Raw genomic sequence first — 89606 nt, forward strand, 5'->3', positions numbered from 1 at the left:
ATGTATTAAAGAAAGAACAATTACTGATTGAATCGCATAGAATAGAAAATATACCAGGTACACATACAGTGGTTTATAGTTCTGAGGTAGATGAGATCGAATTTAAACACACTGCTCATAATCGTTCAGGGTTTGCATTAGGTGCAGTAGTAGCTGCCGAATGGCTTGAAAAAAAGCAGGGCTTTTATAATATTGCTGATATATTTAATTTTAAATAATAAAAAAATATGAATTGGAAATTCTGGCAAAAGGAGAATAAGGACACTAAGCCAAAAAAGAAAAAATCCAGAAGCCGAGAATGGGTTGATGCTATTTTGTTTGCAGTAATTGCTGCTACGATAATCAGGGTATTTTTTATAGAAGCATATACTATCCCAACAGGATCTATGGAAAGATCATTATTAATAGGTGATTTCTTATTTGTTAGTAAGGTTAATTATGGCCCTCGTGTGCCAATGACACCAGTTGCATTCCCTTTTGCTCATCATACAATGCCTTTAACCGGTACTAAAGCATATTGGGATGGCGTGCAATGGAAGTACCGCAGATTGCCAGGCTTATCTGAGATCAAAAGAAATGACGTAGTGGTATTTAACTACCCTCAGGGTGATACTGTAGCCCTGGAGATTCAGGACGTTGACTACTATAAAATGGTGAGATCAGAAGGCTGGGATGCAATTAATAAACACTACACTGTTGTAAGCAGACCTGTTGATAAAAGAGAGAATTATATTAAAAGGTGCATCGGTATTGCCGGTGACATAATTAGTATGAAAGATGGTCTTGTTTCTGTAAATGGTAAACCAGAGAAACTTAAAAGTACTGGGCAGATGACTTATGCAGTTACATTTAAAACAGCCGATATCAATTTCTCTGTTTTTGAGGATCTTGGATTTAATATATCAGAGGATATTAATCAATCATCTCCTAATACTTATAGTTTTACAGGCACAGAACCAATGATGGATAAGGTTAGTAAACTGGATTTTGTGCAATCTGTAAAAGAAGTGACTCAACCAGAAGGCTATCAGGAGAAAGATGTTTTTCCTTTTGATCCAAAAAGAAATTGGAATGCTGATAATTTTGGCCCCATTCTTATACCTAAAAAGGGGATGACAGTTCAATTGGATAGTGTATCAATGCCTCTTTACGAGAGAAGTATCAGGATTTATGAGGGTAACAAGTTAGAGAAAGCTGGCACTGGCTGGTTGATTAATGGTAAACCTGCAACCAGTTATACTTTTAAAATGGACTACTACTGGATGATGGGAGATAACAGACATAACTCATTAGATTCTCGCTATTGGGGATTTGTACCTGAAGATCATATTGTAGGAAAAGCATTATTTATTTGGATGAGCTATAATACCAATGGATCATTCTTTAATAAAATAAGATGGAATAGGCTACTGAGAGGAATAAACTAGAACCAAAGATTTATTTAAATAGTAAAAAGAGGGTGTCATTTAGGGAGGGCACTGAAAAAGTCCTTTACAAAAATGGGGCAGTTCATAAATCATGAATTGCCCCATTTTCATTAAGTTGTAAGAAGTTTTTCTAGTTAAAATTTTCTGTAGCCGACCCTGAGAGGGTCAAATTCAATTATTTCATAATTTTATTTTAGTCGCACTTTTTGGCACATCCAAAGCCCAGGATAACGGTGTACATCAACAGTCAACTGTATACGAATGGCCTAAAGATCCTCTGGTTAGCCAAAAACTAGACAAATGGCAGGATMAAAAATTCGGAATGATTATTCATTGGGGGCTATATGCCGTTCCAGGCATTATTGAATCATGGTCTATTTGTTCAGAAGATTGGATCTCAAGAGATAGCACGAGTAACTACGAAGATTATAAAAAATGGTACTGGGGTTTAAGTAAGGATTTTAACCCTGTTAAATTTAATCCAGAACAATGGGCAAAGGCAGGTAAAGATGCAGGCATGCGTTACCTGGTATTTACAACCAAGCACCATGATGGCTTCAATATGTTTGATACTAAAGAGTCAGATTTTAAGATCTCTGCCGGACCATTTAAGGATAATCCTAAAGCTGATGTTGCAAAATATGTATTCGATGCTTTTCGCAAACAAGGCTTTATGATTGGGGCTTACTTTTCAAAACCCGATTGGCATTCTGAATACTATTGGTGGCCAAAATATGCAACCGCGGATAGAAACAATAACTACGATATCAGAAAAAATCCATGGAGATGGAGCATGTTTAAAAAACAGACATTTAACCAGATCAGTGAGTTGATGCATAATTATGGTTCAGTTGATATTCTATGGTTAGATGGTGGATGGGTTAGACCATTAGAAACCGTTAATGAAGAAGTACTTGCATGGGGAATGAAAATTCCTGAATGGAGTCAGGACATTGATATGCCTAAAATTGCCACTATGGCACGTAAAGCACAGCCAGGTTTATTAATGGTAGATAGAACCGTTCATGGGCCTTATGAGAACTATCAAACACCCGAACAAAGCGTGCCAAAAACACAGTTAGCAAACCCATGGGAAAGCTGTATGACCTTAGGCGGTGCATGGGGCTTTKTTCCTAACGATCAGTATAAGTCTGCCACCCAGGTAATTCATACTTTAATTGAGGTGGTGGCAAAAGGAGGCAGTCTGTTGCTGGGAATTGGTCCGAAAGCGGATGGAACTATTCCTCAGGATGCAATATCAAGACTTGAAAACATAGGTAAATGGCTAAATATAAATGGAAAGGCTATTTATGATACAAGAATCACTAAGGAATATCATGATGGTGACACCTGGTTTACCCAAAGTAAGGACGGAAAAACCAAGTATGCATTAACTTGCCTTAAAGATAAAACTCCTGAATATGTAGTTTGGAATGGAAACATACCTGCTAAAGGAACGGCAGTTCAACTAATTCAAACCGGTCAGAAACTTAAATGGGAAAACAAGGGAACTACTGTAAAAGTATGGTTGCCAAAAAATATCCAGAAAGATCTACCAGCATTAGCATTTTCTTTTAAAGGGGCTTTATAGCCCCTCTATTTCTAATTTTTTCGCGAGTTCGTTCAAATCATTAACAACCACGTCAATTAACGGGATACCATTAATTCTACGCTCTTGCTCATAAGCAAATTCCGGTTCTCCCGGAATAATTACCTTTTTATCCGGATCAACAGTTTTAGCACTTTTAAAGCGTTCAATCCAATTGTCAAGATGGTCTTTAAAATCCTGCGCCGGCCTAAAGCCATCAACTCTCATTGCACCAAGAAAATGTCCTATACCTTCTCCAACAGGGTCAGCAGGGGGCTCTAGAAAAGCAACAAATGGCGGTACCCAGGGGCCGTAATTTGCGCCAGACAATACTGCCGATAAAATATCCACAGTAGCACTTAAACCATAACCTTTGTGGCTTCCATGATCTTTGTCGCTACCAAGAGGCAGTAATGAACCACCTTCTTTTAATTGATGCGGGTTTGTTGAAGTATTGCCTGAGGCATCTTGTACCCATCCTTCGGGAATAGGTTGATTTGCTCTTTGAGCAATCTCCAGTTTTCCATTTGCAGCTGCGGCAGTTGCCATATCAACTATAACAGGAGGATATTTACCTGCCGGAAAAGCATAACACATAGGATTGGTGCCTAGCAACCGTTCATTGGCATAAGTAGGCGCAACAAGCGGACTCGCATTAGTCATGCTAATACCAATCATTTCCTCTTCAACTGCCATTAACGAATGATAACCGGCAATACCAAAATGATTTGAATTTTTGACAGCTACCCACCCGCTACCATAAATCCGCGCTTTTTCAATTGCAACTTTCATTGCAAAAGGAGCAACCACTAAACCTAAACCACCATCGCCATCAACCGTGGCGGTTGTAGGAGTTTCATGAACAATTTTTATTACCGGATTCGCATTTATCCGCTGCTTTTCCCACAAACGGACATAGCCGCTTAAACGTGCTACACCATGTGAATCAATACCTCTTAAATCAGATTTTAATAATACATCTGCCGCCAACTGAGCATCGGTTAACGGGCATCCCATTTTTAAAAATACATTCTCTGTAAACTGGCGTAATTTGGTTTCTGTAAAAGTGTAAAAGGTCATCTGATTTTTTAAGCAAAAAGAACTGTAAACTGATGGTCTAAGGGTTTGAAATGGGTGATCAATGAATCAATAAAATCATCACCGTAAAGCACAATCATTGGTGCAATATTAAGTACCCTCTCCTGTAGCACACCCGAAGGGAATAGTTTTTCTTTAAGATTATCTATTTGAGAGAATGAAGTAACATGCTTTCGCTTTTCGGCTCTTAACATCTTTTTCTCCAGTGTAGAGATTAGTTTTAAAGCCTTTGTTTTTGCTGCATCTGCAGATTGAGAAAGGCTTTTGTCTATTTTATAAGCATTAAGCTTTATTTGATCAAAAACAGCTCTTATAGATCGTTCTTCGTTATCAAGAGAGAACTGAAGGTTAACGTGAGATTTAACCCACTCGTTCTTTAGCGCTTCTGGTTCATTAAATAAATTCCTGTGACTAATCCCCAATACTTCCATTCTGGTTTCGCTTCTTTTGTCGATAAGCATAGCTGAATTACGCAATATCAATACAGGGAAATCTATTTTATAATGGTCAAAGTTTGCTTTTAATTGCAGCCAGTAAGTAACTTCCGCCCCACCGCCAATATAGGCTATATTAGGTAGAATCACTTCCTGGTAAACAGGTCTCATTATCACATTAGGGCTAAATCTTTCGGGGTATGAATTTATTTCTTCTTGCAATTCCTCTTTAGTAAAATCAATAGAAGAGTTCATCACTTTGTAACGACCTTTTTCTTCAATAATACGTTCCCTTAAACCATCAATCATATAAAAGAAATTGATCTCTCTTGGGTTAACCTGAGCTTTGTAACCGAGGGTTTCTAACTTAGCATTGGTTTTGCTGATATGCTTAAAGCTATTTTCTTCGGTAATATCTTTATAGATAATCTCAGCAAACTCGCTTTTAAGATTATGGTCATCGGCATCTACGCAAACCAGACCATACTTGCCAAAAAGAGCATCTACCAGTTCACGGGTAGCGTCACTTAACTTTTTGTTTTTAGTATAAGCATGATCAACTATCTTAGAAAACTTAATACCATTTTCGCTTATCCCAAGATATCCTTTATAAGCAGCAAGAGCTTCTGCGATGTCAGAGGTGTCTAGTCTTCCTGTAGCGCCGGCAGCTTTTTTATTCCAGGTAATCATTTTGTCCTCAACCTTAACATGATTGATCTCTTCAAAATCATGATCTTCTGTGGCCATCCAATAAACGGGAACAAAATTGTAATCAGGAAATTGTTGTTTTAAATCACTGGCAAGGTTTATTGCCGTTACTATCTTGTAGATAAAATATAGAGGTCCGGTAAATATATTTAGCTGATGGCCTGTCGTAACAGTAAAAGTTTTCTTATCGGCTAACAGCTCAATGTTGGCTTTTACTAATGACGAAACATGAATTGATGAATATTGTTTTTGTAAAGTGCTAACCAGAATAGCTCTGTCGGCACTAAAATTTCGTTCAGCAATAGCCTTGGTAAAGCCAGTAAAATCCGGTTCATACTTGTAAAAAGGGCTCAGCTTCTCATTTTTTCCGATGTAGTCTAGTACGGTAGAAGAGAACGCATTAGTTTCCTGATAAGAGATGTATTTAGCTTGCATTGCCACGAATTTAAGCTAATAAACTATAAATCTAAATATGAAGCCTTTATTTTACAATCTGTCCATATAGATCGAAATCCTCAGCACGATCAATCTTAACATTTACAAAGGTTCCATTGGCTGCATAACCTGTTGCAGCATCAATTAAAACTTCGTTGTCAACCTCCGGAGAGTCAAATTCAGTACGGCCAATAAAGAAATCACCTTCTTTTCTGTCAACCAAAACTTTATAGGTTTTACCTACTTTATCCTGGTTTATRTCAAAAGAAATACCTTGTTGTAATTCCATAATCGCATCCACACGTGCTTGTTTTACTTCTTCAGGAACATCATCAACTAGATTATGTGCATGGGTTTTTTCCTCATGCGAATAAGTGAAACATCCTAATCTGTCGAAACGGGTTTCTTCTACCCAGCTAAGCATTTCTTCAAAATCCTGCTCAGTTTCTCCTGGGTATCCACAAATTAAAGTAGTACGCATAGCGATGTTCGGTACTTTATCTCTAATCTGATTCACAATGTCGATGGTTTTTTGCTTGGTAATACCACGGCGCATAGATTTTAGCATGTTATCTGTGATGTGCTGCAGAGGCATGTCTAAATATTTGCAAATATTCTCGCGCTCATTCATGGCATCAAGAATTTCCATAGGGAAGCCAGAAGGGTAGGCGTATTGCAACCTGATCCACTCAATTCCTTTCACGTCAGATAGTCTGCGCAATAACTCATCAAGGTTACGTTTTCCATAAATGTCAAGGCCATAATAGGTAAGGTCTTGTGCAATTAGAATAAGTTCCTTGGTTCCGTTGGCAGCTAATATCTTAGCTTCATTCACCAATTCTTCCATATCACGGGATACGTGTTTACCACGCATCAGCGGAATGGCACAGAAAGAGCAAGGTCTGTTACAGCCTTCTGCAATCTTAAAATAAGCGTAATGAGAAGGAGTAGTTAACAGGCGTTCGCCTATTAGCTCATGCTTATAATTTGCACCTAAGGAGTGCAGTAAGTTATTTAAATCGTTGGTGCCAAAGTAGGCATCAACGTTAGTAATTTCCGCCTCTAATTCAGGTTTGTAACGCTCAGATAAGCATCCGGTTACAATTACTTTACCAACTTTTCCTTCATCTTTTAGCTGGCTGTATTGTAATATGGTGTCTATGGATTCTTGCTTTGCATTATCTATAAAACCACAGGTATTGATTACCACAATATCATTTTTGCCAATCTGATTAGACTCATGAACAACATCTAAACTGTTTCCGCGCAATTGACCCATTAGAACCTCAGAATCGTAAGTATTTTTGGAGCAGCCCAGTGTAATTACGTTGATCTTTGGTTTTTTAACGGGGATTATTTTTGTGGAAGTTTTTGTATTCATGTTTTGTAAGTCAGTATATTTTTTTATTTTATTTTATGCTTGTTTGTACGTCAGCCATCCAAGAATAGTAACTAATGATGTTTTTAAACGCTTCGTCATCTCGACGATAGGAGAGATGACGGAGTGTGCTATTTAAACAAGCTATCAACAAATGCTTTTTTATCAAACAATTGCAGGTCGTTCATGCTTTCGCCAACGCCTATGTATTTTACGGGTATTTTAAATTGATCTGAGATTCCGATAACAACGCCACCTTTAGCAGTGCCGTCAAGTTTAGTAATAGCTAAGGCATTTACATCGGTTGCTTCAGTAAATTGCTTGCACTGTTCAAAAGCATTTTGTCCTGTAGATCCGTCAAGTACCAATAATATTTCGTGCGGTGCTCCAGGGACTACCTTTTGCATCACATTTTTAATTTTACCAAGTTCGTTCATTAAACCAACCTTGTTGTGCAAACGTCCGGCAGTATCAATAATTACAACATCTTCGCCATTAGCAACGGCCGACTGCAATGTGTMGAAAGCTACAGAAGCAGGATCAGATCCCATTGCCTGTGCTACCACACGAACGCCCACACGCTCACCCCAAAGTTTAATCTGCTCAACCGCTGCGGCTCTAAAAGTATCGGCAGCACCTAAAACAACTTTAAGATTTTCTGCTTTAAGTTTATGTGCCAGTTTCCCTATTGTTGTGGTTTTGCCCACGCCATTTACACCAACTACCATAATAACGTATGGCTTGTGGTTACCGTATTCAAAACTTCTGAAATCGTTGCTGTTATTTTCTGCAAGTAACAGTTGAATTTCATCACGCAGCAGATTGTTTAGTTCGGAGGTAGATAAGTATTTGTCCTTTGCTACACGTTTCTGTATGCGATCGATAATCTTTAATGTGGTGGTTACACCAACATCAGAGGTTACCAGAACTTCTTCGAGGTTATCCAGTACATCATCATCCACTGTAGATTTACCAGCTACAGCTTTAGTGATCTTACTTAAAAAGCCCTCTTTAGTTTTCTCTAATCCCTTGTCGAGAGCTTCCTGCGCTTCAGGCGCGGTCTCTTTTTTCTTAAAAAAATCAAATAAACCCATAAGAATGTATAGAAAAACAAAAAAAGCCCTCCCAGAATAAAGGGACGGCTTTAATATTATAAAATATTAAAATTATTTTTTAGATGCAGAAATAGCATCTTGAACGTGATCGTTGTGAACAATAACTTCTTTGAAAGAATAAGCACCAGATTTTGGCGACTTAGTCATTGTAATAACTTTCGAATATTCCTTTCCTTTACCCGTTTTCAGGGTTGCAACTACCTTTTTTGCCATGATCTAAATAGATTGTATTTAGTTAAATACTAAATGTATTACTTAATTTCTTTGTGTACAGTTACTTTTCTCAACACTGGATTGAATTTTTTCAACTCTAATCTCTCAGTAGTGTTTTTACGGTTTTTAGTAGTGATATATCTAGAAGCACCAGGCATGCCGCTTGCTCTATGTTCTGTACACTCTAGAATAACTTGTACTCTGTTACCTTTTTTTGCCATTTTATTAATATTAAGGTTGATTTCACATCAACCAATGTTTCTACAAATATCCTTTTTTCATGAAGCGGTTAATCGCTTCTGTAATACCAATTTTATTGATGGTTTTGATAGCTGAAGTAGATACTTTCAGTGTTATCCAACGATCCTCATCAGGAATATAAAATTTCTGAAGTTGTAAGTTGGGATAAAACTTACGCTTGGTTTTAACGTTTGAGTGAGAAACATTAAAACCTGTCATTGCCATTTTTCCGGTTAAATCACAAACTCTAGACATGCCTTTAAATATATTGTTAATTGTTCTTCGCTTAATTTTTTTAAGAGTGTGCAAATATCAGTAAAATATTTGTAATCATCAAGTAAGAGTCAAAAATAATTTCAATTATTATTTATTCATCACAACTACATATATAAAGTAATAACATCGCCAACGCCTCTAACGTACATCGAGCCAACCACCTTCGTAGTATGTTCCACAAAAAGTGCATTTTTACGAATCTGTTCCGAAGATACCTCGAACAAGTGTGGAACAAGCTCAACGCCAAATCCCTTTCCGAACATGCTTTTTAGCCACTATAATATTGATCAATAAAATTGTTTTTATAAAGCACAATTTTATCTAAGTTTGGGTTTTAGTTGTTGAAATAAACCAAATATGCAAATTAATTCATTTGAAGAATATCAAAAAACTTATCAGTTAAGCGTAGATCAACCTGAGCAATTCTGGGCAGGTATAGCCGATAATTTTCTTTGGAAAAAAAAGTGGGATAAAGTACTTTCCTGGAACTTTTCAGAGCCTAATATCAAATGGTTCGAAGGTGCCAAACTGAACATTACCGAAAACTGTCTTGATCGCCACCTGGCTGATAATGGCGATAAACCTGCCATTATCTGGGAGCCAAATGATCCACAAAAAGACAGCATTACTTTAAGTTATAGAATATTACACGAACAGGTTTGCCGCTTTGCCAATGTTCTGAAAAAGAACGGTGTACAAAAAGGCGATAGGGTTTGTATTTATATGCCAATGGTTCCGGAGCTAGCCGTGGCGGTACTTGCATGTGCACGTATTGGCGCTGTGCATTCTGTTGTATTTGGTGGTTTTTCTGCTAAATCTATAGCCGATCGTATTAATGACGCCCAGTGCAGGGTAGTAATTACCGCTGATGGTGCATTTAGAGGTAATAAGCAAATTCAATTAAAAGAAGTAATTGACGATGCACTGATTGGTTGCCCAAGTGTTGCAAAAGTTATTGTTTTAACACATACCAGAACTCCTGTTTCTATGTTAAAAGGACGCGATATCTGGTGGGAAGATGAGATAAAATTAGTTGATACCAATTGTCCGGCCGAAGAAATGGATGCCGAGGATTTGCTGTTTATATTATATACATCCGGCTCTACAGGTAAACCAAAAGGTGTGGTACATACTGTTGGTGGATATATGGTTTATGCCGGATACACATTTTCTAATGTATTTAACTATCAACCTGATGAAGTGTTCTTCTGCACGGCAGATATTGGTTGGATAACCGGACACTCTTATATTGTTTACGGACCCCTTTCGCAAGGCGCAACAACGGTAATATTTGAAGGTATTCCAACTTATCCAGATGCGTCAAGAATGTGGCAGGTGGTTGAAAAACATAAAGTAAATATTTTATATACTGCCCCAACAGCAATCAGATCTTTAATGAGTTTTGGTCTGCAGCCTATTGAAGGGGTCGACTTAAGCTCTTTAAGGGTTTTAGGATCGGTAGGAGAGCCTATAAACGAGGAAGCCTGGCATTGGTTTGACGAAAATATAGGCAAGAGCAATTGCCCTATTGTTGACACCTGGTGGCAAACTGAAACTGGTGGTATCATGATTTCACCAATCGCCTTTGTAACGCCAACTAAACCTAGTTTTGCAACACTTCCCTTACCTGGTATACAGCCGGTGTTGGTTGATGAGCAGGGCAACGAGATTGAAGGTAACGGTGTGAGCGGTAATTTATGTATTAAATTCCCTTGGCCTGGTATGTTGCGTACGACTTACGGAGATCATGAACGTTGTAAACTGACTTATTTCTCTACTTACGAGAACATGTATTTTACAGGGGATGGTTGTTTAAGAGACGAAGATGGTTACTATAGAATTACTGGTAGGGTAGATGATGTAATTAATGTATCTGGCCATAGAATTGGTACTGCCGAAGTTGAAAACGCAATTAATATGCACGCAGGTGTGGTAGAAAGCGCTGTAGTAGGTTTTCCACATGAGGTAAAAGGGCAAGGTATTTATGCTTTTGTAATTTTCCCAAATGCACATGGTGATGAAGATCTTACCCGTAAGGATATTCTTCAAACGGTTACCCGTGTTATCGGGGCTATTGCTAAGCCCGATAAAATACTCTTCGTTTCGGGATTGCCTAAAACAAGATCCGGTAAAATTATGCGCCGTATTTTAAGAAAAATTGCAGAGGGTGATACTACCAATTTAGGAGACATTACTACGCTTCTGGATCCTGCGGTTGTTGATGAAATTATAGAAAAAGCAAAAAAGTAACAAACAATTATTCCTTAAGCTTGTTTATGTAGTGTCTATTTATTGTTAAACAAAATAAGAAACTATCATGGATAAGTTAGAATTAAAAGGAAAATGGAATGAAATTAAGGGTAAAGTGAAACAAGCGTATGCTGACTTAACCGAGGATGATTTGAAGCATGAAGAGGGGAAAGATGATGAGTTGTTGGGTAAATTGCAGCAAAAAACAGGTAAAACCAGAGATGAACTGGTAACCTGGATAAAATCATTATAAGAAACATAAATAAAAGGGCCTGATCAATTATGGTCAGGCCCTTTTATTTATGAGGATTTTGGATTTTAATACCCAAATATTTGTTCCAATGTTAACTTGGTAACGGTTCCAAACTTCTGCATGTCTTCTAATCTCACTTTTTTCTCTGAAGCAACAATGCAATAATTGTAAGGCTTGTTAGCAACATTGTTGGTGTGAAATTCTTTGATGTCAGCAAATGTTAAAGGCTTTAAACCATTGTACTCGTCAATTCTCGAATCATGGTCAATCCCAAGTTTCTGATCTGCAAAGTAACTCTGTATAATATCATCTTTAGTAACACGGCTGGTTTCCAACGCATTTAATGCATTGTATTTTGAGGCTTCGAACGATTTATCTGCTTGTGGTAAAACATTAAGCAATTCGTTCATCCCTGCCACGGCGTCGTTCATTTTATCAGCCTGACTACCTACATAAGCTATCATAGCATAATTCTTGTCTTTTCTGTCGGGCGATGAATAAACGGCAAATGTTGAATAAGCCAAAGCTTTAGATTCACGTATAGTTTGGAAAACTATAGATCCCATACCCCCACCAAAATAGCTATTGAATAAGTTTACTTTGGCTGTAAGGTCTGGATTAAAAACGCCTCCATTTCTTATCCAGCGAATTTCTGACTGAACCATGTCGTAATCTGCAAAATAGACCTGATTGGTCGCATTGTTGGTGTACGTGAATTTTTTAGCCGGTGGTTCAGGGCTAAACGCTGCAGGTAATTTATGAAGTTTACCTATGCTTTCTGTAAAAGCTTCCAGGGTGTGTGGTCCATAATAGGTAATGGTGTGTTTAAAGTTGTCGATATTATGTAGGATGCTGATCAACTGGTCTGAAGTAATATTTTTTATTTCTTCGTTGCTTGAGGTAGAATTAAATGGATTGCTAGCTCCATATTGAGCATAGTTCATTAAACCGCCTAGTATTGCACTCTTATTAAGTTTGTTGTTCTCTCTTGCTTTAAGGATACGGCTTTTAAGTTCTACCAATGCCTGTTCATTCGGTTTGCAGTTGGCCAAAATATGCTCAACCAGCATTACAGCTTTCTCAAAGTTTTCTTGTAAGCCACTAATATTTATAGTAGTAACCTCGTTACCMACATTGATGCTATAGGTGCAGGCAATATTATAAAATTCTTTACTTATTTGTTCGGCAGAGTATTTATCCGTCGCTAAAAAAGTTAAGTATTGCGAAGCATATGGTTGCAGCATGTTGTTTAATGCGCCCATTTCGAAACGGTAAGATAAGCGGAAAATGCTGTTCTCTTTATTTTGAACTGTTATTACATCGGCAATGCCCACTTTGCCATAGTTTAAGTCTTTTTTATAATCGAGGAACTTAGGTGCTATAGGATTTGTTGGAGCTGCAAGCAGATCTTTGGTGAAAACAGATGTTTCTGCAGCATTTGTGTTTACGGGAGTGATGGCAGGTTTTTCGACCTTCGCAATGTTTTTGTCCTCACCTTTGTGTTTAAATGCAATAACATAGTTGTTGATGAAAAACTGTTTTGCAAATTCAGTAACCTGGCTCTTGGTAATCTTAGCCATCTCATCAGGATTGCTTAAAGATTTGTCCCATTTGGTTCCACGATTTAAAATAAATTCATTAGTTGCGGCATCAACACGGTATGCATTATTGTCGAAGGCTTGCAGTAATCCTAGTTTACTATTGGCTACAGTTGCTTTGATAAGGCTTTCATCAAAATCTCCTTTCTTTAAGATCTCAATTTGATCAAGTAATAGCTTTTGAACTTCTTCTAATGTTTGGCCTTGTTTAGGTTGGGCCGACATATTGAAAACGCCATAATCCTTCATCTGCTGATAGCCAGCGCTTGAGCGTAAAACTTTTTGCTGTTTGTTTAAGTTGATGTCGAACAAACCTGCTTTTCCGTTCGCTAAAATGCTTGATATTAAATCTAATAGCATGCTCTGTTTGGTGTTCTCAGCATATCCTCTATAAGATATTTCTACACTCTCTGCACTGGGGCCATATATATCGACCTTTTGAATTTTAGTTAACGGTTTTTCAGGAGCCGGATTGTAAAGTGTAACAGGTTTTGATTGCATAAAGGCAAATGACTTGTCAACTTTTTTAATCATTTCATCAGGGTTAAAATCTCCAGCCAATACTACTGCCATATTATTAGGTACATAATATTTATTGTAATACTTTCTGATTTCGACAAGAGATGGGTTTTTAAGGTGCTCTATTGTACCAATAGTGGTTTGCTGACCATAATTATGAGTAGGAAATAATAGTGCCGACATTTTCTCATCCATTTTCCAGGCATCATTATCAAGTCCACGGTTTTTCTCTTCATAAACAGCCTCCAGTTCAGTGTGGAAGATGCGGAAAACAGGATTGCGGAATCTTTCCGCCTGCAGAGCTAAAAACTTATCAGTGGCATTGGCCGGAAAATCTTCATTGTATACGGTTTCTTCATACCATGTATGGGCATTGCTAGACTGGCCGCCAATTGCTTTAATCATTTTATCGTATTCATTGGCAATTGAATAATTAGATGCCAGACCAGATGTTTTATCTATCTGCGCGTAAATCTCTTTCCGTTTAGCAGGATCAGTGGTTTTGTTGTATTGCTCGTATAATCCATCTATCTTATCTAACAAAGGTTTCTCTTTTGTATAGTCCATTGTTCCGAATTTGTCGGTTCCTTTAAATAGCAAATGCTCCAGGTAATGTGCTAAGCCAGTTGCTGTACGCGGATCTGTATTACTTCCCGCTCTAACAGCCATTCTGAACTCAATAGTCGGTTCTTTTACGTTTTGTGATAAAATAACCGTTAGCCCATTTTTTAGTGTGTAAAACCGCGACTTGGTTGGGTCGTTTGTTACGTATTTGTAAGTGTATCCATCAGTGGTGGCTGTTTTCCATTGATAGCCAGATTGAGCCATAACCCCAGACCCTATCAAAAGGAAAAAGGATAGCGCTAATAGTTTGTTCTTCATATATTTTATTTTTTTATGTATAGTAAGGTTGTCTTGGATCCTTATTAAAATAAATTTAAATCCCATATGGCCTCACAGCTTTTAAGTTATACATCAAATATATGTGGATTGTGTATTAAGTCCTGAACTTTAGATCGAATTCTTGTACTTTTACGGCAACAAGGGCTGTAGGCATACCAGTTTTGCTTAAATAGGTGATTCTGACATATCAACAGGCTTTTATGATTATAATAAAACAGATATATCTTAAATGAAAAAGCAGCAATCCAGACCTAATATTTTAGTGGTAAACGACGACGGTATAACCGCTCCGGGAATTAAGAATTTGATTGAAGTTGTTGAGGAAATCGGAAATGTAGTTGTAGTAGCACCAGATGGACCTCAGTCGGGGATGGGCCACGCAATTACTATTGGTAAGCCATTGCGTTTTGATCGGGTAGATTTGTATCCTGGTGTGGAAATGTATAAATGTTCCGGTACACCTGTTGATTGCGTTAAGCTTGCTGTAAATAAAATATTTAAAGGTAAAAAGCCTGATCTGTGTGTTTCTGGTGTAAATCATGGGTTAAATAATTCCATCAATGTGATCTATTCAGGAACCATGTCGGCCGCGGTTGAAGGGGCAATAGAAGGTATCCCTTCGATTGGTTTCTCACTTGATGATTTTTCGCAAGAGGCAGATTTTAGTCATTGTAAAAAGTTTATTAAAGCCATTTCTTTACAGGTACTTGAACATGGTTTACCGCCTGCAACATTGCTTAATGTTAATTTTCCAAAAGGCGACGGTTTAAAAGGCATTAAGATTTGCCGACAAGCGAATGCTAAATGGGCAGAAGAATTTGATGAAAGAAAAGACCCATATGAACGCCCTTATTACTGGTTAACAGGTGTTTTTCAAAATAATGATAAAGGTGAAGATACTGATGTTTGGGCGCTGGAGAATGGTTTTGTTTCAGTAGTTCCTGTTCAGTTTGATTTAACAGCGCATCATGCAATTCCTGTTTTAAATACCTGGACATTTGATGTTTAGAAATGTAAAGAATTCTGTATTAATAGGTTTGGGTATCGGTGCTTTGGTGCCTGGTGTATTGGTTGCCGGGGTATGGTACCTGATGCATAGGTTCGCTTTTTTAGCTAAAGCAGATCTTTTGTTGATTGGCTGTATTGCTGTAAATGCCTTATTAATGCATTATTTTTTTAAACAGAATAAGGATAATGTGGGCAGGGGTATTATCAGTGCAACATTTCTATGGGCATTTGCCTTCTTTTATTATAAAGTTACCCAATCATGAGATACTATTTAGTAGCCGGAGAAGCATCCGGAGATTTACATGGAGCCAACTTAATGAAGGCATTAAAAGTTCAGGATCTAAATGCGGAATTCAGATTTTATGGTGGTGATAAAATGAAAGCTGAGGGGGGTATTCTTAAAAAGCACTATGCTGAAATGGCATTTATGGGCTTTACCGAGGTTTTGTTAAATCTACGTACCATCCTTAAAAATATGAAGGCATGTAAGGCTGATGTATTGGAATATCATCCTGATACGCTGATTCTTATTGATTTTCCTGGCTTCAATTTAAAAATAGCAGAGTTTGCTAAAGAGAATGGAATTCGTGTTTGCTATTATATTTCTCCAAAGGTTTGGGCATGGAATCAAAAGCGTGTATTAAAAATCAAAAGGATAGTTGATAAGCTGTTTTGCATTTTGCCTTTCGAAGTAGATTTTTATAAAGAATGGGGCATGGAGGTCGATTATGTTGGCAATCCTTTATTAGATGCAATTGCTCAATTTACTCCTGACCCTTCTTTCAAAAAAACTTATGGGTTGAATGATAAGATTATAGCACTGCTTCCTGGTAGCAGAAAACAAGAAATTGAGCGCTTGCTGCCAGATATGCTAAGTGTAACAGGTCGTTTTCCCGATTACAAGTTTGTTGTTGCAGCGGCTCCTGATTTTGATGAGAATTATTACAAACAATTCATCTCGTCTGAAAATGTAACGCTGGTTTTTGAACGAACTTATGACCTATTGAATGTTGCCGCGGCCGCAATTGTAGCATCTGGTACGGCAACGCTTGAAACTGCTTTGTTTCATATACCGCAAGTTGTGGTTTATCGCGGAGGGGCAATCTCTGTTGCTATTGCCAGGATGCTTGTTAAAATAAGGTTCATTTCTTTGGTGAACTTGATTATGGATAGAAAGGTGGTTACAGAATTAATTCAGGAAGATTGTAATACACAAAATATTTCTGATGAGCTTGGCCTCATCTTAAGTGGAGAAGGTAGACAAAAAATGCTGGGCGATTACGAAGAATTATCTTCAAAAATGGGAACTGCCGGTGCATCAGAACGTACTGCAAAACTCATAATTTCGTATCTAAAGGGGATTTAGGAAGTCCCTCTGTTTCAGTTTTTTAAGCTAGATTTATTTTTTAAAAAATATTCTTTTGTGAATTATTTTCCTTATTATTGGTATAGATAAAACGTTTTTATAAAATATAGCTCCCATATATTATGAGAAACAGAACCAACCAACCAGTAGTACATCTACACCAGGAATTTCTCCTTTTGATTGTAAGAGAAATTAGATTTTTTTTACACCCCACCTTGTATGATCCTGTTGCTTTAAAAGCATCTTAATTATACCCTTTTCAAACTTTTCTTAAGCATTCCTTTTTAAGGTCATGTGCGTTGTTGCGTGCTTGTGATTTTACATTGGAATGGGGGTTTTTAGTACGCTTACTCTAACTAAATATAAACTAAAATTAAGCTAATGAAAATCAAACAAATTATCCTCGCAGGGATTCCAATGCTCTGTTTAACAGGGTTACAATCCTATGCGCATCCCGCTGATTACACCAAAATCAGTTCCGGTATGGGCAGTGTCGCCTTCTTTCAGGCACAGAAAATTGTGATTACAGGCACTGTGGTTGATGAAAAATCTCAACCTATACCTGGTGTAGGGATCAAATCTCTCAAAACAAACAAGTCTACCGTTACCAATGCCAGTGGTAAATTCAGCATTGAGGTAGATAATGCAAGTGAGCAACTCTCGTTCTCGTATATCGGGTATGCTACTCAAACCCGGGCCGCGGGGTCTGGTGCTTCACCACTTACCATTAAAATGGTTCCTGCCGAAGGAGTTKAATTGGCAGATGTAGTGGTGATTGGTTATGGTACCTCTAAAAAATCTGATTTAACCGGTGCGGTAGGTACGGTAAAAGCAGAGCAATTGCAGGAACGTCCGGCATCTTCTCTAAATCAGGCCTTAACAGGAAGGATATCCGGAGTCCAGGTCAATACAAACTCAGGTCGGCCTGGCGGAAGAGCCAATGTCAGGATTCGTGGTTTTAGTTCCATCAACTCATCTAATAATCCTTTATATGTAGTAGATGGGGTTCAGTTGCCAATGGGAAATCAAGCCCAGGCCAGCCAGGCTATTGACTACATCAATCCTAATGACATCGTTTCTGTAGAGGTGTTGAAAGACGCATCCTCTACCGCTATTTATGGTTCCAGGGGAGCCAATGGTGTTATTCTGGTTACAACCAAGCGCGGAAAGACCGGTGAAAGCAGGATAGATTATAATGTAGATGTGAGTGTGCCGTCAGTTGGTCCTAATTTTCCGAAAGTATTAAATGCGAAAGAATTCCTGGCTGTGGAAGATCTGGCATATAAAAACATGGAAAAATATGACCCGGCAGGATGGGCAGCAGGTAAATATGTTACAAGAAACCCAGCCCTGGCCAGAAAGGATCCAAGGTTGTTTGATAGTAGCGGCAACCCTTATTTTGATACCGACTGGCTTAAAGAGGCTACTCAGAACAAGCTATCTCAAAATCATGAGCTTGGTTTTAGTGGAGGTAATGAGCGCACTACCTATGCCTTTTCAATCGGACACAGAAATGATCAGGGACTCATCAAGACCTCATTCCTCAAGCGATATTCTGGCAGGTTCAGTATTGATGACCAGGTAAAACCATGGTTAAAGGTAGGGGGTACGCTAAGCTACACCAATCAAAACGAAAATCTGGTAGATCAAAGTGATCAGGTGGCGCGCAGTATTGTAGAAGATTTTCCGTTTTTACCTGTAAAATACAGTAACGGTTTTTATGCTGATAACAGAGACTATCCAAATGCCGAGGGCCGTTTCAATGTAGTGCACAGGTTGTATGATACCAAGTTTTTACTGGGAACCCAAACAACCCTTGGCAGTCTGTATTCAAATATCAAGTTTGCCGAAGGTTTAGAAATGAAAACCATAATAGGTGCAAATGTGATTTCACAGGAAAATAATGAATACAGCGGGCGTACGCTAAATATCTCTGATCAGGGCTATGCTGCCGGACGTACCCGGAAGGAAGCCTTCTGGTCTATAGAAAATTTCCTGACCTACAACAAGCGCTTTAACGAGAATCACTCCATCACTGGTTTATTGGGGATATCCTGGCAGAAAAGCACTTTCAACAACATCAGCTCTGAGGTAAGGGGCTTTGCAACTGATTATTTTGAATTTAACAATTTAGGAGCAGGCAGTCTGAATCCGCAGGTCGGATCCAATAGATCGCTGCAACAACTTAACTCTTACTTTGGTAGACTAAATTATAGTTTTAAGGATAGATATTTGTTCACTGTTACTGGTCGTGCGGACGGCTCCTCGAAGTTTGGCGAAAGTAACAAATATTCGTTCTTTCCCTCTGCAGCAATTGCATGGAGAGTTTCTGAAGAGAATTTCTTAAAAGACAACCGCGTTATTTCTAATTTAAAGCTTCGCAGTAGCATCGGAGTTACAGGTAATTCGGAAATACCACCATACTCATCACTTCCCCTGCTGGGCACCAATTATCCAGCAGTTATTAATGATGTAAGAGTAGTTGGAACAGGTCTAAACAGACTTGCTAATCCGGATCTTCGCTGGGAAAAGACCACACAAAGCGATGTTGGTGTTGAACTGGGAATGTTTGGCGGCAAAATATCACTGGAGTTGGATCTTTATTATAGGAAAACCACAGACATGTTGCTGGATGCGCCGGTTCCACGTACAAGTGGTTTTGTAAATATCCGAAAAAATATCGGATCTATGGAGAATAAAGGGTTGGAAGCTCAATTGAATACCACAAACTTTGATTCAGAAGATTTTTCATGGAAAACGTCTTTTAATATATCCTTTAATAAAAACAAAATACTTTCTCTGGCAACACCTGCTGATATCTTTGGTATAGGTGGTCCTAACTTTACCAATCCAACTAATATTATCCGTGTTGGAGAGGCTGCTGGTTCATTCTGGGGACTTACCCGTTTGGGTGTTTGGTCTGAAGCAGAGCGTGCAGAAGCAGCTAAATTTGTGAGTTATCGAAATGGAAATACAATTCTACCAGGTGATATTAAATATCTTGATGTGAATGGAGATTATGCTATAAATGATGCCGACAGATCAATTATTGGTAATGGTAGTCCAGACGCCTGGGGTGCATTATCCAATACTTTCCGCTATAAGAGTGTTGACCTAACTGTTGAACTTCAATATTCAGTTGGGGCAGACGTGATGGACATGACTACTCACTCTAGTGAAGACAGGGTTTCTCTGGCCAACAGCTATGCTACGGTATTGAACGCGTGGACTCCTCAAAACCAGAATACGCAGATTGCCGAAATCCGTGATACTCGTGCCGGCTATGTAACCAATGTGGATACCCATTGGATCAAAGACGGTTCGTTCATCCGTGGCCGGAATGTGTTGCTTGGATATAACTTCGCCAATTCAATTGTACAAAAAATGAGGTTGAACAGATTAAGGGTCTATGTATCTGCACAAAACCTCTTTTTGATTACCAGTAAAGAGCTTCAGGGAGACCCTGAAACAACACCAACAGGTGGGTATGCAAATGATGGCAATAACGTATTCTCGCAGGGAATGAATTGGCACAGCTACCCAAGACCAACAATCTTCATGTTGGGTTTAAATATAGGTTTGTAATGTTTTTATTAAATCATTTTAATGATGCGATTAACACTTAAAAAAGATATACTGATGAAAATTAACATATTAAAACATATTAGCAGTGCGGCCCTTTTTGGACTATTACTGCTTGGATCAGGTTGTTCAAAGTTTCTTGAAGAGCGCGATCCTTCAAATCTGGCACCTGATAATTTCTATACCATACCGGAACATGCTGAAGCAGCGATAGCCTCAGTATATGCAGGGACACGATTTATTGGCGATGGGGCCGGAATCTTCTCTTCAAACTGGCAATTGCTGGAAGCAGTGACAGGAACTTCTACCACAGAGACAGCTCAAAACTCCGACCTAAATAACTTATACGGACTGATTTACGATCCGAATACGGGACATGTAATCAATTATTGGAATGGTATATATCGAGTTATTGCTCAGGCAAACCTGGTTCTTGAAAAAGTTCCAGGTATTACGCCTATGGATGATGCACAAAAGAAACGTATTTTAGGCGAAGCAAAATTCCTCCGTGCATGGGCATATTTCTATGCAGTAAGGTTGTGGGGAGATGTACCATTAATTACAAAACCACAAACACTACAGTCTGAGGATTTTTTCCCTAAGCGGGCTACAGCTGAGAGTGTATATACTTTAATTGTAGAAGATTTGATTGCTGCTGAAGAGGCGGGATTACCCTGGATGAATAAGAATGGCAGGGTTTCGCTGGCAGCAGTTAAGTCGGAACTGGCGTTGGTTTACCTGACAATGGCTGGCTTCCCATTGAGCAAAGGAGCAACCCATTACAAACTGGCAGCGGATAAAGCCAATGAGGTGATCACTTACGCAAAAGCGAATCCGGCAGCGATTGATCTTTTTGCAACTTATGCAGAGGTACACAGAGAAACATTGAAAAATGAAAAAGAACACATTTTCATGATCCAATACAATTCTGTAGTTGCAGGTAACCCAATGGACAATATGTATCCAAACTTCAAACCGGTTACATTTAATGGTGCATCGGGTACAGGAAGTACCGTTCCTACCCGTCAGTTTTATAATTCCTACGAAGCAGGAGATGAACGTGCCAAAGACCGGGAGGGGTATTTTTATACCAGCTACTTTACTAATGGTAACGGAGCTTTATTTCAACTGGGAGCACCTTATATATTCAAACACTTTAATACCATCGCCAATGGTTCTTCGGGCGTAGCGGGTACACGCAATAACAATTTGAATGTACCGGTGATTCGCTACGCGGAAATTCTGCTTGTCTATGCCGAAGCTCAAAACGAGTTAGGTGCTCCAACGCAGGATGCTTATGATGCTTTTAAGCGCATTCGCGATCGCGCCAAACTGGTAACTCCTGCATTTGGCACTTACAGTCAAACAACATTCCGGGAAGCTGTGTGGAGAGAGCGCTGGCATGAACTGTGTTATGAGCAGATCACCTGGTTTGACATGGTCAGGCTTAGAAAAGTATATAACGAAACTACACAGGGATTTGATAATTTTGTGGGACATGTGAACCTGAGTTCCAATCAACCTTTACAGAATAAACATCTGCTTTTCCCTATTCCAAGACCTGAGTTGCAAAACAATCCTAACCTTGCCCCTCAAAATCCCGGATATCAATAATATCAAATAATTAATCAGGATAGAGCCTGCAGTTATATTTTATACTGCAGGCTTTTTTGTGATTTTTTTGCTACAAAGCCTAGATTTTTATCCATTATATAGCCTCTTTTTTTGCCTTAAATTCCAGTAGTAATTGCTTTATTTTAAGGGGACTTAACTTCTATTTTTCTTTCATATCATTTCAAATTGTAACAATATTGTTTGTAAAAAAAGCAAAAAAAAAATTCTGGTTTGAACAATTTTCTTTAATATTGGCGTTGATAAAACGTTTTACTGAAATCTACGTATACCAAATATTCATGAAAAACCAACGATTATTCTTAGCCGCTGCTCTCTCACAAAACATTCAGGTTGTTCCGTTAAAAAAATATTTTCTTTTTATCAATAACCGCTTCAGGGTATAATCTTAGACCCTCTCTCAACTAATCTAATTTTCTCTCTTTTTAGGCTACTCCAAAGTAGAACCATAGACTTTTTATGCCTACGGTTTTGATATCTGGAAATAGCTGATAAAACGTTTTATCTGCTTTTGCAACAGTATGAACTTGAAACATTTAATAACACTAACTATAATTTAAACTAAAAACCCATGAACATTAAACTACTAATTGGTACGGGGGTATGTCTACTCTGTTCCATGAGTTTTCGAAGCTACTCTGCAACGGAGGGTTATCTGGAAACGAATAATTTAAGCCGGGCCTTATCTCAGCCAGATAGACAGGCTGTTGCGCGCAAAGTAATCATAACAGGGGTAGTCCTGGATGAAAAATCTCAACCTATACCCGGTGTTGGAGTTAAAACAGCATCAAATAAAGCTACAGTAACTGATGCTAACGGTAAATTCAGCATCGAAGCCGAAAGTGAGACGGAATTAATTACTTTCTCTTATTTAGGCTATGCAACGCAAAGTAAAGCTGCTGGAAATGGTACTGCGCCATTAACTATTAAAATGGCGCTTGATGAAGGTGTGAACCTTGATGATGTTGTTGTAGTAGGAGTAGGTTATGGAACATTAAAGCAAAAAGAGGTTACTTCATCTGTAGCTCACGTAGGTAGAGAAGATTTCAGACAAAGTGGTTCAAGAAACCCACTAGATCTTATCCAAGGTAAAGTAGCCGGTCTTCAAATTTCCAGACCGGGCGGATCTAATCCGAATTCTGGTGTAAGCGTTCAGCTCAGGGGAGCAGTAACCTCTACGGGTAGCGGAACACCTTTATATGTAATTGATGGTATTCCTGGTGGTAATCCCGATCTATTGCAACAAGATGATATTGCTTCGGTAGACATCTTAAAAGACGGATCTGGTGCTGCAATATACGGTACCAGTGCCAATGCGGGTGTAATTCTAATTACCACCAAAAAAGGTAAATCAGGACCTGCCACATTTGATTACTCTTCATACTTTAGAAAAGAGTATATCCAAAACAGACCAGATTTCTTAACAGCTGATGAGTACAGACAGAAAATTGCTTCTGGAGAACTTAAACAACAAGATTTCGGCCATAGCACTGATTTTTTTGATGACTTGATCAATCACAACAATTTTTCTCAGAATCATAACCTGGCATTAACCGGTGGTTCGGATAAAACCAGCTATCGTGCCAGTGTAAATTACAGGAATCTTGATGGGATTGCCCGTGAAAACGGTCGCGAGGAATATGGACTGCGTTTAAATGTAAATCAAAAGGGACTAAACGACAAGTTAAATGTGCAGCTTAATTTAGCTACCAACATCAACAAAGCAAACATGTTAGGTGGTGGCGGTTGGGAAAGCGAGTCTACAAAAAACCCGACATTATCTAATTTTAATGACGATGGTAGTTACCGTTTTGACTTGACCAGTACCAATGAGTATGCGCGTTTAGCCCAGCAAACCTCGTACAGGAAACAACAAACGAGCTCTGCCGATGCAAAGGCAGATCTGGAAATTGTTAAGGGTTTGAAAGCTTCAATTTTCGGATCGGTGCAGCGCAACAGTTATACGGATGGGCAATACCGTTTAAAAGCCAGTGAAGATTCAATGGAAAACACAGATTTTCCAGGCGGCGGATATGCTTATAAAGGTGACTTTTTAGAGCAGAAATATGCCTTGGAGCCAACAATTCAATATGAAAATACTTTCGCTGATAAGCATAAAATAACTGCAATCGGTGGTTACAGCTATAGATATGAGATTCAGGAGGCATCTAGCCTTGAAAACAGAGGCTTTATTAATGATGCATTTCGGGAAGATAATATAGGTGCTGGTGCAGCTCTGGGGGTTGGAAAGGCAGGTATGTCCAGCTCAAAATCTGACAACACATTGATTGCTTTTTTTGGAAGAGTGAATTATGTATTCAATGACAAGTATATGGCGCAATTTATTTTACGTCATGAGGGTTCTTCGAAATTTGGTAGAAATAACAGATGGGGTAATTTCCCAGCAGTATCTCTTGGATGGAATATGTCTCAGGAAAATTTCATGAAGGATGTTAAGTTTATMAATTATCTGAAATTGAGAGCTGGTTATGGTATGACTGGTAATGCTCCTACAGAAAACAATGTTTCTAGAGTTATGCTTGGCGAAGGTGGCAAATATCTGTTCCCAGATGGTAGCTATTATGAAACCTATGGGCCGACCACCAACTATAATCCTGACTTGAAATGGGAATCAAAAAGAGAGTTAAATGTTGGTATTGATTTCACCATGTTCGACAATAAATTGACAGGATCATTGGATGTATTTAATCGCAAAACAAAAGACCTCCTTGACGTTTACAGATCTCCTCAGCCTCCATACGTAGTCAGAGAAATTTGGACTAACGTAGGGACATTTTCATCGAAAGGAATTGAGTTAGCATTAGGCTATAAAGCGATAACTACGGAAGATTTTTCTTGGAATACAAATATAACAGCAAGTACAACCAACAACGTAATGGACAGTTACTCCAACTCTCAATATGTTGTTAAGTTTATCCAAAAAGGAGATATACAGGGAGCAGGCGACTTAGGACAAGCTTTTACAACTTTTGAAGGTAAAGAAATCGGTGTATTCTATGGAAAAAGGTTCGCCGGTTTTACAGAAGATGGCAAGTGGTTATTTTATAATAGAAATGGTGAAAAGGTTAGAAATGATCAAATCAACAATTCAAGAAATGATTTAAATGCAACAGATCTTGCACCAATTGGAAATGCGGTACCAAAGTACTATGCCTCATGGGCGAACAATTTCAAATACAAAAACTTTGATTTAAGTATCTTCCTTAGAGGGAAATTCGACTTTGATATATTAAATACAACAGCTTTAAGCTATGGTAATAAATCAGCCTGGAGTGGAAACATCTTAAAAGATGCCTTTACCAAATACAGCCAGATCAACGATACGTACATGTATTCTGATTACTATGTAGAGAGCGGAAGCTTTGTGAAAGTTGACGAGATCACTTTAGGATACAACTTTAAGTTGAAATCTAAAGGCTTAAGGAACCTGAGGGTATACGTTACAGGCCAGAACTTGGCTACAATCACCGGTTATTCTGGTAATGATCCTGACTATGTATTGGATACAGGAATTGGTAATGAGGACAACGGTAGATTTTTAGGAATTGACACTAGGGGGCCTTATCCAAGTACACGTTCTTTCTTAGTAGGTCTAAATGTTGGATTTTAATTAATAAAAAAATGAAAAGTAAATCACTTATATATACTGCATTGGTCGGCGCATTGTGCTTAACAAACGCTTGTACCAAACTTGATGAAAATGCATATAACGTAATTGCTGCGGATGATTTCTATAACAATAAAACTGAAGTCATATCCGCTGTTTTAAGACCTTATACTCATGCCAACGCATGGGCTACCCCTTCCGGACAAGACGGCTGGTGGAGACTTGCAGAGCTATCCGGAGATCAGCTGGCATGGCCAACTAAAGGTCGCCATGGTGAAGATGGAGGCAAATGGAAAAGATTGCATTACCATACCTGGACAGTTGATGAAGGTGGAATTGACAATGCATGGGTATTGATGTATTGGGGTATGGGTCTTTGCAATAGCGCTATTACAAATATCGAGAATCGTGATATTGCAAAAATGGGTATCACACAAGCAGAGAAAGATGCTTATATTGCTGAATTGAAATTGCTTCGCGCATTCCACTATTTAAAACTAATGGACTTATTTGGTAACATCCCGATCTCGACAGTTATTCCAGAGGGTGCATCTGCAGATCTTCCAAATACTACAAACAGAGCAGAAGTATTTGCATTTATTGAAGGTGAGATTAAAGCAAATATAGAGAAAGCACCTAAGGCATCAAGAGCTACCCTCGGTCGTATGAATCAGGCAGCTGGTTATGCAATGTTGGCGGAGCTTTATTTGAATGCAGAGGCATGGATAGGCACTCCTAGATGGGATGATTGTATCGCAGCAACTGATAAAATAATCTCAGGAGAAGCGGGAGGACAAAATGGAACTATGGCTTTAGATCCAAACATTTCAGACCAGTTTAAAAGCACTAATGATCTGTCTAAAGAAGTGATCTTCTCAATTGCTTACGATTATAAAATTGCCAATTTTGCTACGGGCTTTCCATCGGAATTCTATCACTTTAAACAACAGGAAATCTATGGCGGTGGCCGTAATGGTAACGATGGTATTGTTGTAATTCCTGGCGTATACACCACCTACAAAGACGCTGACAAACGTAAATCTGATTGGTTGTTAATTGGTAAAATGGTTAAGTTTTCGGATGGAAAAACACCTGTTTTGGCTTCTGAAGAATACAAAGATCTGCAATTAGAATTTGTGGATAATATCCAGAAAAACAAAACTGGCTCTAAAGTCTCTAATATGAGTGAAGGTGAAGAGAACAGCGGTGTTCGTTTTAATAAATATAAATTAGGCAATCAATTTCCTGGACCAGGCGGAAAACCTGAAATTGATCCTAACTATAATAATACCGACTGGAACATCTACCGCTTAACCTGGATTTATTTTGCAAAAGCAGAAGCGATTATGCGTAAAAACGGAGGCGTTGCAACAGGGGAAGCTGTACAATTAGTCAACGATTGTAAAAAACGTGCATTCACTGAGGCTGACTGGGCTGCTAATGCATACACGACTTCAACACTTACAATGGATGAGTTATTAGCTGAACGCGGACGTGAGTTCATTTTTGAAGGTTTCAGAAGAGATGACTTAATCCGCTTTGGTAAATTTGCTTCAGGTTCATGGTGGGATCATACACCTAGTAATGCAAACAAGGCTTTGTATCCAATTCCACAGCAGCAGCGTAATTTAAATACTAAGCTTACTCAAAACCCAGGTTATAATTAAATAATAATTCCTTAGGATTTTCCTAAGTATCAAGAACGGGTGATTGTTAACAACAATCACCCGTTCTGTTTTTAAAAGTTATTTTATTTTCATATTATTGGGATACTAAATCGTTTTAAACCAAATATAAAACCCCCTTAGATAGGTAATAAGGGAGAACCACACAAACATGAAACTAAAAACTATTTTAATCGCATTTGTATTGCTGCTCAATGTTGCATTTGCGCAACAGCCAGATCTGGTGCAATACGTAAACACCCTGCAGGGTACCAATTCTAAACATGAACTTACAAGGGGTAATACATACCCTACAACAGCACTACCTTTTGGCATGCATACATGGACCCCACAAACGGGTAACAATGGAGACGGCTGGAAATACCAATATTTTAAGAAAACCATTCGCGGTTTTCAACAAGCCCATCAATGCAGTTCATGGACAAATGATTATTGCGTATTTTCTTTAATGCCGGTTACAGGAAAGCTAGTTGTAAATGAAAATGATCGCCAGACTGGTTTTGACCACAAGAATGAAATTGCTAAACCTAATTACTACAAGGTAAAACTCGATAATGATGTTGTAACTGAAATTGCCCCAACAGAAAGGGGAGCGCACCTGCGTTTTACTTTTCCTAAGAATGGTAAAAGTTACCTTGTTTTGGACGGATACACCGGTTTAAGTGAGGTAAAGATCTATCCTAAAGAAAAAAAGATCACAGGGTATGTTCATAACGGCCGTATAAGAGACAGCCTGAATAGCTATTTCGAAATCATTTTTGATAAACCGTTTGTAAAGTATGGTACCTGGGATAACACTAATAATGCAATATCAGAAGGTACATTAACAGCACAGGGTAAAGGGAAGGGTGCTTACATCGAGTTTAAACCTGGCGAAATGGTACAAGCGAAAACGGCGTCATCCTACATCAGTGAAGATCAGGCAAGCTTAACTTTAAAAAGAGAGTTAGGGAAGTTTAAAACCCTGGATCAAACAAAAGCTGCGGGCGCAAAAATATGGAATGACCATTTGGGTAAAATCCTTGTAGAAGGCGGATCGGAAGAGGATAAAGCTACATTCTATTCTTGCTATTTCAGAGCAAGCTTGTTTTCAAGACAATTCTTTGAATATGATAAAGATGGTAAACCTTATTATTTTAGTCCGTATGACGGTAAAGTGCACCAGGGATACATGTTTACTGACACTGGTTTCTGGGATACCTTCCGTGCCCAGTTTCCACTAAATACTATTATGCAGCCTACAATGCATGGCCGTTATATGCAGGCAATGTTGGATGCGCAGGAGCAATGCGGATGGCTTCCATCCTGGTCATTCCCTGGAGAGGGGGGAAGTATGATTGGTAATCACGCCATTTCTTTATTGGCTGATGCCTGGGCAAAAGGGATCAGAACATTTAATCCGGAACAAGCGCTAAAAGCATATCTTCATGAGGCAACCAATAAAGGTCCATGGGGCCCCGCCAATGGCCGCCATGGTTGGAAGGAATATTACGAACTGGGTTACGTCCCATATCCCGAATACAGAGAGGCCACAGCAAAAACGCTGGAATATGCTTACGATGATTTTTGTGGCTATAATCTGGCAAAAATGACCAATAACGATTTCTATGCTGATGTATTTAGCAGACAGATGTATAACTATAAAAATGTTTACGATCCAGGTACCCGCTTTATGCGCGGTAAACAAAAGGATGGCAAATGGGTGCCTAATTTTGACCCCATCGAATGGGGTGGTCCGTTTACAGAAGGCAACGCATGGCACTATCAGTGGTCGGTATTTCAAGACGTTCAAGGGCTAATCAATCTGATGAAAGGCGAACAGAATTTCACTGCTAAATTGGATTCTGTATTTACTGAACCCAATAAAGTTAAGGTAGGTACTTATGGTGGCTTAATCCACGAAATGACAGAGATGGTGATGGCCAATCTGGGCCAGTATGCACATGGTAATCAGCCAATACAGCATATGATTTACCTATATAATTATGCAGGTGAACCATGGAAAGCACAATTCCATGCACGAGATGTAATGTATAAACTTTATAATTCTACAGAAAATGGATATCCTGGCGATGAAGATCAGGGCCAAACTTCTTCATGGTATGTATTAAGTGCAATCGGTTTTTATAGCGTTTGTCCGGGTACAGATCAATATGTTATTGGCAGTCCAATGTTCAAAAAAATTACAATTAGTCTGGAAAATGGCAAGAAATTTATCATAGAGGGAAACAACAATAACAAAGAAAACTTTTACATTAGTGCAGCCGCGCTGAATGGAAAAATATATACCAAAAACTATATCACACATAGTGACATTACCAATGGGGGTATATTGAAATTTGAAATGAGTAATAAACCAAATCTGCAAAGAGGCCTTTCTGGTGATGATAAGCCTTTTTCTTTATCAAAATAAAACATGAAACGAAGAATCTTTTTACAAAACACCGGGTTATTGGCAGCCGGACTTATGGTAGACAAAGTATCATTTGCTGCAGCACCAGATTTTCCTGTTGTCAGAGTACCTGAATCAAAAAGACACTTTCAAAGTAAAGCTGTAGAAAGTGCAATAGCTGAATTCAAAAAGAATGTCAAAAACAAGGAATTAGGATGGTTATTTGAAAACTGCTTTCCTAATACTTTAGATACTACGGTAACTTATACAGAACAAAATGGTAAGCCTGATACTTATGTTATCACTGGTGATATTGATGCTATGTGGCTGCGCGATAGTACAGCTCAGGTAACACCTTACTTATCGCTTGTAAAGGATGATAAAAAACTGCACGATATGATTGCGGGTGTAATTAACCATCAGGTAAAATGTATTCATAAAGATCCCTATGCAAATGCATTTTATGGCGATGAAACGAAAGAAGGGGAGTGGAAAACCGATATTACCGACATGAAACCGGGTATTCATGAGCGCAAATGGGAAATTGATTCATTATGTTACCCAATCCGTTTAAGTTATCAATATTGGACGTTAACTAAAGATACAGCACCGTTTGATACAGCCTGGAGAGATGCAATTGCTTTAATTGTGAAGACTTTTAAAGAACAGCAAAGAAAAGACGGTCTGGGACCATATCATTTTCAACGCAAAACATCCTGGGCTACTGACGGCGTACCATTAAGTGGTTACGGATATCCAGTAAAACCAGTTGGGTTAATCTGTTCTTCTTTCCGTCCTAGTGACGATGCAACTATATATAACTTCCTTGTTCCTTCTAATTTCTTTGCGGTTATCAGTTTAAAACAAGCAGCAGAAATATTGAAGGCAGTAAATAAAGATACTGCTCTGGCAAATGAATGTATTGCCTTGGCAACTGAAGTTGAAAATGCATTGCAGAAATATGCGATTGTAACACACCCTGAATTTGGTAAGGTATATGCATTTGAGGTAAATGGATATGGCAGTTTCAATATTATGGACGATGCTAACGTACCTAGTTTACTGGCACTTCCTTATTTAGGTGCGGTAAAACCTAATGATCCCGTATACATCAATACACGCAAACTAATTCTTTCATTAGAAAACCCTTTCTATTTTGAGGGTAAGGCCGGAAAAGGAATTGGAAGCCCACATACGGGATTAGATAAGATCTGGCCAATCAGTGTTGTAATGAGAGGATTAACGAGCAACAATGATGCAGAAATTAAGCAATGTTTGCAAACATTGCAAAGCGGTCATGGTGGTACGGGATTTATGCACGAATCTTTTAATAAAAACGATGCTAAAGATTTTACCAGATCTTGGTTTGCATGGTCGAACACAATTTTTGGCGAGCTGCTTTGGAAAATTTACAAAGAAAAACCTCACCTTTTGGTGTAAATAATGGTCTAAGTAAAAGGGAGTTGTTTTTTCTTAAACAACTCCCTTTTCAATTATACCTAAAGCAGTAGTTTTGATTAGGCGAAATCGCAATTTTCCACTACAAGAGTTGCGGCACCTAAAAGTTCAGATTGTGATGCAAGATTCGAAACTTTTATTTCTGTATGGTCAGCTAATCTGGGGATGCAGAATTCATTTATAGCTTGTTGTATTGGAGCCATTAAAAATTTACCAGCTGCCGCACCCCGACCACTTAAAACTATAAGTTCCGGATTCATAATGTGAATAAGTGTAGCAATCCCCTTTCCTATTAAAAAAGCAGCATCAGAAAGTATAGAGAGTGCTAAAGGATCACCCGCTCTTGCCGCATCCAGAAAATGATCTCCTTGTAACCTCGATTCATCTTTAAATAAATTTTCCATACTGGAACTTATACCATTTGCCATTTCAGATCGTGCCCTTTCAACCAGAACCAATAAAGAGGTATCTACCTCTAAACAGCCTCTTTTGCCGCATGAGCATAATTTGTTACTTTGAGATAAAGGTATGTGGCTAAATTCACCCGCATAACCATTGTGTCCTTTAAAAAGATTTCCATTAATGATCATTCCAAGGCCTATTCCCCAGCCAATATTTATAACCATAATGTCATCGTAGCCTTTCCCAATCCCAAATTTCAATTCCGCGAAGGCAATCAAGCTAGAGTCATTTTCAATAAATACCGGTAAACCAATTGATTTCTTTAGATAATCCTTTAAGCTTTTTTCGTCTGTGGATTTAAGAAAAGTATGATTAACTCCCTGTTCTGCATTCACAAACCCAGGCATTCCAATCCCAACTCCAAGGAGCTGTTCTGAAGGAATTCCAGAAAGTGCTATGTTTGATTTGATGAACTGGACTAATTTGGTTAATGCATCAGTATCTTCCACCAAGTTGAGTGGGAGTGTATAAGTTATATTTTGAGGTTTGTTTAGCAAATCATAAATAACCATGCGTGTTACCAGCTGATCCATAGCCACAGCGATGATATACATTTGTTTTTGCGGATTCAATGAAAAAGTCAAGGGCCTGCGACCACCACTTGAGGGGGCAAGGCCGTGTTCTAGAACATAACCATCTCTTACCAAATCATTCACTGCGCTGGTAATTAGAGGTAAGCTCTTATGACTAAGAGAGCTTAGTTCAGTTAAGGTGAGCATCTTGCTGTAATACAGCTGTTTGATCACTTCTTTTCTTAAGATGTGGTATTTTCTAATTGTTGCAGTCATGATACATGTTTTCCAGAGGCCGGTAGAGCCAAGAGTATGCCAGTTAAAATATTAATGCGCATAAGACTAAGGATAGCCGTTTAATTTATTATTGGGTTATTATTGTTCATAAGTGAACACGCATCGTGCAATTTGGGACAGCTCAATCGTTCCAGCACTTTGCGTTGTCTAAAATAATGAAAATTATTATCTCCAAGGATAATTGTTAGTATATTTATCGCATCCACCAATTAGGGGGCCTAACCAGTTCAATTTACTGTATGATCCACTTTACAAGACGAGCCTTTTTTAACGGAGCTGCGGGCTTACATCGGGCCTCCTACTCACCACCGATACTCTACTCGGGCGGGGTGATATGGTTATTCCATTAAAATAGGTATCTTTAGAATCTTATTAGCGCCTAATAGTGAACGATTTATCTATATTTAACTGGTCCCTCAAAAGAACGTTGCTGAACGTCTCGGATCCTATTGAAAGAGCCAAAATAACGGTATTATTCATTGTTTTTCTGTTAAATTTCCCAAAACTTGCACTATCAGTTACCGATCATTTAATTAGTCATAGCTACGATAAACTTATTGGCGATTCAATTTCATTTCTCGTCTCAATTGTGGTAATTAAACTATTACTCTCCAGACCAGATATTGTAAAAATATTAATACACGTTGCGTTAATAGCAATTACCAGCTATGTCATGAGGCATTTATTTTTTCATAAAATAAGCATTCCAATAATGCAGCATATTTTTATGGCAATGACCTTTAGCTTTTATGGACTTGGTCGCCGGTGGGGTATCCTTTACTGTTCAATATTTACCGTATCGATGTGTTTAGCACTTATTAATCGTGGAAGCGACTTTACGGTTCTTAATAGTCAATATGATAATCATACCATTGCCATACTCATAATAGGAATTAATTTCATTGCCATAGCAGCATCTCACTACTACTTTTATACCGTCCTCTATGGTACACTAAATGAGAAAAAGATACTTAATGAAGAACTACAGCTTACTGTTAAGTCTAAAACAGATTTTCTTTCAACGATGTCACATGAGCTAAGAACGCCCCTGAATTCTGTGATTGGAATGTCAAACGTTTTACTAAATGATAAACCAAATAAAGAGCAAAAAGAAAATCTGGATGTGCTTAAGTTCTCTGCCGAGAGTTTGCTGTCGTTGATAAACAATATTTTAGATTTTAATAAAATAGACTCAGGGAAAATAGAATTGGAATCGATTCCTTTTGATATCTCAACTCTGATTCGAAATGCCTGCGCAGGGTTCGGAGCAAAGGCTGGAGAAAAGAGATTAAATTATCATGTTCAAATAGATACCCAAATTGGAAAGCAACAAGTAATTGGGGACCCAACAAGGCTTGTCCAGATTATCTTTAATCTAGTAAGTAATGCCATTAAGTTTACCCAAAAGGGGATGGTGGAGGTACGTGCCATAATAAGAAGGAAAAATCAGGATGGTATTGTTATTAGGTTTTCAGTTAAAGATACAGGTATGGGCATCAGTCCTGAAAAGCAAAAAATAATTTTCGAACCTTTCTTACAGGCATCAAAAAGTATTACCAGAAATTTTGGAGGTACAGGATTAGGCCTTTCCATTGTAAAGCATTTGTTAGAGCAAATGGGTAGTAAAATAATGATAGATAGTGAGGTGGGTAAAGGAACCCGCTTTTATTTTGATATTAAATATGCAACAACGGAGCTAACTACTACTACAGTTAAAGAAATTAAGCAAAAAGAGGTAAATATTGATCAGCTAAAAATCCTTCTCGCCGAGGATAATGCAATGAATATCTTGTTCATGAAAAAGCTGTTGTCCACCTGGAATGCTCAAATTGTAATCGCTGAAAATGGTGAAGAGGCATTTAGATTAGCTAATGAAAACTATTTCGATGTAATCCTAATGGATTTAAATATGCCTGTGATGGATGGGTATAATGCAACTAAAATGATTAGAGAAATTGCTGATTCCACTAAATCAAATGTTCATATCATTGCACTTACAGCCTCAGCCTCCGATGAGGTAAGAGAGAAAATAGAAGAGTGCAAAATGGATGATTACTTAAGCAAGCCATTTCAGCCCGAGGAATTAAAAGTGAAGTTGCAAATTGTTCAGGAACGTATAGCAAACTTTAATTCCTTATAATAGTCTAATTTCTGCCCTTTTATCTTCATTTCACTTTTTCAACTGTTTTTATCAGTTTTTCCAGAAGCTTAAATATTCCATCTAAAGCATTCTCAGTTGAAGAGTTGGCCATAATGATATAAGCTACATTTTTATCCTTGTTAATCAAAGTATAACAGTAAAATGTACCCGCAGAACCCGCGTGTTCAGATGAATGCTTGTCGGGTTTATTTACATTAAGCCATCCTATAGCATAATCCTTTAATCCATAATGCAGGTAATTATAAGTCTCTGACTTTAAAAGATTATTCTTACCCCTTAATCCCGACAAGTTTAGCTGAACAAATTTAATATAATCGCTGATAGGCATACTGATGTCTCCAGCTGGTTCAATAAGATTTAAATTGTAATCTGTATGAGGAGATAGGGGAGTTAACTTGTTGTTCTCAATCCAATGCCCCCAAGGCTGATTTACATCAGTTCTGTTAGGCCATCCCAATTTATAGTTTAAATGAAGTTTTTTTGAAAGGACTTCATCTAGTAGCCGTTCCCATGTTTTTCCGCTAGCTTTTTCAAGCATGGCAGTGGCAACACTGTAGCCAGCATTAGAATAATTATAGGTTTCATTATTTTTTTCCAGCGCGTCATTATTGATCAGGTATTTTACAAACATTTTACGCTGCTCATCTTTGGTGCCGGTAAATTTGGGTAACGATTGAAACTCTGTCCCGCTGTTATAGGGTTTAATGAACGCTCTGTGCGATAATAAGTCGAGCAACGTGATTTCATAAAATGCAGGGTTAGCATCTTTTTTCCATTCCGGGAATAAAGTGAAAAACTTTGTGGCCCAGCTAATCTTTTTGTTTTCTACCAGATAACCCGCAATAAAACCTGTTATTGCTTTTGTATTTGACCCCAAATGAAAATAATCATCAGTGTTGGCTTTTGTTTCATTATTTTGAACATCAGATCTTCTAAAGCCCAATACGTTTTTCACTAGTACGCTGTCGGCCGTAAAAGCAGCGTAACTTAGCTCGGGTATTTCATTTTTAACCCTTATACTATCAGCAAAATGAGCTAAATCCTGCCCCCTTGACGGGGAAAATAGAAAAAGAAGAATAAAAACTGATAAGATTTGCTTCATTACAGTTCGCTTACTCCGCCAGATCCAATCACGGTTTTTTCTATTGTAGGATTTCCACTGTAATAAACATTACCAGAACCACTAATAAATGCTTTAATGGTGCCATCCGTTTTAATGCTAACAGTACCTGATCCACTAATCCTTGTTGATAGTCTATTGGTTACTAGGGTTTTCCCATTTAAATTTCCTGATCCACTGATGGTAATTTGTGCTGCATCTGTTTTACCGCTTATGTTTAGGTTGCCAGAACCGCTGATGACGCCCGTTAGCTTATCTACATCAATATTGGCTTTTATGCTGCCAGAACCACTTAACGTGGATGTAAATTCTCCACTGGTTAATGCGCCTGATACAATTATGCTTCCATTWCCGCTCATGGTTAAACTTGTGATGTCTTTTGCCGTTACATATGCAGTAATTGTTTTACCTTCATATTTTTTTGCCCAGCTTGTCCAGCTGTTCTTTGGGCGAATTACCAGGATGTTGCCCTTAACTTCACTTATTAATGTAGAAATTGCCTCTGCATCCCCCTCAAATTTTAAGCTTTCGGTACTGCCCATTTTAATCACCACATTAATAGGCCCACCTGCGGCAACACCGGTAAAGTTTTTTACATTTCTTTCGTCAAAAGAAGAGGCATCTATCTTAGCAAAAGGAGGGAAGACTGAATTATTATTTTTAGAAATTGCATTGGACCCAATGGTACAAAATAAGGCGGCAAATAGAAATGTCTTCTTCATCTTTATCTTTTTAAATTTTATATGTCTAATAAACGAATTAATGTCTAAAACCTTGTGTAAAGAGCTAGTTGAATTACGTTGTTCATTGTAGAGGAGTTTAGCCCCTTAGAAGTTTGATTAAGATAGCCAGCTTCAATATCCACCTTTTTACTTAATCTATATCCCGCTGCGGCGTAGGCACGATTTTGATCAAATACATGGCCGTTTAGTTCGTCTTTATTTTGAAGGTTTAGAAACACCTCATTTTGTAAGGCTACAAATGGTCCTTTTTCAAAATCCTGTTGACCTTTTTTTAGTGGCACAATAAATCTTAAAAAATACCTGAAGCGTTGTGAAAAAAGATCATCTGTTCCGTTTCTTTCTATAAAACGTTGCTCTGTTCTAAACCTGTGACTGGTAAGAATTTTGCTGATTTTATGTTTATAAATATATTGCTGCCATATCCTATGCTCAGTCAACTTGTTATCATTGGTGCCGATTAACTGGGTGTGAGTTTCATTTAACAAATAACCTAATGTCACTTCATTTTTATTATTAATATAGTAGGTTAAGCCGGGCCTGAACATGAAATTTCTTAGCTGGTCCCAGTTGTCAGCCGTTCTTAGTTGAACATCAAGATGGGCACCCCATTTATTATTTATTTTAGTAGTGTTCATTAAGAATAACCAACCGCTGTTTTGTTGTATGGTTTGGGCAATACCGGCGGTGCAAAATAGGCTTAATGCAGCGAGTAGAAATAAGGAAAGGCGCATAAAAATATTGTTCTATTTGTGTGTGTTGCTAAAATAGGAACAAAATTTAATATTTATAAAAGCTTATTCTATTAGAGGCTGTTCTTTTAGTTTTCAAAACTATATCCAGACTCTGCTTATCTGATTTTAATTCATCTATTTCGTTATTTAATTTGTAAGGTTTCTAAAATTAATTACTTTTGCCCCACTCTGGTAGTTTTCGAACTATTATTAGCCAAGGGGGATTAGCTCAGCTGGCTAGAGCGCTTGCCTGGCAGGCAAGAGGTCAGCGGTTCGACTCCGCTATTCTCCACCCTTAGAAAGCCTTTCAGTTAATTCTGAGAGGCTTTTTTAATTTAAAGCGAAACCCGTATCAGACCAACTGTAAAGTTATAGACGGATAAGACCTAATGACAAGCTATAGCAGGACGAACTATGTTAAGGATTTTTTATGTGAGTAAGTCCAACCATAAATCCAGTCAAGCTGTATCACCTACTTTTCTGGTACTTTTATTACTTTTTTTCTACTCAGGGCTGGCGCTCTGACTGAAAAGCCTGAAACGCGGTACTGTAGTCTTTATGTAGTTTGAACAAACCGGCAACTACAACCGTGTCTTCCAATGCTAACGATGCTCACTGCCCAATATGCTGAGAAATGCCATGTGCAGCATCTCCTAAAACCCTGCCTTTATACCAATGGGAAAGTCTGGGCACGTCATAAATAGGGAAGGCAATAATCTCGTGACTGAACTTTTTTTACAAAACAGATTTTTGAGGTTTATTACTTGTTGCAGTCCTTTGCTACAATCTTTTATGAAAAATGTCTAATTTGCTTGGAGTGGTGTCCCGTGATCAGGTGGGAGAAAAACATAAAGATTGAAGAAATGTCATAGCACAATGCAAACATTTATAGCCTTAAATTCAACAAATGAGGCCACGTTCTTTTTTTTATTGAGCTAGTTTTGGCTTATTAATTTATCATATATGCAAAAAAAATACATTATCCTCTCTTATTTAATCGTACTGATAACATTGTTTTCGGATGCCAGGGCACAAATGACTTTAGAAAATCCAATTCTTCCAGGATTTTATCCAGATCCGGCAATATGTAAAGTCGGAACGGATTATTATATGGTCACCTCGACTTTTGTTTATTTTCCAGGGATTCCGGTATTTCATAGTAAGGATCTTAAAAGCTGGAAGCAAATTACCAGCGCAATCGATCGGCCGTCACAAATGGATTTTATGGGTCAGCAGGTTTCCAGAGGTTTGTTTGCACCAGCAATAAATTATTATAAAGGGATCTTTTATATTACCTGTACCAATATTGATAAGGGAGGCAATTTTATAATCACAGCTAAAAACCCAGCGGGGCCCTGGAGTGACCCAATTTACCTTAAAGAGGTGAGGGGGATTGACCCTTCTTTATATTTTGAAGATGACAAGGTCTTTATCATATACAACAGCGATCCCCCTGAATATAAGTCATTGTACAGCGGGCACAGAACGGTGAAGATCTACGAACTGGATCTTGCTACTTTGAAACCCCTGGGAAGTGAAAGAATCTTGGTAAATGGTGGCGTTGACATCAGTAAAAAACCAGTTTGGATCGAAGCCCCCCACATCTACAAAAGAAACGGATACTATTATTTAATGGCTGCGGAAGGCGGAACCAGTGTGAACCATTCAGAGGTAATTTTCAGGAGTAAAGATGTCCGGGGTCCTTTCATACCCTATGAAAAGAATCCTATTTTGACTCAAAGGCATCTGGATCCTAAGCGGAAAAATCCTATATCATCAGTTGGTCATGCAGATTTGGTAGAAGGACCAGATGGGAATACCTACGCTGTTTTTTTAGGCGTGCGTCCCTATGAAGGAGACTTTTATAATACTGGCCGGGAAACGTTTATAGCCCCTGTAAAATGGATAGCCGATTGGCCAATTATAAATCCAGACCATGAAGAAGTGCAATATGAATATAAAGTGAACTGGAAAGAAGATAAGCAAAACAATCAATTGCCGGTTACCGKAAACTTTAACTTTAGAGTTCCATTTAAAGATACCCTTAATACCGAGTTTTTATTTTTACGAACACACAATCCCTCATGGTATAATTTTAAAGAAAATAAAAATGCACTTACGATTAAGCTGCTTCCTCAGACAATTTTAGAAAAAGGAAATCCTGCTTTTATTGGAAGAAGACAGCAACACTTGTCAAGTTCGGCCTCAACCGAAATGAATTTTTCCACTAAACTGGCCAATGAAAAAGCTGGAATAGTGATTTTTCAAAATGAAAACCACTTCTACTTTATGTGCAAATCCCACGATAATGGTAAAGATGTAATTCAATTGTTCAAAGGTAATCCCACCACTGATAAAATGGATTTGTTAAAGCAGGTTGCCCTACCGTCTTTTCAAAAGACTGCATATTTTAAAGTGAATTCCGAACGCGATGTTTACTCGTTTTGGTATGCTTTGAAAGAAAATGAATGGAAACCCTTAGCCGATAAAATTGACGGTAAGTATTTAAGTACGGCCGTTGCAAAGGGCTTTGTTGGTGTATTATATGGTATGTATGCTACAGCTGATGGGCAAATCACCGACAATAAGGCCATCTATAAGTGGTTTGACTATAGCGGGAATGACAGTACCTTTAAAAAGTAGCTAATTGATTAGGAACCTTAAATATGGATTTATAAAAACAACTATGGCTTTATTTAAGCATCCATCGACAGAAAATGATTAGCCGTTTTCTGGTAGACTACAAAAACTCGCAGAGAGACCTCAATAGCCATTGGCACCTATTTTAAATCACATGAAAATATATAAATTAAAGACAGAGACACTGGCATTGGTCCTCCTTATTCTGGGAGTCTCGATAAGTTGCGGGACATTTGGTCAAAAGCCTTTGACTATTAAAGGACTTAGGGATTACTACAAAGATTACTTTCCTATCGGTGTTGCTGTGAGCCGCAAAACTCTATCGGGCGATGAAGCGAAACTTCTTTTACAAGAATTTAACAGCATCACCCCAGAGAATGCGATGAAAATGGAAGCCATACATCCTCATGAGGATTTTTATTTCTGGCGTGATGCAGATTCCATAGTCAACTTTGCTCAAAATCACGGGCTAAAGATTCGCGGACATAATTTATGCTGGCATGAGCAAGTTGCCGATTGGATGTTTAAGGACAAAGAGGGTCATCTTGTTACAAAGGATGTGCTCCTTAAGCGCCTTAAAGAGCACATCACTACAGTGGTGAAAAGATATAAGGGAAAGATTTACGCATGGGATGTTGTCAATGAAGCAATAGGCGATGCTGATGACGAGTTTATCAGAAATTCCCTGTGGTATAAGATATGTGGTGAAGAATATATAACAAAGGCATTTGAATATGCTCATGCTGCTGATCCGGATGCTTTACTTTTTTACAATGACTACAATACAGAGCGACCGGTTAAACGCGATAAAATTTATCGGCTGCTCAAAAAGCTGATTGCGCAAAAAGTTCCTATTCATGGGGTAGGGTTGCAAGCCCACTGGTCAATTTTTGAGCCATCTGAAAAAGAATTGCGTGAGGCAATTGAATTGTATTCATCTTTAGGTTTACAAATCCATTTTACAGAACTCGACATGTCAATTTATCCATGGGAAAAACATAAAAGACAAAAAAGGGAGGGAGAAACTGAGTATTTGACCCCAGAGCTGGAACAAAAACAAGCTGATCAGTACGCCAAAATTTTCCGAATCTTTAGGGAATACAAGAAGCACATTACCAGTGTGACGTTCTGGAATGTTTCAGACCGGTACAGTTGGCTTGACTATTATCCGGTACAGGGTAGGAAGAACTATCCCTTATTATTTGATCAGAAACTTCAACGAAAAAAAGCCTACGCTGAAGTTATAAACTTTAAATGATTCAATTTCCAGCGCACTATTTTAAACTTTTGTAGCCAAAAAAAAGACATTTGTTGCCATTGGATGTCTATATTGTTGTTACTTTCGTTAACGAAACCAAATATACCACTTGTAACCATTTCCGCTGAAGGATAAATATCAATCGGAATTATAGCGCTTAACAGTTATTTAATTTGGAGCGGATCCAAATTTATGCTGTCTGGTATACTTATTTAAATAAATTTAGGTAACCAAAGACCATGTTGAACCAGGCTATTTTTAAGAAATTTTGTTTTTGTTTCTTCTTTTTGCTTTTGACATTCTCAGCAGGATATGCACAACGGCAAAAAGTGAACTTTACTGCATTGAAAACAAAAGATGGACTCTCATCCAATATGGTCAATGCAATTTTAAAAGACCGATACGGATTGATGTGGTTTGCGACCGAGGACGGATTGAATAAATTTGATGGGACCAACTTCATTGTTTACAAATATAAGTCTGATGATTCCTCTGGAATACAAGCAAATGATGTCCGGGCATTGCATGAAGACAAATCAGGAAACCTATGGATCGGAAGTTCCGGAGGTTCCCTGAGTTTATATGACAGGAAGAAAAATTCCTTTATCACTTTTCCAGCAAATACACCTGAAGGCCTGAGTCACGACAATGTACGTGCAATTTATAGCGATTATAAGGGGAAAGTATGGGTCGCTAGTTATGGTGGTTTAGATGTTCTTGATCCAAAGACTAAAAAAGTTACGAAGTTAGCGATCAACCCCCGCCTCCGGCAACCAGTTCCTTCTATCGTGCTCAACTGTCTTTATGAAGACAGTAAACACAGAATGTGGATCGGATCTGACAATGGACTTTATTTATACGAAAGACAAAGTAACTCATTTAAATATTTTAAAAACGACACTTCGGATTCTTCAAGTCTAAGTGACAACTATGTGTCGTCGATTACAGAAGATCCCACCGGAAATTTATGGTTTGCCACAAAAAATGGCCTCAGCCGTCTACAACCAGACGGAAAAGGATTTAAAAACTTCAGACATAACAGCAAGGATGTAAATACATTAAGCAATAATATTGTGATGAGTCTAGCGGCGAACAGTACTGGTCAGCTTTGGGTTGGGACGGATGATGGTTTAAGTATTCTCGATATCAAAACTGGGATTTTTAAAAGGTACAATGCAGATTCCAGGGATATATACAGCCTTACCGGGAGGTCAATAAATTGCATTTATATAGACAATCAAGGTATTTACTGGCTGGGACCATACCGGGGAGGGGTCAATAAATACGATACCAATCTTAATCTTTTTCAATTAAAACAAAGTAATATTTTCAATTTGAAGGGATTAAATGCTTCTATCGTTACTTCATTTGCTGAATATAACAATGACGAGATTTTTGTTGGAACAGATGGTGGGGGACTTAATTTGTTCAATCGAAAAACCGAACTATTTAGAAGGTTTAATTTTCCTTTGTTAAACGGGGCTACCCTAAGCAATATTTCGATCATGAACATGGAAATAACCAGGTCTAAGCAATTGTATCTCGCAACCTATGCAAGTGGCCTGGTGATCATGGATTTAAAAACCGGAAAATTTCAGCAGATTACCCATCATGATCGTCCGGATGCACTGAATTCAAATGATATATTTTGTGTTAAGGAAGATCAGAAAGGCAAAATCTGGGTGGGCACGAACGGCGGGGGGGTTAATGTGATAGGTGCCGACCACGAAGTGCTGGTGAAATATTGTAATAATCCGAGAGCCATAAATGAGCACGATTATCCCGGAAATAACTTTATCAGGTTTATTGAAGAAGATAACAGTGGCCAGATCTGGATTGGCTCTTATGGCTCTGGAATTGCCGTATATAATCCTGACAGCAACAAATTTGTTGTTCATAATAAGGCAAATAGTAAGCTTCCCAATGACCTTACTTTGTCTGTAATGAAAGATCGCCTGGGGAATATCTGGGTTGGAACTTTTAGCGGTGGCCTGAGCTTATTTGATCGTAGTAAGAATCAATTTATCACTTTCTCTGAAAAGGATGGATTGAACAATGCAACTGTTTATGCAATAGTGGAGGATAAGCAGGGACGAATATGGGTCAGCACAAATAAAGGAATTAGCAGCTTTGACCGTAAAACGAATAAATTCACCAACTACACCATTTACAATGGTGTACAGAACAATAATTTTGTATTGGGAGCAGGCTTCATTTCTTCTGACGGGGATATTTATTTTGGAGGTGCCGATGGCTTTAATTATTTTAACCCCCAGTATTTTAAGAAAAATAAAAACGTGCCGTCAGTCCTTTTTACGGATCTGAAAGTAGCCAATGCCTCAGTTGTAGCCTCAGCAGATGGTCCGATTAGGGAGCATATTTCAGTTGTAAAGGATATTTATCTGGATTATAAGCAAAATTTTACCCTTAGCTATGTAAGTTTAAACTACACCGCGCCTGAGCAGAACAGATATTTGTACCGCTTAGAGGGTTTTGACAATGAATGGGTCGATGGGGGGACTTCTAAATCTGCTTCTTATACTAATCTTGATCCGGGTGAATATGTCTTTCATGTAAAAGCCAGTAATAACGATGGGCTTTGGAACGCTGGCGAAACCGCAATAAAAATACATGTACTGCCACCATTCTGGCGCACCGTGTATGCATATGTTTTGTACTTCTGCTTGGCTGTAGGCACTCTTCTTTATATCAGGCACAGGGGAATTCAAAAGCTCAAACTGAAATTTGCGGTGATTCAGGAAAAAATGAAAGCAGAGCAGCTAATTGAACAGGAACGCAAGGAGGCCGAACGCTTACGCGAATTAGATAAACTGAAGATCAAATTTCTCACCAACTTGAGTCATGAGTTCCGTACCCCGCTGTCGCTAATTATCGGGCCTATTGACAAACTGTTGACGGAAAAGAGAGCTGCTGAAATTGCCGACCCTTTAAATATGATCAAACGAAATACCCGACGCTTGCTCAATCTGGTTAATCAAATTCTGGATTTCCGGAAAATGGAAGACCAGGAATTAAGGTTAAACCTTTCTGATGGAGATATGGTTTCCTTTATCAAAGAAGTTTTGGAACCCTTTAATGACCTTAGTGAACGGAAGCAGATTCAGCTTTTATTTAAGAGCCGCTTCAATTGTATTTATACCTCTTTTGATCAGGATAAAATAGAACGTGTATTATTCAATCTCCTGTCTAATGCATTTAAATTTACTCCGGTTGGTGGTACAATATCCGTGGAATTAGAAAAAAACGATCCGCTCATCGGCACTGAATCTTGTCTTATGATCAGGGTTTCCGATACGGGTATTGGCATCTCTGGGGAAAATAAAGAAAGAATATTTGAACGGTTTTTTCAAATCGATACCACAGCCTCCATTTTGAATCAGGGAAGTGGCATTGGCTTGTCCATTGCCAAGGAATTTATTAAAATGCATGGCGGGAATATAGTTGTTGAAAGTGAACCTGGGCTTGGAAGCAGTTTTATCATTAACCTTCCTTTTTCAACAACGATGGCTGACGATGAACTGGAGTTGGATTTTTCGGGCCCAACGCGATCCGAAAACGGGCAGGAAGCCACCGGCGCTAAGCAAGAAATCCAAGTCAGTATCGAAATCCCTTCAATTTTATTGGTAGAGGACAACGAGGATTTTAGATTTTATCTTAAAGACGGTTTAAAGCCCTTTTATAGGATCTATGAGGCCAGTAACGGACAGGAAGGGTGGCAACAGGCTTTGGCACATCATCCTCAGGTTATCGTAAGTGACATCAATATGCCTTACATGAATGGAATTGAGTTGTGCTATAAAGTTAAGTCAGATAAAAGAACCAATCACATCCCGATCATATTGCTGACAGCCTTAACTGGCGAAGAAGAACAGATCAGAGGGCTGAAAACAGGTGCTAATGACTACTTGACCAAGCCATTTAATTTTGAAATTCTTAATGCTAAAATTAAGAATCTCCTGGCACTGAATAAGACACTCAAAGAAACTTATACCAAGCAGATCAAGGTTCAGGCACCCGAATTGATCATAGAATCGCATAGCGACAGGTTATTGAATAAGGTTGCCTTGTACATTGAAGAAAATCTGAATAATCCTAAACTTTCTGTTGAAGACCTTAGCAAACATGTTGGTATGAGCAGGGGATCCTTATACCACAAAATTTTGGAATTAACCGGACAATCTCCGGTGGAATACATCAGGTCTGTTAAGCTGGACAAGGCCACTGTGTTACTCGAAAAAAGTGATTTGAATGTTTCCCAAATTGCCTATATGGTGGGTTTTGCTACACCAAACTATTTTGCAAAGTCTTTTAAAGCCAAATTTAATATGCAGCCCTCTGAATATATCCATTTAAAGCGAAAAGCGGATGTTGGCTTGGTTGGAGAAGTTAAATCCTTGTAAACCTTAATTGTTTGATCCCGGTTTATTAACGCAGCCCGTATTTCTACCATAAATTTTATTGCTATAACATTTCTGCTACAATAATGTCCAAAACTTCCCTGTAAAAGAGCCTGCATGATATAGTTTTATGGTACGCTTAACCATGTGTCTTTGCTCATATGCACTGGGTTATAGAACAGGTAGGGCTGGTTTAACAACAATAACGATTATCATGATGAGAAGTAAAAATATTTCAGTGTTTGGTTCATCCACATTGAAAATAAAGAGAGCTGGTCTCTTTTTGATTATGTTTCTGCTAAGTTTAAATAAAAGCTACGCACAAGATAAGGATTTTCATATTTATCTGTGTTTTGGTCAATCTAATATGGAGGGGAATGCCAAATTCGAAGCTCAGGATACAATAAGCATAAGTAATCGTTTCAAAGTATTGCAAGCAGTGGACTGCCTTGATCTTAACAGAAGGAAGGGAAACTGGTATACCGCAATGCCCCCTTTAAGCAGGTGCAATACGGGTTTAACGCCAGCTGATTATTTTGGAAAAACGATGGTTTCTAATCTTCCCAAGAATATAAAAGTGGGAGTGATTAATGTTGCAGTTGGTGGGTGCAAAATTGAATTATTTGATAAGGAAGGGTACAAATCTTATAGCGCTACTGCTCCAGGGTGGATGATCGGAATGATCAATCAATATGGAGGGAATCCCTATGGGCGTTTAGTTGAGTTGGCAGAAATTGCCCAAAAACAAGGGGTAATAAAGGGGATTCTGTTACATCAGGGCGAGTCTAATACGGGTGACACATTATGGGTAGAGAAAGTTAAAGCTGTTTATGATAATTTGCTGAGAGATTTGAACCTCAAAGAAAACTCAATACCATTACTCGTCGGAGAAATGGTGCATGCTGATCAGGGGGGTATTTGTGCGGGTATGAATACCACGATTGGAAAATTGCCTCAGACCATTTTAAATTCATATGTCATCTCGTCAAAAGGATGTACGGCTGCTGCGGATAAATTACATTTTAACGCCGCTGGATATAGAGAGTTGGGTAAACGCTACGCTACCAAAATGCTGTCATTACTAGATGACAGTTCAAAAAATAGTAATTTAAAAATAGTTCATAGGAAATAAACCGCTAAAAAAAACAATTATGATTAAATGGAATAGACACTTAAGTATAAGGCAGATGTTACTTGCCGGGATGTTGTTCTTGTTCAGCATGCCTGTTTCTTCACAACAAATTGTCGAGCCAGCTTCTCCTGGTTTTGACGTTGTAAATGTGGACATACCACATGGTAAAATAGACACGATCAGTTATTACTCTGAAACTGTAGGCACCATTAGAAAGGCGATAGCCTACACCCCTCCGGGTTATACAAAGAACAAGAAGTATCCTGTTTTGTATTTACTCCACGGGATTGGTGGAGATGAAAGGGAATGGTTAAATGGAGGGAAGCCACAGGTCATACTAGATAACCTTTATGCAGCAGGGAAATTAGTGCCTATGATTGTTGTAATGCCTAACGGTCGCGCCATGAAAGATGACCGTGCAATTGGAAACGTCATGTCCAAAGATAAGATTGATGCATTTTCAACTTTCGAAAAAGATCTATTAAACGATCTGATTCCCTTTGTGGAAAAGAAGTTCCGAACACATAAAGACCCTGAGCACCGTGCAATTGCGGGACTATCCATGGGCGGAGGGCAATCGTTAAATTTTGGGTTAGGGAATCTTCAAAAATTTGCATGGGTTGGTGGTTTTTCCTCAGCACCAAATACCAGAGTCCCTCAGGACCTGGTGCCTGATCCTGCCAAAGCAAAAGAAATGCTTAAACTGTTATTTATATCCTGCGGAGCAAGTGATAATCTAATCATTTACAGTAAGCGTACCCACGATTATCTTATCCAAAATCAAGTACCTCACATCTATTTTATTGAACCGGGCTTTCATGATTTTAAGGTTTGGAAAAATGGATTGTATATGTTTTCTCAAATGCTTTTTAAACCGGTAGATACCGCTTCTTTCTAGTATAAAATTACCAAACACATAACCCTGACAAGATGAGAAATATAATTGCCTTTGTGATCTTAACTACATTAAATTGTTTATTTCACTCGGTATTTGCTCAACAGCTAAAGGCACAAAATCCCATTATTTTTGCAGATGTACCCGATATGTCTATGGTGCGTGTAGGAGATTTATACTACATGAGTAGCACCACAATGCACATGAGCCCCGGCGTTCCGATTATGAAGTCCAGCGATTTGATAAACTGGAGTATTGTAAATTATGTCTATGATACACTCGCGGACGTAGATGAACTCAACCTAAAAAACGGTAAGCAGGCTTACGGTCAGGGAACCTGGGCAAGCAGTATGCGTTATCATAATGGGGTTTTCTACGTAAGTACATTTGCCCAGACTACCGGAAAAACGTATATCTATAGTACAAAGGATGTAGAAAAAGGTCCCTGGAAAGTAAAGGCTTTTAAGCCAGGATTTCATGATCATTCCCTGTTTTTTGATGACGACGGCAAAGTTTATATGGTTTATGGCGGAGGAAAGATCAGGTTAGTTGAAATGAAGCCTGATTTATCAGGTCCTGATCCTGCTGTTCCTGAACGTATTATTATAGAAAATGCCAGTCTTCCTTCTGGGGAAAAGATTGGATTGCCGGCTGAAGGATCGCAATTGTTTAAGGTTAAGGGTAAATACTATCTGTTTAACATTACTTGGCCAAGAGGTGGTATGCGAACGGTAGTGATCCATAGAGCAGATAAGATAACCGGTCCTTATGAGGGGAAAATTGGCCTGCAGGATTTGGGTGTGGCTCAGGGTGGGCTTATTGATATGCCAAATGGCGATTGGTATGCTTACCTTTTTCGTGATTTCGGTGCGGTGGGCCGTATTCCTTATTTAGTTCCTGTTAAGTGGCAAAATGAATGGCCAATCCTGGGCATAGACGGAAAAGTTCCGGACACCCTGGATTTACCAGCGGATAAGGGTTTGATTCCGGGTATTGTCGCCTCTGATGAATTTAACCGAAAACCCAGTGAAGCTGATTTGCCCCTTGTCTGGCAATGGAACCATAACCCTGACGCGCGGCTTTGGTCGCTGAGAAAGAGAAAAGGCCATTTGAGATTGACCAATGGACGATTGGATCATGATTTTTTGTCAGCCAGAAATACATTAACGCAACGCACAACTGGCCCTTTTTCCACAGCAGTGACCTTGCTTGATGTATCTAAGCTGAAGGATGGTGATTTTGCTGGGTTGGGTTTGTTGCAAAAAAAGTACGGACTGATTGGTGTGAGGGTAGAAGGAGGTGATAAATATATTGTGATCATAGATGCTGGAACCGGCGAGCCTATCGAAAATGAACGGATTCCGCTCAAGCAAAACACCATCTATTTTAGCGTACATTGTGATTTTAGCCAAAGGAGAGACCTTGCCAGCTTTAGGTATAGCCTTGATGGAAAGCATTGGAAGAAAATCGGAAGCTCATTAAAAATGGCTTATACCATCCCGCACTTTATGGGATACCGGTTTGCGCTGTTTAATTATGCCGAAAAACAGACAGGTGGGTATGCCGACTTTGATTACTTTCATATTTCAGATCAACCAGCTCCGGCAAACTAATCTGGTAATCAATTCTTTTACTTTCCCAGACCTTTAGATGTCCGCCTAATCGAGGAGGGATGAATTTTAATGTGGTAAATATGTATTATGAGATTTATTCTTTCTAAATATTTACGCCGGATTATGGTTGATATCGCTGTTTTTGGTCGTTTAGACCGTGTTTTTGTCGTTTTGAACATCCTGCATATAAATTTAAACAATTGTACCAGCCTAAAAAATGATGCGCGCTTAATTTAGGTTAACTAAATATAAATCCATCCGCGCGTTCCAAAGAGCCGCGGGATTAAACCAACAAACCCATGAACAGGCATCTTTATTTTTCTTTAATTCTTTTCGATTGACGAAGGTTCTGAACCAGTGCCGCTGAACCTGATCGCTTATCATGAGATTTTCGTGGTAGGTGTGTTGCAGGAAATACAGCAGCGGTTTAGGTCTATTGAATCTTGTTGAGGAGCGGCGATGTCAATGAGTAAAAGTACATTGACTAACCAAGCCAATCCAGATGAAACCACCAACGCAGTTGACTGGAGTGGACATGCTATACCCAGACCAACCGCTTTAATTTTTTAAAGTAACCAATAAACAAACCAAATGTATGATGGAAAAAAAAATCTACTACTAAGACTCCATATGGCGTATGGAAGACGTAATTATCAAAATTAAATCCTCTTAAATGATTTTAAATAATGGAAAAATACACAAAAGTGTGTAATCATGGCTGTCTTATCAAATTTTTCAGACAAGCACTATTACAAAAAGTTTGCTTTTCAATATTTGTTTTTTTTCTGCTGACCAATGCCGTCAACGCACAACAAAGACGAATAATCAAAGGCACTGTTGTCGACTTACAAAAAACACCGCTTATTGGTGTAACAATTACGGTCAAAGGTACAAATACAAGAGCATTAACAAATTCGGATGGGCATTTTACGATCGAGCTGGGCGACGGAATGACAACCCTTATGGTGGCTTATGTTGGTATGGAGACTCAAGAGGTCAACGTTACAGGTAAGAATAATGTGACGATTTTATTAAGAGACGATAACAAGGCATTAAATGAGGTTATCGTTGTGGGCTATGGAAAACAGAAAAAAGAGAGTGTAGTTGGGGCAATTACACAGGTAAAAGGAGAAGTATTGGAGCGGGCAGGTGGGGTTTCGAGCCTTGGCGCAGCATTGACTGGGAACTTGCCTGGTGTCATTACAGTGGCAACGCAAGGAACGCCAGGTGCTGAAGATCCAAAGATTTTCATCCGCGGTCAGAGTACTTGGAATAACAGTGACCCACTGGTTTTAGTGGATGGAATTGAGCGGTCTATGAACAGCGTCGATGTGGGTTCTGTGGAAAGTATTTCAGTTTTGAAAGATGCATCTGCGACAGCGGTATTTGGGGTAAAGGGCGCAAATGGGGTAATCCTGATTACTACCAAACGCGGAAAAGAAGGCAGGGCAGATATCCGTTTTACTGGCAATGCCACAATGAAAATACCTTCTTTGCTGGCCAGCAAATATGATTCATATGATGCCATAAAGATCCGGAACCTGGCCATTGAGCATGAATTAGGTCTTTCCGCGTCTTCATGGAGTAAGTATGTACCCTCTGCTGAGTTAGCGAAATATCGTAACCCCAGCAACCAGGCAGAAGCAGAGCGCTACCCGAATGTGGATTGGGGAGAGGAACTGATCAAGAATTCTGTGATGTCTTACAATGGAAGTGCAAATGTGTCCGGCGGTACGGCTTTCGTGAAATATTTTACAGCGATAGATTTTTTGAAAGAAGGCGATATCATTAAAAAACTAGACAATGGAAAATCATATGAACCCGGATATGGATTTAACCGCATCAATGTCCGTAGTAACCTGGATTTTAATTTAACTAAGACTACTGTCCTGACCACGAATCTCGCAGGCTCCTATGGGGTGAAACAAGACGCCTGGGGACAAGACAGCTGGGAATACCGGATTTGGCAAAGTATATACAGCAATGCGCCAAATATTTATTATCCTAAGTATACCAACGGGGGCTGGGGATACTATCCGCAGGAACAGGTGTCTACGGTAAACTCACTGGCAACCATGGCAAATAATGGTGTCCGTAAAACCACCACTACACGGATTAATACGGACTTTACCTTAAAGCAGGATTTAGGTATGGTCTTAACAGGTCTGTCAGCGAAAGGGACTTTCTCTTTTGATAATTCATTTATATCCCAAGGAGGTATTTATGACAATGGTACCATTCAACAACAATACATTAACCCGGTCACAGGCGAAGTCACCCTAAGCCAATACTTAGGGACAAATCAATTCGATTGGATACCCTCTCGTTGGAGCGTTAATACCGACGCAGTTCAGAATGCTTCAACATTTCGTAAAGTATTCTACCAGGCAGTTGTGGATTATGACAGGACGTTCGGTAGCCACGCGGTCACTGCAATGGGGTTGTTTAGCAGGGACAAATATGCTGGTGGCAGTGAATTTGAACACTTTCGTGAAGACTGGGTGAGCAGGGTTACCTATAATTACGGGCTCAAGTATTTTGCCGAATTCAACGGCGCGTACAACGGTTCTGAGAAATTTGGCCCCAATTACCGATTTGCCTTCTTTCCCTCGGCAGCAGTGGGGTGGATGGTCAGCAAGGAAAATTTCATGAAAAACCTGACCTTCATTAATACCTTAAAACTTCGTGTTTCCCGTGGTCAGGTGGGTAATGACAACATTGCAAATCGTTGGCTCTATGCCACAACATGGACCTATGGAGGTAATACACCTTTGGGGTCATCGAGTGATCAATACAGCCCCTATACCTGGTGGCGCGAAGCACAAACGAGCGTTGGTAATCCGGATATTCATTGGGAGAAGGTAACAAAGACCAATTATGGGATCGAATATTCCTTATTTGATGATTTTTTATCCGGGAGTGTGGATGTCTTTAGCGACTATCGTACCGGTATTCTATTGGATGGTACAAGCCGTTCTGTACCTTCTTATTTTGGCGTCCGACCACCTACGGCTAATTTGGGCATTGTACGAAATAAAGGTTATGAGATCGAGGTACGCGCTAATAAAGTATTGAACAATGGGATACGTTTGTGGGGTAATTTTAGTATGACGCATGCTAAAGACAAGATTATTGAAGCGGATGATCCACAATTGAAGGATGATTATTTAAAAAGAGCAGATAAACAAATTGGCCAGACCTATTCCTATTTAAGTAATGGATATGCCAATACATGGGACCAGATTTATGGTACTGTCCAGCTCAATACCAACAACAACCAGAAACTGGTGGGCGACCTTAAGATGGTTGACTATAATGGGGACGGCATCATTGATAATGAGGATATTGTCCCTTACGGATATCCTCAGCGGCCTCAGAACAGTTATAATGCAACCTTAGGGTTTGAATGGAAGGGGTTTAGCACTTTCGTTCAGTTCTATGGCGTGAGCAATGCGAATCGTTCCCTGCAATTGGTAAGTTTCTCCGGACAGGATCATTACGACAATGTGTATAAACAAGGTTCCTACTGGAGTCCGGAGAATTTAAATGCCGATGTGACCATGCCCAGGTATGCTTCTCAAATGCCATATTATGGAACTACCTATTTGTATGATGGATCCTATGTCAGACTGAAAACTGCGGAAGTCGCTTACACCTTCAAATCTTCCCAGCTAAAAAGGATCGGCCTCAGTGCCTTGCGGGTTTATGTGAATGGCAATAACCTATGGTTATGGACTAAAATGCCTGATGATCGCGAAGTTGACAATGGGGCATCTACGGCTTACCCCACTGTTAGACGTATAAATTTTGGTTGTAACATAACTTTTTAACTACTGTAAATATGAAAAAGTACACAAATCTATTTTTTAAGTTTTTTGTCTTTCTTGCGATAGTAGGACTAGTTTCTTGTAAAAAATATCTGGATAAAGCACCTGATGCTGATATTTCGCCAACAGATGCTTTTATTAATTTTAATAATTTTCAGGGCTTCACTGAGGAGCTTTACAGCTGTGTGCCGGAGTTTACCAGTAAGACCTGGGCTGCCAACTGGATTCTGGGGGACGAAATCGTACATAAGACTGGCGTAACCTGGTTAAATGAACAGTTTGATAATGGAGATTCCTGGTCCTGGACAACTGCCGAATGGATTTCCTGGCTGGATGCAGGTAGTTACAACTCCGATCAGGGCAGTGGATTTGGAAAAGKCTTATGGCCAAACGCCTGGTACGGTATACATAAGGCCAATTTAGGACTGGCCAATCTCGATAAGCTCAACGGGACACAGGAAGAGAAGGACCTGATCAAAGGACAGTTGTTGTTTTTTCGTGGTTGGTTCCATTTTGAACTGATGACTTACTGGGGTGGGCTTCCCTATGTTAATGAAGTGTTGTCTGCCAGCTCAAAATTGGAATTGCCCCGCTTGAATTATCAGGAAACGGCTGAGCTTGCTGCAAAGGATTTTAAGGAAGCAGCTGAATTATTGCCAGTGAACTGGGATAAAACAGATGCGGGTAAGATTACCTTAGGGAAAAATCAGCTGCGGGTTACTAAAATAACTGCATTGGGTTATTTAGGCAAAAATTACTTATATGCAGGCAGCCCATTGATGAACAAAGCATCGACAGGTGCGGCATCGTTCAATGCTGACTATTGCAAGAAGGCAGCTGAGGCATTTGCAGAGCTGCTAAAAATGGTCGACAATCAGGAGACCTGGGTTAAGCTGGTCGATTTTTCTAAATACAGTACACTTTTCTATTCCAACGGTGGGAGTTTTATCCCCGGATTTCCTGAAGCGATCTTCCAAAACCCGGTTTATAGTGCCTGGTTTGCCGGATGTCCCTGGGGTCCGAGTTCTGTGTTTGTTGAGGGGAATATTGGCGGAGGATATTCATCGCCCAATGCCCGTTTTGTGGAAAATTATGGGATGGCCAACGGGCTTCCGATCGATGATCCTGAATCTGGTTTCAATCCTGCAGATCCATGGACCAACAGGGATCCGCGTTTCTACAATGATATCGTAATCGATGGCGATCAGATTATTAAGGGATCTGCTCCGGCAGATAAAGAAAAATACCGGTACGCCAACCTATCGAACACCGGACACAGCCGCAACAGTTCCTCAACCAGCCGGACGGGTTATTTACTGCGTAAATTGACCCCTATGACCGCAAATAGTGTAGATAATTTCCCTAACAATTATATGCACTTGTCATACATGCGCCTGGCCGATGTGTACCTTATGTATGCAGAAGCAGTTTTGCAGGGGTATGGCTCTGGCAAGAGCAATGGGCCAAATTACATCACTGCCGAGGAAGCCTTCAATAAAATAAGAAGGCGCAGCAATGCGGGAGATGTTGCCCAGAAATATGTTTCAGACAACTCGAAATTCATGAGTGAAATCATTCGGGAACGTGCAATGGAGCTTGGTTTTGAAGAGGAAATCCGTTACAATGATTTGCGCCGCTGGCTCCTTGCCGGAGAACTTAAATACAGAGAAAAGACTTCTATTGATTTTGATCGCGGTCCCAACGGGAAGCCAATTAATATAAAGGAGACGATACTGCTAACACGCAAGTTTGAAGATAAAAATTATTGGTTACCACTGAAAATAAACGATGTAACGCTTTACCCCTCATTCGGTCAGAATCCGGGTTATTAAAAGCATAGTTTTTAAAGCTTAAAAAGGAAAAATAATGAAATACATAAAAATAGTATTGGTTTCATGTGGGATGTGCTTTGGGGTTATATTCGGAGCTGTAGGTCAAACTATAGAGAGAGTACCAGACACCTCCGTCATCGATTCTTTAGTTCATGTAGCTTACGGAACCGTAAGTTTTAAAGATTTAGCCGGCGCGATTTCCGTATTGAACCCATCCTCTTACCTGGAAAAGCATTATGGGACTTATCCATTGGAGGGTACAGAGGCATTTATAGGTGGCAGTAATCTTTGGAATTTAGGAGCGGCCCTGGTATTAATAGACGGGGTGCCTCGTTCCCTGAACGATATCACGACCAACGAAATTGAGCAAATCTCTTTTCTAAAGGGAGCTAACGCCGTGGTCCTATATGGGAGTCGTGCAGCTAATGGCGTAATATTAATAACCAGTAAGCGCGGTAAGGCAAGACATCGTCAATCTAGCATACGTGTGAATGGCGGCATCAACGTGCCGAAATCCTATCCTGAATATTTAGGGTCGGCTGAATACATGACTTATTACAATCAGGCGTCTAAAAATGATGGTCTGGCACCCATGTATGACGATGCTACAATAAAAAATTATGCTGCTTCAGGTGCTAATCTGTACCGCTATCCTGATGTGGATTATTACTCCTCAGATTATCTGCGAAAAGTGTACAATACCTATTCCGGTAACGGGGAGTTTTCTGGGGGTAATGATCGGGCACGTTTTTATGCGCTCGCTGGTTTCCAAAGTCAAAATTCATTACTCAATTTTGGAGAAGGCAAGAATGAGCAAAATTCACGTTTTAACATACGTGGCAATATAGACCTGAAGTTGAACAATGCCATTAGCACCTATATAAATGTGTCTACGGTGTTTGCGAACAATAGAACTGCATTAGGAGATTATTGGGGACAGGCTGCTGTTGTTCAGCCTCAGCGTTTTGCTCCGTTGATCCCGATCAGCTTAATTGAAGGAAATGCTCAGGCTGCTCAAAACCTGGTAGCCGGCAGCCGCAACATTATAGATGGTAAATATCTGCTGGGCGGTACCCAGCAATACCTGACCAATCCAATAGCTGATGCTTACGCTGCAGGTTATAACATTTTTACAAGCCGGCAGTTTCAATACACCAGTGGGATAGATGTTGACCTCAAAAGTGTATTGAAAGGACTATCTTTTCATGGCCAGGTAAGTATTGATTATTCGAATACCTATAATCAATCCGTCAACAACACCTATGCCGTGTATGTTCCAACCTGGAGCAATATTGCCGATTCGATAACTCAACTGACCTTGTTTAACAAAGACAGTAAAACCGGAACGCAGAACTTAACCAATACATTGAGTGATCAGCTGATCGATTTCAATTTTCATGTGGATTATAAAAACACATTTAAAGAGAAGCATAACCTATCTGCTATTTTAGTTGCATCCGGTCTTCAGCGCCGTATGACAGGTGATTATCAATACCGGACAAACAGTAATCTTGGGATACAATTTTCTTATAACTATGATCATAAATACTATGCCGACTTCAGCGGAGCTGTTGTCAATTCGACCAAGTTAGCCACCAATAAACGTGTAGCTTTTTCCCCTACAGTGAACTTAGGATGGCTGTTAAGCGAAGAAGGTTTTCTGAAAAACTCAGAGGTGGTTGACCGGTTAAAGTTGACTGCATCTGCAGGTATCATCCATACTGATCTGGACTTCGATATTAGAAATTACTACTTATATAACGCTGTTTATTCTTCAACGGCTTTTTTCTCCTGGGCGGATGGAACCTATGTCAATCAGGCAACCACAATTTCACGTGGTGAGAATTTAAACCTGTCCTATGCCAGGAGAAAAGAGGTCAATCTGGGGATCGAAGGCATTTTATTCAACAACAAACTGGATTTCAGCGCGAGCATGTTTTTAATTAAAAAAGACGGAATCCCTGTACAGAGTTACTCGTTGTTTCCGAGCTACTTTTTAACGTCCTTTCCGGCGACCTCTTTTGTGCCCTATACAAATTTTGCTGCGAATAGCTATAAAGGAGCAGACATCCACCTCAATATTCATGAAAAATTAGGAGATCTTAAACTGACCCTGGGCATAGCGGGTACTTACGTAACGACAAAAGCCCTCAAGCGGGATGAGTTATACGCAGATCTGTACAGAAACAGGGCTGGTAAACCAACAGATGCCATATTTGGTTTAGTAAGTGAAGGTCTGTTTGCCAACCAGAACGATATTGCTGGCCATGCCTCACAAAAGTTTGGCGTAACCAGGCCCGGAGACATTAAATATAAAGATCAGAACCAGGACGACGTAATTGATGACAGAGACGAGGTGATGATTGGCAGGTGGAGCAATCCTTTCACAGGTGGCTTGAATGTTACTGCCCAATTTAAAGATTTTACACTTTTTGTTTTGGCAACAGGGTCTTTTGGTGGAACTGCAATTAAAAATAACAGCTACTATTGGGTTTCAGGTGCCACGAAGTATTCTGCAGTTGTTCGGGACAGTTGGACAGAGGAGACAAAAAACACAGCAACCTACCCACGGTTGTCGACCCTTGGGAGTGATAATAACTTTCGTACTTCTGATTTCTGGTCTTACAGCACTGACCGGATTAATCTTTCCAAAGTTCAGTTAAGCTATCGCTTCCCAGGAAGAGTACTTAGAAATTCTTTCGTAAAAGGGTTAAACATCTATGCCAGTGGCAGCAATTTGCTAACGATTGCCAAAGACAGAGCGGTAATGGAATTGAACATCGGTTCAACTCCACAAACACGCTTCTACAACCTTGGGATTAAAGCTGATTTTTAAAGTTGATTATCAAAAATTAAATTTATATGAAAAGGAAATTGGTTTTTATATTGATATCGGTTATATTTTTTTCAGGGTGTAAGAAAATTTTGTCCCCTGCCGATGAAAATATCCGTGATCTTAGCGAGATATACAATGACGCTGCTTTTGCAGAGGGTCTGCTGCTTAATGGTTATGTCAGGCTACCCGGAGGAAATTATGCTTTCACTGAGGTAGCAACCGATGATGCGGTCTCTAATGATCCCAGCAATACCTATCGGCTAATGGCTACGGGAAAATGGTCTTCATTAAGTAATCCGATGGAACAATGGACCTCGTCATTTGCCGCTATTCAATACCTCAATTTAATATTGTCGGAAACAGACAAGGTGACCTGGGCTACTACCGGCCAGTATACCAAAGAAATGTTTAATGACCGGACAAAAGGAGAGGCATATGGACTGCGGGCCTTATTTATGTACAATCTGTTACAGGCCCATACCGGCTGGGTGGGGGGGAGTTTATTAGGTGTGCCCATTCTTACCGCCCCGCAAGACAGTAAGTCTGATTTTAGGGTGCCCCGTAATACTTTTGAAGAATGCATACAACAGATTTATAAGGATCTTGACCTGGCGGAGCAATACTTGCCGCTTGATTTTGAGAACATTACCTCAGCCAGCCAGGTTCCTGCAAAATATGCGGGTAAAACTACCATTGCCGACTACAATCGTGTATTTGGTGCATACAACCGTCAGCGTATGACCGCGCGAATCGTAAAAGGTATTCGCACAAAAGCTTCCCTTCTGGCAGCCAGTCCGGCATTTAAAGGAGGCACAACAGTTACCTGGACAAAAGCTGCTGATGACGCCGCCGCTGTTCTCGACTTGAATGGCGGGTTATCGGGTATTGCAGGAAATGGTCATGTCTGGTATGCGGGCAGCAATGCAAGCGAAATAAACGGACTCTCTGCGGGCTTGAATCCCAGAGAGATGCTATGGCGGAGAAATGTGAGTGATGCAAACAGTCTGGAGAAGGACAATTATCCTCCAACCCTATATGGAAATGGTCGTGTCAATCCAACACAAAATCTGGTTGATGCTTTCCCCATGGCCAATGGGTACCCGATAAATGATCCGAATAGCGGTTACAATCCTGGTAATCCCAATGCGGGTCGCGATCCCCGACTGGGCTTGTATGTAGTGGTAAACGGTAGTAAGGAAGGATCTAAAGGCAGCATTATTTATACGAAAAAAGGGAGCACCGATGATGGTTTGAATGCCATTCCCACATCAACGCGTACTGGTTATTATATGCGGAAATTGCTCCGTGAAGATGTGAGTGTCGATCCGGCAAATTCAAATACGCAAAAGCATTATGTGCCATACATCCGATATACTGAGCTGTATTTAGCTTATGCCGAAGCGGCTAATGAAGCCTGGGGTCCTGATGGTAAAGGCTCACATAATTATTCCGCCAGGGAGGTTATAGAGGCCATTCGTAGCAGAGCAGGAATTACGCAACCTGACAATTTCCTCGCCTCTATATCGAGCACCGAGGATATGAGAAAACTCATCCATAATGAAAGACGCCTGGAACTTTGTTTTGAAGGATTCCGTTTTTGGGATTTGAGACGATGGAAGGAATCCCTGACCGAACCTGCAAAAGGTGTAACCATTAATCCTGATGGCAGCTCTGTGGTTAGCCCCGTTGAAACCAGACTGTACAATGATTACATGCTTTTTGGCCCATTACCTGATAGTGAAGTGCAGAAATGGGGTCTGATTCAAAATGCCGGTTGGTAATATTTAATGATAGCTAAATTATAAATCAATGAAAAAAATTATTTTTGTATTACTTATAGGATATTCACTATTGACTTCATGTCGAAACGGTGACGTAGAATTCCCGGATTATAAATTTACCACGGTTTATTTTGCAAATCAATACCCGGTAAGAACGATTGTACTGGGGACCAGTTATGTATCTGATAATACGCTCGATAACGCACATCAATGTATTATATATGCCACAATGGGTGGGGTGTACAGCAACAAGCAGGATCGCACCCTGGATGTAATCGTTGACAATTCACTTTGTAATAATCTGACACTGGAAAGTGCAACCGGTGATCAGGTGTTGCCTATGCCATCGAATTACTATTCGCTGCCTTCAGATATGACCGTTACGATTCCTTCGGGATCAATGATGGGAGAAATAAAGATACAGTTAACGGATGCTTTTTTTGCAGACCCGCTGGCTGCTAAAACAACCTACGTCATCCCCTTAAAAATTACGAAAGTCGCGAATGCAGATTCTATTTTAAGTGGGGTAGCTGCTAGTGGGTCTGGCCGAAACCGCCTGATCGGGACAGACTGGTCGACCCCACCGAAAGATTACATCCTGTTTGCAGTTAAATATAAAAACCCCTGGGATGCAATTTATTTGCGTAGAGGGATTGAAAAATCACCGGACACAACAGTAGTATATCATCAAAAATATGTTGAATATGATCAAATCGTATCAAGTGTCGCTACCAAATCGATGGATGAAGTTTTAATCTCTTTGAGAGGTAAGGCCAAAGGCAATCTGGATCTTCCTTTTCAGCTGGTGCTTAAATTTGATAACAATGGTAATAGTACCCTAACAAATCCGGCAGCAGTAAATTATACCGTTACCGGAAAGGGTAAGTATGTTAAAAACGGCGATATGTGGGGAGATAAAAAAAGGGACGTGCTTTATCTCGACTATCAGGTGAAATTAGGCGCATCTACCCATGTGTTTGCAGATACCTTGGTCATGCGAGACAGGGCTGAAAGCTTTCAGCTTTTTACGCCTTATTATAACAAATAGACACTATCTAAAATCTTGCCGGATTGTGTAACCCTGAGTCACCGATCCGGCATTTTCATTACCTGATAACTCATAACCCTATTTATGAGTTCAATGCTGTCAGTATCCGACGCACTAAGATCATCAAATTAAATAATTTCCTTTCCAATTCAGGTTTGGTAGAACTGGTCGAGAAGTTTTCTGTGGACACTTATTTATGCTCCAATATAGAATTGAATTCAAACCGGAAGTCTCTCTCTCTTTGCTGTTCATATAGACCGCGTAAAAACTTAAGTGATCTCTCTAATCACACCTGGAAGGTACTAATCATAAAAATGTGCTCCAATTGTAGTGCTTTATCGATTTATTGTCAAAATCGGCAGATCTAATACGTTTATTTTAGGTTAACATAAGTGCTCTTCTCTTTATCATTTGAAGCATTCCTGGGCATGGTTGCGGCCTATATTTGATTTTCACCTAACCAATAATAAACCGATCAAATCGCAGGGAGATTTGATAAAACCAACCTTTTCGCAAATGTTGAAATCATTTATTAATTATAAATCCGAGCAAAATATGTCTAAGTTTTTCTAGTTCTGCAATTTTCTTATCGGGGGCTAAATGCTCTGCCAGAAGGGAAAGGACCAAACATACTCTTTCCATAAAAAATATTCCAGTGGTTAGCAATAACCACAACCAAATAAACCAAAATAAATCAAATATGAATCAAACAATTTCTATCAGGAAATTACCAATTTTTTTATGGTTGGTAACTTCAATCGTGCTCCTGCATTTAACGGGGTATGCCCAGGAGCGGCAAATTATAGGGAAAATCGTATCGGCAGGTGATTCTGCCCCAATTCCGGGGGCTACAGTACAGGTTAAACATAAAAATACGGCCGTATCTACTAATGAAAGCGGAGGGTTTTTGATACGGGCAAATACTGGTGATGTCCTCATTTTTAAGATGATGGGTTTTACACAACAGGAGATCGTAGTTGGTAGTGGCAATGTCATTAATGTGGTATTAAGTGTCGACAATACAAATCTGAATGAAGTAGTTGTTGTTGGTTATGCTAAGGTAGCAAGAAAAGATGTTACAGGTTCAATAAGCTCAATCAAGGGAGACGACTTACGCCAAACCCAGCCAACTACTTTTGACCAGGCCCTGCAGGGCAAAGTTGCCGGGGTTGTGGTTCAACAGGTATCGGGCCAGCCCGGCGGTGGGGTGTCTATCCAAATACGTGGCGTGTCGTCAATAAGTGGCTCTAATTCGCCACTGTACGTAATAGATGGTATTATTATTCCACCGGTAAACAATCCCGGTAGTGGTTCTAATCCATTAAATGCCATCAATCCTGCCGAAATTGAATCCATAGATGTATTGAAAGATGCTTCGGCAACCGCCATATACGGTTCGCAGGCAACCAATGGAGTTGTTGTGATCACTACAAAAAGGGGGAAAGCCGGAGCACCGCAGATAACTTATGATTTCTATGCCGGTTACCAGGAAATACTTAAGCGACTCCCTACAGTTGATTTGCAACAATTTGCTACTCTCATTAATGCGCGGTCCGCTAGCTCGGGCTGGGAATTTGATCAAAGACCCCTATTTGTCAATCCTCAATATTTAGGTAAGGGCACCGACTGGCAAAAAGAATTATTCCGGAAAGCCCCGCAGATGAATCACACACTTACTGTAAGCGGTGGGGATGACAGAACCCAATATTTACTGTCAACCTCCTATTTTAACCAGGAAGGGATAGCCATTGGATCTGATTTTAGCAGATACTCGGTAAGGCTGAATTTAGACAATAAAACCACTAATTGGCTAAAAATAGGGACGAGCCTTCAGTTGTCGCATGTTGATGAAAAAGTAAACTCAACCTCCGGTAATGTAATTGCCACTGCACTAAGCCTTAGTCCTGATGTTCCGGTAAGCAACCCTGACGGCTCCTGGGGAGGGATTACCGATCCCAACGGTTGGGTAGCACCTGTTGCCAACCCGGTGGCATTGGCAAAAATTATCAAACACTTAAGAAAGCGAAATCAAGTATTCGGAAATGTGTATGCCGAAATACAATTGGCTAAAGGGTTATCGCTGCGAAATGAGCTATCCGGTAATTTCGATTTTAATACAGAAGATAGGTATTCGCCAATTTATAGTTTTGGCAAGGGTAATGAAAGCCCTAACTTTGGTTCCTCTAGCGCCGGTCAAAATTTTTATGCAGTAATACGCAATTTTCTAACTTACAACTATAATTTCAAAAAATTTCATTTTGATGCTTTAGCGGGTCATGAATCGCAAGAGAGTACTTTTCAAAATCTTGGCGGTGCACGAAGGAATTTCCCTTCAGATAATGTGCAGGCGATTAGTGGTGGCGATGCTACCACGGCCACAAACTTCGGCTACAATTCATTATCAGACCCTACGGGAGGCTCTGCACAGGAATCTTATTTCGGCCGTATCAATTTTTCATGGAATGATAAATATCTGCTCACCGGAAATATACGTGGCGATGGTTCTTCAAATTTTCCGTCATACAACCGTTGGGTGACTACCTATTCAGGTGGATTTGCCTGGAAAATTAAAAACGAGGCGTTTTTAAAAGATATAAAAGCTATAGATGAATTGAAGCTGAGACTCGGTTACGGGATTACTAACAACCAGGGCATACCGGGCAATACATTTGTGACCCAGCTTCAAACAATAGCCAATGGTCTATCAGGTATAGCTCAGTTTCAAAGCAATTTGGAAAACGCGGAGGTGACGTGGGAAAAAACTAATTATTACAGTGCCGGGCTTGACGGAACGCTTTTAAAGGGGCGCTTAAGTTTTACATTAGAAGCTTACAGCCGCTTAACAAATGGTCTTTTATTACAGGTGCCGCTTCCAGGATACTCTGGTGCTATAGCGGGCTATGGGCCTGGAGCCATGCAAGCGCCTTTTGCCAATGTCGGCTCGATAACCAACAAAGGGTTTGATATCCAAATCAATTCTACCAATATTAATGGTAAAAATTTCAGTTGGAAAACTGGTTTTACCGTATCGCGGAATAACAATAAAGTGACCTACTTAGGTGCAGGTGGAGCTGATGCTAACTTAAGTAAGAAATCTTATTTGATTAACGATATTATTCAAAAAACGACGGTGGGGCGGCCCATCGGCGAATTTTATGGCTATGTATTTGATGGTATTTTCTCAACTCCAGAAGATTTTAAAAACCATGCCCGGCCTGCTGACCCAAGCGGCAACCCTTATCCGATCTCTCTAGCAGGAGGTGGTATCTGGTACGGTGACCGTATGTTCAAGGATTTGAATGGCGACGGTATTATCGACTCAAAAGATCAAACCTTTTTGGGTTCCCCGATCCCCAAATTCCAATATGGTATCAATAATACATTTAACTACAAAAATTTAGATCTGAATATTTTCTTCAGTGGCAGTTATGGTGCCAAGATATTCAATCAAACGGCTATACAGCAAACCAATCCGCAAAATCACGCTGCCTTTTTTACATCGGTGTTAGATTATGCAAACTTGGCTATGGTAGATCCTAACGGCTCTCCATCCGATGTTAACAACGTATATGTTACCAACCCTAATACAACTATTGCTGGGTTGAGAAACGACAATACCAATGGTAATCTTCGTCCTAACAGTTTGATGATCGAGGATGGCTCATTCCTGAGGTGTAAAAATATCACTTTAGGTTACCGCTTGCCAAAAAGTCTTTTATCAAAAATATCGGTGGGTTCAATTAGGGTGTATGCCAATGTATCCAACGTATTTGTAATTACAAAATATAAAGGCATGGATCCTGAAATTGGTTCATGGGATCCACTTCAGGCAGGTTGGGACGACGGTTATTATCCGCAACCAAGGGTATTTACTTTTGGTGCAAACATAGCCTTGAAATAATAAAACGATCACCGATTAAAAACATATATTTATGAAATTAATTAACAAAATTTTCATCATCCTGCTATGTGTAGCAGCACTTGTCGGATGTAAAAAGAGTTTTTTGGACCGTCCGTCCAATTCGCAGATAAGTTCTACCAATTTTTATAAAACCACTTCCGATGTGCGATTGGCTACGGCAAGCCTTTATGGCGGTTCGCACTGGTGGGCATGGAGCAATGAGTGCTGGATACCACTTGGCGACGTATTGAGTGGTACCGCTAGCTTCCCATATAATGGCGATTTGGTACAGCTTTTTACACGTACCATTACCGCCCAAAATGGTCTTGTGACGAGGGGTTGGATTGGGTTATATAATACTGTAGCACAATGTAATACGGTTATTAAAGCCATACAAGAGAAGGCTGATCCGTCTATTTCGGAAGTAGACAAAAATGCTGCCATCGCTGAGGCAAAATTTATTCGTGCCATGGCTTATTATCATTTGGGGATATATTGGGGTGCAGTGCCAATTATTGAAGATAACAGTAAGCTGATAAAAGATCCGCTGCGTAATCGCAACATTGTTTCGGATGTCTATAAATTCGTTGCTAATGACCTGACTTACGCAGCTCAACACCTTCCTAAGACAGATGAAAAAGGCCGGGTAACTACCTGGTCGGCGCAGGGAATGCTGGGCAAGGCATATTTGACGATGGCGGGTGTAGGCAAAAATGGTAGCCGCGACCAGGCCTTGCTTGACAGTGCTAAAAAGTATGCTGGCAATGTGTGTAAAAATAGCGGCTTGAAATTGTTTCCTAGTTATTATGATCTTTTTAAGGTACAAAACAACGATAACCCAGAAGCATTATTTTCCCTTCAATGGGCCGGTGGTGTGGGTTATGGAACTGGCAACGCCCTACAGCAATTATTTGCGCCAGATAACATCATTACTCCTCAAAAACAAGGGGGATGGATGGCCTTGGCGCCAAGCTACGATTTATACCGGATGTATTCTTCTAGGGATACGGTAAGGCGTAAAGCCACTATCATGCTCAACGGAGATTTTTATCCCGAATTGATTGCCGCCGATGGTGGTTATACGGCAAAAGGTACGGGCATGAAAAAACACATGGTTGGCAACGAAAAAGATAATAACTTGCCAACAATGGATTCTTGGTCATCCCCCGAACACAATGCAATGCTTAGATTGGCCGATGTGTATTTGGTATATGCCGAAGCCATTTTGGGTAACAATAGCACTACGAGCGATGCGGATGCGTTACACTATTTCAATGAGGTGCGGGAAAGGGCCGGCCTGAATAAGGTGACTGTGCTGACACCTGCAGCACTGCGTACTGAAAGAAGAGTTGAACTTGCTTTTGAAGGACAATACTGGATAGACCTGGTTAGGTATTCTTATTACGATCCGGCTAATGCTGTGAAGCTTCTTAATGATCAGGATGCTACCCACGGTCGGATTTCGTTTACTTATGATCCTGTAACGAAAATAGCAACAAGGGATACTATTGCTCCACCGGCTGCGCTACCGGCAACTATCGCTTCATTTACGTTGCCAATTCCGTCATCTGAGCTAACCACCGCCCCTAAATTGGCAGAACCACCGGTACCATATTATTAATTAAAAAAAATAAAAGATATTGTTATGAAAATAAAATCATATCTGACCTTGTACTCTTTGCTGCTTTTCTTAATGATAGCGGCTGTATTACCTGCGTGTAAAAAAGAGACTGAAAGCAGTTCTGCTCCAGTCATTTCGAGTATTAAGAGTTATGCCGCCTCACCTAATGATACCGTTTTGCACAGTGCTACGCCAAACTGGCAATATGTTGTAATAACCGGAAATAATTTGCAGAATGCTACACAAATAAGTTTCAATGGTGTTCCTGCTTCTTTTAACAGCGCTTTATTTGCGCCTAATAGTGCCGTGGTGCAAATACCCGCCATGCAGTTTTCAAAAATTGATACTGCTAAACTCTATATTGTAGAGTATACGACAAAAGCAGGTTCCACAAGGTTTTCTTTTAAATTAGGTCCGGCAGCACCTACCTTTTCGGGAATTTCCAATTTATATGCCAATCCAGGCGATTCTGTTTATGTTTATGGCTCAGGCCTATTTTTCGTTCAACGCTTTTCGTATAGGGGTACCGCAATCCAATCTTTTAACTTAGACACCAGCGGGAATTCTATTGGATTTTTGATGCCGGCTGCAACGACCGATGATCAGATATCAATAATCACCAAAAGCGGTACGTTGAATCATAAAATAATTGCGACCCCGGTCATAGCAGGTATTTCAAATGAAAATGCCAACCCGGGTGATTCGGTTTATGTTTATGGTAATTATCTTAAAGGTATTCAAAAGCTAACGTTTGCAGGCACCACGATTACTTCATTTGCATCATCCAGTAATGGAAGTCATGTTGGTTTCGTTTTGCCAACGCTAACGCAAAGGGGACCGGTATCAGTTACTACACAGTTTGGCACAGCTACTACTGTGTACCATGTAAATGATGTAGTAACAGGCTCCATCTCAAATTGGGATAGTAATTTTAATTGGCAAGGCTGGGGTGCTGGTAAAGAAACTAAAGATAATTCTAATTTCCATGGCAATCGAAGCACCTATTTTGTGTTGGATGTCGATGTGAACAGCGAGGACGGATGGCCCTGGACTACTAACATACCCATGAATGCAATACAATGGGTGCCAAAAGCCAATATTGCCGACACGGTTAGCCATTGGGCATTTAAATTTGAAGTAAATATCCCGAAAACCTGGAAAGGTACTACGGTTAATATTGTAAGTGGAGTAGACGGCTATGTGGCCCGATGGGAGCCATGGCGAATAAACGCTACGACCACGGTACCGTACAGTACAAAAGGGTGGGTAACAGTAACTATTCCTTTAACATCGTTCCGTGCATCACATCCTGAGCTTGGCCAAGGTATGGGGGATTCACTAACCAAAATTGCGGATTTAACTGGTGAATCCGGAAATACATCGTGCATCATGTATATACATAACTATGGTCTTTCGGCAGGCAGCTTTTATGGCGCTGTTGATAATTTGAGAGTTGTAAAAATTAAATAAACTAAATCCCCACGGCAACATAACGCCGTGGGGATTTCTTACTAATTAGATAATTAAGAAAAAAATGAAGATTAAGTATCCTTTTAAAATATTTATATTTCTTATTACAATTGTATCTTTATTATCATGTAAAAAAGCGAATAATCCGGATCCGCAATTAACAGTTAGTGCATCCACCATAACTTTTACGGCTGAAGGGGGAACAGAGGACATATCCGTTTCAGGTAATACCGATTGGAGCATCAGCAATCCTGCTTATTCGTGGTTGCAATTAAGTACAACATCAGGCAACAGCGGCAGCACTGTTATTCATTTAACAACATTATCGCTAAATACTACAGCGGTATCCCGCTCTGCTGTTTTATTAATAAGTTCTTCCAACGGCCAGGCAAGAAGGGTGGTCGTTTCTCAGATCCCCTTCATATACCCAAATTATAACACATCATCCATAGCGCCAAACATGACTGGAATGAGCAGTACGGCCGTGGAACTGGCAGCAAAAATGCATGTAGGAATAAATTTTGGCAATACCATGGAGTCCCCAGGCGAAGGTGACTGGGTGTCGGGTAATAAAATTACCGAATCGTATGTGAAATTTGTAAAACAAATAGGTTTCAATGCTGTACGGATTCCTTGTAACTGGAATTGGACTCATTTAAGCGATCCGGATAAAGCGAAAATTGACCCTGCCTGGCTTAACCGGGTGAAAGAAGTAGTTGGATGGTGTGTGGATAATGATATTTATGTGATGCTGAATATTCACTGGGATAATGGCTGGCTGGAAAATAATATTAATAAGCTAAAGAAAGATTCGGTTGACGCTAAGCAAAAGGCGCTTTGGGAACAGATTGCTACCACTATGCGCGATTTTGATGAGCACCTTATGTTTGCCAGCGCGAATGAACCTGCGGCGGATAATGCCGAGCAGATGGACATACTCAATAGTTACCACCAGACATTTATTAATGCAGTGCGTGCTACCGGAGGCAGAAATAGTTACAGGGTGCTGATTGTGCAGGGGCCTCACACAGATCCTAATAAAACTTATGATCTGATGAATACGCTACCAACAGATAAGATTCCTAACAAGTTGATGGTCGAGGTGCATAACTACACGCCTGCTACATTTACGATACTAACGGATGGAGATGTAAGTTGGGGCAAAATGGCTTACTATTGGGGGAAAGGGAATCATTCTACTATTGAACCAGAACGTAACGCCACCTTTGGAGAAGAGGAAGTGGTTGATTCTGAATTCAAAAAGATGAAACAGAAGTTTGTTGATAAAGGTATCCCTGTAGTGCTGGGCGAATATGCATCCTGGAGGCGGACTGCCAGCAACGGCAATTTTGTTCCTAAGGATCTGGAGATGCATAACAAGTCTGTGGAGTACTGGGCAACCTATATGACCAAACAGGCTAAAGCAAATGGTCTTCTGCCATTCTGGTGGGAGACAGGTTTTATGTTAGACAGAGCTAATAATGCGATAAAGGACCAGGGTATGTATGATGCCCTTATTGCAGGGTCTAAGTAATAGTATAGTGTCAATTATAGTATGTCAATTCAAATTAATCCTTAACGAGTATCCATTTTTTGGGTAAAATAAAAAAAAATGTTTAGAAAAAAAATGTTGTTCACTGCGGTCCTTGCCATCTCTTTTCTGGGAAGTAAAGAAGATGCAGTAGCTCAGACGAATGCTGATAAGCCGAAATTGATTAGTGAAAAACTGGAAGAAAAATTCGCAAATGTTTCGCCGAAACTTACCTCCAATAATGCCAATCCTTTATTAGATTTTATGTTTACGGCCGACCCAACAGCTGTAGAATACAATGGAAGAATTTATGTGTATGCTACGAATGATCATCAACAGTATGAGAAGGTAGGAAAGGATGGGAAAAATAGTTACGAGCATATCCGTTCGCTGGTCATGATGTCTTCCGATGACATGGTCAACTGGACTTATCATGGCCTCATAAATACAGCAAAGCTGGCACCATGGAGTACAAATTCCTGGGCACCTTCCATTACATCCAGATTGGAAGCAGATGGTAAAACACACTTTTATTTGTATTACTCCAATGGCGGTGGTGGCTCAGCTGTGCTTACTTCCACCTCTCCTGTTGGCCCATGGAGCGACCCGTTAGGAAAGAACATAGTTGACCGTTCTGTTCCCGGTGTGGATGTAGATGCTCCATTCGATCCCGGAGTTCTTATTGACGACCAAGGTACAGGCTGGCTGACTTTTGGAGCCGGAACGCCTAAAACGAAATATATGCCGGATAATGCCAGAATTGTCAAATTAGGGGCAGATATGATCAGTTTGGCTAGTGATGTTGCTAAGATACCCGCTCCTTATTTTAATGAGGCCAGCGACCTTAACTTTATCAATGGAACCTGGGTTTATAGCTATTGTACGAGTTGGGATGAACGTACTGAATGGCCTTATAGCAATATTAATAAACCAACCGCATGCAACATATCTTATATGACGAGTAAAACACCCTTAAATCAGGATAGTTGGAAGTATCGCGATAATTACTTTAAGAATACCGGCGAGGTTAACGTGGGGCCTTTTACAAACAATCACACCCACTTGTTCAGGTTTAAAGAGAAATATTATATTACTTACCATGCCATGTATTTACAGGATTATTTTGGCACTAAGGGTGGTTTTCGTAATGTGGGTTTCGAACCAATACAGGTGGATGAAAAGAATGTGAATATCCCCATGGTCAACGCAACTTTTAAAGGTCCGTCACAACTTAACCCCTTAAATCCATTCGTTCTTCAGCAAGCAGAGACCACTGCAGGTACTTCGGGGCAGGTTCAGTTCGAAGCGGATGGTAATCCGGGCAATATGGTTGCCAAAGGAAAAGCAGATAAACAATGTCTCATGGTTCGTGGAGCCGATTTTAGCAAACAGATTCCTGCCAAATTCGAAGCCAGGGTGAAAGGAAAAGGTAAAATTGATGTTTATGTAAATAATCTTAAAGGTAAGCCTCTTGTTTCCCTTATATGTGATGTAAAGGAATGGACTACGCGCTCAAAGAAAATAGAACTGAAAATAGATAAAGGAGTAGGGAATATCTATTTTGTATTTAATGGAGAGGGTTTTTTGTTTGATGAATGGAAATTCATTTATTAATTCCGGTTGCTGGTTTATTGATGCTAATTATAATCAGATAAGAATGAAAAAAATAAATGTGAATATGAAAAATACGATTTATAGGTTATGGATGACGGCCTTAATTATCACACTTAAAGTACCGTGTTTATACGCACAAAAAGCCACTAATCCGATTATTTATGCAGATGTACCCGACATATCAATGGTACGTGTAGGCGATAGCTATTACATGAGTAGCACAACGATGCATATGAACCCGGGCGTGCCCATTATGAAATCGACAGATCTTGTCAATTGGAAAATTATCAACTATGCCTATGATACTTTGGCAGATCTGCCGGCGCTAAATTTGACAGACGGTCAAAACGCATACAGCAAGGGTTCCTGGGCAAGTAGTTTGCGCTATCACAAGGGGATATATTATGTAACCACTTTTGCATACACCACCGGTGAAACCTATATTTTTAAAACAAAAGATATAGAAAAAGGAAATTGGGAACGAATTTCTTTTAAGCCAGCGTATCATGACAATTCCTTGTTTTTTGATGATGATGGCAAGGTATATTTAATTTATGACGCGGAAAGACTAAAAATTGTTGAATTAAATGAGGATCTAAAAGGAGTTAAACCAGGCGTTACGGAGAGGGTTCTCATCGAGAGCGCCAGCGCACCAACAGGAAAAGAAGTAGGCCTTAGCGCAGAAGGATCTCAATTATTTAAAGTAAAAGGCAAATATTATTTATTTAATATTTGCGCGCCGCGCGGTGGAATGCGAACTGTAATTATCCATAGGGCAGATAATATCAACGGACCTTGGGAAGGGAAAGTTGGTTTACAGGATAGAGGAATTGCTCAAGGCGGACTTGTCGACACTCCCGATGGACGTTGGTTCTCTTATCTTTTCCGCGATTTTGCTGCTGTTGGCCGCGTTCCTTATCTCGTTCCTGTCAAGTGGGAAGAAGGCTGGCCTGTATTAGCAGAAAATGGTAAAGTCCCGGAACATCTAGACCTGCCGGCCGGTAAAGGTTTGATTCCGAATTTGGTCGCTTCTGATGAATTCAACCGAAAGAAAGGAGAAGCAGCACTTCCTTTAGTATGGCAATGGAATCATAATCCGGATAATGCGCTGTGGTCTGTAACTGAAAGAAAAGGATTCCTGCGCCTCAAAACAGGAAGAATCGACACTGGTTTTCTTCAGGCCAGAAACACACTTACACAACGCACTATTGGTCCAACCAGCTCGGCTTCTGTTGCCCTTGATGTTTCCAAAATGAAAGACGGCGATTTTGCCGGATTCTCAGCTTTCCAAAAAGAGTATGGATCAGTGGGCGTTAAAATTGACGCTGGTCAAAAGTCGATAATAATGATCACTACTGATAATGATAAGCCTGTCGAAGTAAAGCGAATTCCATTGGATCAAGACCAAATTTACTTCAGGATCGATTGCGATTTTACCGGCATGAACGATGAAGCTAATAACCTTTACGCTCTTAATGGGAAAGATGAAGCTAGTTTCTTTTACAGTCTTGATGGAAAAGTTTGGAAACCAATAGGGCGACCTTTGAAGATGAAATATAGCATCCCACATTTCATGGGCTATCGTTTTGCTTTGTTTAATTATGCGACTAAAAACATTGGAGGTTATGCAGACTTTGATTACTTCCATATCAATTACAAGTAGTAATAATCACAGCAGTGCTGCTGTACTGCGAAAATGCATTTAGGGTGGAATATCGGTAATACAATGGAGGCTGAAGGTGGTGAAACGGGCTGCGGTAATCCTCAAATTAACTACTTAATTCAAATCAATATTTTTATAAACTTAAAAAACAAATTAACATGAAAAAAATCACACTATTATTTTTTGCTCTACTAACAGGGATGTTAGCCAATGCACAGGAAACTCTGTATGCCGAAAATTTCGAATCAAATGTTGCCATCCTTGGTGATGGTCAAATGCATACATTTAAACCATCTACAAAGGCAGGAACATGGAGTGGTGGGATAGATCTAAAAACTGCTGGCGATGCCAATGTAAATTTGCGTCAGGGGTGGKGTGAGCAATATAATTTGAAAATAGAATCTAAAGGTGCTGCTGTTACCATACCTAATATCAATGTGGTTGGTTTTACAAATTTAAACCTGTCTTATGAATTTGTTGTTGAAGATGCAGGAGATGCTGTAGCACCAAAAATTGAAGCAAGTGTTGATGGCGGTGCTTCTTGGGTAACTCTACCTACAGTTGCTAGTGGTGGAGGGTGGTCTAAAGAAGCAAAATTGCTTGCTTTGCCTTCAGGAAATTATAAAACAATAAGCCTTAGAATAAACCCTAATACGGTGAGTTCTAATGCTATAATGTTTGATAATTTTATAATTACTGGAAAGAAGCTGTAAGCCTGGCGACTGAATCGAACCAATCATGTGACAATTCAATTATGATTTATCCAAATCCTATTTGTTAACGAATTTAAAGGGGGGAGCTGTAAATTCAGATCAACCATTTCGTGTTTCCATTTTTGATATACTTGGAAGAAAAGTAGAGACAATAAAATCATTGTCTTCAAGCCAATTGTCAATGGAATCTTCATTGAAATCAAGATTGTATAAATTACTCAAAATCATTTAAAATGGTTAAAAAAAATAATTGAATTTTTTTTATGGAGCCAGCGTAAAAATGCTGCTGGCTCCATTTCATATAAGGTTTAATATTTAAATAGTTCTGATAACAAGAATCAKAAAGCAACGAACAAATACTATTTTTTAATCAATAGAATAACAATTGTATAAAAAATGCAAATTTCATTTAAACGTTACTGCAAAATTATGGAGTTACTTAACGACCCTATTCTAATCGAAGCTTATAAAAAAGCCCATGCCAAAGGGGCTGTATGGACTGAAATAACGCAAGGCAATGACAGAATTAGCGCTAAAGCCACGTCAAAGCGAATGAGAAGCGCACATGTCGCAATTTCAGGACAGCTCTGCCGAGGTATTACCTAGAAATAAATAAATTATAAGGCCTATAACTCACAGGTTAAGCGTACTTTCTACAACCTATCAAATCATATGAATAAAATTATAGTAACATTTTTTTTGATCCAGTTGAGTTTTTTTGCAAGAGCTCAATATCAAGTAAGTCCGAATTCGAAAGGTCCGGGCTTTTATTTGAATCCTATTTTTGCAGGAGATTATCCTGATCCGAGTATATTACGTGATGGCGATAATTTTTATATGGTCCATTCCTCGTTTGAGTACTATCCAGGTTTATTGATCTGGCATTCAAAAGACCTGATTAACTGGAAACCATTGACCCACGCCCTGCATAAATACGTAGGCTCGGTGTATGCTCCCGATTTGGTGAAGTATAAAAATAAGTTCTATATCTATTTTCCGGCAAACGGGACTAACTATGTGGTAACAGCGGACTCGATCGATGGGAAATGGAGTGATCCGATTGACCTGAAAATTGGCAACATTGACCCTGGTCATATAACAGATGAACATGGCAAAAGGTACTTGTTTTTCAGTAACGGGGGATTTGTACCCTTGTCAGATGACGGTCTTTCTATTACAGGGAATCAAAAGAGTTCTTACAACGGTTGGCCTATACCTAAAGACTGGACTATTGAGTGCTTTTGCCTGGAAGGCCCCAAGTTGATAAAAAGAGGAGAATACTACTATCTTACTGTAGCTGAAGGAGGAACGGCAGGTCCTGCTACTGGCCATATGGTCATTTCTGCACGATCAAAATCGTTATCGGGCCCGTGGGAAAATTCCCCTTATAATCCGATTGTCAGAACAACTAAACAAGATGAAAAATGGAAATCGAAAGGGCATGGTACCATCTTCGACGATGCAAAAGGAAACTGGTGGATGATTTTTCATGCTTACGAAGATGGTTTTTACAATAAAGGTCGTCAGACTTTATTGTTGCCGGTAGAATGGACAAAAGATGGCTGGTATAAAGTGCCGGATGATATAGTAGATAGTAAACCTATCAGGAGACCAAATTTAGCTCCCTTTAAAACCGACTTTACATTGAACGATAATTTTAAAGGCAATAAATTACAGCCTCAATGGGAATTCTTCGAAGGATTGGATACCAGCAGGTTTAACTTATCTGACAATGGTTTATCCATTAAGGGAAAAGGAAATAATGTAGCCGGTAGCTCGCCCTTATTGTGCATTCCATCAGGCCATTCGTATACGGCAGACGTGGAATTATTAATAGAAGGAAAAGCAACAGGTGGTTTAGTTCTTTTTTACAACAACAATGCCTATTCAGGGATTCTGGCCGACGATAAGAACATATTTGTCAATTTACGTGGCTGGCAGTTTCAAACTGAAAAGAGCGTTATAAAAAATCATGTATTCCTTCGTCTTAAAAACATTAATAATACGGTAAATATGTATTTTAGTACAGACGGTATTAAATGGAATAAAATTGAAACTTCGCTTGAGGTTTCTGCCATACATCATAACGTGCTGAGTGGGTTTTTAAGCTTAAGAATTGGCTTGTGTTCCATAGGCGAGGGGAATGTAACATTTAAGAATTTTAAATTTACCCCAATAGATTAAATTACTAGGCAATTTATGAGAATACTGAAAAATATTACCCTTTTAATTGTAGTAACTGTATTCACGGTTTTTGCAGGCCATGCTCAGCTACCCGTTCATCTTAAGGTCGAGGGAGGAAGGATTCAGGGGGCCGTGGAAAATGACTTAACTGTATTCCGTGGAATTCCCTTTGCGGCCCCTCCTGTCGGTTCCTTGAGGTGGAAAGCTCCCCAGCCGGTTGAAAAGTGGGATGGGGTAAAGCAGGCTGCTCATTTTGCAGCCTCACCTATGCAAGAGGGAAATCCTGCGGCCGGTAAAAGTGAAGATTGTTTGTACTTGAATGTATGGACCCCTGCAAAATCCAACCAGGTCGATTTGCCTGTCCTGGTTTGGATTTACGGGGGTGGATTCAGTTCCGGATCAACCGCCGAACCTTGGTATGATGGACAGAAACTGGCACAAAAGGGAGTTGTTTTTGTCAGTATTGCCTATCGGGTAGGTCCACTCGGTTTTTTGGCGCATCCGGAATTAAGCGGAGAGGGGACTGAGCATGTGTCGGGAAACTATGGTTTGCTAGACCAGATTGCGGGGCTAAAATGGGTGCAGAAGAATATAGCTGCGTTTGGTGGCGACCCCAAAAAAGTAACCATTTTTGGGGAGTCGGCAGGAGGAATCTCTGTTAGCATGTTGTGCGCTTCGCCGCTGGCTAAAGGTCTTTTTCGGAGTGCCATCTCTCAAAGTGGCGGGTCTTTTGGCCCTGCCGGTATCAAAACATACCCGGGCGAAAACATGAAAGCATTGAGGCAAGCCGAAACTGATGGGCAAGCTTACGCAGCCAAAGCAGGTGCTGCTTCCATAGAAGAACTTAGAAAGATGGAAGCCGACAAACTCCCTATGGGTTGGGGTGTTGGCAGTTCATGGCCTATTATAGATGGACATGTGATCCCTGATGTTCAATATAAACTATACGAAGCAAACAAGTACAATGATGTGCCGGTACTTATTGGTTACAATTCTGATGAAGGGCTAAGCTTTTCGCCTGGAGCGAACCCTAAGGAATATATTGATGGGGTAAAAGCACGTTACGGGGAATTTGCTGACAATTTGATTAAAGCCTACCCGGTAGGCGAGAAGTTCGTTACCCGGTCTGCAAGAAATCTGTCAAGGGATGCTGCTTTTGGATGGCACAACTGGACATGGGCCAGACTCCAGTCAAAAACGGGGACATCGAAAGTGTTTTATTATTTTTTTGATCAGCATCCAAACTATCCCGAAGGTACTCCTGAATATGGGCACGGCTCTCCTCATGCACAGGATGTTTCGTATGTTTTTCAACATATAGATCCTTTGAACCCGAAAACTTCTAAATCAGATCTGGAAATTTCAACCGCGATGGGGAGTTACTGGATCAACTTTGTGAAATACGGAAACCCTAACGGTAAGGAGCTTCCGCTATGGCCTGCGTTTACCGGCGATAAGCCGGCAGTGATGTATTTCGCCGAGACACCCCATGTGGGACCAGTTCCCGACGAAAAGTCACTTGTTGTACTGGATCAGTATTTTAGGTGGAGAATGGATTTAAATGGAAAAGACCGGGAATAGGATTTTTATCGAATTTGCAATATGCACGCTTTGAAATGTCGGTTATAGCCTTTTGCTATAGCTGGCGTTTAAACTTTAGTAACAGTCCCTAAAAACTACCAGCCCATCAACTGATGATTAAGGAGGAAGGTTATTAAAAAAAAACCAGATTTAAGTGTAGCTTAGCTATACCAATATTACGCAACCAATTATAACCTGTTTGGGTTTTTAGCTTTAATTGTTCCTGGCATCCGGAGAATGACTAAAGCATTTAATAGAAAAATATATGTTTCGGTTTTTAGCCCTGATCAGCGCATTCCTGCTGTATAATTCTCTTTTTGCGCAGGAAAATGTATACCAGTTTTCTCATTTAGATATTTCAAATGGTTTATCAGACAATCAGGTAAATGCGATATACAAAGATCAAAAAGGATTTATGTGGTTTGGTACCACCGCCGGGCTCAGTCGTTATGACGGACATGAATTCAAGATATTTCAACATAATTCAAAGGATAGCACCAGCTTACCCGATGGTTATATTGTCAATATATTTGGGGGACCCGAGAAAGAATTGTGGATTAAATCTAATCGTGGCTTCAGTATATACTATCCCTTAACCGAAAAGTTTGAGCGGTTTCAGAATAAACACTTTCAAAAATATAAAATTCCTGGTGGATACCTTAGAGAGATAAAAACCAACAATAGGGGTAGTTTCTATTTTTATATAGAAAATCAAGGTATTTTTTGTTATGATTCTAAAAGCGAAACCACTACGAGTTATACCCCTAAAAGTGACGTATTAAATTCCCTGTCTTCTGGTATAATAAGTGATTTTATCGAGGATTTAAAAGGTAATTTATGGGTAATTCACGCCAATGGTGTACTGGAGAAGTTTAACTTAAAACAACAAAAGGTAACAAGCAGATATTTTGATGTTAAAAACCGTCTAGGAACACAGGAAAATTATTTCAATCTCAAACTCAGCCTTGATGCTGAAGGCAATGTTTTTATTTATAGTCCGGGTGATCTTTTTGGGTTATATTACCTCAATGTGGCGAGCGACAAATTCCACTATTTTGGGAAAAAACAAGACCATTCGGGGCTAAGCTCTAAAAATGTCGGCTCTGTTCTGGAAGGAGAGGATGGTAAAATCTGGATAGGCACTGATCATGGAGGAGTTAATATATTAGACAAGCGGACCAATACATTCACTTATATTTTAAGTAGAGAAGATGACCAGAGGGCTTTAAGTGACAACAGCATAGGTTCTTTGTATAAAGACAGTAGCGGTATTATCTGGATGGGTACTTCTAAGAAAGGAATTTATTACTATCATAAAAGCATCTATAAATTTCCCAGAAATCAGTATTTAACCGGAAATAACTCCCTACAGAAGGATGTGAATGCCTTCGTAGCAGATAATAAGGGCAATTTATGGATTGGAACAAATGGCTCGGGTTTAATACATTTGAACAGGAGTACGGGTGAGATTAAAACCTACCGTAATAATCCCGAAAATGACAACTCTTTAAGCAGTGATATTGTGGTAAGCCTATGTGTCGATCCTTCGGGTGTTTTGTGGATTGGAACTTTTTTAGGTGGGCTTAATTCATTTGACGGACAGAAGTTTACACATTTCAAACGTACCTCAGAACCTTCCAGCCTTTCAGATAACCGAATTTTTGCCTTATTAGAAGATTCTTCCAACAGGCTTTGGGTGGGCACCTTAAATGGTGGATTAGATCTGTTTGACCGAAGCACCGGGAAATTTAAACATTTTAATCCATCAGTGAAAAATACCTTGAATGCATATGGCATTTCCTATTTATATGAAGATAAAAATAAAAATATTTGGATTGGTACGACAGCGGGGGTTAATATCCTGGATGGTAAAACTTTTAAAGTCAAACAATTGGTAAATGATCCTAAGAATACGAATAGCCTGGTACAAAATGATATTAATTGTATAGTAGAAGATGGAAGGGGGTGGATTTGGATAGGTACAAGGGAAGGTATAAGCATATATAATCCCACAACGGGGAGTTTCAATAACCTAAGTGAGGATACTGGTTTGCCAGAGAATACTGTCTTTGCTCTTCTTGAAGATCCAGATCATCATATCTGGTATAGCTCCAGAAAAGGACTTTACAAGATTTCTGTAATTGCACAAGGTAAAAGCTATAAATTCCAATACAGCAAATACAATAAATCGGATGGGCTGCAAAATACCCAGTTTAATTTTAATGCCGCATACAAAACAAAAGCCGGCGAATTGATTTTTGGAGGACCAAATGGCTTTAATATTTTCAGAGCAAGCCAAATCCAAAACATCCAGTCGCCTTCTGCCCTGGCCATGACCGAATTAGAGGTGTTTTATCATAAAGTGCATGTTGGCGAGAATCTAAATGGGCGAATCATTCTGCCCGAATCCATCACAGCTCTTAAGAATTTAACCCTTACCTATAAAGAAAATATTTTTTCCCTTCAATTTGCGTTGCTCAACTATTTTGCTCCGCACAAGATTACCTATAAATATAATTTGGAAGGATTTGATGATCGCTGGCTTACCGTTCCTTCAGAAATACGCAAGGCCACTTTTACAAACCTTGACCCAGGAGAGTATACCTTTCACGTAAAGGCTTTTAATGAAAGTGATACTATACCTATAGCGGAGTCGCAACTGAAAATTACAATTTTGCCCCCTTTCTGGCGCACCACATGGGCATATTTATTGTACGCTTTCGCCATCGGCTTTTTATTGTTATTTATCCGAAACCGGGGGATCAATAAGCTACGACGGGAATTTGCTTTAGTACAAGAAAGAATTCAGGCCAGGCAATTGCGTGAACAGGACCGTAAGGAAGCAGAAAGGCTGCGGGAACTGGATTTGTTAAAAATTAAATTTTTAACAAATCTGAGCCATGAGTTCAGGACGCCTATTTCCTTAATTCTGGCCCCTGTAGATAAACTTTTAATTGAAGCCAGAGAGAAGGAGCGTCATGGTCAGCTATCTATGATAAAAAGAAATGCAAGGCGTTTGTTAAACCTGGTAAACCAGTTGCTCGACTTCCGTAAAATGGAAGAACAGGAATTGCAGCTGAACAGGAGTGATGGCGAAATTGTCTCCTTTATCAAGGAGGCAACAGAGTCTTTTTATGACCTGGCAGAACGGAAGCAAATCAAATTAACTTTCAAAAGTGCTATTGACAATTTATATGTCTCTTATGATCACGATAAGGTCGAGCGGATACTGTTCAACTTACTTTCGAATGCTTTTAAATTTACGCCTTCGGGAGGAAATGTGAGTGTGGAATTACAAACACTGCCGAACCCGACAGCGGATGGAAAGGTTTTATTGGAGTTAAAAGTGATAGACTCAGGAATTGGCATTCCAAAAGATAAACAGGAAATTATTTTTGAGCGGTTTTTTCAAAATGAAACTTCCGCTGCTATTCTTAACCAGGGTTCCGGAATTGGCCTTTCCATCACAAAAGAATTTGTGAAGATGCACGGCGGTGAAATCACGGTAGAAAGCGAGCCAGGCTTGGGTAGTTGCTTTACCGCACACCTTCGTGTTGCACTCGCATCACTTGCTGTGCTGGAGGAAAAAGATGCGGAATGTGCTGATTGGCCGGGGGAGGGGAAATCGGATAAAAAAAATGAAGTAAAAGAGTCCACTGGTGAGCGTCTGCGCACGAAAAATGCACCCGTTATATTGTTGGTTGAAGACAACGAGGACTTCAGGTTTTATCTCAAAGATAATTTACGCGTTTTTTATAAAATAGAAGAGGCTTCAAATGGCAAAGAAGGCTGGCAAAAAGCCCTCGCACTGCATCCAGATCTAATCGTTTCCGATATCAGTATGCCGGAAATGAATGGTAATGAATTGTGCGAAAAAATAAAATCAGATGTAAGGACAAAGCATATTCCCATCATCTTGCTAACGGCATTGACGACCGAAGAAGAACAAATTAAGGGATTGGAAACAGGGGCGAACGATTATATGACAAAGCCTTTTAATTTTGAGATTTTACATTCCAAGATCAAAAACCTGCTCACCCTTCATCAGACATTTAAAAGAACTTATACCAGGCAAATTAACATTGCATCTCCGGAAATGGAAATTGAATCGGACGATGCTAAATTTTTGAACGCTGCGTTGCTTTACATTGAAGAGAATCTTMACAACCCCCAGTTGTCTGTAGAAGACCTGAGTAGGCATATTGCCATGAGCAGGGTATCACTGTACAAAAAATGTCTAAAGGTAACGGGTAAAACTCCAGTAGACTTTATCAGATCAGTTAAGTTGGAGAAAGCAGCAGTACTATTGGAAAAAAGCAATAAAACCATTGCCGAAATATGCTATATGGTAGGTTTTAGCACCCCTAATTATTTTGCGAAATCCTTTAAAGCAAAATACAATGTGCTTCCTTCTGAGTATATAGTAGAAAAAAGGAATAAAACATCCGAATTAGGTTAACATTTCTTCTTACTTATTTAACATTACTACTCTGTGGTCTACATCCGGTATTGTAGTTTCGAGCCACAAAGATCAGGCGATCCATGCGCCAACTTTTAAACTCAAATTACATACAACCGAATATAAAATTAATGAAATCAATATTTTTAGCTGTAGTAGCAATAGGTGCCTCGTTATTGGTAAATGCGCAACAGAAACAGCCAATTTACCTTGATCTAAGCAAACCCATAGAAGAGCGGGTTGAAAATGCACTTTCGCTGATGACTACTGAAGAAAAAGTGTCCCTTTGCTATGCCCAGTCTAAATTCAGTTCAAAAGGTGTGCCTCGTTTGGGAATCCCTGAAGTTTGGACCGATGACGGCCCGCACGGAATCCGTGAGGAAGTTTTGTGGGATGAATGGGGTGGGGCAAATTGGACAAACGATTCTTGTACCGCTTTTCCGGCACTCACCTGCCTGTCGGCTACGTTCAATCCCGAATTATCCTTGCTTTATGGTAAATCGATCGGAGAAGAGGCGCGGTACCGCAATAAAACCGTATTATTAGGGCCGGGTGTAAACATTTACCGTACACCACTAAACGGTCGGAATTTTGAATATCTGGGTGAAGATCCCTACCTCAGTTCCCGCATGGTGGTGCCTTATATACAGGGAGTTCAATCCATTGGCGTGGCAGCATGCGTAAAACATTTTGCATTGAACAATCAGGAAGAGTGGCGTGGTCATATCAATGTTGATCTAAGCGACCGTGCGCTAAACGAAATTTATCTGCCTGCTTTCAAAGCAGCAGTGCGGGAAGCAAAAGTATGGTCGATCATGGGAGCATACAATCAATTCAGAGGCCAGCATTGCTGCCATAATGATTTACTTTTGAATAAGATACTAAAGAGTGATTGGAAATTTGATGGTGTCGTGATTAGTGACTGGGGCGGTGTTCATGATACTGACCAGGCTGTTAAGAACGGGCTGGATCTGGAAATGGGTACTTATACCGATGGGTTAACAACCAAGGGCAAGTTCCCCTATTCAGATTACTATCTGGCTAATCCCTTCCTTAAAGGAATTAAAGAGGGAAAGTATGATATCGCTTTGCTCAATGACAAGGCCCGTCGCATACTGCGTTTAATTTTCCGGACCACCATGAGCGCCAACAGGCCTTTTGGCCGTTTCGTTTCTCCCCAGCACAGCGAAGCTGCGCGCAAGATTGCTCAGGAAGGAATCGTGCTCTTGAAGAATGAGCAGCAATTTTTTCCTGTTCCTGTAGGTAAATACAAAAAGATTGCCGTGATCGGAGAAAATGCTAATCGCAGTCTGGTAGTCGGTGGCGGGTCATCATCACTCAAGGTAGCCTATGAGCAATCACCATTAGAGGGATTGATTGCCAAATACGGAAAAGATCATATTGTTTACAGTCTTGGTTATGCATCTGGACCGGCACTTTACGGACGTGAAGAGCCTTCAAAGTTAAATGCAGATTCGCTGATTGCTGCTGCTTCCGAGGTTGCAAAGCAAGCCGATATCGTATTTTTTATTGGGGGGCTGAACAAAAATCACTTTCAGGATTGTGAAGGTGGAGATCGCCAGTCGTTAAGCCTTCCTTTTGGTCAGGATAAGCTGATTGATACTTTGCTCAAAGCTAACAAAAACACGGCTGTTGTACTRCTTAGCGGAAACGCAGTGTCTATGCCATGGATAAATAAAGTACCCGCCGTTATGCAGGGATGGTATCTCGGCTCTGAAGCCGGAAATGCATTGGCCGATGTAATCTCGGGTGAGGTAAATCCTTCGGGTAAGTTGCCTTTCTCTTTTCCAAAAAAGCTGGAGGATAATGCTGCACATTTTTATGGTAAAATCTCTTATCCTGGCGACAGCGTTAACCAATATTATAAAGAAGACATTCTGGTAGGGTATCGGTGGTTTGACACTAAAAAAATAACACCTCAATTTTCCTTTGGGTTCGGGCTTTCTTATACCAGCTTTGACTTAGGACCTCTTTCTGCTGATAAATTAACTTATAGCAAAGACGACGTAATCAGGGTAAAATTCACCGTCAAGAACACAGGTTCACGCTATGGTGCCGAAGTTGCTCAATTGTATGTAAATGATCCGGTATGTACGTTGCCGCGACCAGTTAAAGAACTGAAAGCCTTTAAGAAAGTGCTCCTGCAAGCCGGAGAAACGAAAACCGTTGAATTGGACGTGAAAGTTGCAGATTTTGCTTTCTATGATGAAGGAAAAAAGGATTGGAACATTGAGGCAGGAGACTTTATACTGCAACTGGGAAATTCCTCAGGTAATATTTCTCAAAAGCTGAAGATAGCTGTTAAATAAAATGGCACTTAACAAATACGCTTACTTAACCAAACATTATACATGAATTTATATTCTTATTTTTTCGTTGCCTGTGTATCGGCCTTTTGTTTCCTAATGGGGACGGAGGCTGTTGCACAGGAGACTCACGTCGACCCTATAATCATTAAGGCAGAACGCAATATCCTGCTCCGGAGTTTTATCGATCTTGATGGAGGTAAACGCGTTACCCATGCCATCAGTATAGGTAGTCCGCTGAAGGTTCATTACACTTATGATGCCGACAATGGTCAATTGGTGCTATTATGGAAAGGTGAATTTCTGGATGCAACACCAATGTGGCACGACAGGGGCGATGGTTCTTCGCGGCCAATTGGAAAAGCGATCCAGACTGGAGACGCGACACCACAGATTCAGCGTTTAGCAACACAACAAAGTGAATTTAAAAAAGACACCACTGGGTCAGGCTTCAAACCGAAGGGTTATACGCTTGATGCGTCAGGTTTGCCAAAGTTTAAGTACCAGACATATGGATTGAATATTAAGGATGCAACCAAGGTGATTGATGGCGGCCAGGGCATTCGACGTGAAATTGAGCCGGAGGGAAGTGCCGATGACTTATACCTGTGTCTTGCCAGAGCAAATGCTATCGAACAGAAAGATGGTAAATATGTTATTGCAGATAAAGCTTATTCCATTACTGTAGCGGATGAAGCCACATTGAAGCCTATCATCAGAACAATACAAAGCGCTCAGGAACTCCTGGTTCCATTCAAAAGTAAGATCATTTATTCCATTCTCTTTAACCAGTAACCTGATGAATATTTATTCCAATTATAAAAACGGTATGTCGTGCTTATTGACAATGACATTTATACTGATGTCAATAACATGTTTTGCCCAGGCAGAATCTCCAAAGGAAGATGATTATTTTAAGATCATGAAAGTATCTGCTCCCGAAGGAGCAATACTTGAAGTGGGTGGACTCTGTACGTTACCTAACGGCGATTTGGGTGTCACTACCAGAAGGGGGGATGTTTTTATCGTGAAAAATCCTTCTTCACTCAAACCAACATTTCAAAAATTTGCTTCGGGTCTTCACGAGGTGCTCGGACTTGCCTATAAAAACGGATCATTTTATTGTGTTCAACGAGGGGAACTTACCAAAATGACAGATACCGATAACGATGGCGTGGCTGATGATTTTGAAACCATATATGCCTGGCCATTGTCGGGAAATTACCATGAGTACAGTTTTGGCCCTAAGCTTGCTGCCGACGGATCTTTTTTTGTGACCCTGAATCTTGGATTTCCGCCTACCTGGTGGAATCCAAAAAGTCTGGTTCCATGGAGGGGCTGGGCACTCCGTATTTTTGAAGATGGAAGGGTTGAGCCATGGGCTGCGGGTATGCGCTCGCCCTGCGGGATTAGTATGATTGATGATCAACTGTTCTATACTGATAATCAGGGCGACTGGGTTGGCTCAGGAAGTATCATGCAAGTAAAAAAAGGTGCGTTTATGGGACACCCATCCAGCCTGGTGTGGACTAATCTGCCGCAATCTCCGCTCAAACTTACCACAGAGCAGTTTTTTGCCAAGAATCAAACAAAGATGATTTACGACAGCAACGGGAATAGTGTAAAGCCAGAAAACGATGTGAACGAGAAAGCGGTAACCGAGTTCGATATGAAGAAGAATTTTCCAGAACTCCAACTACCTGCGGTTTGGTTGCCTCACGGAATTCTTGGTATTTCAAATTCTGAGATCGTAAAAATTCCTCCGGGCTCCTTTGGTCCTTTCGCTGGCCAGCTTTTGGTAGGCGATCAGGGGCAGAGTATGATTAGCCGTGTGTTTATGGAAAAGGTAAACGGTGAGTATCAGGGGGCGGCATGGCCTTTTAGAAGTGGGTTTCAATCGGGTATTGTGCGTTTGGCCTGGGGCAAAGACGGATCGTTGTTCGCCGGCGAGACCAACCGTGGGTGGGGCTCGGCCGGTGAGGCTACAGAGGGGATCCAGCGTCTGGTTTGGAACAACAAAATCCCTTTTGAAATGCTCAGTATAAAGGCCATGCCAGATGGGTTTGAAATAGAGTTTACCCAACCTGTTGATAAAAAATACGCCTTAGATCTTGCTTCTTATTCAGTGGAGAGCTTTATTTATAAATACCACAGCGTGTACGGAAGTCCGCCGGTAAATGGCCAAAAGTGCAATGTAAAGGGCGTTCGCGTTTCAGCTGATGGCCGCACTGCCCGAATTATCGTAGCCAACCTGCGCAAAGGATATATTCACAACATTACATTAGATGGTATTCGCTCACAAGAGAACTACTATAGCCTGGTACATCCTACATCATATTATACTTTAAATAATATCCCGGAAGGGAAGATACTTAGCCTTGCAGAGGTAAGCACCAGGAATTCATCTTCTATTAAAACACTGCCTCGGGGACAAAGTGGAAGTTCCTTGTCAGGTAAAAAAACGTTAGCGGCGAAAATTCCAACCTATGACCAAGTGAAAGGGCTTCTAGCTAAAAATACCTGCCTGGCCTGCCACAATGCAGAGAAGCGACAAGTAGGCCCTTCTTTTAAGGAGATTTCCACCAAAAAGTATACGGTCGAGGAACTAATAAGCCTGATTTATACGCCTAAACCGGAGCATTGGCCGGATTATTCCACGCCGATGCCACCTATGTCCAATGTTCCAAAAGATGAGGTTACCAAAATTGCGGCCTGGATCAAATCATTAAATAAGTAATACATCAATAACTAAAGAAAATCAACGAACTATATGAAAAGATCAATATTAATTGTTGCGATGCTTGCGGCCAACGTGATGATAGTCCAGGCACAGCAACCAGGGAAACCGGAAGATACCGAGGTATGGACTCCTGTGCCTGCAAAAGTAAGTCCGGCTAAGGTGCCAGGAGCAGCGCCTTCTGATGCCATAGTTCTTTTTGACGGGAAGGACCTGGATCAGTGGGAGAATTCCGCTGATGCTGCTTCAGCAGAAAAATGGAAGTTATCTGATGGGATCATGACGGTAGATAAGTCCGTGGGCGATATCCAGACAAAAGAGAAATTTATGGATTTTCAGCTTCATATTGAATACAGGATTCCGGAAAATATAACTGGAAGTGGCCAGGGCCGAGGTAACAGCGGTATTTTTCTGGCTGCGCTTCCCTGGGGTGCTGGTGGGTATGAGTTGCAAGTGCTAGATAATTATGAGAATAAAACCTATGTAAATGGGCAGGCTGGTAGTTTTTACAAACAATCGCCACCGATGGTAAATGCCTGTTTAAAACCAGGAGAGTGGCAGACCTATGACGTCGCCTGGACGGCTCCCCGTTTTAACGAGGATGGGTCTGTAAAGTCACCGGCTGTTGCAACAGTTTTACACAATGGCATTCTCGTACAGAATGCGACCATACTCAAAGGGGATACACCTTATATTGGTCAGCCAGCCTACAGAAAGCATGGCGCCTCACCAATTAAATTACAGAGCCATGGAGATAAAAGTGAACCGATCAGCTATCGCAATATTTGGTTAAGGAAATTATAGCAAATCACAAGCGAATACCGCCGCTGGCAGATCCAGCACAACATACAATTAGAAGACCAGGCAACTAAATTGCCCTTCTGCCAATCGATTTTTTAATAGAAACCAATTATAATCCCTATATGAGAACACTAAATTATCTTTTCGGCATCGTAGTCATCCTTATGTTTGCGAGGTGCCACAAGCAAGAACTCGGAAGTCCTGCTGAGAAACAGGCTCTTGCAAAAGCAATGAATGCTTTAACCATTACCAGCTACCCCAGTTACAATACCTCGCCCCTTCCGCCGGACCAATCTGGAGTGGCCAGCACAGCAGCGCAGCTMGCTGCAAAAATTCGATTGGGATTGAACATAGGAAACACCCTCGAAGCAATAGGTGGTGAAACCGCCTGGGGTAATCCTCTGGTTACCCAGGCATATGTCGATCTGGCAAAAAAAAGCGGTTTCAACGCCATTCGGATTCCTTGCGCCTGGGATCAATATATGGCCAACAGCAATACAGCAGAGCTTCAGCAAGTATGGCTCGACAGGGTTAAACAGGTTATTCAGTACTGCATTAACAAAGACATGTATGTGATATTAAATATACATTGGGATGGTGGATGGTTGGAGAACAATTGTACGCCCGCTCAGCAAGCCGCGGTTAATGCCAAGCAAAAAGCTTTTTGGGAGCAAATTGCGACACATATGCGTGGTTTTGATGAACACTTAATTTTTGCCAGCGCAAACGAACCTTCAGTAGAGGATGCCACGCAGATGAGCGTCCTGCTTTCTTATCATCAAACGTTTATCAATGCGGTTAGATCAACCGGAGGGCGCAACAGTTACAGAGTGCTTGTTGTCCAGGGACCCTCAACAGATATTGACAAAACTAACAGTTTGATGAACACGCTTCCTACAGACCAGGTAACCAATCGCCTAATGGTTGAAGTTCATTACTATACTCCTTTCCAATTTTGTCTGATGTCGTCAGACCAATCATGGGGTAATATGTTTTATTATTGGGGATCGGGATATCATTCCACCACCGATCCTTCACGAAATTCCACCTGGGGAGAGGAGGCCGACCTAAGCGCGTATTTCCAATCGATGAAAACAAAGTTTGTTGACCAAGGCATTCCTGTGGTTTTAGGAGAATATGGAGCATATACCCGGTCGTCACTCACAGGTGATGCGCTAACGCTCAATCAGGTTTCCAGAGCATATTTTTTAAATCAGGTTACACGCCAGGCTTTGTCACGCGGTATTCTTCCATTTTATTGGGACACTGGGGCAATCCTGAACAGGCAAACAAACACTGTGGGCGATCAACAAGGTTTAGCCGCTCTTGTGCAAGGGGAACAAAACGGTACCTCACCTGGCATTCAGGTAGGAAGTATCTATCAGATTATGAATAGAAATAGTTTTAAAGCACTAGAGTTCGCCGGATGGGGCACCGCTAACCATACATTGGCCGATCAATGGGAATATTTAGCCGGAGCAAATCAACAATTCAAAGTTGAAGATGCAGGTAGTGGCTATTACAGGTTAACACCAATGCATGCTTCAGGAAAGTGCTTGGAGATCGATAGCTGGTCAATAGCCAACGGTGGTCAGGCAGATTTGTGGGATTATTCAGGCGGAAATAATCAAAAATGGTCAATTCAGGCAACTGACAACGGATACTATAAATTGATCAATGTAAATAGTGGAAAGGCGCTGGAAATTTCAGGATATTCCCTGAACAACGGCGGCAGTGCTAATCAATGGGACTATTATGGAGGACGTAACCAGCAATGGGCGTTTCTAAAAATGTAGGTTAAAGGCGTTAAAAAAATTAAGCAATTTTTGACTATATCCTTGTTCAATATAAACACTTACTCACAGACAAGAATACCGGCAAGACTTACACTTCATAAATACAGCAAAGCTGGCACCATGGAGTACAAATTCCTGGGCGCCTTTCCATTATATCCAGACTGGAAGCAGATGGTAAGACGCACTTCTATTTGTATTACTCCAATGGCGGTGTTGGCTCTGCCGTACTTACTTCCGCCTCTCCCGTTGGCTAGTGGAGCGACCCATTAGGGAAGAAAGTACAGAATGGCCTTATAACTGAGCCATGGAGATAAAAATGAACCGATCAGCTATTGTAATATCTGGTTGAGGAAATTACAGCTAAATATTTTTAAGCAATCGATTGCCTAGATTAAATATTTTACTAATTTCGTTTAACCAAATACTAATATTTTAATTCAACCCAAATAAATAAAGAAAATATGCAGCTATTCAGGTGGTAATATCAGGTGAATAGCTTATAAGCCAATGATATAACTTTTGATGCGTCCAATGGCCGTGCTAACAAGGATGCTGTTAGAACTAACTAAATAACCATTATATTATGAACGAAAACATTAACAAGAGTGCCTTATTCAACGGGAGTTGCTTTGCCGTGATTACCACAGCTTTTACCTTCTCTATTCGGGCGGGTATTTTACCCCAGCTCGGAGCGCAATTTAACCTGACTGCAGAAC

55 protein-coding genes and 1 tRNA gene (1 of these 56 only partly in view) are annotated in these 89606 nt (G+C 40.0%); 43 read left to right on the plus strand and 13 right to left on the minus strand.

All coding sequences use genetic code 11. The features are described 5' to 3' along the window. The 3 genes from dapB to AC1DDK_RS22350 form a co-directional block, all read left to right on the plus strand. Positions 1 to 218, plus strand: partial view of a 4-hydroxy-tetrahydrodipicolinate reductase gene (dapB, locus tag AC1DDK_RS22340; protein WP_048906372.1) — the 3' portion only. 523 nt of this gene lie to the left of the window's left edge; only the last 218 of its 741 coding nucleotides appear in the window; the start codon falls outside the window, past its left edge; the stop codon is at positions 216 to 218. A gap of 9 nt (positions 219 to 227) precedes the next feature. Next, positions 228 to 1427, plus strand: coding sequence for a signal peptidase I (lepB, locus tag AC1DDK_RS22345; RefSeq protein ID WP_337717470.1), 1200 nt, complete (start codon positions 228 to 230; stop codon positions 1425 to 1427). A gap of 190 nt (positions 1428 to 1617) precedes the next feature. Next, a complete protein-coding gene (locus AC1DDK_RS22350; protein WP_477634073.1) occupies positions 1618 to 3018 on the plus strand; it encodes an alpha-L-fucosidase in 1401 nt (466 codons plus the stop codon). On the opposite strand, the gene AC1DDK_RS22355 is transcribed toward AC1DDK_RS22350, so the two are convergent. From AC1DDK_RS22355 to AC1DDK_RS22390, 8 genes are all read right to left on the minus strand, one after another. Continuing rightward, positions 3013 to 4095, minus strand: a complete 1083-nt coding sequence (locus AC1DDK_RS22355; RefSeq protein ID WP_172659054.1) for an Ldh family oxidoreductase — start codon at positions 4093 to 4095, stop codon at positions 3013 to 3015. The genes AC1DDK_RS22350 and AC1DDK_RS22355 overlap by 6 nt on opposite strands. An 8-nt stretch (positions 4096 to 4103) precedes the next feature. Beyond that, the gene (gene bshC, locus AC1DDK_RS22360) at positions 4104 to 5690 is read right to left on the minus strand and encodes a bacillithiol biosynthesis cysteine-adding enzyme BshC (RefSeq protein ID WP_337717474.1); all 1587 of its coding nucleotides are present in this window, start codon (positions 5688 to 5690) and stop codon (positions 4104 to 4106) included. 46 nt (positions 5691 to 5736) lie between these two features. Beyond that, positions 5737 to 7071, minus strand: coding sequence for a 30S ribosomal protein S12 methylthiotransferase RimO (gene rimO, locus AC1DDK_RS22365; protein WP_048903765.1), 1335 nt, complete (start codon positions 7069 to 7071; stop codon positions 5737 to 5739). Positions 7072 to 7199: 128 nt separating this feature from the next. Beyond that, entirely contained in the window at positions 7200 to 8162 is a 963-nt protein-coding gene (gene ftsY, locus AC1DDK_RS22370; RefSeq protein ID WP_477634067.1) for a signal recognition particle-docking protein FtsY, read from the minus strand. A 72-nt stretch (positions 8163 to 8234) separates the two neighbouring features. Then, positions 8235 to 8396 carry a DUF4295 domain-containing protein gene (locus AC1DDK_RS22375; protein WP_069378912.1) on the minus strand — a complete coding sequence of 54 codons (162 nt, stop codon included), beginning with the start codon at positions 8394 to 8396 and terminating at the stop codon, positions 8235 to 8237. A gap of 38 nt (positions 8397 to 8434) precedes the next feature. After that, positions 8435 to 8617, minus strand: coding sequence for a 50S ribosomal protein L33 (gene rpmG / locus AC1DDK_RS22380; RefSeq protein ID WP_048903767.1), 183 nt, complete (start codon positions 8615 to 8617; stop codon positions 8435 to 8437). A 40-nt stretch (positions 8618 to 8657) separates the two neighbouring features. Beyond that, positions 8658 to 8891, minus strand: coding sequence for a 50S ribosomal protein L28 (gene rpmB / locus AC1DDK_RS22385; protein WP_039866682.1), 234 nt, complete (start codon positions 8889 to 8891; stop codon positions 8658 to 8660). A gap of 125 nt (positions 8892 to 9016) precedes the next feature. Continuing rightward, complete coding sequence (locus AC1DDK_RS22390; RefSeq protein ID WP_337717476.1) at positions 9017 to 9175, minus strand: hypothetical protein; 159 nt, start codon at positions 9173 to 9175, stop codon at positions 9017 to 9019. A gap of 94 nt (positions 9176 to 9269) precedes the next feature. Here AC1DDK_RS22390 and acs point away from each other — a divergent pair, with 94 nt between their 5' ends. Then, the gene (gene acs, locus AC1DDK_RS22395; protein ID WP_337717477.1) at positions 9270 to 11162 is read left to right on the plus strand and encodes an acetate--CoA ligase; all 1893 of its coding nucleotides are present in this window, start codon (positions 9270 to 9272) and stop codon (positions 11160 to 11162) included. Between the two features lie 67 nt (positions 11163 to 11229). Further along, positions 11230 to 11415, plus strand: coding sequence for a CsbD family protein (locus tag AC1DDK_RS22400; protein ID WP_048903769.1), 186 nt, complete (start codon positions 11230 to 11232; stop codon positions 11413 to 11415). A gap of 65 nt (positions 11416 to 11480) precedes the next feature. On the opposite strand, the gene AC1DDK_RS22405 is transcribed toward AC1DDK_RS22400, so the two are convergent. Beyond that, entirely contained in the window at positions 11481 to 14414 is a 2934-nt protein-coding gene (locus AC1DDK_RS22405) for a M16 family metallopeptidase (protein WP_337717479.1), read from the minus strand. 250 nt (positions 14415 to 14664) lie between these two features. On the opposite strand from AC1DDK_RS22405, the gene surE reads away from it, so the two are divergent. The 9 genes from surE to AC1DDK_RS22450 all read left to right on the plus strand — a co-directional run bounded on the left by surE (position 14665) and on the right by AC1DDK_RS22450 (position 31168). After that, positions 14665 to 15444 (plus strand): 5'/3'-nucleotidase SurE, encoded by a 780-nt coding sequence (surE, locus tag AC1DDK_RS22410; protein ID WP_172659059.1) that lies wholly within the window; start codon positions 14665 to 14667, stop codon positions 15442 to 15444. Continuing rightward, positions 15437 to 15706 carry a stationary phase survival protein SurE gene (locus AC1DDK_RS22415; protein WP_288883184.1) on the plus strand — a complete coding sequence of 90 codons (270 nt, stop codon included), beginning with the start codon at positions 15437 to 15439 and terminating at the stop codon, positions 15704 to 15706. Before surE ends, AC1DDK_RS22415 begins: the two co-directional genes overlap by 8 nt. Further along, a complete protein-coding gene (gene lpxB, locus AC1DDK_RS22420; protein WP_288883183.1) occupies positions 15703 to 16809 on the plus strand; it encodes a lipid-A-disaccharide synthase in 1107 nt (368 codons plus the stop codon). Before AC1DDK_RS22415 ends, lpxB begins: the two co-directional genes overlap by 4 nt. Positions 16810 to 17190: 381 nt before the next feature. Then, positions 17191 to 20394: a SusC/RagA family TonB-linked outer membrane protein gene (locus tag AC1DDK_RS22425; RefSeq protein WP_477634068.1), complete on the plus strand. Its 3204-nt coding sequence runs from the start codon at positions 17191 to 17193 to the stop codon at positions 20392 to 20394. A 54-nt stretch (positions 20395 to 20448) separates the two neighbouring features. Next, a complete protein-coding gene (locus AC1DDK_RS22430) occupies positions 20449 to 22005 on the plus strand; it encodes a RagB/SusD family nutrient uptake outer membrane protein (RefSeq protein ID WP_172659062.1) in 1557 nt (518 codons plus the stop codon). A gap of 589 nt (positions 22006 to 22594) precedes the next feature. Beyond that, positions 22595 to 25654 carry a SusC/RagA family TonB-linked outer membrane protein gene (locus AC1DDK_RS22435; protein ID WP_337717481.1) on the plus strand — a complete coding sequence of 1020 codons (3060 nt, stop codon included), beginning with the start codon at positions 22595 to 22597 and terminating at the stop codon, positions 25652 to 25654. Between the two features lie 11 nt (positions 25655 to 25665). Continuing rightward, positions 25666 to 27318: a RagB/SusD family nutrient uptake outer membrane protein gene (locus tag AC1DDK_RS22440; RefSeq protein ID WP_337717483.1), complete on the plus strand. Its 1653-nt coding sequence runs from the start codon at positions 25666 to 25668 to the stop codon at positions 27316 to 27318. Between the two features lie 169 nt (positions 27319 to 27487). After that, the gene (locus tag AC1DDK_RS22445) at positions 27488 to 29749 is read left to right on the plus strand and encodes a GH92 family glycosyl hydrolase (RefSeq protein WP_337717484.1); all 2262 of its coding nucleotides are present in this window, start codon (positions 27488 to 27490) and stop codon (positions 29747 to 29749) included. Positions 29750 to 29752: 3 nt separating this feature from the next. Continuing rightward, the gene (locus tag AC1DDK_RS22450) at positions 29753 to 31168 is read left to right on the plus strand and encodes a glycoside hydrolase family 125 protein (RefSeq protein ID WP_337717487.1); all 1416 of its coding nucleotides are present in this window, start codon (positions 29753 to 29755) and stop codon (positions 31166 to 31168) included. A 77-nt stretch (positions 31169 to 31245) separates the two neighbouring features. On the opposite strand, the gene AC1DDK_RS22455 is transcribed toward AC1DDK_RS22450, so the two are convergent. Then, entirely contained in the window at positions 31246 to 32436 is a 1191-nt protein-coding gene (locus AC1DDK_RS22455) for an ROK family protein (RefSeq protein ID WP_246269352.1), read from the minus strand. 406 nt (positions 32437 to 32842) lie between these two features. On the opposite strand from AC1DDK_RS22455, the gene AC1DDK_RS22460 reads away from it, so the two are divergent. Next, positions 32843 to 34597 (plus strand): ATP-binding protein, encoded by a 1755-nt coding sequence (locus AC1DDK_RS22460; RefSeq protein ID WP_337717489.1) that lies wholly within the window; start codon positions 32843 to 32845, stop codon positions 34595 to 34597. Between the two features lie 25 nt (positions 34598 to 34622). Here the strand turns inward: AC1DDK_RS22460 and AC1DDK_RS22465 are convergent, their stop codons facing one another. From AC1DDK_RS22465 to AC1DDK_RS22475, 3 genes are read right to left on the minus strand one after another with little or no spacing between them, the layout of a single operon-like run. Continuing rightward, on the minus strand, positions 34623 to 35720 hold the full coding sequence (locus AC1DDK_RS22465) for a serine hydrolase domain-containing protein (RefSeq protein WP_172659067.1): 1098 nt from the start codon (positions 35718 to 35720) through the stop codon (positions 34623 to 34625). Continuing rightward, positions 35720 to 36460: a head GIN domain-containing protein gene (locus tag AC1DDK_RS22470; RefSeq protein ID WP_172659068.1), complete on the minus strand. Its 741-nt coding sequence runs from the start codon at positions 36458 to 36460 to the stop codon at positions 35720 to 35722. The genes AC1DDK_RS22465 and AC1DDK_RS22470 overlap by 1 nt, the downstream gene beginning before the upstream one ends. 44 nt (positions 36461 to 36504) lie before the next feature. Beyond that, a complete protein-coding gene (locus tag AC1DDK_RS22475; protein ID WP_172659069.1) occupies positions 36505 to 37212 on the minus strand; it encodes a DUF2490 domain-containing protein in 708 nt (235 codons plus the stop codon). Positions 37213 to 37430: 218 nt separating this feature from the next. Here AC1DDK_RS22475 and AC1DDK_RS22480 point away from each other — a divergent pair. From AC1DDK_RS22480 to AC1DDK_RS22615, 28 genes are all read left to right on the plus strand, one after another. After that, positions 37431 to 37504 (plus strand) — tRNA-Ala (locus tag AC1DDK_RS22480). A 671-nt stretch (positions 37505 to 38175) separates the two neighbouring features. Next, positions 38176 to 39855, plus strand: coding sequence for a glycoside hydrolase family 43 protein (locus AC1DDK_RS22485; RefSeq protein WP_477634069.1), 1680 nt, complete (start codon positions 38176 to 38178; stop codon positions 39853 to 39855). Positions 39856 to 40006: 151 nt separating this feature from the next. Continuing rightward, positions 40007 to 41110: an endo-1,4-beta-xylanase gene (locus tag AC1DDK_RS22490; RefSeq protein WP_172659103.1), complete on the plus strand. Its 1104-nt coding sequence runs from the start codon at positions 40007 to 40009 to the stop codon at positions 41108 to 41110. A 293-nt stretch (positions 41111 to 41403) separates the two neighbouring features. Next, on the plus strand, positions 41404 to 45531 hold the full coding sequence (locus AC1DDK_RS22495; RefSeq protein ID WP_337717637.1) for a hybrid sensor histidine kinase/response regulator transcription factor: 4128 nt from the start codon (positions 41404 to 41406) through the stop codon (positions 45529 to 45531). Positions 45532 to 45742: 211 nt separating this feature from the next. Continuing rightward, a complete protein-coding gene (locus AC1DDK_RS22500) occupies positions 45743 to 46660 on the plus strand; it encodes a sialate O-acetylesterase (RefSeq protein WP_337717639.1) in 918 nt (305 codons plus the stop codon). Between the two features lie 19 nt (positions 46661 to 46679). After that, entirely contained in the window at positions 46680 to 47558 is an 879-nt protein-coding gene (locus tag AC1DDK_RS22505) for an alpha/beta hydrolase (protein ID WP_337717641.1), read from the plus strand. A gap of 32 nt (positions 47559 to 47590) precedes the next feature. After that, on the plus strand, positions 47591 to 49168 hold the full coding sequence (locus AC1DDK_RS22510) for a glycoside hydrolase family 43 protein (protein ID WP_288882461.1): 1578 nt from the start codon (positions 47591 to 47593) through the stop codon (positions 49166 to 49168). A 686-nt stretch (positions 49169 to 49854) separates the two neighbouring features. Next, positions 49855 to 52998, plus strand: a complete 3144-nt coding sequence (locus AC1DDK_RS22515; protein ID WP_337717644.1) for a SusC/RagA family TonB-linked outer membrane protein — start codon at positions 49855 to 49857, stop codon at positions 52996 to 52998. Between the two features lie 11 nt (positions 52999 to 53009). After that, the gene (locus AC1DDK_RS22520) at positions 53010 to 54827 is read left to right on the plus strand and encodes a RagB/SusD family nutrient uptake outer membrane protein (protein WP_477634070.1); all 1818 of its coding nucleotides are present in this window, start codon (positions 53010 to 53012) and stop codon (positions 54825 to 54827) included. Positions 54828 to 54861: 34 nt separating this feature from the next. Continuing rightward, positions 54862 to 57663 (plus strand): SusC/RagA family TonB-linked outer membrane protein, encoded by a 2802-nt coding sequence (locus tag AC1DDK_RS22525; protein WP_337717648.1) that lies wholly within the window; start codon positions 54862 to 54864, stop codon positions 57661 to 57663. Between the two features lie 26 nt (positions 57664 to 57689). After that, positions 57690 to 59444 (plus strand): RagB/SusD family nutrient uptake outer membrane protein, encoded by a 1755-nt coding sequence (locus AC1DDK_RS22530; protein WP_337717649.1) that lies wholly within the window; start codon positions 57690 to 57692, stop codon positions 59442 to 59444. Positions 59445 to 59472: 28 nt separating this feature from the next. Beyond that, positions 59473 to 60492: a DUF5627 domain-containing protein gene (locus AC1DDK_RS22535; protein ID WP_337717651.1), complete on the plus strand. Its 1020-nt coding sequence runs from the start codon at positions 59473 to 59475 to the stop codon at positions 60490 to 60492. Positions 60493 to 61192: 700 nt separating this feature from the next. Further along, positions 61193 to 64393 (plus strand): SusC/RagA family TonB-linked outer membrane protein, encoded by a 3201-nt coding sequence (locus tag AC1DDK_RS22540; protein WP_337717652.1) that lies wholly within the window; start codon positions 61193 to 61195, stop codon positions 64391 to 64393. Between the two features lie 31 nt (positions 64394 to 64424). Further along, entirely contained in the window at positions 64425 to 66014 is a 1590-nt protein-coding gene (locus AC1DDK_RS22545) for a RagB/SusD family nutrient uptake outer membrane protein (RefSeq protein WP_477612219.1), read from the plus strand. Between the two features lie 24 nt (positions 66015 to 66038). Continuing rightward, on the plus strand, positions 66039 to 67484 hold the full coding sequence (locus AC1DDK_RS22550; RefSeq protein ID WP_337717656.1) for a glycan-binding surface protein: 1446 nt from the start codon (positions 66039 to 66041) through the stop codon (positions 67482 to 67484). A 64-nt stretch (positions 67485 to 67548) separates the two neighbouring features. Further along, positions 67549 to 69018, plus strand: a complete 1470-nt coding sequence (locus AC1DDK_RS22555) for a cellulase family glycosylhydrolase (protein ID WP_288882474.1) — start codon at positions 67549 to 67551, stop codon at positions 69016 to 69018. Between the two features lie 78 nt (positions 69019 to 69096). Further along, entirely contained in the window at positions 69097 to 70629 is a 1533-nt protein-coding gene (locus AC1DDK_RS22560) for a glycoside hydrolase family 43 protein (RefSeq protein WP_337717658.1), read from the plus strand. 43 nt (positions 70630 to 70672) lie between these two features. Beyond that, positions 70673 to 72292 (plus strand): glycoside hydrolase family 43 protein, encoded by a 1620-nt coding sequence (locus AC1DDK_RS22565; protein ID WP_288882478.1) that lies wholly within the window; start codon positions 70673 to 70675, stop codon positions 72290 to 72292. Between the two features lie 158 nt (positions 72293 to 72450). Further along, on the plus strand, positions 72451 to 73005 hold the full coding sequence (locus tag AC1DDK_RS22570; protein ID WP_477634071.1) for a hypothetical protein: 555 nt from the start codon (positions 72451 to 72453) through the stop codon (positions 73003 to 73005). A 429-nt stretch (positions 73006 to 73434) separates the two neighbouring features. After that, on the plus strand, positions 73435 to 73611 hold the full coding sequence (locus AC1DDK_RS22575; RefSeq protein WP_337717662.1) for a hypothetical protein: 177 nt from the start codon (positions 73435 to 73437) through the stop codon (positions 73609 to 73611). 66 nt (positions 73612 to 73677) lie between these two features. Further along, entirely contained in the window at positions 73678 to 75189 is a 1512-nt protein-coding gene (locus AC1DDK_RS22580; RefSeq protein ID WP_337717664.1) for a family 43 glycosylhydrolase, read from the plus strand. Between the two features lie 15 nt (positions 75190 to 75204). Then, positions 75205 to 76770, plus strand: coding sequence for a carboxylesterase/lipase family protein (locus AC1DDK_RS22585; protein WP_337717666.1), 1566 nt, complete (start codon positions 75205 to 75207; stop codon positions 76768 to 76770). A gap of 265 nt (positions 76771 to 77035) precedes the next feature. Beyond that, positions 77036 to 81229, plus strand: a complete 4194-nt coding sequence (locus AC1DDK_RS22590; RefSeq protein ID WP_477634072.1) for a hybrid sensor histidine kinase/response regulator transcription factor — start codon at positions 77036 to 77038, stop codon at positions 81227 to 81229. A gap of 131 nt (positions 81230 to 81360) precedes the next feature. Further along, positions 81361 to 83559: a beta-glucosidase family protein gene (locus tag AC1DDK_RS22595; RefSeq protein WP_337717671.1), complete on the plus strand. Its 2199-nt coding sequence runs from the start codon at positions 81361 to 81363 to the stop codon at positions 83557 to 83559. Positions 83560 to 83601: 42 nt separating this feature from the next. After that, positions 83602 to 84351, plus strand: coding sequence for a hypothetical protein (locus tag AC1DDK_RS22600; protein WP_337717673.1), 750 nt, complete (start codon positions 83602 to 83604; stop codon positions 84349 to 84351). A gap of 4 nt (positions 84352 to 84355) precedes the next feature. Further along, on the plus strand, positions 84356 to 86293 hold the full coding sequence (locus AC1DDK_RS22605) for a c-type cytochrome (RefSeq protein ID WP_337717675.1): 1938 nt from the start codon (positions 84356 to 84358) through the stop codon (positions 86291 to 86293). 33 nt (positions 86294 to 86326) lie between these two features. Then, complete coding sequence (locus AC1DDK_RS22610) at positions 86327 to 87097, plus strand: 3-keto-disaccharide hydrolase (RefSeq protein ID WP_288882492.1); 771 nt, start codon at positions 86327 to 86329, stop codon at positions 87095 to 87097. A 119-nt stretch (positions 87098 to 87216) separates the two neighbouring features. Then, positions 87217 to 88890, plus strand: a complete 1674-nt coding sequence (locus tag AC1DDK_RS22615) for a cellulase family glycosylhydrolase (RefSeq protein WP_288882494.1) — start codon at positions 87217 to 87219, stop codon at positions 88888 to 88890. Positions 88891 to 89606: the final 716 nt, after the last annotated feature.

The organism is Pedobacter sp. 05T44 (assembly GCF_056395985.1).

Excerpts from the sequence above, each read along its gene's own strand:
- lepB (WP_337717470.1), top strand. The coding sequence starts at position 228 with ATGAATTGGAAATTCTGGCAAAAGGAGAATAAGGACACTAAGCCAAAA.
- AC1DDK_RS22355 (WP_172659054.1), bottom strand. The coding sequence starts at position 4,095 with ATGACCTTTTACACTTTTACAGAAACCAAATTACGCCAGTTTACAGAG.
- bshC (WP_337717474.1), bottom strand. The coding sequence starts at position 5,690 with ATGCAAGCTAAATACATCTCTTATCAGGAAACTAATGCGTTCTCTTCT.
- AC1DDK_RS22375 (WP_069378912.1), bottom strand. The coding sequence starts at position 8,396 with ATGGCAAAAAAGGTAGTTGCAACCCTGAAAACGGGTAAAGGAAAGGAA.
- rpmG (WP_048903767.1), bottom strand. The coding sequence starts at position 8,617 with ATGGCAAAAAAAGGTAACAGAGTACAAGTTATTCTAGAGTGTACAGAA.
- rpmB (WP_039866682.1), bottom strand. The coding sequence starts at position 8,891 with ATGTCTAGAGTTTGTGATTTAACCGGAAAAATGGCAATGACAGGTTTT.
- AC1DDK_RS22390 (WP_337717476.1), bottom strand. The coding sequence starts at position 9,175 with ATGTTCGGAAAGGGATTTGGCGTTGAGCTTGTTCCACACTTGTTCGAG.
- acs (WP_337717477.1), top strand. The coding sequence starts at position 9,270 with ATGCAAATTAATTCATTTGAAGAATATCAAAAAACTTATCAGTTAAGC.
- AC1DDK_RS22400 (WP_048903769.1), top strand. The coding sequence starts at position 11,230 with ATGGATAAGTTAGAATTAAAAGGAAAATGGAATGAAATTAAGGGTAAA.
- surE (WP_172659059.1), top strand. The coding sequence starts at position 14,665 with ATGAAAAAGCAGCAATCCAGACCTAATATTTTAGTGGTAAACGACGAC.
- AC1DDK_RS22415 (WP_288883184.1), top strand. The coding sequence starts at position 15,437 with ATGTTTAGAAATGTAAAGAATTCTGTATTAATAGGTTTGGGTATCGGT.
- lpxB (WP_288883183.1), top strand. The coding sequence starts at position 15,703 with ATGAGATACTATTTAGTAGCCGGAGAAGCATCCGGAGATTTACATGGA.
- AC1DDK_RS22430 (WP_172659062.1), top strand. The coding sequence starts at position 20,449 with ATGAAAATTAACATATTAAAACATATTAGCAGTGCGGCCCTTTTTGGA.
- AC1DDK_RS22440 (WP_337717483.1), top strand. The coding sequence starts at position 25,666 with ATGAAAAGTAAATCACTTATATATACTGCATTGGTCGGCGCATTGTGC.
- AC1DDK_RS22445 (WP_337717484.1), top strand. The coding sequence starts at position 27,488 with ATGAAACTAAAAACTATTTTAATCGCATTTGTATTGCTGCTCAATGTT.
- AC1DDK_RS22450 (WP_337717487.1), top strand. The coding sequence starts at position 29,753 with ATGAAACGAAGAATCTTTTTACAAAACACCGGGTTATTGGCAGCCGGA.
- AC1DDK_RS22455 (WP_246269352.1), bottom strand. The coding sequence starts at position 32,436 with ATGACTGCAACAATTAGAAAATACCACATCTTAAGAAAAGAAGTGATC.
- AC1DDK_RS22465 (WP_172659067.1), bottom strand. The coding sequence starts at position 35,720 with ATGAAGCAAATCTTATCAGTTTTTATTCTTCTTTTTCTATTTTCCCCG.
- AC1DDK_RS22475 (WP_172659069.1), bottom strand. The coding sequence starts at position 37,212 with ATGCGCCTTTCCTTATTTCTACTCGCTGCATTAAGCCTATTTTGCACC.
- AC1DDK_RS22490 (WP_172659103.1), top strand. The coding sequence starts at position 40,007 with ATGAAAATATATAAATTAAAGACAGAGACACTGGCATTGGTCCTCCTT.
- AC1DDK_RS22500 (WP_337717639.1), top strand. The coding sequence starts at position 45,743 with ATGATGAGAAGTAAAAATATTTCAGTGTTTGGTTCATCCACATTGAAA.
- AC1DDK_RS22505 (WP_337717641.1), top strand. The coding sequence starts at position 46,680 with ATGATTAAATGGAATAGACACTTAAGTATAAGGCAGATGTTACTTGCC.
- AC1DDK_RS22510 (WP_288882461.1), top strand. The coding sequence starts at position 47,591 with ATGAGAAATATAATTGCCTTTGTGATCTTAACTACATTAAATTGTTTA.
- AC1DDK_RS22515 (WP_337717644.1), top strand. The coding sequence starts at position 49,855 with ATGGAAAAATACACAAAAGTGTGTAATCATGGCTGTCTTATCAAATTT.
- AC1DDK_RS22525 (WP_337717648.1), top strand. The coding sequence starts at position 54,862 with ATGAAATACATAAAAATAGTATTGGTTTCATGTGGGATGTGCTTTGGG.
- AC1DDK_RS22530 (WP_337717649.1), top strand. The coding sequence starts at position 57,690 with ATGAAAAGGAAATTGGTTTTTATATTGATATCGGTTATATTTTTTTCA.
- AC1DDK_RS22535 (WP_337717651.1), top strand. The coding sequence starts at position 59,473 with ATGAAAAAAATTATTTTTGTATTACTTATAGGATATTCACTATTGACT.
- AC1DDK_RS22540 (WP_337717652.1), top strand. The coding sequence starts at position 61,193 with ATGAATCAAACAATTTCTATCAGGAAATTACCAATTTTTTTATGGTTG.
- AC1DDK_RS22545 (WP_477612219.1), top strand. The coding sequence starts at position 64,425 with ATGAAATTAATTAACAAAATTTTCATCATCCTGCTATGTGTAGCAGCA.
- AC1DDK_RS22550 (WP_337717656.1), top strand. The coding sequence starts at position 66,039 with ATGAAAATAAAATCATATCTGACCTTGTACTCTTTGCTGCTTTTCTTA.
- AC1DDK_RS22555 (WP_288882474.1), top strand. The coding sequence starts at position 67,549 with ATGAAGATTAAGTATCCTTTTAAAATATTTATATTTCTTATTACAATT.
- AC1DDK_RS22560 (WP_337717658.1), top strand. The coding sequence starts at position 69,097 with ATGTTTAGAAAAAAAATGTTGTTCACTGCGGTCCTTGCCATCTCTTTT.
- AC1DDK_RS22565 (WP_288882478.1), top strand. The coding sequence starts at position 70,673 with ATGAAAAAAATAAATGTGAATATGAAAAATACGATTTATAGGTTATGG.
- AC1DDK_RS22575 (WP_337717662.1), top strand. The coding sequence starts at position 73,435 with ATGGAGTTACTTAACGACCCTATTCTAATCGAAGCTTATAAAAAAGCC.
- AC1DDK_RS22580 (WP_337717664.1), top strand. The coding sequence starts at position 73,678 with ATGAATAAAATTATAGTAACATTTTTTTTGATCCAGTTGAGTTTTTTT.
- AC1DDK_RS22585 (WP_337717666.1), top strand. The coding sequence starts at position 75,205 with ATGAGAATACTGAAAAATATTACCCTTTTAATTGTAGTAACTGTATTC.
- AC1DDK_RS22600 (WP_337717673.1), top strand. The coding sequence starts at position 83,602 with ATGAATTTATATTCTTATTTTTTCGTTGCCTGTGTATCGGCCTTTTGT.
- AC1DDK_RS22605 (WP_337717675.1), top strand. The coding sequence starts at position 84,356 with ATGAATATTTATTCCAATTATAAAAACGGTATGTCGTGCTTATTGACA.
- AC1DDK_RS22610 (WP_288882492.1), top strand. The coding sequence starts at position 86,327 with ATGAAAAGATCAATATTAATTGTTGCGATGCTTGCGGCCAACGTGATG.